Source organism: Pseudodesulfovibrio sp. zrk46 (genome assembly GCF_012516435.1).
Classification (GTDB): domain Bacteria; phylum Desulfobacterota; class Desulfovibrionia; order Desulfovibrionales; family Desulfovibrionaceae; genus Pseudodesulfovibrio.
In genome coordinates this window covers 2,228,358-2,343,700 of record NZ_CP051216.1, presented here as the reverse complement: position 1 = coordinate 2,343,700, position 115,343 = coordinate 2,228,358, and the positions used below count along the sequence as shown (strand labels likewise).

Sequence of the window (115,343 nt, the reverse complement as noted above, 5' to 3'; positions counted from 1 at the left end):
GTGGCCTCGGTACGGCCTGTCTTGGCCTGACAAAGGGGCTGGCACACCACGGGACCGACATACTGTTCGTACTTCCCCGACTCGACTCCAATGAAGAGGCAGGACACTTGAGCCTTCTAGGCGCCAATCGTGTCCGTGCAAGTGTCGGCATCAGGGAAATCCTTGAACTGCAGGAGCGCGTCTCGGTTCTGGAGGTACTGTCTCCTTTGCGCCCCTATCTCACTGAGAAGGAATACATCCATCTTCTCGAGCGCAATGAGCTGATTTCAGCCGAAGATATTCTGGGCCAGTTGGACAATGACTTTGCTGGCGGCTACGGCGACAACCTCATGGCCGAGATCGTCCGATACAGCCTTGTTGCCGGACACATGGCGCGGCACGAGAAGTTCGACGTGATCCACGCCCACGACTGGATGACCGCCCCGGCCGGGATTGAGGCCAAACGTGCGTCGGGCAAGCCTCTGGTGGTCCACGCCCATGCCCTTGAATTCGACCGAAGCGGCGAACACGTCAACCAGCGGGTGTACGACATCGAGCGGGCCGGGTTTGAGGCCGCGGACCGTATCATCGCCGTGAGTCACTTCACCAAGGACACCATCGTCAGGCGATATTCCATCGATCCATCCAAGATCACGGTGGTGCACAACGCGGTGTCCAAAGAGCGCCGCCTGAAGCAGATGCGCATCGAGAAGCCCTTCAAGGAAAAGCTGGTTCTCTTTCTGGGACGGATCACATTCCAGAAAGGGCCCGACTATTTCATAGAGGCCGCTGCCAAAGTGCTGGAAAAGAGCCCTAATATCAGGTTCGCCATGGCGGGTTCCGGAGACATGTTCCCCAGAATGGTGGAACGAATGGCCGAGTTGCGTATTGCCGACAAGTTCCATTTCCTTGGCTTTGTGCGCGGCATGGACGTTGAGCGCATATATGCCATGAGCGACCTCTACGTCATGCCCAGTGTCACCGAGCCGTTTGGCATCACGCCACTCGAGGCCATGGTCTACGACGTGCCGTCCATCGTATCCAAGCAGTCCGGCGTTGCCGAGATAATGGAGAACGCAGTCAAGATCGACTTCTGGGACGTGGATCGCCTCGCACATGAAATACTGGATATTCTCGATAACGATGACCGGGCCGCCATGCTCAAGCTCAGCGGCCGCCATACGCTGAAAAAGGTGCAATGGGAGCACGCCGCCGAACACGTTCTCCACGTATATAACCAGCTCATGGGAGGTGCGGCATGATCTCCGTCTGCTTCTATTTTCAGGTGCATCAGCCCATGCGCCTCGATCAGGGGTACACGTTCTTCGACATGGGAAGAAGACACCACTACCGGGATGAAGCAGCCAACCGCGACATCCTGCTTAAAGTGGCGCAGAAGTGCTATCTCCCTGCCAACAGGATGATGCTCGACCTGATCAATGAATTCAAAGGCGCCTTCCGCATCTCCTACGCCATCACCGGTGTCGCCATGGAGCAATTTCAGGAGTTCTGCCCCGAAGTTCTCGACTCATTCCGAGACCTCGCAGACACGGGCTGTGTGGAGTTCATCGGTGAGACACACTATCACTCCCTTGCCTTCCTCTTCTCCAAGGAAGAGTTCCGTCGTCAGGTGAAGATGCACGGAAAAATCCTCGAAGAGTTCTTCGGCTCCAAACCCGTAACCTTCCGCAACACGGAACTCATCTACAACAACGACCTCGCCCTTGAGATCGAGAAGATGGGTTACAAGGTCGTTTTGGCCGAAGGCGCGGATCAGGTGCTCGGCTGGCGCTCCCCCAACTTCGTGTACCAACCCGCGGGTTGCTCAAAGCTCAAGGCGCTGCTCAAGAACTACCGCCTCTCGGATGACGTGGCGTTTCGCTTCTCGAATCAACAATGGGATGAATGGCCCGTAACCACGGACAAATTCGCCGACTGGGTACACGCCATTGCCGGAAGCGGAGAGGTGGTCAACCTGTTCATGGACTACGAGACCATCGGCGAGCATCAGTGGGAAGACACCGGTATCTTCAATTTCTTCCGCAGCCTGCCCCGGTCCATTCTCTCGCACCACGATTTCGCCTTTGAAACCCCGGCAGAGGCTGCTGGCCGACTCGACCCGCTTGCCCAACTCGACGTACCTTTCTTCACCTCCTGGGCAGACCTTGAACGTGACGTAACAGCCTGGCTCGGCAACCCCATGCAGGATCAGGCGGCGGAGTTGGCCTACGCCCTTGAAAAGCGGATCCTCGACTCTCAAGATGACGACATTATCGCCACATGGCGGGAAATGCTCACGAGCGACCACTTCTACTACATGTGTACCAAGTGGTTTTCCGACGGCGATGTTCACAAGTATTTCAATCCCTACGACACCCCGCATCAGGCGTTCATCACATACATGAACGCCCTCAATGATCTGGCCCTCAGGGTCGGCTACGAACGGACCACATCCTAAACAGGAGATTTGAAATGGAAACCAGCTGGCTCTTCGAAGTTTCATGGGAAGTCTGCAACAAGGTGGGCGGTATCCACACCGTTATCAGTAGTAAAGCTGCACAGGCCATGGAGACCTTTGACGGCCGATATGTGGCAGTCGGGCCGCTTCTCGACCGCAACCCCGGCTTCAAACCGTGCGATCCGCCAAAGGAGATCGTCCCCACTCTGGAACGGCTGAAAAGCAAAGGGATCGATTCTGCAGTGGGCCGCTGGGACATCCCCGGCCAGCCGTGGGCATGGCTTATCGGTTTCCAGAATGCCATCCCGGCCCATGACAAGCTCCTCTTTCAGCTCTGGAACGATTTCGGCGTAGACTCCATGGCCGGAGGCTGGGACTACATCGAACCGGTCCTGTTCAGCACCGCGGCTGCCATGTCCATCAAGGAGATGCACGACGACCTCGAAGAGTTGGCCGATGTCTTCGCCCATTTCCATGAATGGATGTGTGGCGCTGGCGTGTTGTATCTCAAGAAGCATGCTCCCGGTGTGTCCACGGTCATGACCACCCATGCCACCATGCTTGGGCGAGCCATGTCCGGCTCCGGAGTGGATATCTACGACAGGCTGGATGAAATCGAGCCGACACAGGAAGCCAAGCTCTTCGGGGTCACGGCCAAGCACTCCATGGAATCCGTTTCAGCCCGGGAAGCGGACTGCTTCACCACGGTCTCCAACATCACCCGCCGAGAAGCGTCCAACCTCCTCGGCACCAATCCGGATGTGGTCACGGTCAACGGCTTCAACCTCGAAGGCTTTGCAGAACCGGGCGCGGTGGCAAAGACGCGTGAAACGGCACGCAAAGCGCTCATTGATCTCGCCGAACGCTTTCTTGACCGCGAGCTCAACCCTGAAAAGACTCTGCTGGTGGCGACCAGTGGACGATACGAATTTCACAACAAAGGCATCGACCTGCTGATCGACAGCATGGCCGAGGTAAATGATCAACTGGCCGCATCAGACAACGACGTTACCGTGGTCACCTTCCTGCTCGTCTCATGCGGCTACGCCGGTTTCAGTGACGAAGCGCGAAGACGTCTGAAGGAAGAGAAAACGCTCGAGAAATTTGCCGGGATTTCGACCCACCAGCTGTTCAATGCCGAACAGGATCCCATCGTGAACAAATGCCGGGAAAAGAGACTGGACAATTCTCCTGAAAAGCGGTGCTGCGTCATCTTCATTCCCGTGTATCTGGACGGCAGTGACGGCATCCTGAACCTTGAATACTACGACGCCCTCGCAGGCATGGACCTGACGGTGTTCCCGTCCTTTTACGAGCCATGGGGATACACCCCCATGGAGAGCGCGGCCTTTGCAGTCCCCACCGTCACCGCCGACCGCGCTGGTTTCGGCCAGTGGGTCATGGAGAAGCATCCCGACGGGCATGCCGGCGTCAAGGTCATCAACCGGCTGGAAGACAACTATGACAAGGCACGTGAAAACCTGACGCGATTCCTTGGAGAGTTCACCAGATGGTCTGACAAGGAACGCGCGCATCGCAGTGCAGAGGCAAGAAAGATAGCCGAGGAAGCGACGTGGGAACACTTCTATCCTCGCTACGTCGAGTCCTATAAAAACGCTGCCGACATCCGCACTGAGCGCATAGCGGGAGTACAGCGCATGGCTGCTGCCCCCGGCAAGGAGATATCTTTCACCGGCGTCAACACGACGCATCCACGGCTGCGCTCATTCATGGTCGTCACCGAACTGCCCCAGGCACTGGCCCGGCTCCGGGAACTGGCCAACAACCTCTGGTGGGTTTGGCACCGTGACACGCAGGAATTGTTTGAATGGATGGACGCTGAAAAGTGGAAGGAATCCGAACACAATCCTGTCCTTTTCCTCGACACCATGGACCGCGACCGCCTCAATCAGCTTTCAGGCGATATCGATTTCATGGGACGGGTCTCCAGCGTCCTCGAACGCTTCGATGCCTATATGGCGAAACAGGCTGACGCCAACATCAAAGGGATTACATGGAACAACCCTGTCTCCTATTTCTCCATGGAATTCGGCCTGCATGAATCCATCCCCATCTACTCTGGTGGCCTCGGTCTTCTCTCGGGCGACCACATCAAATCCGCCAGTGACCTGAACCTGCCGTTTGTCGGCATCTCACTGCTGTACAAGCAGGGATACTTCCACCAAAAGATCAACGGCAATGGCGAACAGGTTGTGGAATACCACCAGAACGACTTCGCAACCATGCCCATCACCCCGCTGCAAAACGACGAGACAGAGAAGATCCTCGTCACCGTGGACCTGCCGGGACGTACGGTCTTCGCCCAGATATGGGAAGTGCATGTCGGGCGGGCCAAGCTCTACCTGCTTGATACGGATATCGTTGAGAACTCCCGCACTGACAGAGACATTTGCTCGCGGTTGTATGAACCGTCCTCAACCGGCCGGATCGAACAGGAAATAATACTGGGCGTGGGTGGCGTGCGCCTGCTCAAGGCCCTGAATATCGAGCCCTCGATCTATCATCTCAACGAAGGCCATTCCGCCTTCCTGCTGTTCGAACGCATTCGTCACCTCATGCTCATCGACGGGGTGGACTTTGCCACGGCCAAGGAGATCGTGCGCGGGTCCACGGTCTTCACCATGCACACACCTGTCCCTGCGGGTAACGAACGCTTTGAAAGGCATCTCGTGGAGAACTACTTCCGCGGCTACGCCGAAGAGATGGGTGTTCCTTGGGACGCCTTGTGGAACCTCGGCCACATCTACTCCGAAGAGGCCGACCATTTGAACATGACCGTACTCGCCCTTCAACTCTCCTGCATCAGAAACGGTGTCAGCAAGCTGCACGGCGACGTGTCCCGGCGCATGTGGATGGACCTGTGGCGTGGTTTCCTGCTGGGCGAAGTGCCGGTCGGACACGTCACCAACGGGGTGCACGTCACCTCATGGCTCGACGAACGAATCCGCCACGACATCGAGACCACCTGCAACACGGCCGTCCATCATGAACTGCTGGGCGAAACAGACTGGAATTGCCTGGACAACATCGACGACCGGCGCCTCTGGGAGAGTCATGTTGCGCTCAAGCATCGGCTCTACGATGAAGTGCGCCGCTCCATTACGAAGCAGTGGAAGCGCGAAGGCGAGCCGCCCAACCGACTCAATGCGTTTCTCGACAACCTGCACGCCGACCACCTCTCCCTGTGCTTTGCCCGACGCTGCACGGCGTACAAACGCCCCACCCTGATCTTCCACAATCTTCAACGGATCAAGGAGATACTGTGTCACGCAGACAGGCCGGTAAACATCATCTTCGCAGGCAAGTCGCACCCCGCCGACACCATTGGTGCCGGATATATCAATCTTATCTGTCGCCTTGCCAAGCAGGACGACTTCCTTGGCAAAGTCATCTTCCTGGAGAGCTTCGACATACGACTGGCGCGCCTGCTTGTATCCGGTGCGGATGTCTGGCTCAACAACCCGACACGGCTCATGGAAGCCAGCGGCACCAGCGGCATGAAGGCTGCGGTCAACGGCGTGCCCAACTGTTCCATCCTCGACGGCTGGTGGGATGAAGCCTTTGACGGCAAGAACGGCTGGGCCGTGGGCAGTGGGCTGGTGTATGAGAGCCAGGTCAATCAGGACATCGTGGACGCGGACAATCTCTATGAGACATTGGAGACCAAGGTGGTTCCCGAGTTTTACGACCGCGACGGGAATGGCATTCCCCACGCATGGGTCGCACGCATGAAGGAATCCATGAAGACCGCCTTCAGGCAATACGGCACGCATCGAATGGTTCACGATTACATTGAAGACATGTATCTCCCGGCCATAGAACTCTCCAACCGCCGCACCAAAAACAACTACGTCCTGTCTCAGGAAATCGGAGAATGGCGCAAGCGCATCCCGGGCCGTTTTTCCACGGTTACCATCAAGGAAGTCCATGTGGATGGCATCATTGGCGATGTATTCAAGCTCGGCAGCAAGCTGACCGTCACCGCAAAAGTCGATAAAGGCCAGCTTCAGGAAGAAGAACTGCTCGTCGAGTTCGTGGCCGCCACCCCGGACGAAGAAAAGGTTCTGGACAGCATCCCCATGAAACTGAAGCACACCGAAGGCACCATCCTGCAATTCAAGGCAGAATACTCACCGAATGTATCCGGTCCTGTTCGCTACGGCGTGAGGGTTATTCCCGTTCATCATGGACTCGTCTGCAAGTGCGAAAGCCGACTCATCCGATGGAGTTGATCCCATTATGGCCCTGAAATCCTGACGCTTGTCATTGGTATGTGTTCACGGCACACACAGACAGCCACTTCTTTGGGGATATAAAGATCATCCTCGATTCAACCAAAATCAAGGGTTTAGCTGACAAGCTAAACCCTTTTTTGTTGTCCGTTTTCGACTCTCTTCAAACGTGGATTTCCACCTGAGGTAGAGGGCAATGATTGGGCCACGACACTCGAACACAGCCAATGCAGCACTATATAACTTGGATTACTTGCTGTTTTTTTGATATATAGGGTATGCCTGATAGAGCAATCATTAACACTATCCAGAGATACCCTATGCCCAAAAAGACGATTATCCATCTACTGCTACTTCTCCTGTTGGCGTTGGCTGTCGATGTATTCATCCAGTATCAACTCCAACGGCAGTACAGGAATGATCAGATTTTGGACGTCTCGCTCCGACTCTCGACGATTCGGGCAGAGCTGGAAAAAGAGATCACTTCAAACTTACTCGTTGTTCAGGGAGCAAGCAGCTTCATCTCCGTCACCCCCGATCTGAATGAAAAAAGTTTTGCCGACTATGCCCAAAGGATATTGGAAAAAGCTGACCTATTGAAAAACATCGGCGCCGCCCCGAACTTCATCATGACCTACGTTTACCCACTCGAGGGCAATGAAGCGATTCTGGGCGTCAACTACCGAGAACTTGAGAGCCAGTGGGATCAAGTAAAACAGGTTGCCATAACCGGAGAAATGGTTGTGGCCGGCCCGTTGAAACTCGTCCAGGGAGGCATGGGCCTCATTGGAAGAGCCCCGGTGTTTATCTACGAAAACAACAGCAAGAAACTCTGGGGCATCGTATCATCCGTTATCGATGTTGATCGTCTTTTTGAAAGGACCGGATTTTCCAACACAAACCTCGAACTTGCAATTCGTGGAGTAAACGGCAAGGGAGAACATGGCGCCGTATTCAACGGGAGAAAAGAATTATTCGCTCCCCATGAAAAAGCGGTCACGATGCGCATAGTTTTCCCGGCAGGCAGCTGGGTCATAGCAGGAAAACCCGTTGAAGGATGGGCTTCATCGCATCCTTACTCATTTGTAATCCATAGTATTCTTGCTCTGCTCTTCTTGGTAGCAGGATTCTACCTTTACAGAGCAGAAACGCGAAATGCGCAGATCGCTCAAGCACAACAGAACCTGAGCATCTCCCAATCCATGGCTCACCTCGGAAGCTGGGAACTCAACCACCAAAACAACGAACTGTGGTGGTCAGAAGAGGTGTTTCGTATCTTTGGTCTTGCCCCTGATGAAGTGACGCCCTCTTTGGACCTCTTTGTCTCAGTGGTGCATCCTGACGACCAGGAAATGGTAATGGGAGAGTTTCAAAAGAGTCAGGAAAGCTGTGGTGGATACGCCGTTGACCACCGCATTGTCAGGCGAGGCGGAACTGTTCGACACGTCCAGGAACGTGGCAGCATCCAGTGTGACCGCAAAGGCAACCCGGTCATATCCCGCGGGACAGTGTTGGACATTACCGATCGAGTTCTGGCGGAACAAGCCTCCAAAGCGAACGAAGAACAACTTCGTGCCATGTCAGAAGCATCCCACGACGCTTTGGTCATGATCAACTCTGAAGACAAGGTTTTATTCTGGAGCCTGGCTGCGGAGAAAATGTTTGGATGGTCTCAGGAAGAAGCCCTGGGCCAAAAGCTCCACCTCCTGATTGCTCCCGACGAAGAAAGAGACATGGCGTGGAAAGGCCTGAAACATTTTGCTCACACAGGACAAGGGCCGGTTGTTGGCTCTGTTTCCGAATTCATGGCCATAAGAAAAGATGGCAGCCTCATCCCTGTTGAACGGTCAGTCGCCTCATTTGCACTGAGCGGTGAATTCTATGCCGTTGGGACACTGAGGGACATCACAGAAAGAAAACTCGCCGAGCAGGAACTGAGAGCCTACTCGGATCGTCTGAGCCTCGCCTCCCAGGCTGGCCAAATTGGTGTCTGGGAATGGAATGTGACAGACAACACCGTTGTCTGGGATGAACAGATGTACTCACTATACGACATACAGCGTGGGGAATTCGGTGGATTATTCGAATCTTGGAAAAACCGGGTTCATCCAGACGACCTTGAACACGCGGAAGGATCACTCATCAGTGCGGTGGAGAATGCGACCACTTGGGAATGTGAGTTCAGAATCGTCCTCCCCAATAACGAGGTGCGGTACATCAAGGCCGCAGCACTGACTCGACAGGAAATTGAGGACAAAACCACCTACATGACTGGCGTCAATTGGGACGTAACGGAATCTCGCAATACACAAGAACAATTGCGCTTGTTAGCCACGACAGATTCTTTGACAGGTCTCAACAATCGACGTCATTTCATGGAAATGGCCGAGCATGAAGTGGAACGGTGTCGTCGTTATCAGGCCCCCTTCTCGTTTGTCATGTTCGATGTCGACAAGTTCAAATCCGTCAACGACACATATGGTCACGACGTGGGCGATATCGTATTGAAAGAGATTGCCAATATCTCAACGAACAATTTGAGAGAGATTGATATTCTTGGACGTATCGGCGGTGAGGAGTTTGCGGTGGCCTTGCCAGAGACCAACCTTGATTCAGGTCTTCTTGTTGCCGAAAAGATTCGGACAGCTATCGAACAAGGGAAAGCGAGGATCTCCGACAGCCAAGAGATTGATTTTACTGTCAGCCTTGGCGTAGCGGAATTCTCTGAATCTCTCAGTTCGCTGGAAGAACTCATTAAAGCCGCAGATACAGCTCTCTATAGAGCTAAGGCGAACGGTCGAAACCGAGTAGAAAGGGCATCGGAAGATTAAAGAAATTTGGAGCTTGTACTCCACAGAAAACAAGCCACGGCGCAGGACATGCACCGTGGCTTGATTACGTTACTGAGTCTTCAGCTTCACCCAATAGTCATCATACAGCTTCATGGCTTCACCGAGATAATCCTGAAACTCCCCACGGGCCATATCTTCTTCGGACGGATAGACGATGGGATTATTCCGAACATTTTCCGGAATCAACTCCATAGCCTTGGCGTTGGGAGTCGAGTAGCCCATCTCGGTACTGATGGCCGCGGCGACATCGGGACGCATCAGGTAATTCAGGAATGCGTGAGCTTCATCAACATTTTTCGCCCCCTTGGGAATGCACAAGGAGTCTACCCACAGGTTGAACCCTTCGGGCGGATAAATGTACTGGAAGTCGGGGTTCTCCTCGTTGACGATGAACGCTTCACCGTTCCAGACCACCCCGATCAGAACCTCACCTGCAAGCAATGCCTGCTTGGGGGAATCAGAATCAAACACACGCACCATCGGGATCAACTTCTTGAGTTCCTGATATGCCTCTTCAAGGTGTGCAGGGTCGGTTTCGTTGACAGAGTATCCCAGCTTCTTCAGGGCAAGAGCGAAAGCCTCGCGCGGTTCATTGGGCAACAGCAGTCTGCCTTTCATCTCCGGTTTCCACAGGTCAGCAATGGAAGTAACAGCACTGTTGCCGAGCATGCCGGTGTTGACCGTGATGGAAGTGGAACCCCACATATAGGGAATGGAAAAGGCATTGTCCGGATCAAAGGACTGGTTCACGAACTGGGGAGCAAGGTTGGCGAAGTTAGGCAGCTTGCCTTTCTCCAACGGAAGAAGAAGCCCCTGCTGCCGCATGAGACTGACATAATCGGAAGAAGGAACGATGAGGTCGTAGCCCTCGCCAGCCAGCTTGATCTTGGCGTACATGGCCTCGTTGCTGTCGTAAGTGGACAGGTGGACCTTGATGCCGGTTTCCCTGGTGAAGTTCTCAACGACTTCATCCGGAATGTATTCGGACCAGATGTAGAGATACAGTTCGCCGCTTCCGGCAAAGGAAGGCAGAGCGCAAAGCAGCACAAGAACAAAGGCCAACAGAGTTTTTTTCATTATCGTTTCTCCTTGAGCAGTCGCCGGGACAGGATGACAGCGACCACTGTGATTCCGATCATCACCACGCTGAGCGCGTTGACATCGGGTTTGATTCCAAGACGGACCATTGAATAGATACGAAGGGGCAACACCTCATAAGTCGGCCCCGTCGTGAAAAAGCTGATGATGACGTCGTCCAGAGAAAGGGTGAAGCTGAGCAGCCAGCCCGCCATGAGACCGGGCATCGCCATGGGAATGACGACCTTTCGGAATACTTGGTATTCACTCGCCCCCAGGTCGCGGGCAGCTTCGACCACGGATCGGTCGAACCCTCTGAAACGGGAATAAACCGTCGCGATCACGAACGGCACGCAGAGGGTGACGTGCCCCATGAGCAGCGTCCAGAATCCCAAGGTAAAACCGGCTCCGAGAAAGAGGACAAGCAGCGAAATGGCGATGACGATGTCAGGAGACATCATCATGACGAACACACCGCCAAAGACCGCCCTTCTTCCTTTGAATCGGTACTGGTGCAGCATGAAGGCACCGAGAGTGCCGATGAGACAGGCGACCGTGGCCGACACCACCGCGATGGTCATGGAGCGAACCGCTGCGTCGAGCAACGTCGTGTTACTCAAAAGTTTGCCATACCACTTCAGGGTGAAGCCCTTCCATGACAGCGAGTATTTCGAAGCATTGAAGGAATAGACCGCCATGACAACCAGCGGAAGGTAGAGGAACAGGTAGACCAATCCCACATATGCTGATTTGAGGAGTTTCATCACAGCCTTGCCCTCCTGCCGGATCGGCGGACGCTCCGGTAGTACAGGACCAGCATGCAGCCCATGATCAACGTCATGGCAATGGATGCGGCTGCTCCCATGGGAAGATCGCGGGTCGCGAGGAACTGGTCCCGGATGTAGTTGCCCAGCAGCATGGTACGCGCACCGCCAAGAATGTCCGGGATGTAGAACATGCCCAGCGCAGGCAGGAACACCAGCATGCAACCGGACACGATGCCCGGCATGGACAGCGGTATGGTGATCTTGCGGAACGTCGTCCACTTGCTCGCGCCGAGGTCGCGGGACGCCTCAACAAGCTTGCCGTCGATTTTCTCGATGGCTGCATACAGCGGCAGAATCATGAACGGCAGCAAGGTATAGATGAGTCCGATGAAGATCGCCGTCTGAGTGTACATGATCTTCAAGGGCGCATCGATGATACCAAGAAACAGCAACGTCTTGCTCAGGATTCCGTCAGCCTTGAGGACCGCGACCATGGCGTACGTGCGGATGAGGCTGTTGGTCCAGAACGGGATCATGACCAGCAGAAGCATGAGTCTGGAGTAGCGCTTGATCGCACGAGCAGAGATGTAGGCAAACGGATAGCCGATGAGCAGGCAAAGCAATGTGGCTGTTGCTGCAAGGAACAGGGAATGGAGAACCATGGCTCCCAGTTCCGGCTCCAACAACCGCATATAGCTGGTCAGTGAAAACGTTGGCTCAACGAGGTTGTCAGGGTGACGACTCAGGAAGCTGACCCCCACAAGCAGAAACGTGGGGATGGCGCCGAATAATGTCATCCACCCGAGAACACCCCCGATGATGAACCGTTTGAACAAGCGGCTATCCTTCATAGGGCAGCACCACCTCCCAGCCTTCAAACCAGCCTACGGCAACTTTGTCTCCAGCATGAAAATAGAGGTTCTCGGCATCCTCGTCGAAGAACTCCGAAACAAGAATTTTCTTGCCATCATCCAAGGTGATGTCCACGTCATAAGTGGCACCTTTGTAGAAGGTGCGATCCACTGTCCCTTTGAGCATTGCCTTGGAAAACTTCTCTGCCAGCTCAGGGTCGTCTTTGACCTCCCGCATCACCTCGACACGAAAGTCCTCCGGGCGCAGCAGGACATGGATTTTGTCCCCCACTGCAAAATCCCGTTTGGATTTGACCAGGACCGACACGCCCTCGACCTCGGCGCTGTAGTTGGTCTCGCCAATTCCGGTGATTATCCCGCTGAGCACATTGATCTCACCTACGAAACGGGCAACGTAAAGATTGGCAGGATCTTCGTAGACATCCTTGGGGCTACCGATCTGTTCAATGCGTCCCTCATTCATCACCACGACCCTGTCGGACATGGTGAATGCCTCTTCCTGATCGTGGGTGACGAGGACAAAGGTGATACCAAGGGTGCGTTGCAGCTCCTTGAGTTCCTTCTGCATCTCCTTGCGGAGGCGATAGTCCAGCGCGGAAAGCGGTTCATCCAGCAGGAGAACGCGTGGCTTGTTCACGATGGCACGGGCAATGGCTACACGCTGCTGCTGACCGCCAGACAATTCCGAAGGCATGCGACGAATCATCTTTTCAAGACGCACCAACTGGAGCGCCTTGGGGACTTCGCTGGCGATCTCCGCTTCGGATATTCCCGCAATTCGCAGGCCAAAGGCCACGTTGTCATACACGTTCATATGCGGAAATAAGGCGTAACTCTGAAATACGGTGTTCACCGGCCGAGCTTCGGGAGGCTGGCCTGCCACTGAAGTGTCGTCAATATGGATCTCACCATTGTCGCATTCTTCAAAGCCACCTATGAGCCGCAAAACGGTTGTCTTGCCGCAACCGGACGGTCCAAGCAGGGTGAGAAACTCACCGTCGGCTATGGACAGGGAAACATCTTCAATGGCGACATCCCCATCGAAAGATTTGCTGACTTTGGATAGTGTTATGACATTTTTCATTGTTTAATTATGGCTTGATGATTGAAATGTCTGGCTGAACAACCAGTTCGCCGTCGAAAGACGACTGCTTTTGCCTGCGCATCCTTTGCTTGAAATGTTCAATGCCCGGATTGAAGATGAGGTGAACGAGGGTGGCGACCACCAGGGTCAACGCGAGGATGTGCCATCCCGAAGGCTCCTCCCAATACTCCTCGAAAATGGCTATGACGCTGAAATGAAGAAGATAAAATGGATAACTGATCTTCCCCATGTTTCTGTCAAATTGAAGCGCCTGGAAGGCTCTGAAAACAAAAGGAAGCGCCAGTAAAGTCGCCACGGGGAGCGCAAAAGGTTTGAGGGCATCATCAACATCGCCGACGACCAAGATGAATCCAACCACAAAGATGAATGCAAAGTAGTCGATTGCTTCGCGACCGGGAGCAAGGGTGCGATAGAATCTGTAGGCAAGGATGCCGCTGCCGAACAGCCAGAACTCTATCGGGAAGAACCGCTTGAAAAACACCACGTCCGCATAGGGGCTGTTCATGATCAGCAGCTTGGCGGCGATGCTGGCGACCACGAGCCCAATCAAGGAGCGAGAGCTCAACCGGACAAGAAGTGGAGCCAACGCGTAAAACAGAATCTCCAAGGAAAGGGACCATGCCTGAATCAGCGGTGCGTGAGCCCAAATACCGTGCTTGCTGGCAGTAACGAAATGCAGCCCGCCGTCAGGCGAAGCGGCTAAGCTGAACAGCAACTCTTGTCCGAACACGCAGGCGGATGTCCACAGCATGAGGAAGAAAGACAAGGGGTCTGACAAGAGGGTACGGATTTGGTCCATTCCGATCATGGGGTGAATGTTCCAGGTGGTCAGCAAGGAGATGCTGACGATCAGGGCCAAAACATACATGGGGTACAACGAAAGGAAACGTCCCATGTAAAAGCCTTTAGCTGATGCATAGTTCGTGTCCAGAATCAGAGCCATGTAGAATCCGGAAATGGCGAAGAAGGCAAGTACCGCCTCATGCCCGCCGACAATGGGCACTTCTACAAAAGTGAAGTGCGAATTGAGAACGGCGATGGCGAGCAGGAGGCGGATGATACCCATGGTCTATCCTTTGCCGCGCGTTTGGGTCTTGCCCGGCTTGGCATTCTTTTCAATGAAGTCGATGATTTTCCCGGAAAGGCTTTTGCCAGTGACTTTTTCAATACCTTCAAGGCCGGGAGAGGAGTTGACCTCCATCACCACCGGACCGTGATTGGTTCTGAGCAGGTCGACACCGCAGACGTTCAATCCCATGATCTTGGCGGCGCGGACGGCTGTGGAGCGCTCCTCCGGGGTGATGCGGACAGTGGAAGCAGTGCCGCCACGGTGCAGATTGGAGCGGAATTCTCCCGGTGCTGCCTGTCGCTGCATGGAGGCGATGACCTTGCCGCCGATGACGAGGCAACGGATGTCGCGCCCTTTGGCATCCCGAATATATTCCTGCACAAGGATGTTGGCTTTGACGCCCTGAAACGCCTCGATGACGCTTTTGGCGGCCTGATTGTTTTCTGCGAGCACCACGCCGATTCCCTGAGTGCCTTCCAGCAACTTGACCACCAGCGGCGCACCGCCGACCATCTCGATGAGGTCGTCAGTGAACTTGGTGGAGTGGGCGTAGCCCGTGACGGGCAGGCCGATGCCTCTGCGGGAAAGAAGCTGCATGCTGCGCAGCTTGTCCCGGGAGCGGGTAATGGCTACGGATTCATTCAGGCTGTAAACGCCCATCATTTCGAATTGGCGGACAACCGCTGTTCCATAGAAGGTGACGGAAGCGCCAATACGAGGAATGACGGCATCAATATCCGACAGGTCTTCGCCCTTGTAGTGAATCATGGGGTTGTGAGATGCGATGTTCATGTAGCAGCGAAGCGGATCGATGACACGCATGTCATGCCCGGCTGCCTTGCCCGCCTCCACCAGAGCGTTAGTGGAGTACAGGGACCGTTTTCGAGAGAGGATAGCTATTTTCATTCGTTGAAGAGTGTCGGGTAAAAGGTTGCTGAATTGTATTTTCCTGCCTGATAGGAGAGTTGCGGATCGACGATGAGCCTTTGACTCATGCCAGAGCGACCAAGCAGCATGCGGAACTTCATCTGGTCCCGATTGGTCAGGGTCAGGTCGATAGACCATCGCCGCCCTACAATCTCCAAAGTGGTTCTCACCACAAATCTTTTTTGACTTTGCCCGCCGGAATTGGTCACTTTTCGCCGATCAACAAGCGGTGCTTCGCAGGGAATGGAGATATCGTGTCTCCCCTGAAGCGGATGAATGTTGAACCGTACGAATTGTGCTCCATCACGCTCGAAGGGAACGATATCGAAGGCATGTATCGCCGAGGTCGCAGCCCCGGAGTCGACTTTGACCTTGATGCCGGGAACGCAAAAATCGGGCAGCGAGACCCACTCTCGCCACCCGATGATCATTTTCGGTTGCTTTTGAGTACTCAATGGTCGGCTCCTTACGTCGTGTCCAAAGAATTGCGCATGGAATCGACGCAAGGAATAAAGGACGTCCTGTTGGGACAACCCTGATAAAAAGTCTGTTTACGACCAAGGCTATTGCCAGGCATCGTCACCCTCGTAGTCCATCTCGTCTTCAAGTGTGTAGTTGCGCACCTTGATACGCAATTCTTCGTCGGTTTCGGTGATGATGCCTTCTGCCGTGATCCATCTATCGATGTAATCCAAAAGCTCTTCACCTTCTTCGTTGTTTTCAATGGTGAATTCTTCTTCCCCGTCCACAAGAAGGATTAGGCTGGAAACAGTCTCCTTATTCCAGTCCGCGGGAATCAGCTGTCCATAGAGAGAGTCTTCGTAGATGTCCAAAGCCATGGTTCCTCCGGGTTATTGGGGTTGCTCACCAATCGTGTCGGAGGTGATGTCGTAGCAGTAGACAACGCCTCCATCGTTAGGTGTGAATTGCTTGATGTACCGATTTTGCTGAATGAAATCGTTAGCCTCATAAAAACGGCGGGCATTTTCGAATTTCTTCTCCGTCCCTGTTTCGAGGTAGACGCGGTTGCCCGTTTCCACAGTGGTTTGCCGGAACATTTCCGAGACCAAGGCAGTGCCGATTCCGAGTCGCTGAAATTGCGGCTCCACGACAATGGCATACATCTCATAGTTACCTGGCCAATAAGGGATGGGACCAAAGCAGATGAATGCGATCGCCTTCTCACTGCCGGAGTCGTTGATCACCGCCTTGAGAAACGAGTGAGACTCGTTACCATCCCCATATGCGCTGTCCCATGCCATATCCTCAGCAGTCATCATGGCATCCGAAGAGAACAAACCACTCGCAGCAGCCATATTCAAAAAAGTCTCAACATCGTCAGCCGTTATACCGGCGACAATTCGCACTTCCTGAATCTCGTGCTGCTCAAAAATCTCATTTGTCGTTGTTTCCATCATATAGTCCTGAGCTTTGATGAATGTTGGAAGCGGCATGCAGTAGTTTGTCTGTCGCACCTTCCTCTCTTCCGCATGCCGCTCCCTTCCCATATAGGGAGGCTTAATCTGCTCAGGTGAAGCATGGTGATGCCAACAGAGCCGAAGAGGCAATCATTCGCATGGTCAACAAGCGCAGAGTCGAACTGGGAGGAGCCGATCCTCCCATTCATTCCAACGAGGTCATCGTCGGGATATTCATCGGCGATAATCGTGATGGTTCTTACTTTAATGGTCGGCATCTCATCCAAAGAACCAATCACGCCGAATGCTTCGCAAATCTTCCCTTCGTAATCGAAGGGCTCCACACCGAGGAGGATAAAATCCTGCGCACCATCATTGATAAGCAGTTCATTGCCTGAACTGACCACCAACCCCCTGATGTACACAGGAGCGTCTTGAGCCTCCTCGGCGAGAGCATGCAAGGCAAACGTCATCAAAAACACCACCACCCAAAAAACAGAAGCAGTGGCAGTCATTTTATTCATTACTCGCTCTCCCTGCTGACCAGTGTGAAGTCCTCCAAAAAGATGAACTCCATTCCGTCCTGCTTACGAACGAGGCCTGTAAACACAGCCTCTTGCTGAGCGAGTGCCTGCAAATTCGGGAAGCTCTCCAGATTCTCCACCTTGACCTCTCTCTCGTCATGGCACGCAACAAGAACACCGGTTACTTGAAACCGGTCATTCCAATTGGCAGGGACAACCATTCCGCGAATGGTTTCTCTGTAGCTTTGATTGAGTTCGGTGGTTTGCTTCATGTCACTTCTCGATTAATAAAAATCGAGAGGCGTTTAGCATAGGACGTGCCAGAAGCGCAGGTGGTTGATATTGCTGTGTTTTTAAAAAATTCGATTTACGAAGTAAGAACTTAAAGTTCCGAAATGACTACAAGCGAAGAACTAAACCGCACCCACACCCTGCAAATTCGAATTACGGGGACATGGTATAATCACAATAATACAATATAAATTTAAATAGTTAAGTCGCAATAAGAACTTATAGTTCTCACTATGCCATCAAAGAGAACTAAAGATTCCGCTTTTTGAAATCAGACCTCTGAAGTCCATGACGATTCATCAATTTATTCAACTGCCGGGTGGTCACACCGGCCTTCTCGGCAGTGGTTTTGATGACACCGTTGCATTGTTCAAGCAGGCTGGAGAGATATTGCTTCTCGAATTTATCCACCGTGATCTGGCGCGCTTCTTTGAGTGGCAAGTCTGTCTTAACCGGAGATGTCACCACTTCTCCCTGGGTGTCCATAAGATCAGGGGGAAAACTCTCGGCGTGCAATACTTCCTCGGTTTCAAGAATGCAGGCGCGCTCGATGACATTCTCCAGTTCACGGACGTTGCCGGGCCACTCGTATTCCAGCAGGGTATCAAGGACCTGAGGATGGAGACCTTTGATTTCCGTATTGAGTAGACCATTGAACTGCCGGATAAACCCTTCTGACAGTCTGGGGATGTCTTCCAACCGTTCTCGCAGGGAGGGGATTCGCACAGGAAAGACGTTGAGCCGGTAAAACAGATCGCGCCGGAATTTTCCTTCCTCGCACAGTTGCTTCATATCCTCATTGGTAGCGGCAATGATTCGCACATCGACTGGAATGTCGTTTTCGCCGCCCACTCGCTGGATTACCCGCTCCTGAATGACGTTGAGGAGTTTTACCTGCACCGACTGACTGACAGTGCCGATCTCATCCAGAAAAATGGTGCCGCCATGGGCCAGCTCGAATTTGCCCAGCTTACGGCGCACAGCCCCGGTGAAGGCCCCTTTTTCATGCCCGAAGAGTTCGCTCTCTACGAGCGTATCGGGGATGGCGCCACAGTGGACACTGATGAACGGCATGTCCTTGCGGTTACTGTGGGCATGGATCAGCTTGGCGATCAGGCTTTTTCCGGTTCCGGTCTCGCCGGTAAGCAGCACGGTTGTGCGAGTACCTGCCACCTGCCTGATCTTTAAAAAGACATCCCGCATGGCCTTGCTGCGAGTGTCCACGTACTCAAGAGAATCTTCGTTCCAGAATTGACCGCGCAGATAGTCCAGCTCCGACTGAAGCACATCGGACTCGCGCACCTTCTCGACGACGAGATCAAGCTCTTCCTTCTCAATAGGATGGGTAAGATAGTCGAAAGCGCCCGCCTTGACCGCATCGACCGCGGCCCCGGTGTTATCTTCGTCGGCCATGACAACGATGGCAGCAGAGGGATAGTGAGACCACAACCCTTCCAGCGCTTTCGCAATTGACTTGTCCTTCGCGAGCAAGGCATCCACGTCAACAAAGAGCGTGTCTATCTCTCGATCGTCATCGATCTCCGATGCACTGGTGCTGGTCTCAGTCAGGATATGCTCATCCTGGTCGAGCAGGTCGCCTATCTCTTCCGAACGACTTCCATCGCGCGTAATCACGATCATTTTTCTCATAGCCGATTCTCCTCATGCGTATTTACAGCCAGTGCGAGGAAGGCGCAACAATCTTGGTTGAAATCCATACCATCGCTGCCGAAGCATGCGAACCACCCCATACATAGTAATGAGATAGCATGGAATGGAAAGACAAAAACACTGTTATTGAGGAGCAGTATAGGGATTCCTACATTTAATGTGACAAGAATCTGTGACGATGCTACTAAGCATACATTAATGTGTGGTCCATGAGGGGTGGTCACTCTATTGGGGAATTACAAGAGGAGGAGATATGCGTAAATTTCTGTTTTTCATTTGCATGACACTGGTCATGCCTGTCTGTGCGCAGGCAGGGTCCGACATCATTGCCACTTACAAATATTCTGACGGCAATATGATGACCCTATGCACCCGCGATTCCAATCACGTTCGAATGGACACTTCGCCCACCAGCTACATGCTGCTGAAAGACGACAAGGTGTACTCGGTCAACCGCGATGACGAAGGCAAATGGCATGTCATGGACATGGCCCAGATGAATAGCATGGGCGGCGGCTTCACAAGCATGTTCGGCGGCGGAGACAGCGCCCCCGAATACGACGTCCGTTACGAAAAGACCGGCAAGACGGAAAAAGTAGCCGGATACAGCGGGTCCGTATACAAAGCCGTAGTCTTTGAAGACGGCAAGGTCGTAAGCCGGGATGAAATCGTCCTGTGCAGCCATTCCAATCTCAAGAAACTCACCAACGGATGGATTGCCGTGGCCACCCGGATGAACAACAACCAGAGCAAAGCTTTCGACGACTCGCTGGAAGAGGCCCAGAAGATGGGTTACGGCGGGGTCCTCCGCTACGGTGATTCCATGCGCCTTTCCAGTCTCAAGGTAAAGAACCTCAAGTCTTCATACTATGAGTTACCGTCCGGCGCCCAGCAGGTCACCATGCAACAGCCTCCCCAGCAGGCTGAAGGCAGCGACATGGGACTGGATGATGACGCCGCCGAGATCGGCCAGGACGCCAAACAGGCCACCAAAGATGAGCTCAAAGACGCGATCCGGGGCACCATCAGCGACCTGTTCAACTAGATCGACAAACGCTTAGTACTAGCAATCAAACAAGGGTTCAGCTCCAGAGCTGAACCCTTGTTTTTTATCTTTCTTCCAAGCCCCAGCTTGATTCAAGCAAGGCGCACCTCTTCACGAATACGACTAATAATTTCGTACCTCATTGTTGACACTTTTTTTAGATTAGTGCTACTCGACGCAAATCAAATCAATATTCGTATTTACGGAGGGCTAAATGTTACCATTCAACCGACTCTTCTCAAGTCGCTTAATCATTGTCTCTTGCTCGATATGCCTTGCCATACTCATGTGCTCACCTGCATTTGCCAAAGACTCACTCACCCTCGCCATCAAGGGAGAACCAGCTGACGGCTATGACCCGACTCTGGGTTGGGGTCGGTACGGAAGCCCCCTCTTCCAGAGTACGCTGCTCAAGCGTGACGAGAACCTGAATATCGTCAAGGATCTTGCCACTAACTACTCGCTTTCAGAGGACGGGCTTACTTGGCGCGTCACAATCCGCAAGGACGCCAAATTTTCCGACGGCACCGCTTTGACCGCGAAAGATGTTGCATACACTTTCAATACGGCAGCCAACGCAGGCGGCAAGGTAGACCTCATTCAAATGAGCTCAGCCAAGGCCATCGACGATTTCGAAATCGAATTCAAATTGAAGGAACGTGACACGACCTTCATCAACCGCTTCATCAGCCTCGGCATCGTCCCCAAGGCCACCCATGGCCCGGGCTATGCCCGCAATCCCATCGGCTCCGGCCCCTACAAGATGATAGAATGGAACGAAGGCCAGCAGATGATTGCAGAGATCAATCCGTATTATTACGACAGCAAGCCTCACTTTAAACGTCTGGTTTTCCTCTTCACTGATGAGGACACCTCGTTTGCTGCGGCCAAAGCGGGCAAAGTCGATGCCGTCGTCGTCCCCCAGGCTCTGGCTGTGCAAACCATCCCCGGCATGAAGATGCATGCCGTCAAAAGCGTAGACAACCGTGGCCTCATGTTCCCGACTATTCCGGTCAATGGAAAGAAGACCGACACGGGTGCGCCTATCGGCAACAATGTCACAGCCGACCCGGCAATCCGCAAAGCCATTAATGTCGCAGTAGACAGAAAACTGCTGGTATCCGGCATTCTGGAAGACTTTGGCCGCCCTGCTTACGGAGCCTGCGACGGTCTGCCCTGGGACAACTCCGCCAACAAGATCAACGACGCCGACCCGAAAGCTGCACGCAAAATCCTCGCCGATGCAGGCTGGAAGGACACTGACGGCGACGGCATCCTTGAAAAGGATGGCATCAAAGCAGAATTCACCATCATCTACCCTGCCACTCGCGCTATCCGTCAGTACCTGGCATTGGCCTGCGCCGACATGCTCAAGGGCATCGGCATCAAGGCGAACGTTGAAGGCAAGCGCAGCTGGGACGAAATCAAGCAACGCATGCATTCCGACGTCATCGTCTTCGGCTGGGGCAGCCATGATCCCATCGAGGTATACCACCTCTACAGCAGTCACCATGCAGGCGACGGATACAACAACGCCGGCTACTACAAAAACGCCACGGTAGACAGCTACCTCGACAAGGCGATCACCGCTGCCAGCTACGAAGAATCTCTGGATTACTGGAAGAAAGCCCAGTGGGACGGCACCACAGGCTCCAACGCCAAAGGTGACGCACCGTGGGCATGGCTGGTCAACCTCGACCACACCTACTTCATCAGCACCCATCTCGACGTGGGGACCTCTCAAGTTGAACCGCATGGACATGGATGGCCTATCACTGCAAACATTCACAAATGGACATGGGTCGACTAATCACCTCCTCTATGGCGGCGTGGCTTCGGTCACGCCGCCATGCAAAGGAAAGCCATGAGCGCAATTTCATCCTCTTTTTTCCTCGGCAAGGCTGGCCGCCTTGCACTGATACTGTCCCTTGTCTCAGTGCTGGCCTTCACTCTCGTTTCCCTTTCCCCGCTCGATCCCGTGTCTGCGTATATCGGCATAGACCGCATGCAGATCAGCACGGCACAGGAGCAGCTTATTATCGATCGCTGGGGGCTGGACAAACCGGCACCTGAGCGATTTTTCATTTGGGCAGGCAACGTCCTTCAAGGCGATCTCGGCACATCCATTATTTTCAATGAGCCCGTATCAGCGGTCATCGGCAAGCGCTTCGTGACTTCGCTCTGGCTCATGGCCTCGGCATGGCTCATCTCCGGTGTGCTGGGCTTCGTGCTCGGCGTGCTCGCGGGCATGAAGCGGGACTCCTGGCTCGACCGCGGAATTCGGCTGTATGCGTATACCCTTGCTTCGACGCCCTCCTTCTGGATGGGCCTCGTCTTGCTCGCCATCTTTTCCGTCTATCTCGGGATAACGCCGATCTGCTGCGCCACCCCCACGGGCATCTCGCCCGCTGATGCAACCATCTGGGAGCGCATCCACCACCTCATTCTCCCGGCAGCCACCCTCTCCGTCATCGGTATTGCCCAGATTGCCCTGCACACCAGAGAAAAGATGGTCGACGCCATGAACAGCGAATACGCGCTGTTCGCCTTTGCCCAGGGAGAAACCCGGGCGGGCGTCGCATGGCGTCATGCCCTGCGCAACGTGGCGCTCCCGGCCATCACCCTGCAGTTCGCCTCTCTTGGCGAGCTCTTTGGCGGCTCCGTTCTGGCCGAGCAGGTATTCTCATATCCCGGATTGGGGAAGGCCACGGTTGAAGCGGGCATTCGCGGAGATGTGCCGCTGCTGCTTGGAATCACCCTCTTCAGCGCCATCTTTGTCTTTCTGGGCAACTTCATCGCCGACATGCTCTACGGGGTTCTTGATCCCAGGATTCGTATCGGCGCGGAGGAAGCAAAATGAGCACTGCAACTCTCTCCATGCAAACATACGCCGTGCTGGACAGGCTTCGCCTCCTCGATGGACGGGGACGGGTTCTTTGGAAGCTCGGTCTGTGCCTGATCTATTTCTCCGTCCTCATCACCGCAGCTTTCATGATGGGTGACTCCGGGCTGAGTGTAGACTTCATGAACAAGAAACTGGCCCCATCTCTCGCCTACCCGTTCGGTACGGATTGGCTGGGCCGTGACATGCTCGTGCGAACGGTCACGGGGCTCTGCCGCAGTCTGACCATCGGCCTGCTGGCGGCAACCATCAGCTCCATCGTTTCCGTTGTACTCGGTACGCTTTCCGCCACCATGGGACCAAAAACCGATGCCGTGGTATCCACCCTCATCGACCTTGTCATGGCAACTCCGCACCTGGTGCTGCTCATACTGGTGTCGTTCGCATGCGGTGGTGGCGCAACCGGCGTCATCATTGCGGTGGCCGTCTCCCACTGGACCCGGTTGGCGCGCATCATCCGCGCTGAAGTTTTGCAACTGAAGCATGCGGAGTACGTACAAATGTCCCGCAAGCTGGGGCGTTCCTCCTGGTGGATCGCGCGAAAGCACATGCTGCCGCACATCATCCCCCAGTTCACCATCGGCCTCATCCTGCTCTTCCCGCACGCCATTCTGCACGCGGCCGGATTGACCTTCCTCGGGTTCGGACTCTCTCCGCACACCCCGTCAATCGGCATCCTGCTGGCCGAATCCATGCGCCATCTCTCGACCGGATACTGGTGGCTGGCAATCCTGCCCGGTGTTTCCCTGCTCGTTACGGTCAAGCTCTTCGACGTGATGGGCAACACCCTGCGCACCGTCACCGACCCCAAAACACGACAGGAGTAACCATGCTGTCCGTCAGAAACCTGTCCATTGAGTTCAGCCGTTACGACGGCAACTGGAGAAAGAAAACCATCCGTCCGGTGCGGGATCTGTCTCTGGATATCGAGGCAGGAGAGATTGTAGCGGTCGTCGGATCCAGCGGCTCAGGCAAGAGCCTTCTTGCCCATGCCATTCTGGGATTGCTGCCCCCCAATGCCCGCAGGCAAGGGGAATTGATCTTCAACGGCGACATTCTGGACAACCGCCGCTCTCGCAAACTGCGCGGCAAGTCCATAGCGCTCATTCCGCAGTCCGTTGCGTACCTGAACCCGCTTTCTCGAGTAGGCAGCCAGGTCTACCGGGCATCACGCCTGAGCGGGAAATGTTGCTGCACCGCATCCAAGAGCAGAGATGAAGCCTTTTCACGATACCAATTGAAGGAAATGGTCAAGACCATGTTCCCATTCCAAGTATCAGGCGGCATGGCCCGCAGGGTGCTTACTGCTACGGCCACAGCCGGGGACGCCTCCCTGCTCATAGCCGATGAACCAACGACCGGCCTCGACCCCATGGTCGCCAAGCAGTCATTACGCCATCTCAGAGAACTGGCCGACACAGGCAAAGGGATCATGCTCATCACCCATGACATCGATGCTGCCGTGGATATCGCGGACAAGGTCGCTGTCATTTATGCCGGGACCACTGTTGAAATCGCTCCATCAAAGAGCTTCAGAAACGCAGACGGCCTCAAACATCCTTATTCGCAAGCTCTCTGGAACGCATTGCCGCAAAACGGATTTTACTTTCTGGAAGGTAATCAGCCGTTGAATGACATGAGTCTGGAAGGGTGCGTCTTCTGCGAACGATGCCCCAAACGGGCAGACAACTGCCAGACGCAGTCGCAACATTTACGCAAAACTGGCGACAATCAGGTGAGGTGCTGCCATGCTTAAAGCCGAGTCCCTGTCCTTTAAATACGACAACGCGCCCTGGCTATTCGAGAACCTCAACTTCACCATCAAGCCCGGAGAAGTCGTTGGGCTGCCCGGTCCCAGCGGGCAGGGTAAATCCACACTGGCCAGGATTCTGGCTGACTACCTCACCCCGCAAAAAGGCCGTGTCACCTACATGGGGCAACCACTGCCGAAAACAGGATTTTGCCCGGTCCAGCTACTCTTTCAACACCCGGAGGCGGCACTGAATCCCCGCTGGAAACTCGGTAATTCCATTGCTGAAGCGTACAAACCGGACGAGGCCACGCTGCGCAGACTCAACATAGAGCCCCACTGGCTGTCCCGCTTTCCGCATGAACTTTCAGGCGGCGAACTGCAACGCCTCGCACTGGCAAGGGCAATGACTCCGGCCACGCGCTTCCTCATTGCCGACGAAATGACCGCCATGCTCGACCCGAACACGCAGGCAATGGTCTGGGATGCAGTGCTTGACTGGGCCCAAAAGAATGGCGTCGGCATCCTCGCCATCAGCCATGATCGCCATCTCCTTGGACGGGTTGCCGACAGGATCGACGAAACATTTGCTCCCCAGAACGAAAAGAAAACACACCTGAAGGTGGTGCGAATTGCTGCGTAACAACCACTTGGCCTGACCTGAAATGCAGTGATTTGAAGCGCACATTTCTTTCGACTCCTGAAGAATAATCAAGCCTTGCAGTGAATTAATCATTGCAGGGCTTTTTCCTGTTTCGTACAAAGAGATTGAATCGTCTGTTTTCCGGGAGCGCCTTGACGGATTTTGCCTAATCAACTAGGCAGTAGGTTGCGGTCCTCAACGACAACAGGATTTGTTGTCTTCACCCACAATCCGGTTCCCAAAGGACTATGAAACTTTCCGCACGATCCCGTTACGCCACACGCCTTTTGCTGGACCTCGCCCTGCGCGAGACGGACCAGCCGCAACGCACCACCCTTCTTTCCGAGTCTACCGGAATCACGGTTCAGTTCATTGAACAGATTCTCAGACCTCTCAAGAAGGCAGGGTATATTAAATCAGTGCGCGGTGCCGCAGGTGGCCACATACTTGATAAGGACCCCGGCTCCATTTCCGTGGGCGATGTTGTCCGCATTATGGAGGGCGGCATCAGCCTGACAGACTGCGTTACTGATGAAGGACTGTGCAACCGGTCCCCCATCTGTCTGACACGCAAGGTTTGGCAACGTGCTTCCCACGTACTTGAGAAGGAACTCGACTCCATCACACTGGCCGACCTCATGAACAATCCGGACGGCCTTCCGCTCGAAGACTAGTTTCCCTAAACACCCAAAACGACCATTTCGATCGCCACCGTTTTCACGCAAAACGGTGGCGATTTTCTTTGTCCGGCCCCACCATTTTCTCTATTCCATTCTTTTTGATTCCAAACGCGGAATCCCGACTAAAAAAGTCAAGAAGCCATGTGAAAAAAGATGCAATCTGTTTCACATTTGATTCAACATTCTGATTTAACTGTCTATATTTCTTCATTCACACACTTGACACAATTCGTTTTTTCAAGTTAATCCCTACTCGTTCAATCCGGATTAACCAGATCCGAATTGATTTAATCTGGATTGATTTAATCTAAATTAAAAAGATCCAGATAAAGGGCCGCGCAGTTCATCGGCCCAATCGCGGATACGGAGTCGAAAGATTCCAACAACAAGTGGTGGTAGCCCATGAAGAGCTCCAAAAATTTCCGGTCTGACATCATGTCAGCCACTCAAACCCTTCCTAGGGACGGGCGATATCCCCTCACGCCCCCCTACTCCTATGCCGGAACGAAGGTGGAACCAGCGCATTCCTTTCTCCAGTCCCTCAGCGAGATACACAATGCTGGAACCGCATACACCGGCAAGCATGACGGCAAAAGCGGGCATGGCGAGACGTTGCCCCGTTTCGCGCCCCGCTTCCGTCAAGCACCCTCTTCCCGACTCCTCACCGCAAACGAAGCCCTGTCATTGGTTCTCTGGAACCAGAACGGGCTCACCGTTTGATTCGACCTCAACAACTCACACGCAAGGGAGTCAGTAATGTCAGAGCAGATCATACTCATTGGAGCAGATGAACCAGGCCTTAATGGCGTGATCAAATATCTGCGTTCCAATCCTGACACCAAGGCCACTGTTCTCTACCCCGAGATCAACCCGTTGCCGGAATTCACCTGCATGACCATGGAGCGATACCTCGGTCGCGGCATCGAATTCCCTGAAACCCTGCGCGCCATTGGCGTGGACAGAGAGAACAAACGGGTCAATGTCCGTGACGACATCACTGGCGCAGAGTCCTTCATGGCGTACGACAAGCTCGTCTTCGCCTCCAGCTCTACTCCGGCAGACTTGGAGGTGCCCGGCGATCACTACTCCAAGATTATTCGCCTGGGCAGCATGGCAGATGCCGTCCGCCTCATCCCCGCCAAGGGGAAGCACCTAGTGGTGGGCAGCGGGCTCAACCTGCTGCTGGCCGCGTCCGTACTGCTCGGACAAGGCAACTGCGAAATCGAAATGATCATTCAGAAAGACGGCACCAACACCACGCCGCTCTCTGACAATCTGTTCCGGATGGTGAAGCATCACCTCACCGAATCCGGGGTCAAGCTCCACGAAGACACTCACCTCACGAAAATTGAAGCGAAAAACGACTCGCTCATCGCCATCACCGACAATGGCGAATTTGAAGCAGACCGGATCGTCAATGCCACGCCGAACATGGCCGTATCCTACCTCGCCGCAGAGGCAGGGCTGGAAACGGACGATGTGAACGGCATTATCGTTGACGCGCTCCTGCGCACACAGGACCCGAACATCTTCGCTTGCGGCAAGTGTGCTTCCTTCCTCGGCGAGATGTGCAAGTCTCCGGTGCCGGGCGTTCAGGTCGCCTCCACGACTGTACGTCAGGCCAACATTCTGGCCGCCATGCTGGAAGGCAGCGAGGCAACGCAGCTCACTCCAGTGAGCGCCTACTCCATCCCGCTGACCGATATTACGGTCGCCGGAGCCGGGCTGTCCGTGGAAGCAGCGCGCCACTGTGGGTTTACCCCCATGAGTTCGACGGTCATCCAGTTCGACCGCGCCCACTTCATGCCGGACGCAGAACTGATGACGCTGGAGCTGGTCTTTGACGCCCCCACCCGCCGGGTGCTGGGCATTCAGGGTTTGAGCCGCATGGGTGAAGCCCTGTGCGGACGCATCAGCGCCGTGGCAGCTCTGCTGCCGCAGCAGCCCACCATTGACGACATCTCCAATCTGGAAGTGGCCTACTCACCGCCCTTTGCCTCGGCCATGGACGTGCTCAACACCGTGGCCAACGTGGCGGACAACATCCTGATGGGCACCAACGAAGGCATCTCCACCGAGGAGTTCGAGAAGCAGTGGGCAGAGCGCGAAACCGGCAACGACTTCTTCCTCGACTGCCGCGAGCTGGGCAATGCCGAGCCGTATCTCAATCGCCATCCCGTGTTCTGGAATCACATCCCGCAGGGAGAACTGGCCCGCCGTCTCGATGAAGTCCCGAGAGACAAGAGAATCATACTTTTGTGCAACACCGGCACCCGTTCCTACGAGGCGCAGGTGGTGCTCAAACACGCCGGCTACGAAGACGTGGTCAATGTGGACGGCGGCATGGCTGCGGTGAAGCAGTCTGGAGTCGAGGTCTAGTTCCCGACTCTCCCAACACTGGAAATTGGCTGCCTCGAAGTTCCATGGCAGCTCGGAAATGTATCTTTTAATACAACATTTTAAAGGAGTCCTAGCATGAAAAAACTGGTTATTCTCGGCGCTGGCGCCGGCGGAACCATGGTCGCAACGAAGATGCGTGAGAAGCTCGATCCCAAAGAGTGGAAAATCACCGTCATCGACCGTGACTGGAAGCATCACTACCAGGCCGGTTGGCTGTTCGTTCCCTTTGGCATCTACACCCTTGATGACTGCGAAAAGCCCAAGGCTGACTTCCTGCACGGCGTCGACTTTGTTCAGGATACCATCACCAACGTCGACCCCGAGAAGAAGGTCGTCAGCACCCAGAACGGCAAGTACGAATACGACTGGTGTGTAGTTGGTACCGGTTGCCGCATCATGCCCGACGAGATCGAAGGCATGATGGACGACTGGCGCGGCGACATCCACGATTTCTACACCCCCGACGGTGCCGAAGCCCTCTTCAAGAAGTGGAAGTACATGAAGGAAGGCCGCGTTGTTCTGAACATCGCTGAAATGCCCATCAAGTGCCCTGTTGCACCGCTTGAGTTCGTCTACCTCGCCGACTGGTTCTTCACCGTCAACGGCGTGCGTGACAACATCGAGATCGAACTGGTCACCCCGCTGACCGGCGCCTTCACCAAGCCCGTGGCCGCAGAAATCCTCGGTCGCGTCTGTGAAGAGAAAAATATCATCGTCACCCCGAACTTCACCATCGACAACGTCAACGTTGGCAAGAAAGTCATCGAAGACGTCATGGGCAACGAAGTCCCCTACGACCTGCTCGTCGCCATTCCGCCGAACTTCGGTGCTCAGGTGCTGATGGATTCCGGTATCACCGACCCCATGGGTTACATGGACACCGACAAGCACACCCTGAAGTCCACCCAGTACGAAAACATGTACATCATCGGTGACGCCACCAACTGCCCGACCTCCAAGGCCGGCTCCGTTGCTCACTACCAGGCTGACATCGTCGTGGACAACATGCTCCGCGAAATGGATGGCCAGGAAGCCCGTCCCGAGTTCGACGGTCACTCCACCTGCTTCATCGTCTCCGGTTACGAAAAGGCATACCTCATCGACTTCAACTACGAAGTCGAGCCGCTGCCGGGTAAGTACCCGTTCCCGGGTCTCGGACCCTTTGCCCTGCTTGGTGAGAACCACCAGAACTACTGGGGCAAGATGATGTTCAAGTGGGCATACTTCAACCTGATGCTCAAGGGTCACGAGCTGCCGCTCGAGTCCCAGATGTTCATGGCAGGTAAGATGCGCCACATGGCAGGCAAATAACCGGTCGGAGGCGATATTATGAGTAATGAAGCAATTCTGGAACGCCTTGAGGCCATGGAGGCGAACATCGCCTACCTGACCGAGAAGGCGAAAGGCTCCGATGAGCTGATGCACGACCTGACGCCGATCTTCCACGACGGCTTCAAGGTCCTGATGAACGAGTTCGGTTCCATCGAACACGGCTTCCAGCTGGAAGACATGATCACGTTCATCAAGAAGCTGATGGTCAGCTTCAAGAACCTGACCTACATGCTCGACAAGATGGAAGACATTATCGACCTGTGGAGGACCGTGGAGCCGCTGATGCACTCCTCTGTCCCGCAGTTGATCGAGTTCCTCGACGAACTGGAGCAGAAGGGTGTCTTCGAGACCTACCGCGCCATGATCGAGATCCGCGCCAAGGTCGCCGAGACCTACGGTGTGGAGAACATCCGCAACATGGGCGACTCCTTCGTCTTCCTTGTCGGCATGCTCGAGAAGCTGGGCGACCCGAAGGTCCGTATGATGGTCGAAGGCGCAGCCAATGCGTTCTCCGAACTGGACCTCACTCAGGTCGAGCCCAAGGGCCTCGTCGGCATGGGTCTGGGCATGAACAACAAGGACGCCAAGCGCGGCCTTGGCATCATGCTCGAAATGACCAAGACCCTCGGCAAGATCGGCATGGAAGTCCCCAAGGTTGATGAAGTTCAGCCCTGCGGCCTGAAGTGCGAAAAGACCCAAGAGTCCGAAAAGTCTGAAGAAGTCGAAAAGCCCGAAGCCAAGCAGTAACGATCACACAGGGCGGAAGCCTCTGCTTCCGCCCTGTACCTGATACAGCCCGTAATTGTTCTGGTGCTTGCCAGGACTCCGCGACGGCCCATGCCGCTCCACTGTGCACGCAGTGGAAATGGGGGCATGGAACTAGCCCCTGCGGCATGGGCCCCAGTGGAAGCCTGCGGGCCAAACACAGCCATAGGTCACTCATCTCGCGCCATTTCTCCCTTGTGGCCCATGGCACACTTTGCGAGGTGCATTATGAGCAAGAAAATACTGATCATCGATGACGATCCCGCCATCGTCGAGTTCCTTGAAGAGTTCTTCCAGGACAACGATTTTGAGACAGTAACCGCCTTCAATGGCACTGAAGGGCTCGAAAAGGTCAAGGCCGAGACGCCGGACCTGATCACCCTCGATATGGACATGCCCGAAAAGGGCGGCACCCTGTTCTATGCCGGGCTGCGCAAGGAAGAATCCCTGCGCGACACCCCGGTCATCGTCATCAGCGGCGTCGGCCCCCGTCCTCCGGCACTGTCCAAGGACGTCCCTGTCCTGACCAAACCCGTGGAACACGCCGACCTCCTCAAAGAGGTTCAGGCCATCCTCGGCTAACAGACAATCCTGTTCATACAACGGCCTGCGTGCGGAACCTTCCGTGCGCAGGCCACTTAGCAAAGCGACTCTGCCATGAAATCAGCCAAGGCCATCACTGAAGACGACCGCGCAAGGATGACAATATTACTGGTGGACGACGAAGAAGATATCCGCGATCTGCTCGGGATGCTTCTCGCCGACCTCGGATACTCTGTCCGCACTGCGGAAAACGGCGAAACCGCCCTTGCCTCCTTCATGGAGTCGCGCCCGGACATCATCCTCACGGATATCAAGATGCCCGGCATGAACGGCCTTGCCCTGCTCCGCGCCGTCAAGAAAAAGGCCCCGGAGGTGGAGGTCATCATGATCTCCGGCCACGGCGATATGCAGCTCGCCATCGAGAGCCTCAAGCTCGACGCTGCTGATTTCATCACCAAGCCCATTGACGATGACATCCTGTCCATCGCGCTGGACAAGGTGACGGAGAAGATTCTCCTGCGCAGGCAGGTCAAGGAACACACCGAGAATCTGGAAAAGCTGGTGCAGGAGAAGTCCGACCGTATCGTGGAATTGGAACGCCAGACTGCGGTTGAGCAGGTGATGGAAGGCCTAGCCACAGCCATGACCAGTCTGTCGGACCTCGACGATCAGGGCGTCTTCAACGAGCTGCCCTGCTACATCTCCATCCATTCACCGGAGATGAAGATCGTTACGGCCAACGGCACCTTTACCAGCCGTTTCGGAGAACTCGCCGGAGAATCCAGCCGCTCCATCTACAAGAATTTTTCAGGCCAGGGCAGTTGCCCGGTCTTTCAGGCCATTTCCACCAAGTCCGGCGGCCGCGACGAAGCCACGCTCATGGCAACGGACGGCACCGAGATTCCGGCCATCGTCTACACCGCGCCCATCACCAGTCACGACGGCAAGGTCACACTGGTCATGGAAGTGGCCCTCGACATCTCCGAGGTAAACAGCCTCAAATCCGAACTGGTCCGTACCCAGAAGAAGTACGAGCATATTTTCAATCAGGTCCCCTGCTACATTACAGTACAGGACCGTGACATGAAGATCATCGAAGCCAACGACCGCTTCCGGGAAGACTTTGGTTTTGATCGCGGTGATCGCTGCCATCAGGCCTACAAGAACCGGGAAGACATCTGCGAAGAATGTCCGGTGCAGAAGACCTTTGAGGACGGCGGCTCCCATACCCGTGAGACCATCGTCACCTCCAAGAACGGTGAGCAGTACAACATACTGGTCTGGACCGCGCCGGTCTTTGATGAAGGAGGCAAGGTGATCAATGTGGTGGAGGTGTCCACCAACATCACCGTGGTCCGCCAACTGCAGGACCAGCTCACCAGTCTGGGCATGATGCTCGGTTCCATGTCCCATGGCGTCAAAGGATTGCTGACCGCGCTGGACGGCGGCGTCTACCGGGTGGATTCCGGACTCCAGAAGGACGACATGGAGCGCGTGGAAAAGGGATGGAAGGTGGTCAAACATCGCCTCGGCCACATGAAAAAGATGGTCATGGACATCCTCTACTACGCCAAGTCCCGTGAACTGGAATGTCGCCCCCTGGCCCTCGGCACCCTTGCAACCGATCTGGCCGAGGCCGTTGAGCCCAAGGCCGCAGAGAACAACGTCGAATTCGTGCGTGAGTTCACCAACGAGGATCACACGTTTCATGCCGATCCCGATGGACTGGTTCCCGCCCTCATCAACTTTCTGGAAAACGCCGTGGACGCCTGTCTGTATGATCGCTCCAAAGAGGATCACAAGGTCACGTTCCGCACCTATGAAGCGGACGGGAAAGTCCACTTCGAGATTTCCGACAACGGTACTGGCATGGACCGCGAGACACGCGAGAACATGTTCAGCCTGTTCTTCTCTTCCAAAGGTGCCAACGGAACCGGTATCGGGCTGTTCATCTCCAATCAGGTGATCGCCCGCCACCACGGGTCCATCGAGGTGGACTCCACCGTTGGTCAGGGAACCCGTTTCCACATCCAGATTCCGTCCTCCCGAGAAGACGGATGCGGACAACAAAGCGTCATCCTCCCCGGCTGATTCCGAGGCTCACATCAGCCGGGAAGGATGCCTCGCAACGAGGTAGACAGGGAAAGCACCCATGATCAAAAAGCTTATCGATACCTTCATGCGGTTGCGGATTTCCCTCGCCCTCAAGATCATCATCAGCATCATTGCGCTCATGGCGCTGCTGATGGTTGGCCTGTTCTCGGTCAATATCCATAGATACGAAGAAACCGCCATCCGCAATGCGGCCATCGGCGCCGATGAAATCGCGGAGGTCGTAAAGGCCGGCCTGAAAAGCGCCATGCGCCTCGACCCGCGTAAGGACACCGAAGCCCTTATCGCCGAGGTTCAGGACCTCAACCACATTGCCTCGGTTGCCATCTATGACAAGAAAGGCAACCCCAGCTTCAAGGGTGATCTGATCCTGCCGCCCGGCCCGCTTCCCAAGGACCACGCCCTTTGCGTCATGTGCCATGCGCAGGAACCGCCGCTGGCCTTCGCCGAATTACAGGACCGATACGCCATCACGGAAGACAGTGCCGGGAACCGGTTCATCCGCATTGTCAGCCCCATTCCCAATGAACCGGGCTGCGCCACGGCCAATTGCCATGTAGCCGAACGCCACGATTCCTTCCTCGGCATCGTGGAGATGAATGTGTCCATGGCCAGCATTGAGGGCAACCTGTCGCTGCTGATCATGGACAACGCCAAGTATGTCATGTTCAGCCTCGTGGCAATCGTCCTGATTCTCTTCATGGTCACCTACTGGCTGGTGGACACGCCCATCAAAGGAATGATCGAGACCACACGCCGCATCGCCTTGGGCGACTATGACGTGCGCGTCGATGTGAAGCAGAACGACGAACTCGGCGAGTTGGCGCAGGCCATCAACCGCATGGCATTTGAAGTGGGTTCCCAATATGAGGAGCTTCACAAGCAGCGCGGTTCCTATCAGAGTTTGTTCGAGGGAGTCCCCTGTCTGATCACGGTACAGGACCGCAACTACCGCCTCCTGCAATACAACCAGACCTTTGCCGAACGCTTTCAGGCCAAGCCTGGCGACTATTGTTTCCGCGCCTACAAAGGCCGCGACTGCAAGTGCGAAGTCTGTCCGGTGGAGAAGACCTTTGCCGATGGCAAGTCGCACACCACCGAGGAGATCGGTTACTACAAGGATGGCTCGCAGGCCCACTGGATCGTAAACACCGCGCCCATATATGATGAGAAAGGTGAGATCGTGGCCGCCATGGAGATGTGTCTCGACATTACCCAGCGCAAACGGCTGGAAGAAGACCTGAAGGCGTCCGAACAGAAGTATTACGCCATTTTCAACAACATCCCCAACGCTGTACTGGTCCTCGACGTGGAGACCTTCCAGATTCTCGACTGCAACCACACTGCATCCGAATTGTACGGATATACCAAGGGCAACCTCATTCGCCGCACCGTTCTTGATCTGGTCGCCATTGACGAGGTCAAGGCAAACCGCGAAGCCATCGACAACGTACAGCCCCTCAAGCGGACCAAGCATCTCAATGCTGACGGCGACATGTTCTGGGCCAGCACCTCCACCACCCGCTCCCAGTTTGAGGATCGTCCGGTCCTGCTCATGGTGGTCACCGATATCTCCGAGCGTATCCGCTCCGACGAGCAACTCGTGCAGGCCAGCAAGATGGCGACTCTTGGCGAGATGGCGACCGGCGTGGCCCATGAACTGAACCAGCCGCTGGCAGTGCTCCAGATGGCGGCCAACCTGTTCAAGCGCAAGATGAAGCAGGACAAGCTGCCGGACCGCCCGACCATGGAGAACATGAGCGAAAAAATCTCCAACAACGTGGAGCGCGCCACCAAGATCATCAACCACATGCGGGAATTCGGCCGAAAGTCCACGGTAGAGACCGAGCCGGTCATGCTCAACGACGTGATCCGCCGCGCCTTCGACTTCTTCAGTCAGCAGCTCAAGTTGCACGACATCGAGGTCGGTTGGCAGTTGGAAGATGACCTACCCCCCATTCAGGCGGAGCCGAGCCGCATGGAGCAGGTGTTCATCAACCTCCTGCTCAACGCCCGCGACGCCATTGACGAGAAGTGTGGCCAACAGGACTGGAATGCCACTGACCGCGTCATCACACTGCGTACCCGGGCCACCCGCCGTCATGTCATTGCCGAAGTAATGGATACCGGCACCGGCATCCCGCGAGACCTGCTCTCCAAACTGTTCGAGCCCTTCTTCACCACCAAGGAAGTAGGGAGAGGCACGGGCCTCGGCCTGTCCATCAGTTACGGTATTGTCACCGACTACGGCGGCACCATCCGCGCCTCTTCTTCCGAAAAAGGCTCCCGCTTCGTGATCTCCTTCCCACGAAGCTGCAACGCAGACAGCACAAAAAGTTAATTGTCACTGTCTCCGACGTGCAGCTTGTGGTATATATGAGAATACCCGGCTCACCTTTTTTCATAGCCGGGGCTCTGAAAGAAAGGAGAACTCTATGCGTCGTGAGATTAAGCAAATCATGAAAGGCGAAGCTGTCACAGAGGGGGCAGGCGTCAAATTACGCCGTGTATTCGGCTATATGGATACTCCTACCTTTGACCCGTTTCTGATGCTCGATGACTTTCGTGGGGATAGCCCCGAGGACTTCATCAACGGTTTTCCCTGGCATCCCCACCGGGGGATCGAGACCATTACCTATGTCACCAGCGGTGATGTGGAACATGGTGACAGCCTCGGTAATGACGGTGTGATCTCTTCGGGCGACGTCCAGTGGATGACCGCCGGGAGCGGTATCATTCATCAGGAAATGCCCAAGGGAGACGATGCCGGACGCATGCACGGTTTTCAGCTCTGGGCCAACCTTCCGGCCCGGGACAAGATGATGGATCCCCGCTACCGGGGTATCACTGCCGATGAAATTCCCGAGATCACTCTGGACGACGGCACTGTCATCAAGGTCATTGCCGGCACCATCGCCAACACGACCGGTCCAGTGGGCGATATTGTCATCGACCCCGAATACATGGACTGCACAGTGCCTGCCGGGGTTGAATTCGTGCACCCGACCAAACAGGGACACACCGCGTTCATTTATGTCATCGATGGCAAGGGGACGGTTAACGGCACCACCGTGGAGAACAAGACGCTGGTTCTTTTCGATGACGGCGATGAGTTCGCCATATCAGGAGCCAATGAGACTGTCCGATTCCTCCTGCTCACGGGCAAGCCCCTGAATGAGCCCATCGCATGGCGCGGTCCCATTGTCATGAACACACAGGAAGAGCTGACGCTCGCTTTCAAGGAATATCAGGACGGCACATTCGTTAAACACGCCAAACCGTAACAGAATGAAGGAGAAGCCATGAAGAAAATACTCTTAATTGCAGTGGCACTGCTCTTCTGCGCAACATCTGCCAGAGCTGAAACGTGGAACATTGACCCGGACCACTCGGCGGCCCATTTCGCCATTGAGCACATGATGATCGCCAAGGTGCGCGGTTCATTCCCGGACATCAAGGGCGCCCTCATGTTCAAGGACGACATGCCCGTCAGCTTTGATGTCACCATTGCTGTGGACAGCATCAACACGGGCGTGGACAAGCGCGACGCGCACCTGAAAAGCGGTGACTTCTTTGGAGTGACTACCTATCCGGTCATGACCTTCAAGAGCACCGAGGTCACTCGCTCCGGTGATGGATTTGTCGCCAAGGGGAACATGACCATCAAGGATAAGACCCACGAGGTGGAGTTTGCCGTCAGCGGCCTGACCGAGCGCCGCAAGGACCCATGGGGCAATTATCGCCTGGGCGGCAAGGCCAAGCTGGTCATCGACAGGCGCGACTTTGGTGTAACGTGGAGCCAGACCCTCGACGATGGAGGCCTGCTCATCGGCAATGAAGTGGATATTGTCGTGGACTTGGAGCTGCTCCCCGTTAAGTAGAAAAGCCGCAATAAAACAATACTAGGCCCCACAGCGACGCATGTCACTGTGGGGCCTTTTCCGGTTGAGGTTACTCAAGAGGGCTCCCCCTGCGCATGGTAGACGATGAACTGCATCTGCTCCCGGTAGTTCCGGGCGTTCACTTCCGCAGCCACCACTCCACCAGTTGTCAGGTTGAAGCTAACCGAACCGAAAAGCGAGGTGCCATGTCTCTGAGCCACCAGATGGTGGTCGAGGTAGACCTTCATGGTGAAGACTCTGTCATCGGCCTGTTCCAAGGTCTCCATCACCTGAGCCAAGACCTTCAGACCACGTTCAACGCCATATTCGTCCATGAAGGAGGTCTCAAACGTGGCACAGACCCTGTCGCGCACGAGGTTACTTCCATCATGGTATATTGTCCGCGTACACACGGTTGGCACTTCGGCGGCAACCAGTGGAACAGCGTCTCTTTTGGACGATTCCGCCCATCCCAACTTGGTCGGGACTACCAGTAAAGCCAGCACCGATAAGATTTTCAAAACGGGACGCATAGTACGTTTGCCTCCTGTTGATACGTTTCTCTACATCTGAAAGGTACAAAAACGGATCAACCAGAGACATGACCAAAGATGCCTCATGCTCGACATTACGCGTCAACATCAGGTAGGGATGATGCCCAAGGAGACTCAATGCCGGAAACCTTTCAACTTACGCAGGCCAACACCCTCTGGAACCTGATCGAATACCATGGGCATGATCCTCGCCCCATTTTCGCGGAAGAAGATCTGACCTTCGCCGTATTGTCCGATCCGGAAGTCAGGATCGCCCACCGCAGGATAGACAACTTGTGGCAACTGGCCGCCGACACCATAGACGACCCATGTTTTGGGCTTGATGCCGGCAAGGTGTGGCACCCTTCGCACTTCCATGCGCTTGGATATGCATGGCTGGCCGCCAGTTCTTTATTGGAAGGGCTGGATTACCTGCAGCGCTACAGAACAATTTTCTCCGAACGCGGTACAGCCTACATCGAACAATCCGGGCAGCGGCTTCGCATCATACTATCGGACGAGGTGAAGCTCCCCTGTCAGATGGATTCCTCCATGTCCCTTGTCATGAAATTGTGCCGCATGAACTACGGCGAGGGACTGAAACCGCTCCATGTGACCATCGCCCACCCTGCACCGTCTTGCGCAGAACGATTCACCGAACTATTCCAATGCCATGTGGAGTTCGACGCAGAAGAAGATTGCATTGAGCTTTCCATGGAAGACGCCCAGCGGAAGTTGAAGAGCGGCAATCCACTTCTCCTCAATCTGCATGATGAAATGGTGAAGCAACAGCTGTCAGCCATCGAAGGGACCACCATCATTGAGAGGGCCAGAAAACACATCAGAAAGCGGCTGCCCAGCGGAGAGCTGTCTGCCGATGAACTGGCCAGCGCCATGAATATCAGCCTGCGCAGCCTGCAACGGGAAATGACCGAAGCGGAGACCACCTATCGGGAACTCCTGCGTTCGATTAGGCAGGACCTCGCAGCCGAATACATTCAGGATTCACTCATGAGCCTGACCGAGGTCGCCTTCCTGCTTGGCTATGCGGACTACAGCGCCTTTTCCCGCGCGCACAAGCGTTGGACAGGTCAGTCGCCCCGCGAACTTCGATTGGCACAAACTGCAAAGTAGTTGGCGCATTCGGCACTTCACTGTGACGGCTGTCTGAAATATCACTAGCTCAACGGTGATTGATTGTTTCCACGTTGAACAACACACCACGTTTACCGTCTACATTCTGAACTGGACCGAGAAAGCGATTTGAACAATGAGAAGAAAGACCACACTCGCCAGACGGGGTGGCAATAGCTAAAGAAATGAACGGAGCTGATACATGTACCTGCAAAAAGTTACTGCCTAAAAAAACGTGCAGATCACGAATGTGGCATACCCTGGTTTCACTTCCTCCAGGAGCTCAAAAAAGGAAGACAAATTTCCCCTGAGGCCGACACCCAATGTCGGCCTTTTTTATTGCCATTTCACCCCAATTTGTTCCGAAATATCCAAAGACATGAAAATACGAACACACAAAATTGTTCTCAAATTAGCCATCCTCAACACATGTTTTTACTTTATTGTTAATTTTAGTACACATTCGCAACTATTTAACCATCTGGTATAATTGGATAATAAAAATCCACAAGGTTTGGCACCCGGTTTGCTCTAGAGCAAGCCATGGAACCCACGGTACATGGATTGAAACTCGCTGTCCTGCCAGCCATCTGTCAGGCGATAGATCATGCGCTTAATCTTGAATCAGCGCTGGAAATGGTCCTGCGCATAATGCATGAGCAGCTCTCCATGCAGCGTGCCACAGTAACCCTGCACGACCCCGAAACCGGGCACCTTTCCATCAGTGCATCCTACGGCCTCACGGCAGAAGAAAAACAGCGCGGAGTTTACCGTCTGGACGAGGGCGTCACCGGTCGTATCTTCCAGACTGGTGAACCATACTTTGTGCCCGACATCGAAAACGAGCCCCTGTTTCTGAACAAGACAGGATCGCGCAATATCCGACGCGGCATGATCTCCTTCATCGGTGTCCCCATTCTTCTCCACGGTGAGCCCATCGGCGTCCTCAACGTGGACCGCCTCTTTGAAGACGAAGTCGCCTTCGAGGAAGACGTGGACTTCCTCAAGGTCGTTGCCACGCTCATCGCCCAGTTCATCAGCCTGAACGAAAAGATTCTTGAGCGCGAAGCAGCCCTTCGCAGCGAGAACACCTCCCTCAAGTATCAGATCGCCAAGACGAACAAGGGTCCTTACATCGTGGGCCAGAGTGCGGCCATGGTGGAAGTACAACGTCAGATGGAGAAAGTCTCTCCCACCCGCGCCACCGTGCTGCTGCTCGGCGAATCCGGCGTGGGCAAGACGCTCATCGCGCGCATCATTCACGAGCTTTCCGAGCGTCAGGGACATCCCTTCATCAAGGTCAACTGTGCCTCCATCCCGGAGAACCTTCTCGAATCCGAACTGTTCGGTCACGAGAAAGGGGCCTTCACCGGGGCCACCTCCACCCGCCCCGGCCGATTCGAGGAAGCCCATAACGGTACCATCTTTCTGGATGAGATCGGCGAGCTCCCCATCGCCCTTCAGTCCAAGCTGCTTCGAGTGCTTCAGGAAAAAGAGCTTGAGCGTCTCGGCAGCAACAAAACCCGCACCATCGACGTCCGTATTCTCACGGCCACCAACCGTGACCTTGCCGACCTGGTGGAGCGGGGCAAATTTCGCCTCGATCTCTACTATCGACTCAACGTCTTCCCCATCCGCGTCCCCGCCCTGCGCGAGCGCAAGGAAGACATCACCGGTCTGCTCAACCACTTCCTGCAGCAGATGGCCACCGACTACAATCGGGCCATGCACTTTACTCCCGCCGCCGTCGAAGCGCTCATCCGCTACGACTGGCCGGGCAATGTGCGCGAGATGCAGAACCTCATCGAGCGACTGGTCATCATGTCCGATTCAGAACGTATCGGCCTCGATTTCCTCCGCTCCTACCTCACTCCGGGCCAGACCGCTGCGGCTCAGGAAGTCATGCAGATTTCCGAGCCCACCAACAAGACCATGTCGCTCAAGGAATTCGAGCGCAACGAAGTCGTGGCTGCACTGGAACGCAACGGTTGGCTCCAGTACAAGGCCGCCGAATCTCTCGGGCTCACCCCCCGTCAGATGGGATACCGGGTCAAGAAGTATGGACTCGAATCCATGATTGCCGAAGGCCGCGCGCGCTTTCGACGCCAAAAAGAAATAGCATAACACCATTGGGAACACCCCCAACCTCCTAGTACCGACAGGCCCCATCCTCCGCAACAGATGGGGCCTGTCAGGTATGGGAAGACTTGCTATAGCACCACACAGCAATTTTCACCAAAAAATCGACATTACTGACTGAAAGTAGCCACATATTGTCGATTCCTAGACAAGTTTCCTGGGATTTGCCTATTTTATTCTCACACGCATACAATTCGTCCAAAAGGATAAGCATTCAAATAGCGCTCAGATTTAACTGCTATGAGAAAATGTGAAGTTTGCCCAACGAACTTAATGCGAGAGATCTCCAACAAGCCCCATCTATCTTATTAGTCTGAAATAACACTTAAATTAGACATATCATTTTTCGTAAAAAGACCTCATCCATCCTTTTCGTTGATGAGAACATCATCCTTGCATTCCACCTTCACCGAAGAAAAACCATTTTGACCACAAATTTTGGTCAGAAAATATACTGTTTGTTAATCTCTTTTCAGAACAATCAACGCAAACAGCTACTAGTTGGCTATTATTGTAATGCAAATACAGTTTACAACTGCATCTAATTTTAATTTTGACTAATTTTGTCAATATTAACCACTTTTGAAACAAAAAAGTAACCAAGGCGACAAACTACTCGACTGACACCAACGACTCTCAACACTCATAAACAACTAAAAATACACATATTTTCATAAAAACGCACGTTTGGAACGGAGGTTGCTTTAGCGTTCGAGTCCAGAACGACGCAGGGTTAACCCAGTCTCCCTGATCGGACCGGACAAACAGTGAAGTGACCAAAGTAGCATCATGAATGTGATTAGGACCGCATCCAGCGCTACTCGAACCCCAAACTTATTTGATGAGAGGGATTTATGAAGAGAAGAGAGTTTATCACCAAAGCAGGTATCGCCGGTATCGCAGCCGCCGCAGGAACCGCAGCCGTTGCCCCGGCTGTCCACGCCAGCCAGAAGTCCACCATCAGGTGGCGTCTCCAGACCTACGCCGGCCCTGCTCTTGCCGAACACGTCATCAAGCCGCAGATCGATGCATTCAACAAGATCGCCAAAGGCGACATGGTCATCGAGCTGTACAATGCTGACCAGCTGGTCCCCACTGGCGAACTCTTTCGCGCCATGCAGCGCGGCACCATCGACGCCGTACAGAGTGATGACGACTCCATCGGCGCACCTGTCGACGTTTCCGTCTTTGCCGCATATTTCCCGTTCGCATCCCGCTATTCCCTCGATGTCCCGACCCTGTTCAACCAGTATGGTCTGAATGAAATCTGGAAAGAGGCATACGACGAGATCGATGGCGTTTCCTGGCTCGGCGCCGGCGCATGGGACCCCTGCAACTTCGCCACCGTTGAACCGATCCGCAGCGTGAAGGACCTCAAAGGCAAGCGCGTCTTCACCTTCCCCACTGGCGGCCGCTTCCTGAAGCGTTTTGGCGTTGTGCCCGTCACTCTGCCTTGGGAAGATGTCGAAGTCGCCCTGCAGACCGGCGAACTCGACGGCATCGCATGGTCCGGTATCACCGAAGACTACACCGTCGGTTGGGCCAACGTCACCAAGTACTACCTGACCAACAACATTTCCGGTGCATGGGCTGGTTCCTACTTCGCCAATACCGACAAATGGGAAGCCCTGCCGGAACACCTCAAGGCACTCTTCAAGATGTCCATGGACAGCTCCAACTACCACCGCCTGTACTGGTACTGGTGGGGCGAGGCTTTCTACCGCACCACCGGCGGCAAGCTCGAACTCACTACCATTCCTGACGATGAGTGGAAGGTGGTCGAAGAGGAAGCGTACAAATACTGGGACGAAATCGCCCAGCGCAGTGATCGCAGCGCCCGCGTCGTCAAGATCCTCAAAGAATACGCTCAGACCATGGAGAAGGCAGGCAAGCCTTACCGCTACTAATCCGACTTCGGACAGCCCCATCGGGGAGTGGCGCACTCCCCGACCTCGCGGTTCATGAGGCTGCCCGAATCCACGTTAAGCGCGTTACAAGTCCTCGCGCGCCTGAGGTGTGCGAGGACTTTTTGTCTTAAAATCAGGTCATCAGACCAATTTTTTCGCAATAAAAAGAGAACGAAAGTGCCAAAAGCAATACGACTGTACGTCAAATATGTTGACGCGATAAATACCCGTGTTGGTCAGGTGACACTGTATCTCGTGTTCGTGATGATGGCGATTCTCCTGTACTCGTCCATCGCGAGAACGATCTTCGACTCACCAATTATCTGGGGTGTTGAGATGGCTCAGTTCACCATGGCGGCCTACTACCTGCTGGGCGGCGGCTTCTCCATGCTGCTGCGTGCCCACGTCCGCATGGATGTATTCTACAGCAAGTGGTCGGAGAAACGCCGGGCCACCACCGACTGTTTCACCTCCGTCTGTATGATCTTCTACCTTGTGATGCTCCTCTACGGAGGCATCTCGAGCACCGCCTATTCAATTCAATATAACCAGATGAACTATTCGGCCTGGGGACCGCCCATGTCGCCGATCAAGGTCATCATGGTAATCGGAATATTCCTCATGCTGCTGCAATCCATTTCCAACTTCTTTAAAGACGTCGCAAAGGCCACCGGGAGGGAGCTCTAATGAGTCATGAAATGATCGCCCTCATGATGTTCTCCACCCTCATGCTCCTGCTCATGACAGGACAGCGGGTATTCGGAGTCATCGGCTTTATCGCTGCGGCATCCGCGCTCTTCCTCTGGGGAGACGGCGGTTCGGAGATGGCCTTCAACGCAAGCATCTCCCTGCTCAACTGGTACCCCCTCCTGACGCTGCCCCTCTTCATCTACATGGGCTACATGCTGTCGGAATCGGGGATCGCCAACGACCTCTATAAAATGCTCCATGTATGGATGGGGTCACTAGGGGGCGGGCTCGCCATCGGAACCATTGTCCTCATGGTCGCCATCTCGGCCATGAACGGCCTCAGTGTGGCCGGTATGGCAATCGGCTCCAGTATCGCCCTGCCCGAAATGCTCAAACGCGGCTACGACAAACGCATGGTTACCGGTGTTATTCAGGCCGGCTCCTCCCTCGGCATCATGGTGCCTCCGAGTATCGTACTGGTGCTGTACGGCATGATCGCGCGCCAGCCCGTCAGCCGTCTGTGGTTGGCTGGTGTCGGCCCCGGTCTGCTCTTTGCCGTCCTGTTCATCGCCTACATCGTCATCCGTTGTAAGCTCCAGCCCGAACTCGGCCCCGCCCTGTCCGAAGAAGAGCGCAACGTCAGCAAGGCCGAGAAGTTCCGTCTGCTGCGCGCAGGTCTCCTGCCGCTGGCAATCATCTTCTCCGTCACCGGCCTCTTCATGATGGGTGTCACCAGTCTGGTGGAAAGTTCCTCCGTCGGCGCCGTGGCTGCGACCCTCGCTGCCATTGCCAAGAAACGACTGACCAAGAAGGTCATGCGCGACACCCTGTACTCCACCCTCAGCGTCAGCTGCATGTTCATGTGGATCATCCTCGCAGCCCTTGCATTCGGCGCCGTCTTCGATGGCCTCGGCGCAGTCCACGCCATCGAGCGCCTCTTCATGGAAGAGTGGGGCCTCAGCCCCTGGGGTGTCCTCATCATGATGCAGGTCTCCTACATCATCATGGGTATGTTCCTTGACGACACCGCCATGCTCGTCATCGTGGCCCCGCTGTACATTCCGCTGATCATCCACCTTGGCTTCAACCCGGTCTGGTACGGTGTTCTCTACACTGTCACCTGTCAGATCGCGTACATGACGCCACCGTTCGGCTACAACCTCTTCCTGATGAAGGCCATGGCACCAAAGGAAGTAACGCTGGTGGATATCTACAGCTCCATCGTGCCCTTCGTCATTCTCATGACCTTTGGCCTGGCGCTGATCATGATATTCCCGGAAATCGCCCTGTATCTGCCGGAACTTTACTTCGGCAATTAGGGAACTGGTATACGCACACAGTAAATGGTAACAATGGATGGCCCGGACTTCATGTCCGGGCCATCAACATGAATGTCGAGAGGGAAGACCGACATGGCCCATGAAAAGAAAAGCTTGAAAGAACTGCTGGCGCTGGCAGCCCCCCTGCGGTCCGGTGACATACTTGCCGGTATCGCCGCAGCCTCCGAAGAAGAACGCGTACGGGCACAAATGGAACTGGCCGAGGTTCCGTTGAAACGGTTCCTGAACGAAACTGTCATTCCCTATGAAGAGGATGAAGTCACGCGCCTGATCATCGACGATCATGACGCCGAAGCGTTCGCTCCCATCAGCGCCATGACGGTGGGCGACTTTCGCGACTGGCTCCTGACCAATGAGGCCTCGCCACAGGCGCTTGCCAAACTGGCCCCCGGCGTTACGCCGGAGATGGCCGCCGCAGTCTCCAAACTGATGCGCGTACAGGACCTGATCCTTGTCGCGTCCAAATGTGAGGTCGTGACCCGCTTTCGCAACACCATCGGGCAACCCGGCACCTTCTCGGTCCGGCTCCAGCCCAACCACCCGACCGACGATCTCAACGGTATCGCGGCCTCTACACTGGATGGCCTGTGCTACGGCTGCGGCGATGCCGTCATCGGCATCAACCCCGCCACCGACAGCCTTCCCAATATTACCCGCCTGCTCCACATGCTCGACTCCATCATCGAGCGATACGATATTCCCACCCAGAGTTGCGTGTTGACCCACGTCACCACAACCATGGAAGCGATCAAAAACGGCGCACCAGTTGATCTCTGCTTCCAATCCATCGCAGGCACGGAGAAAGCCAACGCCAGTTTCGGCATCTCCCTCGGGTTGCTGCAGGAAGCCCACGAAGCGACCCTGTCCCTCAAACGCGGCACCGTGGGCAATAACGTCATGTATTTCGAGACAGGACAGGGAAGCGCCCTGTCCGCAAACGCCCATCACGGCGTGGACCAGATGACCATTGAGGCGCGGGCATATGCCGTGGCCCGGAAATTCGACCCGCTGCTGGTCAACACTGTCGTGGGCTTCATCGGCCCCGAATATCTTTACAACGGCAAGCAGATCATCCGCGCCGGTCTGGAAGACCACTTCTGCGGCAAACTACTCGGCCTGCCCATGGGTGTGGACATCTGTTACACCAACCACGCCGAAGCAGATCAGGACGACATGGACATGCTGTTGACCCTGCTCGGCACCGCGGGATGCAATTTCATCATGGGCATTCCCGGGGCAGACGACATCATGCTCAACTATCAATCCACCTCCTTTCATGACGCGTGCTACCTGCGCTCCCTGCTGGGCAAGAAGGCCGCACCGGAATTCGAACTGTGGCTTGAAGCCATGGGTCTGCACGACGACAAGGGGACACTGCTTCCCACTTCCCCCTCCAACCGCTTGATGGCCCTGCCACAGAACGCGAACAACTAAGGGAGGCCAGACAATGACGAACGATAAGCCTGAAATCATTACAGAAGATCATTGGCATAATCTCAAGAAATTCACCGATGCCCGCATCAGTCTCGGGCGCGTGGGGTCAAGCCTCCCCCTTCGAGAGTCCCTCGACTTCAAACTGGCCCATGCCCAGGCGCGCGATGCAGTCCACACCCCCTTTTCCATCGACAAGCTGGCCAATGATTTGGCCGCAAGCGGCATCGAAACCATCAAGCTCAAGAGCAGTGTTACTGACCGCAGTGAGTATTTAACCCGCCCTGATCTGGGACGGCAGTTGAGCGAAGAATCACGCACAGCATTTGATGGCATCACCAAGGGCTACGACATCTGCGTGACAGTCAGTGATGGACTGTCGTCCCGCGCCATCCATGAGAACGCATTAGAATTTCTGAACAAGTTCATTCCCATGGCTCAAAGGGCCGGTATCAACAGCGCCCCTGTCGCCCTCGTAGAAAACGGTCGCGTCGCAGTCGCCGACGAGATTGCCGACCGGTTGCAGGCCACCCTGTCAATCATCCTCATCGGAGAACGCCCGGGCCTGAGCTCGCCCAACTCCATGGGCATCTACATGACCTACAGCCCCAAGCCCGGCACTACGGACGAAGCCCGCAACTGCATCTCAAATGTGCGCAACGGCGGCCTGACCATTGATGAAGGCGTCCAGAAACTCGCCTATCTAACGGAGATGGCGCTCGCCAGCAAGAAATCAGGTGTCGAGCTCAAGGATAAAATGACGCCCAACTACCTGCCCTTCAAGGGAGAAGATGCGATGCTGACCGAATAGGTTGAAAAGCAACAGATTTTACGCAAACTGAGGACCCGGAACAAGCGAAGACGAATGCCTGCATCGGCTGGATTACGTGACAAGCGGCATGGTTTTATGAGCACCCTGTAGGCCTCTGTTTCAAACGATCTCCCTCGGATCTCCATGAAGCCACAGGATATTGGCATCATCCAACCAGCATTATAATGAAAAGCGTTTCAGATCATAGTGAGCTAGTCCAGCAAAGGGGATTGTCCCCAGAACCGATGCACCCGACATTCTGAACCCCTCTCTGGACAGTTTGTACAAAAGAAGCCCCGCTCTCTCAGAGCGGGGCTTCACTATTTCTGTCACATTGAGGGAGGCCGCCTAGCCGCAGCCACCGCCTCCGCCAGCGCAACCGCCGCCGATACCGGTACGGCGCACCTTGATAGCGTTCATGTCGCCACCCTCGAAGATGTAGCGGAGGGCGTCATTGATGAATCCGTCCACGACATGGGACTGGATACCGTTCTCTTCCAGCGCCAGACGAGGGGTCTCGCCAATGGCAGCGCAGAGTACGGCGCGGCAGTCGGACAACAACTCGGCCAGTTCATACCAGCGCTTGGGACCGCAACCGGCGTTGGGTGCCGGACGCTCTTCGACCAGTCTGTAGCCGCCGGTGTCGGCCTCGGTCCAGATCTGGAAGGACTTGGCCTCACCCAGATGCTGGTTCACGAGCATGCCCTCGCGGGTGGCCACGGCCACATTGGGCCTCGGCGTGTTCACCTCAAGGGGCTTCAGCTTAGAGCAGGCCTGCAGGGTTCCGCACAGGGAAGCGGACTTGTCGTCGCCCAACAGACCGACAGCATCGGCGCGGCAACGCTTGCAGTGCGTCATCTGGTTGATGAACTCGCCTGCTTCCTTGCGCAGCGGCACTACGGTCTCGCGCCCCGGTTCGGGCAGATGCGAGAACGGGGTATCCGATGTGGGCTTGAGCGGGATCATATTCTGAATGTCAGCACCCAGTTCGGAGCAGACCTTGGCCACTTCAACGATGTGCTCATCATTGATGCCGGGAATCACGATGGAGTTGACCTTTACGACAAGGCCGCGTTCCTTGAGCCCCTTGATGGCAGCAAGCTGACGTTCCAGCAGGATCTTAGCGCCCTGCTCACCACGGTAGACGACATTGCCGTCCTTGACCCAGGAGTAAATCTGGGCGCCGATCTTCGGATCAACGGCAGAGATGGTGATGGTCACGTGGGACACACCCAGCTCGGCAATCTCGTCGAGGTAAGGAAGGATACCCATACCATTACTGGAGAGGCAGAACAGGAGATGCGGGTGCTTCTCATTGAGCAGACGCATGGTCTCCAGAGTCTCCTTGGGATTGGCGAACGGGTCGCCGGGACCAGCAATACCGGCCACAGTGATACGAGGTTCCTTTTCCAGGACCTGATCCATATATTCGGCGGCCTGGAACGGTTTCAGAACACCACTGGTCACGCCCGGGCGGGACTCGTTCACACAGTCATACTTGCGGTTGCAGTAGTTGCACTGGATGTTGCATTTGGGGGCTACGGGCAGGTGTACGCGGCCGCAATCTCCAGCCTTTTCCTTGTTGAAACAGGGGTGCTTGGTGGTATCCTTAACAGTCATATCGAATCTCCCATCGTTGGAGGTTATTCCTAGATATATCCGTAGCCTACCGACGAATCGGCCTGCTTCTTTTCAATTACGGCGTTGACCACGCGGTCGAACATGCTGAGTGCGCCCTTGTAACCAAGGTGCAGCAGACGCTGGCCGCCGAAGCGGTCATGGACCGGGAAGCCCACGCGGATAAGGGGGATGCCCCACGCCTTGGCGTAGCGGTAGCCCTTGGAGTGACCGATGAGCAGATCAGGAGCCAGCTCTTCGGCCTCGGCAGCGATGTCATGGAAGTCCACGCCTTCGCGCACTTCTGGGGCCATGCGGGATACGCCGTCCGTGACCTTGGCGATGGCCTCGCCCATGCCCTTCTTGCGGGAACCGGAACCGGCCAGAACCACGTCCACGCCGATTTCGGCCAGGAAGGAGGTCAGGCCCACAACGAGGTCTTCCTCGCCGTAGACAACGGCCCGCTTACCGAACACGTACTTGTGGCCGTCCACGTAGGCGTCGACCAGTCGTCCTCGTTCCAGTTCGTAGCGACGAGGCATGTCAGTGCCAGTGATATCTTCCATGGCTTCGAAGAACCGATCGGATTCGCGCAGCCCCATGGGCAGGCCAATGCGATAGTTCTTCACGCCAAAACGCTCTTCCAGGCTGGTGCCGCCCGTGGCTTTGGGCAGGCAACGACCAAACTCGATAGTGGCCTTGGAACCGGACATGGTCTTGATCTCGCTCAGGGGCGTGCCGCCGGAGGGGATCTTCACGTAGTCTTCAAGGGCCGGGCCATCGAGGCTCTCGGAAATGTCAGGCAGGATGGTGGAGTCGATGCTGAAATCGCGACAGATATCCTGCAGGTGGCGAACGTCTTCGCACGACACCATGTTGGGCAGAATGTTCACGCGATCAGCGGCGTCCGCCTTGGTGGTGCAGAGCTGCTCAACCAGCGAACGGACTGCGCCGTGCCAGCCGTCGGTATGTGTGCCGTTGTAGCTGGGGGTGGACACCTGCACGAGATCGGGCAAGTCCAGATCGCCAAACTCCGCCTTGAACTCCTTCATGATCATGGGCACATCGTCGCCGATGGTCTCGGTCAGGCAGGTGGTGGCGATGCCGATACAGGACGGCTCGTACTTCTTCATGACATTGAGGATGCCCTTCTTCAGGTTGGGTGCGCCGCCGTAAATGGCGTGCTTTTCACCCAGTGCCGAGGAAGCGATGTCCACAGGTTCACGGAAATGCGAGATCACGTAGCGGCGCATATACGTGGCGCATCCCTGGGAGCCATGAAGGAATGGGATTGCGCCCTCCACGCCTCGGAAGGCCAGGGATGCGCCAAGCGGTGTGCATAATTTACAGGCATTGGTGGTGGAAACGAAATTGGGCCGAACGGGCTTCTTCACAGTCTTACTCATTGACGGCCTCCTTTCTCTCTTCAGCCTTGCGGTTGGCGCGACGCGGAGCGAACTGCCAAACCGGGGACATGACTGAGGCATGGATTTCCTTGGCAAAATTGTACATGCCGACAAATCCTTCCAACGCTTCCTTGCGCTCATGGTTGTGATCGCAAAATCCAACGCCGAGCTTGAAAGCGATGGGACGTTCCTTGACCCCGCCCACGAAGACGTCCACGTCCTTCTCCTTGATGAAGTGGGACAGTTCCAGCGGATTGGCGTCATCGATGATGACGGTGTCGGGATCGGAGATGGCGGCCAGCTCGGCGTAGTCTTCCTTGGTGCCGGTCTGGGAACCAACCATGACGCACTTCATGCCGAGGTGACGAAATGCCTTGATCAGGGAGAAGGCCTTGAAGGAGCCGCCCACATACATGGCGACCTTCTTGCCTTCCAGATCGCGACGGAACCGGGCCAGCTCGGGCATGAGCTTCTGCAACTCGTCGCGCACCAGATTCTGGGTACGTTCGACGATGCCGGGGTCCTGATCCTTGAAGAAGTCGGCCACCTTGTAGAGGGAGTCGGCCATATCCTCGATGCCGAGGTAGGAGACCCGCTCATAGGGGATGCCGTATTCTTCTTCCATCATCTTGGCGAGATCGAGGGTCGCGCCGGAGCACTGGACCAGATTGAGGGCAGCGCCGTGGCAGCGTTCGATGTCGGCAACACGGCCGTCACCAGTCACGTTGGCCACAACCTGCACGCCCATCTTTTCGAAGTATTCGCGGATGATCCAGATTTCGCCGGCGAGGTTGAAGTCACCGAAAATGTTGACGGACATGGGCTTGACGTCCGCGGTGTCGCCCTTGCCAATGAGCTTGAACATGGCCTTGCAGGCAGCCAGATACCCTTCGCGCTTGCTCCCCTTGAATCCTTCGGACTGGACCGGCAGCACCGGGATGCCCTTCTTCTCGGACATCTTGCGGCAAACCGCTTCCAGATCGTCGCCGATCAGGCCGACGATACAGGTGGAGTAGACAAAGGCGGCCTTGGGGCCATGTCTGTCGATAAGTTCATCCAGCGCAGCCTCCAGCTTCTTCTCGCCGCCAAAGATGACGTCGGTTTCCTGAAGGTCGGTGGAAAAGGAAAGTCGATGCAATTCCGGGCCGCTGCTCAGAGCGCCGCGGATATCCCAAGTGTAAACAGCACAACCAATGGGGCCGTGAACCAGATGCAGGGCATCTGCGATGGGATACAGGACCACGCGTGATCCGCAGAACACGCAGGCCCGCTGGCTGACTGCGCCCGCCAGGGATTCCCGGTTGCAAGCTATGTCGATGTCGCCGGAGCCGGTCCGGTGAATCTGTGCTTTACGTTCGTCTAAAATGGTACTCATGTTCTTCCCCTATGAGTTTCGGCCTTTGGTCGATTACAGTCTCTTTCTCAGGCAAATAAGTTGTGTAGGTTGCCATCCCAGGTGTTTGTAAAAATCCAGTGCTCTTACGTTCTGCTTGTCTGCCAGCAGTTGCATTCGAGGCGCCTCGAGGGTGCGGGCCCAATCAGTCAAGCCATCCATCAGCTTTGCGCCGACACCCTTGCCCCGCCAGTCCTCGTGGACGATCACGTCCTCCACGAGGACTGCAGGACCACCTTCCGCCGTGGAAATCGTCAGCTGTCCCGAACACATGCCAACGACAGTCCCGTCGGGAGTCTCGGCGGCCAGTATGCGTCCCCGACCGTTGCTGAGCATCATTTCCAGGCCGCTCCGCTGCCGCTCGGGATCGATCTCGAAGTCCTCCTCAATGGAGAACAGCGATTCCAGAAGGCTGATGAGGACAGGCAAGTCCTCATGAGTTGCGGGACGGATTTTCACGACTTCAGGCATCAGGCTGCTCCTCTCTCTAAGCAGCCAAATATTCGGCGCAGGCTTCGCCTTCTTCCAAGGCGTCGAGAATCTCGTCGATGGCCTCTTCGGAATCCACACCCTTGAACCACCAGTTCTCAGGCTGCACCACCATGATGGGGCCGGATTCACACTGCTTGAGGCAGGAGGTCGCCACGACCAGGGCATCCAGACCGCGGTCCAGGATTTCTTCCTCGATGTACTGGAGGAAGCCGTCGGTCTGCTTGTGACAGATGCCTTTGGGGTCGCCTGCGGCGCGGAAACTCTGACAACAGATGATCATTCTTTCTGGGATAGCCATTTCTCTCTCTCCTTATTTTGTTAAGGCCGCTACTTGCGGCACTTGCCCTTCTTCTTTCCGCCGTACAGCACGTCAACGGTGCCTTCGATTCCTTCGTTGGTAACGATGACGGTCACGCCGCTACGGCTCAAAATTTCCTTGGGTTTGTCGCCTGCCCCGGCAGTGAGGACTGCAAAACAGTCGTGCATGCGGGTGGCCAGATCTTTCCAGCGAGCAGCGCCGGAGCCGGGTTCCGAAGCCTCGCGGGTCTCCAGCAGACAGGCCAGTCCATCCTCGCGGGGACCGTAGATGAGAATCTGCGCGGCGTGCCCGAGATGAATGTCCACATCCATGCCGCTTGCGCTGGTCACGGCCACATTGGGACGCTCCGGCGTGGGCTTGGGCAGGGTCGAACAGACATCGGACTCATCTTCCGGGGTATCCAATCCAACAAGCCCCTCACCACACTCATCCCATGAAGGCATGAGGTTGATGTGCCGCGCGGCACGATCACGCACCATGGTCATGAGCTCAGTGGACGAAGCGGGACACTCGCAGTTTTCATCTGCGGGGTGGAAGGGAACCACGGCCATGATGTCGACTCCAAGGGAAGCCATGGCTTCAGCGACATCTTCCACATGTCCGGCGTTGAATCCCGGATAGACAGTGGTGTTGACCTTGACGGTGATGCCAGCGTCCTTGAAGGCAGTGATGGTCTTCTTCTGGTCGTCCATCAACTCCTTGGCGGCATCGGTCAGGGGGACGGTCTTCTTGCCGGGACGAATCCAGGCGTAGAGCTTTTCCGCCACTTCGGGAGTCACTGCGTCCACCAGCACGGTCACATGGGAGATGCCGATCTCGGCCAGTTCGGGAACGTACATGGCGCCGCCGATACCAAGAGTGGTCAGACACAGGTCCATTTTGGGATAGCGTTCGCGGATCATGCGCAGAGTGCGAATGGTTATGTCAGGGGATGCCAGCGGGTCGCCGGGACCGGTAATGCCCACGATCCTCACAGGCTTTTCGGCATCCAGGACATGGACCAACCAGTTGACGGCTTCTTCCGGCATCATGGCGGGCTTGGTCTTGGTAACGGCTTCAAACCGAATCTTGGCGTTGGAACGCGGTGCGACGGGCAGATGCAAGCGACCCGTCTCCTTGCGGGAGGACATGCCGAAGCAGGGATGATTGGCGTATGAAGTGGCAGTATTGGTCATGTCTTCCTCGTCGTTTATTTATTTTCAGTTTCAGCAGTTCAGAAAGGTTCGAGTGTGAGTCAATCGGGCCTTTGTGGACTGCTGGAGCGGGCGGGGAAGGTGCCCGCTCCAGCCTACACTGGGATGGGATAGCTACAGAACCAACTCGAATTTCTGTTCCGGATCGTCGCGGTCCTTCCGGTCCAGGAGCCTGCCGAGAATCATCTCAAGCAGTCTGAGTCCGCCCTTGTAGCCGACTGTCGGGAAGTACTGGTGGCCCTGGCGGTCCAGGATGGGGAAGCCCCAACGCACCATCGGGATATCTTCGTCACGGGCAATGTATTTGCCGTAGGTGTTACCGATAAGCAGATCCACCGGCTCGTTCTTGATCCACTGATGCATCAGGAACATGTCGCCCTTGGCCTTGACCTTCACTTCGAAAGGCTTGTCGGCGCAGATTTCCTTGATACGCTTCTCGAACTTCTTGCCCGGGGTGCCGGTAACGACATAGACGGGGTGCATGTCGAGGGAGACCAGGAATTCAGTCATCGAGATGAGCTGATCAGGATCGCCCCAGAGTGCTACGCGCTTGCCGTAGAAGTACTGGTGCATGTCGGAAATCATGTCCACGAGCTGGCCGCGTTCGTAAGCGACGGTGTCGGGGACCGGGACGCCGGCCACGGTGCGGAGGACATCGATGAAGCGGTCGGTGGCTGCCAGGCCGAACGGCATGTCCAGCACGGAGCAAGGCACCTTGCACTTGGAGTCCAACCAGCGGGCGGCATCAGCGGAACACCATTCGCCCAGGGCGAGGGTACCGGTGGCGTCGCCAGCGGCCTTGAGTTCCTTGACCGTCACGCCGCCGTCCGGGAACATCTTGTATTCACCGGTCAGGGGTCCGTTGAGGACGCCGGAGGTATCCGGGAACAAGGTGATGTCCACACCGACCATGGCGGCCAGACGCTTGATCTCTTCCATGTCGCAAGGCTCAACCCAACCGGGGATGATGTTGACCTTGCCGGACTTCTTGCCGGTCGGTTCGGCCAGCTGTGCCATGGCCTTGACCATGTTGGAGAAGCCGGTGACATGGGAGCCCACATAGGAAGGAGTGGGCGCACCGATCATGGTCTTTCCTTCAGGAATCTTGCCGGTCTTGATCGCTTTGTCGCGGATCTGGTTCAGGTCGTCACCGATGGTCTCGGACAGGCAGGTGGTGTGCACTGCGATGACCTCGGGATCATAGACCGTGAAGATGTTGTTTACAGCCTGGAGCAGGTTGGCCTGCCCGCCGAACACGGATGCACCTTCGGTGAAGGAGGAGGTGGCGGCGGAGATAGGCTCCTTGTAGTGCCTGGTCAGGGTTGAGCGATGGTACGCGCAACATCCCTGGGAGCCGTGGGAGTGCGGCAGGCATCCGTTGATGCCGAGGGCCGCATACATGGCGCCGATGGGCTGGCACGTCTTGGCCGGGTTGATCATGAGCGCCTTGCGCTCTTTCACTTCAGTAGGGGTATGTCTCAGTAAAGCCATTATTCTCTCCCTTCGTTATTCCCACACGAAGGTGGCGGTCAGTTCGGGGTTTTCCTGCCAGGGGGCCTTCATGTAAGACCACACCTTGCTGCCCACGAGGCGGTCGATTTCCTTGTAGAAGTTAACCGCGCCCTTGAATCCGGCATAAGGGCCGCCGGAGTCGTAGCTGTGGAGCTGCTTCATGGGCACACCGGTCTTCTGGATGGAGAACTTCTCCTTGATACCTGCGCAGAAGATGTCGGGCTTCATGATTTCCACGAGCTTCTCAGCTTCGTACTGGTTCAGGTCGTCAATGATGAGGGTGCCTTTGTCCATCTGCGGGTTCAGGCCCTCGTAGTGCTTGAACTTGTAACCGGCGTCTTCCAGAGCCTTGATCTCTTCCGGAGTCTTGCGCGGGTTGTAGAATTCGGAATCGGCCTCAACTTCGATTTCCTCGATGTTACGGGAGTCAGCATCGACTTTGAGATCGGGGATGACATGGCGACCTTCGTAGTCATCGCGGTGAGCGAACTCGTAACCGGCTGACAGGGTCTTCATGCCCATTTCCTCGAACAGATCCTGATAGTGGTGGGCGCGGGAGCCACCGACGAACAGCATGGCAGTCTTGCCATCGGTGCGCGGACGCACGTCGCTGATGACGGATTCCACTTCCAGCATTTCCTCGGCGATGACGGCCTCGACCTTGTCGATGAGGGCCTTGTCACCGAAGTACTCGGCGATCTTGCGCAAAGACTTGGCAGTGGACTTGGCGCCGATGAAGTTCACCTTGATCCACGGGATGCCGTACTTGGTCTCCAGCATGTCGGCCACGTAGTTGATGGAACGGTGACACATGACACAGCTGAGGTCGGCGTGCTGCGCAGACGCGAACTGGTCGTAAGTTGAGTTGCCCGAGAAGGTAGCGAGGTTGGTGATGCCGCATTTTTTGAGGACACGGTCGATCTCAAACCCGTCACCGCCAATGTTGTATTCGCCGAGCAGGTTGATCTTGTACTCGCCTTCCTTGGGTTCGGTGTTCTCACCGACCAGGTGGGTGAAGACCTGGTTGTTGGCGATGTGGTGACCAGCGGACTGGGAGACGCCCTTGTAACCTTCACATGAGAAGGCGAAGACGTTGCAGTCACCGAACTTGGCTTTCATTTTGCGGGTGACGGCGTGAATATCGTCACCGATGAGGCCCACGGGACAGGTTGCGAAGACGCAGATACCCTTGGGATGGAACAGGTCGTAAGCTTCCTGGATGGCAGCTTCGAGTTTTTTTTCACCACCGAAGATGATGTCCTGATCCTGCATATCCGTGGAAAAACAGTACGGCATGTAGTTATCGCCGTCCTCGCCCGCGTCGGTCTGGTTACGACGGGTGAGCCAGGAGTAGAATCCGCAGCCGATGGGGCCGTGGGTGATATTCACGATGTCGCGGGTGGGGCCCATGATAACGCCCTTACAACCTGCATAGGTGCAGCCGCGCATGGTGATGATGCCGGGGATGGTGCGAACGTTTGCCACGATCTCGGGCGGAGCCTCACTTTCCGTGGCTTCGTTGATCATGATCTGCTTGGCGCGCTTTCTCGCCACCTTGGGAGGATACTTCTTCAGAAGTTCATCCTTGATATCGGTGGGCATGAGCTGCACGACTTTCTTGGTCTTGGCCATTCTTTCTCTCTCCTTATGCAGCTTCTTAAGAAATTGCCTTTTCGCCGGATTCGGCAGTACGGACACGAACCGCATCACCGATTGGCAGGACGAAAACCTTGCCGTCGCCGGGCTTGCCGGTCTGGTTCACTTCGGTGATGGCTTCCACCACGTCGGTAACCAGGTCGTCGGCTACCACTGCCGTCAACATGCGCTTGGGGTAGAGCTTGCCCTTTTCGCCCAGCACTTCGGCGGCTTCTTCGTAGCCACTCTCAGCGCCTTCGAGCACGCTCTTATTGACGAACCCCTTACCGCGGCCCTGCGCCTCGTGGGCGAAGAAGGCATCCACGCCGACTTCGGTCAGGGCGGCCTTGGTCTTGTTCATCATGTTCATGCGCACCACTGCGATGACTTCCTTCATTACGCGGCCTCCTCGCTGGCTTCGGCGGTCTCTTCCACGCCGGAGCTGATGGTGTAGACGGACTCCACGTCGTTAACGAAGATTTTACCGTCGCCGAATGCGCCCTTGGTGCCGGAGCGGGCGGAATCCATAATGGTGCTGATTACGAAATCCTTGTCAGCAGCGTTGACGACGCACATGAGCATGGTCTTGGGGATTTCGTCGTAGGTAACTTCGCCGATTTTGATGCCGCGTTGCTTACCGCGACCGGCCACGGAATACTTGGTGACTGCAGGGAAGCCGTTGTCCATAAGTGCGGCCAGGACTTCATCCGCTTTTTCCGGGCGTACGATTGCTCGAACCATGATCATCATTTCTTCGCTCTCCTATCTTGCTTTAATTAATGTACTTTTAAAAACACGCTTTGGTTTTTAGGGTGCTGGGCTCTGGGGAAGCGCAGATTCTGATCTGCGCTTCCCGGTTCAAACCCAACGGGAAGTGGTATTTTGTTTAGGCTGCTTCCAGGAGACCGTAGTCGAGCAGAAGCTGTTCGAGTTCTTCGATTTCGAGCGGAGTCGGAATGACGAACATTTCGTTTTCATCGATGGCTTTGGCGAGGCCGCGGTAGGCGTCTGCCTGGGGAACTTCGGCGTTCCACTCGATGACGGTTTTACGGTTGATCTCTGCGCGCTGAACGTCGTTGTCACGGGGGACAAAGTAGATCATCTGGGTGCCGAGCTTTTTGGCCAGCTCTTCGATCATCTCTTTTTCGTTGTCGACGTTACGGGAGTTACAAATCAGACCGCCGAGACGGACGCCGCCGGATTCGGCATATTTCATGATACCCTTACAGATGTTGTTGGCTGCGTACATGGCCATCATTTCGCCGGAACAGACGATGTAAATTTCTTCTGCCTTGCCATCACGAATGGGCATTGCGAAGCCACCGCAGACAACGTCACCAAGGACATCGTAGAAGGCGTAGTCCAGTCCTTCGGACTCTTCGTAGGCGCCGAGGTTTTCGAGCATGTTGATGGAGGTGATGATACCGCGGCCGGCGCAACCGACACCCGGTTCAGGACCACCAGACTCAACACACCAGGAACCGCCGAAACCAGGCTTGCGGATATCTTCGAGTTCCACATCCTCGCCTTCTTCACGAAGGGTATCGAGTACGGACTTCTGGGCAAGGCCACCGAGCAGCAGACGGGTGGAGTCTGCCTTGGGGTCACAGCCGACGACCATGACCTTACGACCCATCATTGCCAAACCGGCAACGGTGTTCTGGGTGGTGGTGGACTTGCCGATGCCGCCTTTTCCGTAAATAGCTACTTTCCTCATGGTGTTCTCCTCGTTGGGGGTTTCTTGCGTAATTGCTTTTCCCTATGGCAAGCCCCGTGCCAAACACGACAAGAACGCACAACATGCTGCAATAACAGGATTTACCTATCAATTCCGAGTGATTTAATCATCTACCAAAAGTGTAGGTAACAACGACAAACGACAACAACATTGTAGAAACCTACAAAAACGTAGGTTCTTTTCTGACAACGGCGAAACAAATTTATTCAAATGATATCAGCTACATATAAAAGCGGTCATTTTTGGCACCGATCCTGCTCATATGGAAACAGATTCCAACACCGTAAAAGGAGCAGGAACAATGTTGATAGACACCACACTCAGAGAAGGGGCACAGCTCTTCGGCGCATACTTTACTATAGATATGCGCGAGACCATCGCAGCCGAGCTGCTGAAGATCGGCGTGGACGAAATTGAGCTGGGATGGGTCGGCATGGATGACATGGAAGAATTCATCCGACGGATTCGCCCCATGGCCGGACAGACCGCACTGAGTGTATGGTCTCCCTGCCGCGAGGCGGACATCAAAGTCGCTGCCACATTAGGCATGGATCGCGTGAATATTGGTGTCCCTGTCTCAGACGAGCATATTGAGAATCGGCTGAAAACCGACCGCGAAGGACTTCTTGAACGCCTGGCCAGCACCGTGCTCACAGCCGGACTTCTCGGAATCAAATACATATCCGTAGGATTGGAAGACATCTCCCGGGCCGACCCGGAGTTCGCCCTCAAAGCCGCCCTGCTCGCTCAGGACATGGGCGCATCCCGAGTCCGTCTCTCCGATTCGCTCGGCCTGCTGAAACCATCGGAAATGGAAGAATTGGTCCGGACCTTCCGCGACCGGCTCGACATCCCGCTGGCCGTCCACTGTCACAACGATTTCGGCATGGCTACGGCCAACGCCATCACTGCACTGGAAAAAGGCGCGGCCTTTGCCGACGTCACCGTACTCGGTATCGGCGAACGTTCCGGCGTCGCCGCCACCGAGGAAGTCGCCGCCTATCTCACCATAAAGGAGGAAAGCCATGGTTATCAGATTGATCGGATTCGCCCGCTCTGCGGTCTCGTCGCTTCGGCTGCCGGGGTATCGATCCCCCGCACGAAACCCATTGCCGGGAAGGACATCTTTGCCTGTGAATCAGGTATTCACGCGCATGCCCTCAGCAAGTCTCCCCGTCTCTTCGAGCCGTACTCCCCTGACGCCATCGGTGCGAACCGCACTGTCGCGGTTGGCGGCAAAAGCGGGCGCGCAGCCGTCGCCGATGCTCTTGAAGAAAATGGCGTTGAATGGTCGGGGCAAAGTCTCCCGGGGCTTGTCTCGGCGGTAAAAAAACTCGCCTGGGAACTGGAACGTCCCCTGACCTCCGTAGAACTCGTCGAACTGGCAAAGAAGCATTAAGGGGCGCGACCATGATGATGAAAAAGATTCTGTTCGCCTTCTGCTGGCTCTGCTTCATGGCTGGCCCGGCATACTCAGCCGACCTGTCCGTGGCCTGCGCCGCCAACTTCACCGGGACCATGAAAGAACTGGCCGCCCTCTATGAAGAGGAGACCGGACGTTCAGTCCAGTGTTCCTTCGGTTCTACCGGCATGCTCTATGGTCAGATCACCAAGGGCGCACCCTATGATCTCTTTCTGGCTGCCGACGAGAAACGTCCCGCAATGCTCTTTGAACAAGGCTTGGCCGAGTCGCCGTCCACCTACGCCAAAGGCGAAGTCGTGCTGTGGAGCAAGAACAAAAACCTTGGAGCCATCCCAACATGGGACGAAGTCCTCTGCTGTATGGACGTCAAGCGGGTCGGCATCGCCAATCCCAAGACCGCGCCCTACGGCAAGCGCGCTGCCGAGGCCATGGCCACGGCGCATATCTACACCAAAACCGAACCCAAACTCGCCTTTGGCAAGAGCGTTGGCGCAGCCTTTCAGTACGCATATTCCGGCGCGGCTGACGTATCTTTCGCAGCCCTCTCGCAAGCGCTGACATCCAAGGGCGCAAAGGGCGTGTACTGGCCGATCCCTTTGGCTGATCCGGTCAATCAGTCGGCATGCGTCCTCAAGACAGGCCGAACCGATACGGCCAACGATTTTCTCCAGTGGATGACCACGGCTTCGGCCCGGACCATTATCAGGAAGTACGGCTATGAATAGCATCGACACCACCGCACTGCTGGTCACTGGCAAGCTCGCCCTGGTGGTGACGCCGGTCCTGCTGGTCTTGTGTCTGCCACTGGCCTATTGGCTTGCCATGAGCAACTTCCGCGGCAAGCAGTATGTGGAAGCGGCCTGCAACCTGCCCATGGTGCTGCCGCCCACGGTACTCGGTTTCGGCATGCTCATGCTCATGAGCCCCGGATCACCCATGGGCGATGCATGGCAGGCCTTGACCGGAACCACCCTGCCCTTTTCCTTTATCGGGCTGGTCCTCGGTTCCCTGATCTATTCGCTGCCCTTCGGCGTGCTGCCCATGCGGGCAGCCTTCGAGAAGATCGACCGGGGCATCATCGAGGCGGGCCGCTGTCAGGGCATGACCGCCGTCCAGACCTTCATTCATATCATCCTGCCCAACGCCATGGGCGGGATCACTGCCTCGGCTGCGCTCATCTTCGCGCACACCGTAGGCGAATTCGGTGTTGCCCTGATGATCGGTGGTTCCATCCCGGGCGAGACCCGCGTGGCATCCATCGCCATCTTCGAGCACACCGAAACATTGGATTATGGCGCAGCCGGACTGCTCTCGTTCATCCTGATGATCGTGAGCTACGCAGCCCTCCTGTTCATAGGCAAACAGGGCGGCCACACCGCATTTTCCAGACGCACCACAGCGCGTCACCCGAACCCAACTGAAACACACGAGGTGAGACCATGCAGACAATCGTAACCCGCTACGGCGAACTGACACCCCAGCACACTGCAAACACTCTGCGTCGCAAGGAGATCCTTCCGGTGGACTTCTACAAAAACGGCACGATCAAATCCCTGCCGCTGGAAGAACAGACCGCGATAGAGACCCCGGCTGGCAACATCCCTGCAGAACTCGTCACCTTCCACGAAAACGGCGCCATCAATCGAGTTTTCCCCCTCAACGGTAAGCTCTCCGGTTACTGGAGCGAGGCGGATGAGGCTGCGCTGGCTACCCCTCTGACCATTCACTCTCCCGTCGGCCCGATAACGGCCCGTATGATCAGTCTCGGCTTCCACGAGAACGGTAGCCTTCGCAGCCTCACTTTCTGGCCCGGCGAAAGCGTGTCCATCAAAACGCCCGTCGGCTTCGTGGAGACACGCATCGGCGTCAGCTTTTCACCCGATGGCAGATTGATTTCTCTGGAACCGGCCAAGCCGAGCCTGATCCCCACGCCTGCAGGTGAAATCATGGCCTACGATATCGACGCCGTGGGCGTGAACGGCGACAGCAACTCCCTCTGTTTTGACGAAGAAGGGACAGTCTGTGGCGTGACCACCACGGCCACCCGCGTCAAAGTGGTTGCCAGTGACGGCAGCACCACGGCTTACTCCCCTGAACTCAGAGAGAGCCTGTGCAGCGAAACCGCCACAGAACCCAATCCCATGCGGATGGCTTTTGAGGATGGGATAATGAAAGTGTGGCAGGAGTCCATCTGCCCGCCCACGAAAATCGAGATGGAAGGCTCCCTCTTTTTCGCAGGCCCGGCTGCTGGCGAGTTGATGGCCTTCGATTCCCAGTTCAACTCCATGGGGCATGCCTCCTGCGGCCTGTAGGCAAGTCATTCGCCCGTTCATCCGTTTCCAAAAACAAAACGGCCTGCCAGTAAAAACATGGCAGGCCGTTTCTTGTTCACTGCAGGAGAAGACTACAGATCCTTCAGTGCCTCACACAGTTGATCGGCGCAGGAAGTGGTCTTCTTTCCGCAAGTGATGCCGCTGAGCTTATCGATGACATCGGGAATGGCCATACCGGTCACCAATTTGGAAATGGCTTTGAGGTTGCCGTCGCACCCGCCCACAAAGTCGAGGTAGACGACCTTATCATCTTCCACGGCGTAGCGGATCATTTTGGCGCATACTTTTTCGGGCACGAAAATTTCGGCGTCGCCAGGAGTGGTCGCTTCTTCCGGGGGGAAAAACAGCGGCATATTGATTTCGTTAACTTCCATCCTGATCTCCTCGTGATGATTAATATTCCTTGCGCCGGGCGATATTGCCGCCCAACACGCTGAAGGTGTTTTCGACAATGAATATGGCCTCGGGATCAATCTCGAAAACGGCCTGCTCCAACGAGCGGAGGCGCAGATTGTCCGTGACCGAAAAAACCATGTCCACGCCATCGCCGGTGTATCCGCCCTTGCCGGGGAATACAGTGGCGTGCATCTTGCGGACGCGGGTAATATTCTCTGTCAGTTCGTCGCCCTTCTTGGTGAGGATACGGACCGCCTTTCGCTGGTTGAACAGGGAGAGGACGTATTCCGTCACCACGGAGCTGATGAACAGCATGACCAGCGAGGCGATGATCTTGTCCGGCGTATACCGGCTGAGGGCAAACCCCATGACTCCGGCGTTGATGAAAAAGTAGAAGACGCCGAAGCGCACGCCATACTTGCGGTTCAGGATGACGGCCAACACATCGAGGCCACCGCCGCCGCCGTAGGTACGCAGGATGATGCCGCATCCGGCTCCCATGATCGCACCGGCCGCAATGGCCGCGTACATTTCATTCCTGATGCCGAAATCGACATGCACATACGAGGTCATCATGGTGACCATGACCATGGTGAACAGGCTGAGAAAAAAGAACCGGCGGCTGACACCCTTCCATGCCGTGAGAAAGAGCGGCACGTTCAGGAAGAAGTACCAGTGCGCAAGAGAAAGCTCCGGCTCGAAATTGTTGCCGACCACCGCGAGGCCATAAAGGGCCCCGGGGATAAATTCATGGTGTGCTGCTATTCCATTGAAACCTACAACATAGACGAAGGCTCCGAGGCACAGCAAAAACACATTCCATGCGAGAGAATCAGTGAGTGACCTGAGACGGTTGTCCATAGTCTTGTTCCTCCTGCCCACGATTTTTGGGCGCGCCACCATAGAGAGCAAAAAGAATCCCTGCAACAATTATCAGACCACTCATAATCTGGTTGAAACTGACCGGTTCATCGATGACAAACCAGGCGATGGCCGCGCTGATGGGAGGCAGGGTGTAATAGAACAACATGGCCTTGGGAGCGCCGATGATCTGCACTGCCGCATTCCAGAAGAGGTAGCAGAGAATGGAGGCGAAAACCGAAAGGTAGATGAGGGAAAGCACCAGATTGGTGGAGAACTCAGGCATGACCACATGCCCACCGGTTTCCCACAGGTACAAGGGAATAATGTAGACGGTCCCAAACAGGCAACACGCCATGAGCAGCGTGGTCTGGCTGAGTTTGCCCGTAATTTTGCTGATCACGGTATTGTAGACGGCAGACATCATGGCCGTGCTCAGAATAAGCAGGTCACCCCGCGCAAAATTCATTGAGAGCAGCTGATCCATGTTGCCGTCCGTGACCAGCAGGACGATGCCGAATGTGCTGATCGCGATGCCCATGTACATGCGCTGGTTGATCTTCTCCTTGAAAATAAACTGTGCCACCAGTGCGGTGAGCAGCGGAGACAGCGTAGAGATCAGAGACATGTTCAGGGCCTCAGTGGTATGCCCGGCCATGAAGACTACGGTGTCGTAGAGAGAGATGCCGGTCAGGGCGAGCAGAGAGAGCTCCTTCCACATTTTCATGACCATGTGGCGCTCTTTCCAAAGGGCTTGAAAAGCAAACGGCAGGAAACACAGGGTGGCCCCAACCCAGCGAAGCAGGTTGAGCGTGGCCGGATCAATGGAGTCGGCCAGACCGCGTGCCGCCACGAAGTTGCCGCTCCAGTTGAGGATGCCGAGAATGATGAAGAGGTAGCCTGCAGCCTGTGTCGTCTTGAATGTGTTCCAGCTCATGCCTTTTGCTCCAAAGTATATAGCCCGCCCGGCAGGAGTACCGGGCAGGCCAACCCTCAGCTGGAAAAGTTTGAAGGTGATTTCCAGATAAAGGACGTCGGTTATGTCAGGTGCAATGGACACGCTCTTGGGAAGAAAGTACGGCGTGAATGTCGGACTCCGAGGTGACACTCTTCGTTTCGGGTAGTGAAGAGTTTCAGGAGGCTGGATATATGGCAATGGTCCGGTAAGAGGCCGCCGTTCACGCATTCCGGGAGGAGGGTGGAAGTGTCGCACCCTCTTCCCAAGAGCTACTGGTCGAAACATCAGGTCTGAGCCGTGCTTCGCTTATCCGTTTTGCACAATCGACACCCCTTGAGCACAGAGCGTGCCATAAACACAAAACCTTGTTTTAATTGAATTTAATTGCAAAACAAATGCAGGCGAAAACGAGAAACACGACATCGGTGTCGCCTCACCCAGCCAAATTGTCGATAAAGTGCTGATTTTAAAGAGATAAACAATAAAGCGACACCCATGTCGCACGTGACATGGGTGTCGCCTAATTTGACCGTATTATGAGGTTACTCTGCTTAAATACCGTGTTTTTTCAACTTTCGTTGCATGGTACGCATATTTAATCCCAAACTTTTTGCGGTGAGGCCCTTTTTCCAGTGATGTTTTTCAAGGGCCTTGAGCATCATATGACGCTCTACCACATCCATGGCTTCGGTGAGCGTGGAACACGATTCGGCCGCTTCAATGGCTCCATCCAGTTCATGGGGAGACTCGGCGGTCTCGATACCAAAATCGCTGAGCACCATCTCCCCGAAGGTGAGGTATCGCTCCAGCACGTTTTGCAGTTCACGAACGTTGCCTGGCCAGTGATGAGAGTCAAAGGCGGCCCGAACCTTGCCCGGAACCGGCGGTACTTCGGCATCACTACCAAGATACCGCTTCATGAATTCCGCGCTCAGCAACGGCAGATCTTCCAGCCTGTCTCGCAAGGGAGGCACGCGGATAGGCAGAACGTGGAGACGGAAAAAGAAATCCGAACGCATGCGGCCATCCTTGACCATCTTGGCGAGGTCGCGGTTAGTCGCTGCGATGAGGCGGAACTTGGAAGACTGAGGTTCACTTCCGCCAACGGGCGTGTAGAGCTTGCTCTCCAGAGCGCGGAGCAGCTTCACCTGCAATGCGAGGTCAATCTCACCGACTTCGTCGAGGAACAATGTGCCGCCATCGGCAGCAGCGAGATAGCCCTTGCGATCCGAGGTCGCACCGGAGAACGCGCCCTTCTTGTGGCCGAAAAATTCGCTTTCCATCAGGTTGGCTGGGATGGCACCACAGTTGACGGGGACATACGCCCCTCCGGACCCGCTCTGCTCATGGATGGTCTGGGCCACCAGGTCCTTACCGGTGCCGGTCTCACCCAGGATAATGACGTTGGCGTCACTCTTGGACGCCTTCATGATCAGCTTGAAGACATCACGCATCCCGGGACTTTTGCCGATGATGCTGCCGAACTTGTAGCGGTCTTCAAAAGCCCCCTGCAGCTTCTGGTTTTCGTGAAGCAGCTCGAACTCACGCATCTTCTGGGCGCTGATATCGATCATGATGCCTTCGAGATAGAGCGGATAGCCGTCGTCATCATAGACGCACTCGCCCTGATCCCAGATCCACTTGCGGCTGTCGTCATCCAGACACACGCGGTACAGCATCTTGTAGGGACGATTGCCGATGATGGCCTCTTCCTGCTCCTTGCGCATGGAGATGAGGTCTTCGGGATGGGCCAGCGTCTCCATGACGTTGGTCTGCTGATCGGTGAAAAACTCGGGTGATACGCCGAAAAGTTCAATGCTGCCCCGACTGACAAAGGTCAGCGTCGGATGATGATCTTCGTCAATGGCGCAACGATATGCCATGCCCGGCAGGTTGTTGAAGAGTCGCGTCAATTGGCGCTGGCTCTGTTCAAGCTGTTGCTTGGTCCCCCGGTATGCCTCCAGTTGTGTCTTCAGCTCCTGACAATGCTGAAACAACTCTTCGTATGTAGGTCCGCCCATACCAAAACTCCTTGCACACTTTCACGGCGACACTTCTGTCGCGTGGTTGGCGACGTGTATGTCGCCAAAGGTTTTACTGCAAGTATTTTCTCTTTTCGGAAAAAAGAGGGCAGGAGCGTCCTCCGCCCCTGCCGTAACAATCGCTATTTAGCCTTGTGCAGCTTATCCAAACCGTACTCTGAAATCCGGTAAACGGAGACTAGTTGACCGTCATCATTGAGATATGAGCCCTCCTCATTGAGAATACCCACAGCCTTAAGCGACTTGAGGTGCTCCTCCACAATGGGGATGGAGCAGTACTTTTCTGAGGGGTAATCATCCACGACCATGTCGTAGACGGCTCGGGCATTGAGGGCCTCGCAGTTGCTGAAGCAAGCAGCGACCATGGCTTTCAAGGGAACATTGGTCATGATTTTCTCCTGAATTAGACGTCTCTGAGACTGGTCATTTCCTTGGGGTTGCCGACCACCAGCACCATCCCGGTGGTAATAACCAGTGCACCGATGATGATGTTGGCGGTAATCTCCACCTCGGTGAATACGGCGGAGAAGAAGATTCCCCACAGGGAATAGGTGATGTTGATAGCCATGGCGCGGCTGACGCCGGTCATGTTCATGGCGCGATACCAGCAGAGGTAGGAAAACGCACCGGCCAAGGCGGCTACCGGGAAGACCCAACCGATGGAGGCATCCATCAGACCGGGACCGAGCAGCACGTAACCACCGGCCAAAGGCAGCACCACCAGCATGTATACGGTGGAAGAAGTAATCTGGCGGACATTCAGGGCCACGGCCGGATCGAGCAGATCCATGCCCGAGGTCGCGAGCACGCCTTCGATGCCCCATCCGAAAGTGGCCACCAAGGCAAATGCGATGCCAAGATAAAATTCATTGCCCAATGAGCCTTCGGGCGGCGTGTAGCCGATGACGATGCCGCCGACCACGCAGAGGAACAAACCGCACCATGCGCGCATACCGATCTTCTCCTTCAGGAAGATGGCCGCAAAGATGGACGCCACAGCCGGATACAGGGCCGTGATGGGCATGACATAGGCCGGACCGGCGAACTTCACACCGAGCATGTAGGACGACATGGCAATGGGACCGCCGAAGATGGCACCAAGGACAACCGGACGGACAGTCTTGGAGCGCAGCGTACGGCCCAGCTCCTTGAGTCGACCGGTGACGGTATTGAATCCCAGCAGCCACAGGGCGCAGAACGAGTCGTGCAGCGCGCCAACGGTCAGGGGAGCCAGCAGCCAGTATGCCTCCTCCAGAAACAATGGAGCAGCAAATGCCAGACTGAGGATGACGCCCCCCAGCCCCCAGCTCATGCCGGACAATACGGCAAAGACGAGTCCTTTTTTGGCAAAGGAAACGTCCTGCTGCATTTTGAGTTCCTCCACGGAAGCCGTGGGGGTCATGGTTGCGGTGGTCATGTTCGGTTGTTCTCCAAACGATATATTTCGATCTTATTGTAATTGAAGTTGAGAGCCTCATGCCTCTGAGAAAGGTCCGGATGCCGATGGGGGTAATTACACCCGGACCTTTATCAGTCGTATGAGAAGGGACCGGTCCCATGACCGGTCCCTCTGATTCCCGGCAAAACTACTTGCCGGGTCTTGCGGGCTATTGATTAAGCGCAGTCGTGCTTATCCCAGGGCTCGCGGTTGTCACGCTGCAGAGCGACTTCCATGCGGCCGATGGCTTCTTTCAGCTTGCCGATTTCCTTCAGCTTCATGTTGGGATCCTTGAGAGCCTGGTACAGGACAGCGCCCATGCAGTCGGCCGGAACCGGCAGGTCGGCCACGTAGCAGACAGAGGCAACGATGTCGGCAGCGGTAACGCCACGCTCCTGAGCACCGGCCTTCTTGTTCATGCCGAGGCCGCCCAGGTAGAGGCCACCTTCGGTGGACAGAACGATCATGGTGCGACGGTCAGCAGCGTCGACGATCTGAGCCATGGCAGCTTCCAGAGCGTCAGCGTCAACGTTGCCCAGCTCGACAACGGCCAGAGCGCCGTCTTCCTCGAAGACCTTGGCGATGCCGTCGGCAGCAACAGTAGCTGCGCCTTCGATGGCGGAGGCCATGCCAGCCAGACCGGCTGCTTCGTAATTGGCGAAGGAAACGGCCTTCTTCATGAACTTCTTGACTGCGGAGCCGCCGTTAACGTCAGCTTCGCCGCACACAACCACGATTACTTTCTTATCTGCCATTGGATTATCTCCTTGAATTATGGGCACTCAGCCCGATGATTATTTAAATTCGCGATATCAGGACGTTACCTAGGCAACGACCATTTCGATGTTGTAATCGACTTCCATGCCCTCTTCGAGGGAGTAGGTCAGCAGGGAGCCGTTGAGCATGTTGTCCTTAACGGACTCGAAGACCTCGCGGTCCTTCTCTTCCAGACCGACTTCGATGTTGATCTCCAGCTCGCAGTAACGGGTACGGTTGACCTCGTCCTTGTCCTTGGAAGCGGTGGCGGAACCGGTGAGGGACTTCACTTCAACACCCTGACGCTTGAAGGCGTTGACCATGGTGTTGGTGTAGCAAGCCAGTGCGGCCACACCGAGGATGCGGGAACCCATGGCTTCGGAGTTGCGCTCTTCCGGGGTGATGGAGGAGAAATCCATGATGATTTCAGGGACGGCCTTTGCGCCAACAACAAACTTGTCACGGTTCTCGTCGAGACGTTCGAATTTTACGGTAGACATATGTATATCCTCTTAAATGCTTGATTGATTAGAAGTAATTGACGGTTTCAACGTCTTCGCACAGCTCGGCCACTTCCTCGGCGGAAATGACTTCCACGCCATCGAGGAGATCGTCCTCGGAGATGCCGCGTTTTTCGAGGTGTTCACGGACGGTGAAGACTTCACCGTCAGCCTCGATCAGGTCGCTGAGCAGGGAATTGTGGTAACCGGGATTGTTGGTGAGGTTCCAAACTCCCTCTTCCACGTAGACAAGCTTGGCTTCGAAGCCCTTTTCATGGGTGGCCCATGCGGTGCGCACACCGAGGGTTCCGACTTCAACGCCCAGGGGCTTGGAGACGACAAGGCAAATGGAATTGATCATCGTTATTTCTCCTTAGTGACCCACGGAAAGCAGGACGTCAGAGGTCATCAGATACTTGGCGAACGTGCCGCCCACGTCGCCCCACTTCACACCGTCCACGTATTCGCGGGACTCGATGCCGCGAGCGTGCTCGTTGGTGTGGCAGGTGGAGACGTCGCCGCCCTTCTCGCAGATGTCGGCCACGCGCTCGAAGCACTTGGTGGGATCGATGTGATCAAGGCCGCGCTGCTGGATGTGCAGGTCGCCTTCGATGGGGAATTCCTTCTTGGAAATATTCACGGCGTTTCCAAAGAGGTACATCTGGACTTTGTGTCCCTTCTCAAGGGCGGCCTGAGCGAGGCGAGTGGAGAACTCGGCGTCTTCGTTTTCAGCCGATCCGGAAAGGAGCAGGATGGTCAGGGTTTTGGACATGATGCAGCCTCCTTAGAGCGACACGACTTTTTCATCGCTGCCCAGCAGCAGGTCCACCATCTCGGGGTAGTCCACTACTTCGCAGTTGTCGCTGAGTTCGATGTTGCGGGCTTCTACGGCGCTCTTGGCTACGTAGATGTCTTCAACATCCATGTTTTCGAGTTTTTCTTCCCAGTATTCAGTGCCGAAGGTAACTCCGTCACCGACCAGGAGCAGGGCCTTGTCCTCGTCGCCGCCGATAAGAGCGATTCGATCAAGAATCCCCTCTTCCGGCTTGTTCACGAAAAAGAGCATGAATGCGTCTCCGTTCGTTGCTCCCTGCACTGTCCGGTCGCCGCGGGCATGCATGGGATGGGTTGTATGGTCAGGGCGACTTCACTCAGTTCCGATGCTCGTCAAACGGGCCGAAGTTCCGATGACGGCTCCGGAGGGAGCGGAAGCGGCAAGGTGTGAGAATCACCGCCCCCGCAATCCCTGGAGTGAGTGTTGATTTCTAGCTCTGGTGATCCTCGAAGATCTGGTAGCAGATGGCGCCTTCGGTATCGGCCGGAACCGGGTTACCGGTGGCGTGGCAGAAGGTGGGCACTACGTCGGCCAGCCAGCGCGGACGATCGTAAACGTAACCCTGCTTCACGCCGGGACCGTTCCACAGCATGATGTTCTTGAGGGAACCGCATCCGGACTCGCCGGTGGGGAAACCGTAGCCGTGCTCAGCCATGTACTCGGGCTTGAGGACGTACACGACATCACCAGCCTGCTCGCCGCCCATGCCGAAGACCTTGGCGTCTTCCTTGGGGATGGCGCACATGACCGGACGTTCGCCGGTTTCGGGGTGCTTGTAGTCGAGCAGTGCGTCGATGATTTCCTTGCGAACCTGCTCGTAATCTTCGTCTTCCACGATACCGCCGGGGTACTTGGACTTCAGGTTGACGTAGACGAACATGTAGCGCTGGGGCACTGCCTTGGACTTCTCGGGGATGAGCTCGTAGTTGAAACCTTCGGACTCTTCCCATACGGAACCGGCTTCATCAGAGGAACGAGCCTCGTAAGAGGTCAGTCCGGCCTGAGCCAGGGCCTCGGCGGTGTTGAGAATCGGGCCGATGGGAGTAGCGCCGTGGTCAGAGATGACGCAGGTCAGGGTATCCTTGGGCATGGTTTCCATCATGATGCCGAGGAACTTGTCTTCGATCTGGTAGATGGCGCGCTCCATATCGAAAGCGGGCTTGCTGATCTCGGGATCGTCGCTGTCCATCTTGTCCAGGTAACCGTGGTAGAACCAGTCGATGAGGTGGGTGTGCATGTACAGCAATTCCCAATCCGGATGGTCCTTCATCAGGGTGGTGATGACCTCGGTGAGCCACTCGGAATGGAAAGTGGCCAGCTCGACAACAGTCTCGTCGTCGATGATGCCATTGACCAGACCGACGAAGCCCATGTCGTTGGCAAGGATGTTCTTGGTGAAGTCGACATTCTTGAGGGCGTCGGCCGGAGCGCAGTAGCCATGGGTACCGGTGATACCGGAGATGTACAGCTTGAAATCCTCTGCGTCGTCGGACAGTTCCATCAGCTTGCAGCGGAAGTAGCCCTTTTCGATGCGGCCATCTTCTGCCATGGGGAAGTCAGCTTCGATGACTTCGGACCATTCACGCAGCTTGATGGTGTAGAAAGCCTTGGAGAAATCCTTTTCGGGGCACAATGCAAAGACATCGTAGCCGTCGTCATCGGACTCCCAGGTCAGACCGTACCAGGTCTGAGGAGCCATCTTCTCCATGGCGTGGGGAAACTCCATGGGAATAACGATTTCCAGGGGTTCCTGATCTTCCATCTCCTCGGTCAAGCCTTTCCAGCCTTCAGCTTCTTCGAAGCGGGCCTGAACGCCGATGGGGTAAAAATCAGTGGCAACACAGGACTCGGAGCACAGGTGCTCACGGTGTTCGTAACCTTCGTACTGCCAGCGGGATTCAGCGGCAGACAAACCTTCGCCCTGTACCATCACACCGTTTTCCAGCTTGGAAGGCCAGGAGGTCGGGTAGTTGACAACCAAGGACTTCTTGCCGGCCTTGTCCCAGGCATCCCAGATGGTCTGAGCGGTCAGCATGTCGGAACCGAAGGCCTGTACGCACTTGGAGAAGTGCAGGGACTCGCCTTCGTTGTAATAGTAGTAGTCCTCGACACCGTGAGTGCGCGGGAAAGCGCCGGTGCAGATGGTTGCCCAGGAAGGCGGGGTGACGGTGGGCATGTTGTAGCCCTCGGTCATGTAGGCACCCTGCTCCTTGAACTTCTTGAAGTTGGGCAGAGCGCCCTCGTCCATCAGAGCTTCAAGGCGCTTGGGGATAGCGCAGTCGAATCCGAGCAGAGCGACTCTTTTAGCTTGGTCTGCCATTTTTTTCTCCTTTAATTTCAACTACTTAGTATTTTCATTTCGCGCAAGGGACGACCCCGGTGGCTCGAAGCCTTTCCGGTTGGCCGGGGTCATCCCAGGGGTATCAAAGCGCGATGCTGTCTATTTTTTGGGTGAGCAGTACTTCACCAGAGCGTCGTCTTCCTTGGTCATCTTGAACCACGCCGCGATGGCGAACGCGATGGGGATGAGCATGAGCGCACCGGAGAAGTTGGCGAACACGCGGACAGGTCCGAGACCGCCCATGGTGATTGCCGCCAGTGCAAGACCCGCCTGAATGGCTGCCCAGTAGAAACGATGGCCACGAGTAGGTTCGGAGCCAGGCTGAAGTTTAGTGGTTGCTGCGCAAGAGATAACGTAAGCGCAGGAGTCAACGGATGTGGCCAGGAAGATGGTGGAGAACACGCAGTATCCTACGAGCACCACCTGTCCGAGCGGCAGGGACTTGAGGGTCGCTACCAGAGCAGCCGGGCCGCCGCTGGCCTTGAGAATGGCCACGGCATCAACCACGCCGTTGAGCTGTGCGTACATGGTGTAACCGCCGAAGACCGCGTGGATCATGTAGGAACCGGCGATACCGCCAGCCAGACCCATGGCAACCACCTGACGTACAGAGCGACCGCGAGAGATGCGGGCGATGAACAGCCCCATGAACGGACCGTAGGAGGCCATCCACAATGCGTAGAAGATGGTCCAATCCTGAGGGAAGGAGCCATCGGTGTACGGATCGGTCCAGAAGATCATGTTCCAGAAGTTACCGAGCATGTGGCCGAAGGAGTTGGTGAAGTTGTCCACGATGAACACGGTGGGGCCAGCCACGAAGCAGAAGAAGACCATGGCGAGCGCGATGAGCACGTTGGTATCGGACAGGATCTTGATGCCCTTCTTGAGGCCCAGGGAAACAGACACGGTGAAGATCACTGCGGAGATGCCGAGGATGATCAACTCCAGGGTGAAGCTAGGCTCAATACCCAGTACAGCACCCAGAGCGTGGTTGACGATGGGTACAGAAACGCCCATGACCGCGGCGTTGGAGAACATCAGGCCGATGATGAAGAAGACTTCGATGCCCTTACCAATCGGACCGTTGACCTTGTCGCCGATCACGGGTTCAGCGGTGGAGCTGATGCGAAGAACAGGCTTCTTGCGCTTGTAGTACATGTAGCAGATGGGCAGCGCGGTCACCATGTACCAAGGCCAGGTAACCGGGCCCCAGTGCAACAGGACATACGACATGGCCCATTCAAAGGACTGCCGGGAAAGCGGCTCCGCAAACTGAGGCGGGTATGCCAGGTTGAACAGGGGTTCGACGATGGACCAGAACATGACGGCGCCGGCCACACCGGAGCAGAACATCATGGCGATCCAGGAGTAGTTGCTGAACTCGGGTTTCTCGTCTTCTTCACCAAACTTGATCTCGCCGTAACGGGAGAACATGAAGAAGCAGGAGAGGATCATCATTGCGACAGTCACCCAAAGGTACCAGGTACCGGTAGTACGGGTGAAGACGCCGTACACGGTTTTGAGAACCTGCTCGAACGACTCGGTGAACAGGATCGAGCATGCGATGATGCCGATCAGAACCAAAGTCGCCGGGATGAGAATTTTGTTGTCAGGACGAAGGTCGACGCCTCCGTCATTGCCGTTTGTAGCCATTCCTCCTCCAAGGTGGGTACGGTTGTCCGCCTCCGTGTGTTGCCCCACACATCAGTGGACAGATAGATTGTGCGAAATCTGTATTAGCCGCCAATAGGCCGGCGGCACTCCCCCGCAAGATTGAAAATCATGCATGTGCGCTGTTAAACGCGAATTCCCTATAGGCAGGTTCCGTGCCAAGGCGACACAAATGACGGGGAACCCCCGCCCTGCTTGTGAAAAGTCGCGCAAACAAGCGTCCTCACCCACACACATCAACAACGACATTATTGTCGCACAATCATCGATTCCACAGATTTTCCCCGAAAACAGGAGGGGAATCGGCCGTACGACAAAACTGTCGTAACAGCGATACAAGTGTCATCTTTTTCAGGGACCCCATCAAGGGTGTTATTTTTTGAAAGCAATTCCGGATCAAAGATAAAGAATGAGGACCGAGATTGTGGCGACAATACTACGACTGTCAGGGATTGTGAAATCAGGGACTATCAAGATGTCTATATCATAAAAAGGGCCCGGAATACTTTCCGAGCCCGCACTTTGATCCACTGTTGGAACTTTGTCTATTCTTCGATTTTGCCCATTTCCTTGAGCAGACGAACGAGCTTTGTGACCTCGCCGCCAGCCATGCTGCCGCCCAGAGCAACGGCCACGGCGCAGCACTCCAAGAGCTCATCAACAGTTGCTCCGGCGTTGAAAGCCTCTTCAGTCTGGTAAAGAATGCACGCATCACATCCTTTTACCAATGCGCCGACAATAGCCATCATGCGCTTGTACTTGGCCTTGATGTCGCCGTCCTTGTACACCTCTTCCTGCAACGGGTCATACACATCCACGATTTCCGGCATGAGTTTGGTGTATGTTTCCCAGCCTTCTCCGATACTATTCTTCAATGCGATCTGACTTTCAGTCATAATATCTCCTTGTGTTTTTTTAAGAAGATGGACACAAGTCAGACATTAGACAAGCTAATCATTTTTATGTAAGCCATAAGCATGCTTGATATGAACACCATGGGCCAGATCACCCCGGACCAGCTGCGCTCCTTTCTGGTGGCAGCAGACACGGGCAGCTTTACCAAGGCCGCAACACTGGTTCACCGCACACAGGCAGCGGTGAGCATGCAGATGAAAAAGATGGAATCCGAGTTGGACTGTGCCCTCTTCAACCGGGAGGGACGCGGCGTCACGCTGACGGCGGAAGGTGAGATTCTCTACCGCTATGCCGCCAAGATACTCGCCCTTCACGACGAGGCCCTCGCGGCCATCGCCACGCCAAAGCTCGATGGCACCATTCGCTTGGGCGTACCCGACGACTACGCAACCCAGCATCTGCCGGGAGTGCTCAAGGAGTTCGCTATCACCCACCCACGAGTGCAGGTGGATGTTTATTGCGGGGAAACGCCCCGTATGGCTGACATGCTGAACGATGATCAGCTGGATCTGGTCATCACCACCGACTCAGTTCCCACCACCTATTCCGCACCGCTTGAGTTGGTCTGGATTGTACCCGAACGAATGGTTCCGGCCGACCTTGCCGTGTTGCCGCTGGCCCTGTTCCACCCGGTCTGCTGTTATCGCGACAGCGCCCTACGCGCTCTCGACGCAGACAACAGAGCCTATCGCATCGCCTACGGCAGCCCAAGTCTGGCCGGAGTCCTTGCCGCGGTGCAGGGGGGCCTTGCCATTGCCCCGGTCACGGCAGACACCCAGGCCGAGGGATGCCGCCACGCCAATCCGGCGGACAATCTCCCTGCCCTCGACTCCGTATTCATAGATATCCGCTTCCGCCCGGGAAAGCGGTCGGACATCGTCTCCGCCTTTGCCGGATTCGTCGGCGATCAGCTTGGGATATCGACCAACAACACGACTTTCGCGCTATAATTCCACCAGCCCCATATTTACTGTTATTATGCAAGCAGGGTTCTCCCAACCGGGAAAACCCGACATTTGCATGAGGTAAAACCAACGGAAAAAGAGTAAGGCAATCCGTCAACATAAAGCAGAGACAATACAATCGCCCAATCAAAGTCGTTTATTACATGTAAAAAAGACTTGATTGATCGATCAATTTGGGACATGAAAAACCGCCCGGGTTGAAATACGGGCACAACGCTCCATTTGGAGAGAGACCGGAACCATGAAACGCATTGACTACATCGTGCTGACCATCATTGCCCTGCTGGGCGTGACAGCCATGATCACCATTCCCCATCCGCTGGAGACCTTCAAGGCCTACACTCAGGCTCACGGCTACCTCATGAGCTTTGCCAAATTCGCCGTGCTCGCCACCTTTGGGGAATGTGTCGCCCTGCGGATCGTGACAGGGAAATACTGGCGTCCCGGCTTCGGGCTGATCGCCAAGGCCGTCATGTGGGGGTTCCTCGGTCTCTTCATCAAGGCCAGCTTCACGGTATTCGCCACAGGCTCACCCATGGTGCTGCCCTCCCTCGGTTACCAATTGAGCTCAGATCCCGGCTTCTTCGAGCAACTGTTCATCGCCTTTATCACCAGCATCATGCTCAACACGGTGTTCGCACCCGTGCTCATGGTCCTGCACAAAATATACGACGACCATATTCAATATCATAAGGGCCGTGTGGCCGCCCTGTTCCTCCCGGTGCACTTCCGGGCTCGTCTGGACGGCATCGACTGGAACATCATGTGGGGGCTGGTGCTGAAGAAGACCGTGCCCTACTTCTGGATTCCGGCCCAGACCATTACTTTCATGCTGCCGCCAGACGCGCGCATCCTGTTCGCCGCCTTTCTCGGCGGTGTGCTCGGCGTCATTCTGGCGTTCGCGAGCCTGTCAGGACAAAGGGAAGGCGCGTAACAGATATTTCCTCTTCCGCTGTCCGCAACAGCGGCAAGACCGACGCCTCACCCACAAAGGACCCGCAAAGAAATGCTTTACCGAAAAGTTCCCAAAACTGGTGAAGAACTCTCCATCCTCGGTTTCGGTGCCATGTGCCTCCCCACCTGTGAGGACGGCTCCATCGACGAAGACCGCGCCATTGCCCAGATGCGTCACGCCATCGACAACGGCGTCAACTACGTTGACACGGCATGGCCCTACCACGACGGCCAGAGCGAGGCCGCGGTGGCCAAAGCCCTGCACGACGGATACCGGGAAAAGGTCAACATCGCGGACAAGCTGCCCCAGTGGCTGGTAAAGACCCGCGAGGATATGGACACCCTGCTTAACGACCAGCTTGAGCGCCTCGGTGTGGACTGCATCGACTACTACCTCGTCCACGCCATTGAATGGAACTCATGGCAGCGTCTGGAAGGGCTCGGTATCACCGAGTTCCTGAATCAGGCCCTTGCCGACGGCCGAATCCGCAACGCGGGATTCTCCTTCCACGGCGTGACCGAGGACTTCAAGAAGATCGTCGACGCCTTTCCGTGGACCTTCTGCCAGATTCGCTACAACCTCCTGAATCAGGAGAATCAGGCCGGCACCGCCGGTGTGAAGTACGCCGCCTCCAAGGATCTGGCCGTCATGGTCATGGAACCGCTCCGCCGCGGCGATCTGGGCAAGCCCGAAGCTCCGGCTCCGGTGCAGGAACTCTGGGACACCGCTTCGGTCAAGCGCACTCCTGCCGAATGGGCTTTGCGCTGGCTCTGGAATGATCCCAAGATCACCGTAGTGCTTTCCGACATGAGCGAAGAGGCGCACATCGAGGAGAACCTCGCCGTGGCCAATCAGGGCCGGACCTACTCCCTGACGCAAAAAGAACTGGGCATCATCGATCGCGTGGCGACCAAGTACAGCGAACTCATGCAGGTGGGCTGCGACGGCTGCTCCTTCTGCATGCCCTGCCCGGCTGCCGTGCGTATTCCGTGGTGCTTCGAGCAGTACAACAGTGCCCGCATGTTCACCGAAAAAGAGGACGTCACCCGCTCCTGGTACGCCCTCACCCTGAGCAACGAGTTCGCAGGCAAATCCGCGTACGCCTCTCAATGCAACAACTGCGGCGAGTGCCTCAGGCACTGCCCGCGGAAGATCAATATCCCCGAAAAGCTCGCCGAAGTATCTGAGTATTTTGAAAATACAGACATGCAGGCCGTTGTAGACGGCTTCATGCAGATACAGGCGCAGTAGATTCAAATGGGGGGACTTGTCCCCCCCATTTGATGCTCATTACACCTTCTCTCAACACAGTCGGGGTATTTATGTTGACATTGTCAATATAAATTCATATCTCTCACCCCATGAGAGAGACAGCCGCCATAAGACAATTCAATAGATTCTACACGCGAGTGCTGGGCCTGTTCCAACCCAAACTCATGGGAAGCGAACAGACCTTGATAGAAGCGCGCATCCTTTACGAGGTATGGCAACACCCCGGAATCTCTTCGGCGGACATCACCCGCCTGCTGGATATGGACCGGGGACAACTCAGCCGTGTTATTTCCAAGCTGGTAAAGCAGGACCTGATCCACAAGGAAGAAAAACATGCCGGACGCAGAGGGATTCCCCTGACGTTGACCGCCGAGGGAGAACGGCTGGCCCGGAAGTTGAATGCCATGTCCGAGCAACAGATGGCAGACCTGATCCAGCCGCTGGAACCCGCAGCAAGAGAGCGGCTTGTTTCTGCCATGCAGGACATCACAGCCGCACTGTCCGGCAACGCGCATCCCCGCCCGGAAGTCTCGGTACGCGAATCCCGGCCCGGCGACATGGGATGGGTCATTCAACGGCATTGCGACCTCTACGGAGCAACCCACGGATTCGATAAGGATTTCGAGAAATATGTCCTGTTGGGATTGGCGGAATTCGTCCAAAGGGATTCCGGCCGCAGCAAGCTCTGGATTGCGGAGCAGGACGGCAACCGACTGGGGTGCATCGCCGTGGTCGAGCAGGAAGACAATCAGGCCCAGCTACGCTGGCTACTGGTCGAACCTCAGGCAAGAGGATTGGGCGTTGGGCGCAAGCTCTCGGAAACGCTCACGACCTTCTGCCGCGAGCAACGCTATGCTTCCATCTTTCTCTGGACTATCGATTCGCTGGAACCCGCCCGCAAGCTATACCAGTCCATCGGCTTTGAACTGGCCGAGTCCATCGACAGCACCATGGGCGGCGAGCCCTGCGTTGAACAACGATGGGAGCTGATGCTGTAGAAAGGCAGGGGGCAACACGCACCTCCCCCACTTGCTAACGCTGCACAAGATTATTGATCTTGCAGGCTGCGCAGGCCGCGCCAAAGCCGTTGTCGATGTTGACCACGGTCACGCCGCTGGCGCAGGAGGTGAGCATACCAAGCAGCGCTGACAGGCCGGAGAAGTTGGCACCGTACCCGACGGAAGTGGGCACCGCGATGATGGGCTGTTCCACAAGGCCGCCCACCACGCTGGAGAGCGCACCTTCCATACCTGCGATGACGATGAGGACCGTATATTTGCGGATATTGTCCAGTCGCCCCAACAGGCGGTGAATTCCGGCCACGCCGATATCAGAGATAATGGAGGCATGGCTGCCAAGCATCTCGCAAGTAACCTTGGCTTCCTCGGCCACATCCATATCAGAAGTGCCTGCAGTGATGATGCCTATCTCGCCCGGCTTGAACTCGATCTCGTTCTTCAGAAAGGTCAGGGTCCGGCCCATGGCGTTGTACTCGGCATCCGGGAATCGTTCGAGGACAAAAGCGGCCTTCTCTGCATCCACGCGAGTGGCGAGCACGTTGTTTCGCTCACGCATGTAGCCGAAGATGTCGACCAACTGTTCCTTGGTCTTCCCCTCACCATAGATGACTTCCGGGAACCCGTTGCGCAGCATGCGGTGGTTATCGATAACCGTATGGCCAATGTCCTGAAATGGCAGGTCGCGCAGGGACTCTACCCCCTGATCCACACTCACCTTGCCGGATTGTATATCTTCGAGCAGCGCTTTCAACGCTTCGTTATTCTGCATTGTTCACTCCTTCCGCAGTCGCGGACTCGGGGTTCTGACTCCCCATGGAATAGCCGCCCAAATCAAGGGTTACATGTCGATATCCCAAATCCTTGAGTCGGGCATGAATACCGGCAACTTCATTGGCGGCAACAAAATCATGTAACTGATCACGCGGGATTTCGATACGCGCAATATCGCCGTGACTGCGCACCCGCACCGCCTTGAAGCCCTGATGCATGAGCAGCACCTCGGCCTCTTCGGTTCGGCGAAGCGCTTCGTCGGTCACATACTCATCCACCGGCATGCGAGACAGCAGACAGGCGAACGAAGGCTTGTCCCAAGTAGGCAGACCGTACAGCTTGGAAAGATCGCGGATATCCTGCTTAGTCAGGCCAGCATCCTTGAGCGGGCTCATGACGTCCAGCTCGGCCAACGCTTTGAGCCCGGGACGATAGTCGCCCAGATCATCCACGTTGGTGCCGTCCAGCAGGTATTTGTAACCGCGCTCACGCGCCGCTTCCCACAATTGGGTGAAGAGAAGCTTCTTGCAGGTGTAGCAATGATCAGCCGGGTTGGTGCGAATCTCTACGGGGAACGGCAGGTCGATGACTACATGCTCCACGCCCGATTCAGCCGCCATTTCCCGCGCCTCCTTAATCTCCCATTGGGGGATGTACGGCGTGGTCACGGTCACTGCCAGCACCTTGTCGCCCAGTGCCTGCTGGGCAGCGTACAGCAGAAACGCGCTGTCCACGCCGCCGGAAAAGGCCACGGCAACACCCCCGGTTTCCCGGAGTATGCCGAGCAGCTTCTCATATTTCTTATTCAACATAGCTACACCTTGCGGGCTTTGCCAACCTGCACATAAACCTCGCCAAGGGAAATCCCATGTTTCTTTGCCAACGCACGGCAATCCTCCAGCTCTGGCTTGGAGCGGATGACCTCGCCGTCGAGAATAGCGTTCTTCATGGTCACCTCACCCAACGGGGTCTCCAGCTTCTCAAAGGATATATCGAGCACGGTCTTGTCGATGGGAATGGACTTGATGCCCAGCGTGGTGGTGTGGCGGAAGACCAAACGCTTGAAATACTCTTCCTCATCTGCACCGCACAAAAGAGAGAGCATGACCGCCGGACGATTCTTCTTCATAACAATGGGCGTAAAGTGCACGTCCATTGCCCCTTCGTCCATTAACTGCTCCATGACCACACCGAGCATCTCACCGGTCATGTCGTCGATGTTGCACTGCAGGAGTCGGGCTGGCACGGTGCGCAGCTTCTCTGTCGCACCGTCCACGGTGGCCAGATTGACGCGCAACACGTTGGGAATCTCGGTGTCGCGATGCCCGATGCCGTATCCGGTCCTGTTCACAACCATATCGGGACGCGCTTCAAAACGGTCCACCAACTCGGCGAGGATGGCCGCACCCGTGGGGGTTGCGGTTTCCTTCTGCACGGCGCCGCGTGTGGTGGGAATCCCCTTGAGAATTTCCACGGTGGCAGGAGCCGGAACCGGCATCATGCCATGGGCGCACTGAACGAAACCGCCGCCCAGTTCGATGGGCGAACACCAGACTTCATCAATCTCCAGCGCATGAAAACAGATGGCCGCACCAACGATATCCACGATGGAATCCGTGGCCCCCACTTCATGAAAATGGACCTCGTACAACTCCTTACCGTGCACCTTGGCCTCGGCCTCGGCCACGCGGCGGAAGATGGCGAGGCTGGTCTGCTTCACCGCATCATCCAGCTCGCTGCCGTCGATGATGGCCTCGATATCACGGAGGTTACGATGCTCGCCATGATGATGGTGCCCATGGCCATGGTCATGCCCGTGCCCGTGGTGATGTCCCTTGAGGACAACATCCACACGGGTTCCGGTGATACCCTTGCGCTCGCCGGGAGCGGCTTCAACAGAGAACTCTTCGTCAATGCCGAGCTTGCCCAGCTCGCTGCGAAGGTATTCCGGGTCCACGCCCAGTTCGATCATGGCGGCAAGGTTCATATCACCGCTGATGCCGGAGAAGCAGTCGTAATATAAAATATTCATTGTATTTTGTCGTGCGGACGCCACGCACAGGCGCCCGCACGATTGGTTCGGGTTAGTGGCTCTGGTCACCCTTCAGGAAGTTCTTGGCCGCATCATCGATGCCGTCGACTTCACAGTATTCAGCGACTTCCTTGAGGCGCTCGGGAATGTCGATATGCTGGGGACAATGCTCGACGCACTGACCACACTCGACACACTGAGAGGCCTTGCGAGGCTTGCCGGAAATGGCGCCACCGCTAAATGCGGCGTACCGGAACTGGGTCACCTGCTGAGGCTCTTCAAACATATTGCCTGTGTTGTAGAGCTCAAAGCAACCCGGAATGTTTACACCTGCGGGGCACGGCATACAGTACTGACAGCCGGTGCAACCAACGGGCATGAGCTCAATATACTTGTCAGCAACCTTGCTGATGAGTTCGAGTTCTCCATCGGTCAGGGAATCAGCTTCAGCTTCGGCGGCGATGGCAAGGTTCTGGTCGATGTGCTCGTCCACGTTCATGCCGGACAGGACCACGGTCACCTCGGGCGCATTCCACACCCAGCGCAGGGCCCATTCCACAGGCGCACGCTTGGTCTCGGCGGTATCCCACAGGGCTGCGACCTGCGGCGGAGCCTCGGGACGGCTCAGGTTGCCGCCGCGCAGGGGCTCCATGATGATCACGGCGATATCCTTGGAGGCAGCATGCTTCAGGCCTGCGGTTCCTGCCTGATTCTCGGTATCGAGGAAGTTGTATTGAATCTGGCAGAAGGTCCAGTCATAGGCATCCACGATGCGGCTGAAATCTTCGTTGGCGCCGTGGAAGGAGAAGCCGATGTTGGCGATCTTGCCAGCGGCCTTGGCATCTTCCAGAAAATCGATGACGCCCAGCGCCTCGATACGGTCCCATGCCTCGCCTTCCAGTGCGTGCAACAGGTAGTAATCGATGCAATCCACATCGAGCTTGGCGAGCTGCTTGTCCAGAATGGCGTCCATATCTTCACGGCTCTTACACAGCCAGACCGGCAGCTTGTCCGCAATCTTCACCTTTTCGCGGTAACCGTCCTTGAGGGCCTTGCCCAGCACGATCTCGCTCATACCACCGTGATACGGCCAGGCGGTATCGAGGTAATTCACACCTGCGTCTATGGCCCTGCGCATCTGTTCGATGGCTTTTTCCTCGTTGATGGACTGGTCCTCGTTCACAGGCAGGCGCATGGCGCCAAAGCCGAGAATGGACAGCTCATCTCCATTTTTAGGGACTTTGCGATACAGCATTGGATCTCCTTTCTTGTTATTGAATCAGGGAGAGAAGCAGGCTGGAGAGCTGCCTCAGTCCACCGAATAAAACTATCACTCAAACGTATATTATTAATCCGGCAATGGCCGACCTTCTCCTTCTCGTACAAAGGAGGCAGTTCCGATGGGGAATAACAGCCTGAAGTTACTGCTTGGCCAGCACCTGCTCGGCTACTTCAGGATTAATCCACGGACGCCACCAGGCCATGCGCGGCAAAGGCTTGTCCGTATCCACCATCTCTCCGATCATGGGTGTCACGAGGTTGATGCCACGCTGCTCGGCAAGAGCGTAGATTTCCATGCCCGGCTGATACCAGGTGTGCATGGACAGCTCGAACATGGCCCAGTGGATGGGGATGAACATTTCGGCGCGCAGGTCGAAGTAGGCCTGAGCCGCCTCATCGGGCAGCAGGTGCACACTATGCCACTTGATATTGTATTGGCCGTTCTCGATAAAGGCGACGTCAAATGGACCGTATGCATCACCGATCTGCTTGAAGTGAGAACCGTAGCCGGAGTCTCCGCTGAAATAAACGGACTCGTTTTCGCTGCGAATGACCCATGACGCCCAGAGCGTCTTGTTGCGGTTGGTCATGCCCCGGCCGGAGAAGTGGCTGGCCGGAGTGGCCACGAATTCCAGTTCTCCGCGCTGGGTAGACTGCCACCAGTCGAGTTCCGTGATGCGAGACTCATCAATACCCCACCCCTTCAGATGGGAACCAACGCCCAGCGGCACGATGAAACGGGTAGCCCTGTCGCGAAACGCCTTCACCGTATCCATATCCAGATGATCGTAATGGTCATGTGAGATCACGATGAGATCGATCTCAGGCAAATCCTTCAGGTCCACCACAGGCTCCTGAAAACGGCCAACGGTAAAAGGCACTGGGGAAGCGCGATCAGAAAAGACAGGATCGAGGAGGATATTCTGCTCAGCCATGCGGATCAGAACAGAGGAGTGACCGAACCAGATGGCTTTGACGCCACCGGAGGCTACGGCAAAAGCACCCATATCAGGTGTGATCTGGGGCATGGGCTCGTCCGGGGTACGTTCCCCCTTGACCACCAGCCACTTCCAGACGTCACCCCAGTTCATGGAAACCTCCTCCACGGTCTGAATGACACCGGGATCGGGATTGTCGAACCGCTCCTGCTGGGCATTGTACTGGGAAGACAGCTCGATACGCTGTAAATCCGAGCCTTTAGGATTGGTGCCGAACATGGCACATCCATTGAGTACGGCCAGCCCCAATGTCATGACCAGAAGCCCCGCTGCAATAAAAGCTATATTTGTCATGTTTTGCATCCTTCTTATGGGTACGTTGACCCATCATAGGTCCTTGAAATTCTGAATAAACGAATGATCGTTCAGTTTATAAGGCAAAAAAATTTGCTAGTAGCGAATTGCGTCCCACGTCATGTTGAAAACGGTCTCCACTGCCTGCTCGTCCATGACGCAATCAGCGCCACAGTGACGCGGGTTGGCCAAAATGGCGAATGGGTAGAAGCAGAACACGCTCAGCAACTTGGGCTGTACGTTCTTGAGGATCTTCTGTTCCATGCCGCGCTGAAAGGCATTCCAGATGGGTGCATACATCCGGCTCAGTTCTTCATGGTTCACCAATTCGGTGTACGGCGTGTTGGAGAACTGATCCAGAAACATCCCTTTATCCTGATTATTTGAGATGTATTCGTAGACCGCAAAGCAGAAGTTCCGAACGATGTCGCGAATCGGTAAGCTATCGTCAAAGTTACGCATCACACGTTCGGCCAGTTCCTTTTTGATGGAGACATAGGCAGAAACGATCAGGTCTTCCTTGTTCTCATGATAGACATACAGGGTAGACGGAGAAACCCCTGCTTCCTTGGCGATCTTGGAAACAGAACTCGCAGCAAAGCCAACTTCGTTGACCAGCTTGATGGTGGCGTCGAACAACGCTTGTTTCTTATCTTCATCCTGCTTTCGCATGAGCCAATTACAGAATGATCATTCGGTTTTGTCAAGCGGTTTTTTGAAAACCACTTATCCACCTGCAATCCAATAAAAAAGGCCGCGCTCCTCAGAGCGCGGCCTTTGCCATTCGTATGAAGATTGCCTGGCTAGGAAGCGCTGGCAGCCTTCTCTTCACCGGCAGGAGCGTCCACTGCCAGCTCGGAAGCGGCGGTGAACAGCACGTCGGTGGAGCTGTTGAGGGCGGTCTCGGCAGAGTCCTGAATCACACCGATGATGAAACCGGCGGCGACGACCTGCATGGAGATGTCGTTGGGAACGCCGAACAGGCTGCATGCCAGCGGGATGAGCAGCAGAGAGCCGCCAGCCACGCCGGATGCACCGCAGGCGGACACGGAGGCGATGAGGCTGAGCAGCAGCGCGGTGGCGATGTCCACCTGAATACCGAGGGTGTGAACCGCGGCCAGAGTCATCACGGTGATGGTGATGGCTGCGCCGCCCATGTTGATGGTGGCACCCAGTGGGATGGACACGGAGTAGGTGTCCTCGTTCAGGTCGAGGCGCTTGCACAGGTCCATGTTGACCGGGATGTTGGCTGCAGAGCTGCGGGTAAAGAATGCGGTGATGCCGGACACCTTGAGACAGGTGAGCACCAGCGGGTACGGATTACGACGAATCTTGAACCATGCGATGATCGGGTTCACGACCAGCGCGATGATGCCCATGGAGGCCAGCAGGACCACGATCAGGTGGCTGTAACCGGCCAGCGCGGAGAAACCGGTAGCGGCGACGGTGTTGGCGACCAGACCGAAGATGCCGATGGGCGCGGTACGGATAACGAGACGAACCACAAAGGAAACAGCGTTGGCAGCGTCGGCAAGAAACGCCTTGGAAGTCTCACCGGCATGTTGGAAGGAAATGCCCAGCGCGACGGCCCAGGCGAGGATGCCGATGAAGTTGCCGGAAGCCAGCGCGTTGACCGGATTGTCAACGATCTTGAAAAGCAGGGTGTTGATAACCTCGCCAATACCAGTGGGCGGGGTCGGGCCGGCCTCGGAGGCGACCAGAGTCAGGGTGGTGGGGAACAGGAAGCTCATGGTGACAGCGACCAGTGCGGCCATGAGGGTGCCCACGAGGTAAAGAGTGATGACGGAGCGCATATTGGTGTGCCCACCCTTCTTCTGGTTTGCAATAGACGAGGCAACGATAACGAAAACAAGGATGGGGGCCACGGCTTTGAGCGCCTTGACGAACAGGCTGCCGAGGACACCGACGGAGCTGGCGGCTGCCGGGGCGGTCATGGCCAAGAACACGCCCGCAACGATACCGACGGCGATCTGAAGCACAAGGCTACCGGATCCGACTTTACGAAGCAGATTTACAAGGTGAGACATTATTTAATTCCTATGAGTTTATGGTGAGCACAAAGGGCTAGGCCATAGGAAAAAAATCACAATCGTGTCAAGGCATACATTGCATATACATTTAAAACATGATTATTTTCAGCATATTAAGGATAAATGCAGAACAATATTCAACTTTCTACATTGTCCAACTTTGTTAAAATAACCCTCAAATTTCATGCCTTTTCAGTCACTTCGGACGGCATCGAGGAGTGAACAGCCCGACAAAAAAGGAGGCATGCAATTCGCACACCTCCTTGAAGATCGTATTCAATAGAAATTTAGTGACTGACGCGCAGCTCGATGGCGTCGTAGCGCCAGTACTCGTGCTCAACGGTCAGCACCCCGTCATTACCGTCCGTCTTGATGCGCCGAATGTAGATCCCCGGAGAACCGTGGGCGATATCGAGGGCAGTTGCCACTTCGCGGGAGAGAAGCTGTGGACGAATGAGCAGGTCGCGCTGAGCAAGGGGAAAGCCGTATTCTTCCTGAACCACCTGCGTCATGGCGCGGTCGCGGGTCTTGGGAACGATGCCTTCCAGCCGTTCGGCGTGCAGATAGTTGAGGGTATAGGCCACCTTCTGGCCGTCGAGGGAAAAGACGTTTTCCATTTCGTAGACAGGTGTCCCTTCGGCAAAGCCTTCATCATCTCCAGCGTCGATATTCCCGTCCACCATAACGATACCGTTGTCCGACGTGGTCCACGAAGCATCCCGGTCCTGAGACTCGGCCAAACGTGCGAAGTTGACGTGGTTGGCCGGGTTGTAAACCAGACGGATGGGGTTGACGTACCACCCACGACGTTCCAGTCGAAAAATTCGCCCTTCACGCTGCAACAAGAGCAGCGCATGACGCACGGTATTACGGTTGAGATTAAGTTCATCACTGAGCTTTCGTTCGGAAGGCAGCTTGTCACCAGGAGACAACTCTCCTGATTTCAAACGCTTGAGAACCAAATCTCTGACTATTTCATAATAACGACGCTTTTCCATTATCCCCTCATTCGTCTATTATTCCGCGGCAATACTGACACCAAATCTTCACAGTGTCATTACCGTTTCGTAACTTGTAACAAATCAATCTGGTTTAAACCAGTTGAGTATTTTCAAGCAACAGTGTACACCGTGCACACGATGTTGGGCGGAAATAATATTCCCTCTATCTATCGGTTTGCTTTAAATCATCGGCAAATGCTCTTATTATTTTATTTTCGTGGCACCGCTGCATCATGCATCCGGTATGCCCTCGCCAAGGGTGTCGCGACAGGTTCGGGGGTGGAGGTTTGTATCTATGGGTCTTTTCCGTACTACTCTCATTGGTATGTTGATTCTCGCCATGGCATCCGTTGCCAGCGCGGGTACGCTGCAGGACGTGCAGAAAGATGGCTTCCTCAAATGTGGTACCCACATTGAGAACCCCGGCTTCTCTGCCCTCGACAGCAACGGTGAACGCGTCGGTTTTGACGTGGACTTCATGCGCGCCGTGGCCGCTGCCGTTGACGTCAAGGAGATCAAGTTCACTCCGCTGACCTCCAAGGAGCGCCTGCCCGCCCTCCAGTCCGGCGAGATTGATCTGCTGGCTCGCACCACCACCCACACCATGAGCCGCGACGTCAAGCTGGGTCTCGACTTCACCGTCACCACTCTCTACGACGGTCAGGGCATGCTGGTCCGCAAGTCCCTCGGCATCACTTCCGCCAAGGAACTCGACGGCGCCACCATCGCTCTGCAGACCGGCTCCACCACCGAGCTCAACATCTCTGACTATTTCCGCAACAACGGCATCTCCTTCACCCCTGTCGTGTTCGAGAAGCAGGCTGACGTGCGCAAGGCTTACGACGCAGGTCGTGCTGACGTACACACCACCGACATCTCCGGTCTGGCTGCCCAGCGTTCCCTGATGGAGAACCCGGATGACCACATCATCCTGTCCGAAGTCATCTCCAAGGAACCCCTCGGTCCCTACGTCCGTCAGGGCGACGACCAGTGGGCCGACGTTGTCCGCTGGACCATCTGGCTGACCATCGCCGCTGAAGAGAAGGGCGTGACCCAGGCCAACGTCGAAGAGATGTTCGCCAACAGCAAGGACCCCGAAGTGCAGCGCATGCTCGGCAAGACCGGCTCCCTGTGGGCCGACCTCGGTCTCGACCAGGGCGCTCCTGTCCGCGTGATCAAGAAGGTCGGTAACTACGGCGAAATCTTCGACCGTAACCTCGGCCCCAACACCCCGCTGCGCATGGAGCGTGGCCTGAACGCTCTGTGGACCAACGGCGGGCTCATGTACGCCCCGCCCTTCCGCTAGGCCGACATAGAATCATTCCCGCGCCAAGCTTCTGGCTTGGCGCGGTTTTTTATTGCATAAAGAGATAATGGCAGATGAGGAAGCCGCTCTGCGAGCGGCGATTGATTGGTGATTTCGCCTCCGGCGGCCAAAGGGCTATGACCCTTTGGAATCCCTTTCCGCCTTCGGCGAAGGTACCTCCGCGTCGAAGACGCACTAGGGGCCTGCATGGGCGCAAGTCCATGCCCGCCGGAGGCGAAGTCACCCGACAACGGAGCCGCAGACGACCTCCTATCCTGATTTCCCTACCCTACTCTCGCTCCCTCACAACTGCCCTAACCAATAACCAAGCGTTTTCATGCCCGACAAATCAGCACCGAAAAAGGTTCCTTTCTGGCGCAGCCAACAGGGAAGGGCCTGGACATTCCAGATCTGCATGCTGGGCGGCTTCCTGTGGCTGGCGGTCTCCATGTACCGCAACACGCTGGCCAACCTGGAGACCCGAGGCATCAGCTCCGGTTTCGGCTTCCTCAACAACGAGGCAGGCTTCGGTATCGGCGAAATCACAGGCATCCCCCTTCCACAAGGCGGCGTACTGTGGTTCCTGTTGAGCCTCGTAGCCGGTCTCGCCCTGAGTCAACTCATTTCGCGCTACCAGAAAAAACAGTCCGACCGGCCCATGTCCACCAAGTGGCTGGCCGCGTGTCTGGCATGCTCCATCGGCCTGCCGCTGGTCACGCTCTACTGCTTTTGGGACAGCGTAACGATCCTCCACTACACCGAGTCGTCCAGCTACACGCTGGCACTGGCTACCGGCCTTGCCAACACCCTCAAGGTGACGGTTATCGGCTGCGTGGCCTCCACCATCCTCGGCCTCATGGTGGCGCTGGGGCGTCTTTCCCCCAACTGGCTGCTGAGCAAGCTGTGCCGCTGGTATGTTGAGCTGAACCGCAATCTGCCGTTACTGCTTCAACTCTTCTTCTGGTATTTCATTGTATTGCAACAATTGCCCAACGTGCGGCAATCCATTGACCTGGGCGGCTGGCTCATCCTGAACAAGCGCGGGCTGTTCCTGCCTGCACCCATCCCGCAGGCGGGTGCCTGGGTCTTTTGCGCCGCTGTAATAGTGGCTCTGGCCGGGATCTTTCTGATCCTGCGCCGAGCCCGGCGGCTGCATGATGAGACCGGCGTACCGGGCAAAAAGCTGTTGCCCAGCCTCGCGCTGCTCATCGGGCTGCCCGGACTGGCCTGGCTCATCACAGGCAATCCTTTCGCGCTGGATTTCCCGGCCCTCAAAGGCTTCAACTACCGCGGCGGCATGGGGCTCACCCCTGAATTCACCGCGCTGGTCGTTGGCCTGACCGTGTACATCTCCGCATTCAACGCCGAGATCATCCGCTCCGGCATCGAGGCCGTATCCAAAGGCCAACGGGAAGCGGCCCGGGCACTGGCCATGAAGGAAAATCAGGTCATGCGCGTAGTAGTCCTGCCGCAGGCCATGCGGGTCATTGTCCCGCCCATGACCAGCGAATATCTCGCCATCGCCAAGAGCAGCTCACTGGCCGTTGCCATCGGCTATCCTGACTTCGTCAGTGTGGGCGGCACGATCCTGAACCAGTCAGGACAGGCCGTAGAGATCGTCGGCATATGGATGGGCGTGTACCTGTGCATTTCCCTGCTGATTTCATTCGGCATGAACATATACAACAGCAAAGTCGCGCTGGTGGAGAGGTAGGTCATGGTTCAAGACATTCCCGACAGACTTCCCCCGAAGACGCAAACCGGCGTGGTGGGCTGGATTCGCAAGAACCTGCTCTGCCCGTGGTACAACGCGGTCCTGACCGTGCTCTCCTGCTGGGCCATCTGGTCTGCGGTCAAGCCCTTCTGGAACTGGGCCGTGACCAATGCCACCGTCACCCTTGACCCGGAGGTGGCAAAACAATCCACCGGCGCGGCATGGGGTTTCATCCGCGACATGTGGCCCGTATTCATGACCGGCGTCTATCCCGCAGATGAACGCTGGCGCCCGTTGGTGGCACTCATTCTCGTGGTCGCGCTGGTATGCATCAGTCTGGTACACAAATTCCGCGCCACCAAGTGGATTCGCGTCATCTGGCTGCTTTCGCCCATCGCGGTATTCGGTCTGGTGCACGGCGGCGGTCCCACGGGCCTGCCTGCTGTAGGCACCCACTACTGGGGCGGTCTGATGCTGACCATCATGCTCTCCATCGTGGCCATGCTGGCAGCCTTCCCCATCAGCGTATTGCTGGCGCTGGGACGCACCTCCAACATGCCCATCGCCAAGCCGTTCTGCGTGGCCTACATCGAACTCATCCGCGGCGTACCGCTCATCACCATCCTGTTCATGGCCTCGGTGGTCCTGCCCCTGTTCCTGCCCTCCGGCATGGAGCTGGACAAGGTGCTGCGCGCCATGGTGGGCATCACCATGTTCTTCTCCGCCTATCTGGCAGAGAACATCCGCGGCGGCCTGCAAGGCATCGGAAAGGGGCAATACGAAGCAGCTGACGCGCTGGGCATGGGATACTGGAAGAAGACCATCGTGGTTATTCTGCCCCAGGCGCTGCGCATCGTGATTCCGCCCATGGTCAACAATTTCATCGGCATCCTGAAGGACACGTCCCTCGTGGGTATCGTCGGTCTGGTGGACCTGCTCCAAATCGCCTTTGCCACCACCTCCAACCCCAAGTGGTTCGGACGGTTGGAAGAGGCTTACGTGTTCATCGCGCTCTGGTACTGGATTCTCTGCTACGGCCTGTCCGCCTACAGCCAGCACCTTGAGAAGAAAATGCCCTCGGCAAGCAAATAGAGGATTAAGAAAATGGCTACCAACACCGCCACCCATCTGGGCGACAGCCCCGTGGTCATCGATATTCAGAAGCTCAACAAGTGGTACGATCAGTTCCACGTGCTCAAGGACATCGACCTGCAGGTCCGTCAGGGCGAAAAGGTCGTAGTTTGCGGACCGTCCGGTTCGGGCAAGTCCACCCTGATCCGCACCATCAACCGTCTTGAAGAGCATCAGGAAGGCAAGATCATCGTGCACGGCACCGCCCTGACCGACGACGTGCGCCACATCGAACGCATCCGCCGCGAAGTGGGCATGGTCTTCCAGCAGTTCAACCTGTTCCCGCACATGACCATTCTGGACAACGTCATCTCCGGCCCCATCCATGTACGCAACATGCCACGCAAGGAAGCCATCGACCTCGCACAGATGTATCTGGAGCGCGTGGGCATCGCCGAACAGGCCAAGAAATTCCCGGGACAGCTTTCCGGCGGTCAGCAGCAGCGCGTGGCCATTGCCCGTGCGCTGGCCATGGAGCCGAAGATCATGCTCTTTGACGAGCCCACCTCGGCGCTCGACCCGGAGATGATCAAGGAAGTCCTCGACGTCATGCGCGAGCTGGCCGACAAGGGCATGACCATGATCTGCGTCACCCACGAAATGGGCTTTGCCAAGGAAGTGGCCGACACCATGGTCTTCATGGATCGTGGCCAGATCGTGGAATACTCCCCGGTACACGACTTCTTTACCGCACCCCGCGAAGAGCGCACCCGCACCTTCCTGGAACAGATTCTCAACCACTAGACCGCGCTTTTCGGAGACTCCTCTTGCAACCGCTCTCTCTCTTTCAAGACACTCCCCTGATCATGGCCCATCGGGGAGGCCGCACTCTCGGGCCGGAAAACACCCTGCATACCCTGCGCAAGGCCAAGCAGGTCGGCGCCAAGTGTTGGGAAACCGACGTTCAGCTTACCAGGGACGGCGAAGTCATCATCCTGCACGATCTGAACCTGCTCCGCACCACCAACGCGAGCGCGCACCCGGACTTCAAGAACAACGCGCCGCAAGTGCCGTGGCGATTCACCCTCAAGGAACTCCGCCAGCTAAACGCGGCCATTTATCCCCGCCGCAGCTGCCCGCCGCCCGTCACCAGAAAATGGCAAGAGGTTCCGGACATTCTCCATCCCGACTTCCGCATCCCCACCCTGACCGAAGCGTTGCAGATTACCGCTGAGCTCGACATGTGGATCAACGTGGAGATCAAGGACGTTTCCCGCGTATTGCCCTCCGTACTGGCAGACTCAGTGGTTCAACGCGTCCTCGCCTGCATCAAGGCGCAGGGCATGGAAGATCAGGTGATCATCTCATCCTTCAACCACGACTACGTGCGCAGCGCCAAGGAACTTGCTCCCCACATCCTGACGGGCGCGCTCACTTCCCATCGCTACAAAGGCGATCCAGTGGCTGACACCTTAAAGACAAAGGCCGACGCCTGGCATCCGGGATGGCGCTCCCTGACGCAGGAGAACGTAATCCGCGCCCGCGAAGCCGGATTGGCAGTAAATCCGTACACCGTTAACAGTGTTGAAGACATGAAGCGGTTTACTGAATGGGGCGTAACGGGAATGGTGACGGACTGTCCGCAGGACATAGTCTGATCCGCAATTCATCATTTTGCGTAAGGAAGCTTTGATCCATCCTAGAAGGGCAATCTCACAGTGAAGGTCGTCCCGACTCCTAGCTGTGAATCCAATTCAATGGAGCCTTTGTGCTTTTTTACTATATCGTAGACGATGCTTAAGCCTTGCCCTGTCCCTTTTCCAATTCCCTTGGTTGTAAAGAACGGATCATATACACGATGCCAATGCTCCTGAGCAATGCCACAGCCGTCATCGTGAATAGACAAGACTAGCATCCCATCTTCTTCATATGTTTTGATCGTTATTATCCCCTTGGGACCAACTCTTTTGTTCTTCGAGTCAATTGCCTGGGCCGCATTCAGGAGCAGGTTCAAAACAACCTGGGTCATTCCTGCCGGACTGCACGAAATAGCCTGTAGGCTTTCATCAAGATCAAGATCGACCTCGGCAACATACTTCCACTCATTGCGTGAAACCAACAAAGATGTTTCTACCAACTCATTAAAATCAGCGAGTTGCGTTGCAGCAGAAGCTGGATGAGAACTCTTTTTCATTGCTCGGACAATGGTCGATATATGATTCAGACCATTAATCGACTCGGAAACGGCAGCTCCATACTCCTCGACGAGCCCTGAGACATGTTTATCAATTGACGATTCCTCATCGTCCCTTTCACTTTTGCTTTCATCCGTACTGAGTTGCAGCTTTGAACAAGCCTGCTCAATTTCCGGCAGAGCTTGCTTCATGAAGTGCAGATTGCCACCAACATACTGAAGGGGAGTGTTGATTTCATGGGCAATACCAGACGCCAATTGTCCAATGGCCTCAAGTCTGTGAGCCATGGAGAGTTGGCGCTCGGCTTCTCTCAATAGTCTTTCCGTCTTATCGATCTGACCTCCGACCACTTTCGAAACCTTATTAATGACAATTCCAAAAACAAACACATAGAGGATCACAATTATTGCTGTCACAAATGCTTCATTCAGCCCACTTACCAGCGGCTTAAGCAAAATAGTGAGACTGCCTTGGATCAATATGAATGCTACTATCAAAGGAAGAAATAAACGTTTCAACCTAACCGCGGTAGATGAACCGACAAACGCATTCAGTGGGTAATAATCCCTTCCGTTGGCGACAATAAGCCCGACGCTGAGAGCCATGAAGCCGAGAGCTGTTGTAAGCGCCATTGGAATCGTCCGCTGACCATAGAAGAATGGAGTTCCATACAAGTATCCCAGAAGAATTGTTGAAGCTATGAGCATGATCAAAGAGGATATCCCCCCTGATATTTTTCTCACGTTCACTTCACTCCCTGCACCCATGCTTCTGCATAAAAACAACACGAACAGTGAAATGCTTGAAAGGAAAAAAAGGCCCCCCGTACTCGGCGACATACGGCCAACGGGTATACCTTTCAGCTCCCCTAATTTGGGAACTATTACATCTTCAAAGTTGAGATCCATTTCCAGAAGGAACCCTACCAGCTCTAGCAACCCGAATGTTCCAACCAAAGAGACGCTCAGGAATAACAATCCAACGACTAAAGGCTGTTGTTTGCCTCTTTGAACAAACAGCAAAAGGAAGGAGAGCATCATGAATGACAAGGCAGTACTTGGCGCCATAGGAATGTAGTCAGGACGCACACGCCCAAGCACCTCGAAACCCGGTATGTAAGCGACAAGCCCTGAGATAGCCAAAAACATGCTACATGCCACTGCACTATATAAAATCAATAACTCTACCTGGCTTTCTTTCACTGGCCCCAGCTCCATTATCAAGTCGTTCCATACAGTAAAAGGGGATTGGTATTTAACTGATACCACAAGATAGTGTTCAGTGAAACAGTCTCAAACTCTTTTCAATAACCGTCCAAGTTATCAGCCAATGCAGAAGAAAAGCCGACTGAAACGTACGTTTCAGTCGGCTCTTTTTTTGAACACTTGTAAACAATCAAGAGGTGCCCCAATCTCCACACCAATGACCACACAAACGCCACAACCTTAAGATGATGCAGAATCAATCATTACACTCTCAAAACGGTTCACGGCAGATGAAGACCGAACATGCTGGCAATGAGCAGTGTTCCGTACATGGCGGGCATGTAGAGAAGCGTACCGACGAGGAGCGCTGCGGCAGTCTCGGCCACGCGGGTGTCGTAGGTTTCGGCCATGACGCAGACCACAGCGGCAGAGGGCAGCCCGGCAAGGATGATCCCCACGAGGAGCATGTCGCCTCGCAAACCAAATGCATAAAAACAGAAGGCGGCGATGATGGGATGCAGCACGAGCTTGCCCACATTAACGAGGACAATCTCCCGGAAAGAGAAAGCCAGCTTGAGCTTCACGATGAGCATGCCCACGGCAAAGAGCGCGCAGGGAATCGAGGCCATGCCGAACATGCGCAGGCCGTTGGAAAGAAAATCAGGCAGCGTAAATCCAAAATAGGAAAAGCCAGCTCCGGCAAATGTGGCGAAGATGACCGGCGTCTTGAACAGATTGAGCGCAATCTTGCCAATGGTCGCAACTGGAGATTGCCCACCACCGGCGCGGTGCAATTCCATGGTCGCGAGACAGACGATCATGAGCAGGGTCGGCAGAATGATGGAAAGCGTGGAAGCAACCATGACTTCGTGATTGTCGCCATAGAGAAAGAGCATGATCGGAAAGCCGAGGTAGGCGGAGTTGCAGAAACTGGCGTTGGTCGCGCGAATGGAAGATTCGGAGAAGTGGCTCTTGAGCAGCATGGAAGAAAGCGCAAAGGCCACGCCATAGGTGGCAAACATAGCCGTGGTATAGCCGCCGATGAAGGCAGGCTGCATGATATCCGCAAAGGGCGTGGTGGCCATGGCCTGAAACAGCAACGCGGGCAATGTGAAGTAGAAAGTGAACCCGTTAAGAACGGTGGCACTGTTCTCCGGCAGAATTTCTCGACGATAGGCCACGGCTCCAACAAAGATCATGAGCAGAAGCGGCAATAAGGATGAGGCGACGGTGGCAAACATGGATTTCTCTTTCTCTGAACAATTAAAAAGCCTGAGCACGATACGCCTGCCCGGTTCAGCAATCAACCATTAAGCCGGGCCACCTCTGAATCTCCTACAAAATAATGTTTGGCATTTTGAAAGAGGAAATTACAACATTAATTAAGCAAGTTACAGCTTTGTTCTTTTCATTCCACCTTCTCCCATCTTTCCAAACCGACAGCCATCTTAACATTAAATGGATTGCAATGAGACACAATATGCACTAATAAGTTCTTTTGGGTTCATAAACAACTTACACACTCCACAATCCAATGATGAAGCTTATTCAAAACGGTAACGTTCAGGCCCCTGCGCCTCTCGGCAAGCAGGATATCCTCATCGGCGGCGACAAGATCCTCGCCATGGCGGAGACCATTGACCCTTCAGGCTTGCCCGGCGAGGTCGAGATCATCGACGCTTCCGGCATGACCATTGTCCCCGGCTTCATCGACGGACATCAGCATTTCACCGGCGGTGGCGGCGAAGGCGGCTTCCAGACCCGCACCCCGGAGATGACCCTTTCCATGAACACCAAGGCGGGCGTCACCACAGCCATTGGCCTGTTGGGCACCGACTCCCTGACCCGCTCCGTGGAAGCACTTTTCGCAAAGACCGAGGCGTTCAAAAATGAAGGTATAACCACCTTCATGCTCACCGGCTCCTATTGGTATCCCTCCCCCAATATCACCGGTGACGCAGCACACGACCTCGTTTACCTGCCGCCCGTTATCGGCGTGAAGCTCGCGCTGGCAGACATCCGCGGCCCCCACATGGACATTGATAAGCTGGCGACCCTCGCCTCGGACATTCGCGTAGCCGCTCTGGTGGCAGGCAAGCCCGGCTTCATCACTGTTCATACCGGCATCAAGCCGGAGCGCCTCGATATCGTTGTCGAGGCCGTCAAGGAACTGGGCGTCCGCGCCGACATGTTCGTGCCCACCCACATCAACCGCAAGGACACGGATCTCAAGGATCAGGTCTGGTGGCTGGCAGAGAACGGCGGTTTCGTGGATGCCACGGCCCATTTCTGCGAAGCGCCCAACAGCGCGGTCTGGGTCAACGCCGCAGACTTTGCCATGGAGGCCCGCGAAAAAGGACTGTTCGACCAGCTCATGATCAGCTCCGATGCTGGCGGCTCCATGCCCAAATGGAATGCGGACCATAGCCGCATCATCGGCATGGACGTGGCAAAACCCGACTCCCTGCTCTTCGAGCTGCGCCGCATGGTGGACCACTTCGGGCTGCCGCTGGAAGAAGCGCTCAAGCCCCTGACCATCAACCCGGCCCGCATGTACGGACTGGAAGGGATCAAAGGCCTGCTGGCCGAAGGCGCAGACGGCGACCTGATCATCATGGAACCTGAGACCCTCGCCATCCGCGACGTGGTTGCGCGCGGCAAGGTCATGATCAAGGACGGCGAAGTCGTCTCCCCCGGATATTTCGAATAGGCGTCAACAAGGACCAACAATGACAACAGAGAACAACACGGGCATGGGACCGGACGACATTCTGTCCATCCAGAACCTGTCCCTCAGTTTCCCTACCTTCGACAAGCACACACAGGTGCTGCACGACATCTCCTTCTCCGTGAAACGGGGAGAGAATCTCGCCATTGTAGGCGAGTCCGGCTCGGGCAAGACCGTGACCATGCGCCGCGTCATCCAGCTGCTCAAGCTGGCCCGCACCGACTCCGGCAAGATCCTGCTGCGCGGCAAGTCCGGCAAGGTGCAGGACATCACCAATTTCACCAACGCCGACGCCCGTTCCATCCGCGGCTCGGACATGTCCATGATCTTTCAGGAGCCCATGACCTCGCTCAACCCGCTGTTCACCATCGGGAACCAGTTGGCCGAAGCCGTGCTCCAGCACAATGACATGTCCAAGCAGGGTGCATGGCGACGCGCCATCGACCTGCTGGAGCTGGTCCGCATCCCGGACGCCGAGAAGCGCGCCAACGAGTACCCGCACCAGATGTCCGGCGGCATGCGCCAGCGTGTCATGACCGCCATGGCGCTGGCCTGCAACCCGCAGTTGCTCATCGCGGACGAGCCCACCACCGCTCTCGACGTGACCATTCAGGCCCAGATTCTGGCGCTCATCCGGCAGCTGCAGGAAGAGATCGGCATGGCCGTGGTCTTCATCACCCACGACATGGGTGTGGTGGCCGAATTCGCTGACCGCGCCATCGTCATGTACAAAGGCGAAGTGGTCGAGGAGAATGACGTCAAGACGATCTTCAAGAACCCGCAGCACCCGTACACCAAAGCACTCCTCAGCTCCGTGCCCAAGCTCGGCAGCATGACCGGCACCCAGTTCCCGTCCACCCTGCCCATTCTGGACATGGAGGCGGAGCTGAAAGGTGATCAGGAACGCCCTGTTTCCCAGATCATCGACACGCCCAACTATGATGGCGACCCCATCCTCGAAGTGAACGGCCTGACCACCCGCTTCGTGGTGAAGAAAAACTTTTTCGGCAAGCCCACCCACCGGGTTCACGCCGTAGAGGACGTGGCCTTCAAGCTCTACCCCGGCGAAACGCTGGGCATCGTGGGCGAGTCCGGTTGCGGCAAGTCCACCACTGGCTACTCCATCCTCAAGCTGGAGGAGTCCACCGGGTCCATCAAGTTCCAGGGCGAAGAAATCTCCCAGTACGGCGACAAGCAGATGCAGAAGCTGCGCGAAAACATCCAGCTCATCTTCCAGGATCCGTTCGCCTCCCTGAACCCGCGCCGAACCATCGGCACCTCCATTGCCGAGCCCATGATCATCCATGACCTGTACAAGGGACAGGCGATCGAAGACCGGGTCCACTACCTGCTGGAGCGTGTCGGCATCCCCAAGGCGCACGCCAGCCGTTATCCGCACGAATTCTCGGGCGGCCAGCGTCAGCGCATCGCCATTGCCCGCGCCCTGTCCACCAACCCCAAGGTGGTCATCGCGGACGAAGCCGTTTCCGCACTGGACGTGTCCGTACAGGCCACGGTCCTCAACCTGATGATGGAGCTCCAGAAGGAACTGGGGCTGGCATATATGTTCATCTCCCACGACATGGCAGTCGTGGAACGCGTCAGCCACCGCGTGGCTGTCATGTTCCTTGGTCAGATCGTGGAAATGGGAACCCGCCAGGACATCTTTGAAAATCCGCAGCACGCATACACCAAGCGTCTGCTGGCAGCTGTCCCGGTGGCCGACCCAGAACGCCGCACCGACTTCACCATGCTCAAGGGCGAGATTCCCAGCCCCATCCGCTGCGTGGATGACCTGCCGCCCAAGCTCAGCTACCGCGAGATCAATCCCGGTCATGTGGTGGCCGAGGGCGAATGCGGCGCCATCATTCAACCCTAAGGAAGGTATGCTCCGGTGATGTATCCGGGGCTAATTCATAGAAACCTATGAGGAGAATCAAGATGAAATTTACCCGATTGCTTCCCCTGATGCTCATGGCTCTGCTGATTGCCAGCCCGGCCATGGCAGCAGGAAAGGACGTTGTCTACGCCTGCGATTCCACGGTTAAATCCCTGGATCCGCACAACACGTCCGACACTTACTCCGGCGCCATCGAACGCACCATGCTCCAGGGCCTCATGGGCTTTGACACCGAGCTGAAGATCATTCCGGTGCTGGCCGAGTCCTACACCTTCAACGACGCAGCCACCGAGTTCGTCTTCAAACTGCGCAAGGGCATCAAGTTCCACGACGGTGCCGACTTCAACGCTCAGGCCGTCAAGGCGAACATCGACCGCATGATGACCGGCAAGTACAAGCGTTCCTCCCTGATGAAGCCCGTCAAGGAATGTGTTGTCGTGGATGACTACACCATCAAGTTCACCCTGAAGGAACCCTTCGGTGCCTTTGTTAACGCCATTGCCCACCCCGGCTCCCTGATCGTGTCTCCCAAGGCCATCGAGCAGTACGGCGACGACATTTCCAAGCACCCCGTCGGCACCGGTCCTTACGAGTTCGTAAAATGGGTCTCCGGCAACTACGTGAAGATCAAGCGCAACGACAACTACTGGGGCGAAAAGGTTAAGGTCGACACCGTCACCTTCCGTCCTGTTCCTGAAGGTGGTGCCCGCCTCGCCATGCTGCGCGCCGGTCAGGCCCACTACATCTACCCCATGCCCGCAGAGCTGGCCAAGGTTGCCGAGCGTGACAACAAGATCGAAATCATCCGCCAGCCTTCCATCATCGCCCGCTACCTGATCATGAACACCAAGTTCGAGCCCCTGTCCGACGTTCGCGTCCGTCAGGCCATCAACTACGCCCTGAACAAGGAAGCCATCATCAAGATCGCATGGGGCGGCGCAGGAACCGTGCTGGATTCCATCATCCCGCCGAACCTCCAGTTCTACTCCAAGCAGGGCGCATGGCCTTACGATGTAGAAAAGGCCAAGGCTCTCATGAAAGAAGCCGGTTACGAGAAGGGCTTCAAGGTCACCTTCATGACCCCCAACGCTTCCAACCGCCTCCGCGCCACTGAAATGATCAAGCAGCAGCTTGAAAAGATCAACATCACCGGCGACCTGGTCTCCATGGACGTCGCTTCCTTCTACAACAAGCTGGAATCCAACAAGGCTGACACTGTCGGCAAGGATCCCTTCCTGGCCTTCGGTGGCTGGTCCGCCTCCACCGGTGACGCTGACTGGGGAACCCGTCCGCTGCTGTCCACCGAGGCTGCTCCGCCGGCCATGTCCAACTTCGGTTTCTTCTCTGACAAGGCTACCGACGACATGATCCAGGCCGGTCTGTCCTCCGCAGACCCCAAGGTCCGTGGCGATGCATACGCCAAGCTGCAGGATGAGATCTGGGAAAAGGCTCCCTGGGGCTACCTGTTCGTCGACACCCTGACCGCTGCCAAGAACAAGAAGCTCTCCGGTGTCGTGCCCATGGCCGACGGTGGCTTCAACATGGAAAAAGCTGACCTCCAGTAACGAATAACCAATAAGGATTAGGTTCGTTTTGCTGAAATACTTCATCAAACGACTGATCAACATCATCCCGGTGCTGTTGGTCGTTTCCATCCTGGCCTTTGCCTTTGTGCACATGCTGCCGGGCGATCCCGCGCGCATGATGGCCGGTGACGACGCCGACCCCGCGACGATAGAAATGCTGCGTGAGGAGCTGGGTCTCAACGACCCGCTCCCCATGCAGTACCTGAATTATATGGGCAAGGTCCTGACCGGAGACTTGGGAACAAGTCTCCGGACAGACCTCCCGGTCTACGACGAGATAGCGCTGCGCTATCCCCCCACCATGCACATGGCCATGGCCGGACTCCTGTGGTCCGTCATCTTCGGCGTGTTCTTCGGGGCCATCGCAGCCATCTACAGTGGGAAATGGCAGGACTACACGGCCATGATCGTGTCGGTCTCAGGCATATCAATCCCACAGTTCTGGCTGGGCCTATTGCTCATACAACTTTTCGCAGTCCATCTGGGCTGGCTGCCCGTGGCGGGCTATACCGGCAAGCTGTCGGAACTTGTCCTGCCATCCATCACGCTGGGCGCAATGGTGGCCGCCATCATGGCACGCTTCACCCTGTCCGCGTTCCTCGACGTGCTGGACGAGGAGTATATCTCCACGGCCCGCGCCAAGGGTGTGCGTGAGTCGATGGTCATGTGGAAGCACGCCTTCCGCAACGCCCTGATCCCGGTCATCACCATGATCGGTCTCCAGTTCGGCTTCCTGCTGGGCGGTTCGGTGGTTGTCGAGACGGTCTTTGCATGGCCCGGTCTCGGCCGCTACATGATCGAAGCAGTGGCCGTGCGCGACTATCCCGTGCTTCAGGCTCTGCTCCTGCTCTATTCTTTCCACTTCGTGTTCATCAATCTCGTGGTCGACATGGTCTACGCCGTGATCAACCCGGAAATTCGCTACGACTAAGGGAGCCGACATGGAACCACAGACAACGACTCCCTTCGGGATTTTCTGGCACAAGTTCAAAAAACGAAAAATCGCCATGGTATCGGCGGGCTTCATCGTCATTCTGGTGCTGACCGCCATCTTCGCACCGTGGGTCGCCCCCTATGACCCGTTCGAGGTGGATTACGGCCTCTCCATGATGCCGCCCTCCTGGGAACACTGGTGCGGCACCGACGTCTTTGGCCGCGACATCCTCTCGCGCATCATCTTTGGTACGCGCATCTCCCTGTCCGTAGGCCTTACCTCGGTCATCCTCGGCGCACTGGTAGGCGTGGCCCTCGGTCTCGTGTCCGGCTTCTTCGGCGGCTTCCTCGACGGCCTGATCATGCGCACCTCCGACGTGCTGTTCGCCTTCCCCGGCATCCTGCTGGCCATCGCCATTGTTGCGATCCTCGGCCCCGGTCTGGTGAACGTGGTCGTGGCGGTCTCGGTGTTCAGTATGCCGACATTCGCGCGAATAGTGCGCGGCAGCACGCTGGCCCTCAAGGAGAGCCTGTACGTGAAAGCTGCCAAGAGCACAGGCGCGTCCCGTCGCCGCATCATGTTCGTTCACATCATGCCCGGCACCCTGTCCGGCGTTATCGTGTACTTCACCATGCGCATCGGCACCTCCATCATCACGGCCTCCAGCCTCAGCTTCCTCGGTCTGGGCGCACAGCCGCCGACCCCTGAGTGGGGCGCCATGCTGGCAGAGAGCCGCGACTACATCGGCGTGGCCGACCACATGACCCTGTTCCCGGGCATCGCCATCTTCCTGACCGTGCTCTTTTTCAACCTGCTGGGCGACGGCCTGCGTGCCGCTCTCGACCCCAAGGTAAAGTAACCAACAAATAACGCTTGCGGGATTTGTCCCACACTCTACAAAACGGATATTCAATGAAACCTGTCATCGCCATCGTGCCGAATCTCGAGAAAAGCAAACTCGGCATGATCTGCAACATGGTCACCAAGACCTATACCGACGCCATCATCAAGGGTGGCGCGCTCCCGTTCATCCTGCCTGCCACCATGGATCGCCAGGTGGCGCGCGACATGCTGGCCACCGCTCACGGGGTACTGTTCGTCGGCGGCATGGACGTGGCTCCCTCCCGTTATGGCGAGGAGCCGATCATGGACCTCATGGACGCTGAATCCGAACTGGACGACATCCAGTTCATGATGGCTGAAGAAGCCCTGAACATGGACCTGCCCATCCTCGGCATCTGTCGCGGCGCACAGGTGGTCAACGTGGCCCTTGGCGGCACCCTGCATCAGGATGTCCCGACCGATTTCCCCGAGAGTACGCTGGTGCATCTGCCCGTGCCGCTGGCACCGAGCGCCGGACATGACCACAACGTGGTGGCAGAGGAAGGCTCGGTAGTGTACAAGCTCTTCGGCGAGACCATCCCGGTCAACAGCGTTCACCATCAGTCCATCAAGGAAGTGGGCGAAGGTCTCAGGATCACGGCCCGCGCAACTGATGGCGTTATTGAAGCCGCCGAACACGAATCCCGCCCCGTCATGGTGGTCCAGTGGCATCCCGAGATGATGCTGACCGTCAACGACGACATGCTGCCCCTGTTCGAACACTTCACCGGTGTTTGCGCCGAGCGCATGAACTAATACGGAGAACAACTTGGAAACGACTGCCCGGACTAAGCCCACACGCCTCACCGTCATGACCTTTCAGGAACGGTTGGGTGTCGTGTTGTCCGAGCAGTTGCAGTCCATTTTCGGCCCGGAACTGCACGTCGAACGCTGCCTGTTCGGTCAATTGGACCAGATGGACTTCAACGAGGAAGACCTGCTCTTTGCTCTGCACGAAAGCAGCCTCAACATGGCCCGCAAGCTGCACCCGAACCTCGGCCAGACCATGCGGGGCGAGCGCAGGATCAACCAGTTCCACATGAACCGTATTCTGGCGCTTCCCCCCGGGCAGAAGCTGCTGGTGGTCAACGACTCCCTTTCCAACACCATGGAAGTCCTGAACGAGCTGGACTTTTACGAGCTGTCGCACGAGCTGGTGGCCTTCTCCCCGGAAGAGACACCGCCGGACGACATCGACTGGGTAGTGCACCCTGACGAAGAGACGCTGGTGCCGCCCAAATACGCACAGGTCATCAACCTTGGCACCCGCTGTATCGGCATGTCGTACATTCTCGAGATTTACGACCTGTTCGAGCTGGAGCTGCCTCGCAAGCAACTGGTGGCCAACTATTTCAAGACGCTGGCCCACATGGCCAACAAGCAGCTCGGCCCGGCATCTAACCGATACGTGTCCAACTGGCTGGGCGGCACGCCTGCCAATCAGGAAGACGTGACCTTTGACCTGCTCGTTGCCCACAGCAAGGCCATGCAGGGACTTATTGACCGCGCAAGCCTGATGGCCCGCACCGACTCACCTATTCATATCAGCGGCACCATCGGTTCGGGCAAACGGCGTCTGGCCCAGATGATCCACAATGCCTCCCCGCGCAAAGGGCACCCATTCGGCTCCCTGCATTGCCCTTCCCGTTCCAAAGACATGCTGGAACGCGAATTGTTCGGCTGGGAAGACGAGACCGGCATCTACCCCGGCATCATCGAAGTCAGCCATCTCGGCACCATTTGCCTGGAAGGACTGGAGTCCCTGCCGGTGGACCTGCAGAACCGCCTCATTCAGATCATTCAGGAGCAGCGGGTCGTCCGCCAGCACGGCAAGGTACACATCCCTGTGGACGTGCGCGTCACGGCCACCAGCCATGACGACCTCAACGAGCTGTACAAACGCCGACAGATTTCCCACGAACTCTTCCTGCTGTTGCAGCAGAACCAGTGCACCATCCCGCCCCTATCCAAGCGGCCCGAAGATGTGGAGCAGTTGGCCAACGACTACCTCCGCGCACATTTCTCCGGCCAGAAGGTGCGCCTGACCGCCGACCTCATCGACTTCATGCGCAAGCGCCATTGGGAAGGAGACGAGCAGGAGCTGTTCAATGTCCTTTCGCTCATGGCCTCAAGCCTCAAGCCCGTGCTGGATGTCTCGGATTTGCCGTACCACATCATGAGTGACAGCCGGATCACCGACGCCACTCCGGCCTCTGAAGTAGGAGAACTGGTGGAAAAGATCGAGGAGCACGATTTCCTGCCCGAGATTCTCGCCATCCTGCGCGTCTATCAGGAAGGCAAGCAGGCCAACAGCCGCTACGGTCGTCACACCGTCATCGACCTGCTGGCCGCCAAGGGCGTCACACTCACCATCCAGCAGCTCCGCCTGCGTCTGCAACGCCTCCAGACCCTCGGGTTGATCTCCGCCCGAAAGGGACGTGCCGGCAGCACCATCTCCCGCGCAGGAGAAGATTTCCTTGCGCATTTCCCGGCCGACTAGGCCTCCCGATTCGCCCTATCCCCTGTTCAGCCAGTGTGTTGCCATGGAGTAAACATGACTCATTCCGTTGATTGACATTTTTTAATCAACCGATTAATTGATTCCCCATGACGAAAAAGGAACTCATCTTCCATGCAGCGGCAAAACTCTTTGCCCAAAAGACATTCGACGCCGTGGGAATCCGCGAAATCGCCAACGAGGCTGGCGTGAACAGCGCCATGATCTCTTACTACTTCGGCGGCAAGATCAACCTGCTACGGGACATCTTTGCCGAGTTCTGTCAGCGGGTGAAACAGCAATCTGATGCGAGCATGAACAACGCCAACACCCTGAACGAGTTGACCGAACAAATCGTTCGAAACCTGCTCAAAGATTCCCACGAGCACCCGGACGTCTACCTCGTGGGACTCCGCCAGTTGAACCATGACAGCGAAGAGCTTCAGGACCTGAGAGACGATCTGACCAACTACTGCTGGGCCCAGTTCTCCGAGAATCTTGAACGGTTCGGCATTACCAACCCCGGCGATCTGCAGACCAAGGATATCCGCTTCACCGCCATCATGGGTATGGTGTTCTCCGACCACCTTCTCGGCGGCAACCTGTGCCGGGACAACAAAGAGCTGGCAGAAAGGTACACCGACATCGTCGTCGATATCCTGCAGCGAGGCATCCCCGCTCACTGGACATAATTTTTTTTACCCACAAATTAATCAACCGATTAATTAACTCATTTGAGGAAGCAACTATGAAACGTTTGACTGTTGTGTGTCTGCTTGCCGCCATCACGCTTTTCTCCACGGGCTGCAAAGAAGAAGTAAAGAAAGCCGAAGCCATTCGCCCGGTGCGGGTAGTAGAAATTTCCGGGGCAATGGACAAGGAGTCCCGGACCTTTCCCGGTAAAGTGAAAGCAACGCAGGAGGCGAGCCTTGCCTTCCGTGTTTCCGGTGAAGTGGTCCGCCTTGAAGTGAAGGAAGGCGATCGCGTGGAAAAGGGCCAGCTCATTGCCCAGCTTGACCAGCGCGACTATCTGGCCGCCATTGCCGACTACGAAGCCCGTTTGGTGGGTGCGCGCTCGGTGCTCAAGGAAGCCAGGCTGAATATTGAACGCAACCGCAAGCTGCTGGAAGATAAGATCATCGCCCAGTCCGCCTTTGACACGGCCCAGTCCACCTACGAAACCAGCCGCGCCGAAGTGCTCTCTCTGGAGCAGTCCCTGCGTCGTGCTCGCCTGAACCTGCAGTACACCCGCCTCACCGCGCCCTTCTCCGGCTTCATCGCAACCAAAGACATCTCCAACCACGAATTCATTCAGGCCAAGGAAGAGATCGTCACACTGGCCGACACCTCTGCCCTCGACGTGGTAATGGATGTGCCCGAATCAGTCTGGCTGCGCGGCTTCAACAGCGGCGTTGGAGAGATGCCTGAGGCGCATGTTCGCTTTGAATCCCTGCCCGGCAAGGTCTTTCCTGTCCAAGTGAAAGAATTCCAGACCACGGCCAACTCCGAAACCCAGACCTATCAGGTCACAATGACCATGGATAATACCGAAGACTCTGGCGTGCATCCCGGCATGACCGCCGAGGTCGTGGGCAACATGCCTGACAACGGAGACAATTCCGTGGCTATCCCCTTCTCCTCCGTAGTGGGCGAAGTGGAAGGAAAGAAATTCGTCTGGGTCCTGAACAAGGACAACTCCGTACAGAAACGCGAGATAGAAATCGGCCGCATCATGAAGGACATGTTCCAGGCCTCCAAGGGCGTGCAGCCCGGTGATGTCATCGTCGTGGCAGGCGTCAATTACCTGCGTGAAGGCCAGAAGGTGAAGGTGCTGAAAGGTCGTATCGGAGGCCGCGAATAATGAATCTGGCTGAATTTTCCATCCGAAAAAAGACCATCACGCTGGTGCTGACGGTCTGCCTCCTAATAGGAGGCGCAATCTCCTTCCTTGAAATGTCGCGGTTGGAAGACCCCGAATTTACCATCAAGGAAGCACTCATCGTCACCAACTACCCCGGCGCAACACCTGCCGAGGTGGCCGACGAAGTGACCGACGTCATCGAAAGTGCTGCCCAGCAGCTGGGCCAACTGGAGAAGGTCTCCTCGGTCAACAACCCGGGCCAGTCCATTGTGACCGTTGAAATACAGGACAAATACGACAAGACCACCCTGCCGCAGGTGTGGGATGAGCTCCGCCGCAAGGTCAACGACGCACAAGGGGAACTGCCCCCCGGCGCAGGCCCGTCGTTGGTCATCGATGATTTCGGTGACGTCTACGGCATCCTGCTGGCCATCACTGGCGACGGATACACCACCCGCGACCTTCAGGACTTTGCCGACTACCTGCGCAAACAGCTCCTGCTGGTGGATAACGTGGCCAAGATTACGGTCTGGGGAAGCCAGACCGAGAACGTGTACGTGGAAATATCCCGCGCCCGAATGAGCCGTCTCGGCGTTTCGCTGGATGCGGTCTACACCGCCCTGTCCCAGCAGAATCTCGTTGTCCCGGCGGGCAATGTCCGCGTGGGCCGTGAGTATGTCGAGATTTCACCCACGGGCACGGTTGAATCCGTGGATGCGCTGGGCGACCTGCTCATCAAGGATTCCGCTGGCAATCTCGTCCCGCTGCGCGACCTTGCCGACATCAGTCGAGGCTATACCGACACGCCCGCCCAGATCATGCGCTATGACGGCAATCAATCCGTTGCGCTGGGCATCTCCATGGTCTCCTCGGGCAACGTGGTGGACCTCGGCACCGCCATTGATGCCAAGCTGGCGGAACTGGAAGGCCAGACCCCGGTGGGCATGCACATCAACACGGTGTACTACCAGCCCAAACGCGTCGATGAAGCCGTCACCTCATTCACCGTGAATCTGGGTGAAGCCGTGGCCATCGTCATCGTGGTGCTGCTCCTGTTCATGGGCATGCAGAGCGGCGTCCTCATCGGCGCCATCCTGCTCATCACCATCTGCGGTTCGTTTATCTTCATCAAGATGGCGGGGGTGGCGCTTGAGCGCATATCTCTCGGCGCGCTTATTATCGCGCTGGGTATGCTGGTGGACAACGCCATCGTTGTCGTGGAAGGCCTGCTCATCCGCTATCAGCAGGGCAAGGACCGACTGCAAGCGGCCATCGAAGTGGTGGACCAGAACAAGTGGCCCCTGCTCGGCGCCACCGTCATCGCCATCATGGCCTTTGCCGGCATCGGTTTGAGTGAGGACGCGGTTGGCGAATTCTGCCGTTCCCTGTTCATCGTGCTCTGCATTTCACTGTTCATGAGCTGGATCACGGCGGTGACCGTCACCCCCCTGCTCTGCGACATGTTCCTCAAACCCAAGATCTCGGAAGAAGGCGATCCCTATGGTGGCAAACTGTTCACCATCTATCGCAACTTCCTGACCTTCTGTCTGCACCGGCGCAAGCTCACCGTGGTAGCCCTGCTGGTTATGCTGGCAGCCTCGATCTACGGTTTTGGTTTCGTCAAACAGAGCTTTTTCCCGGCCTCGACCCAGCCCCGCTTCTTCATCCACTACTGGATGCCGCAGGGCACGGATATTCGCGACACCAGCGCAGATCTTGCCGAGATCGAGCAAATGCTCATGGCCGACGAAGAGATCAAATCCGTCACCACTTTTGTGGGACAGGGCGGACCACGCTTCATCCTGACCTACTCGCCAGAGAAGACTAACTCCTCCTATGGCATGCTGCTGGTGGAGGTGGAGGACTACCACCGGATCGACGCCATTCTGTCCAAATATCAGGCGAAGGTCGAAGCGGCCTATCCGGATGCAGAGCCCAAGTTCAAGAAGTTCCGTCTGGGACCGGGACGCGACGCCTCCATCGAAGTACGCTTCAGCGGTCCTGACACCAAAGAGCTTCGCAGACTCTCTCTTGAAGCGCAGGCGATCATGACAGCCAGCGGCAACGCACAGGGCGTGCGCGACAACTGGCGGCAGGAGGTCAAAGTCATCCGGCCCGTCATGTCAGAGACGCCATCCAAGCTGGCAGGCATCACCCGGCCGATGCTGGCCGACGCCATGCGCATGTTCTTTGACGGCACACAGGTGGGCGTCTACCGCGAAGGCGACAAGCTGCTGCCTATCACGGTCCGGCCACCCGAAAATGAACGCGAGGCCGTACAGGAATTGGGCAACATTCAGGTGTTCAGCCCTGTGGCCCAGCGCATGATTCCGGTGGAAGAGGTGGTGTCCGAGTTCCGAACCGACATGGCGTTCGGCACGCTCAAGACCCGCAACCGCCTGTTGACCATCACCGCATCCTGCGACCCGGCATCAGGCCTGCCCTCGGTGTTGTTCAAGGAGCTGAAGCCGCAGATCGAAGCCATCAAGCTGCCTCCAGGCTACGTCCTTGAATGGGGTGGCGAGTACGAAGACTCCACCGACGCCCAGTCCAGCCTGGCCCAATCTCTGCTGCTGCCGACCATCATCATGATTCTGGTCACCATCATGCTGTTCAATAACCTGCGCAACCCGCTCATCATCTGGTTGACCGTGCCGCTGGCCATCATCGGCGTTAGCATCGGCCTGCTGGTGTCCGGTGAGCCCTTCGGCTTCATGGCCCTGCTCGGGTTCCTCAGCCTGTCGGGTATGCTCATCAAGAACGCGGTGGTGCTGCTGGATCAGATCAAAATCGAACTGGAAGACGGGAAATCGCCATACAACGCTGTCGTTGACGCGGCTGTCAGCCGTATCCGTCCGGTCTCCATGGCTGCGGCCACCACCATCCTCGGCATGCTGCCGCTGGTGGCGGATGCCTTCTTCTCTGCCATGGCCGTCACCATCATGTCTGGACTGGCATTCGCCACCGTCCTCACCCTGATCGTGGTGCCGGTACTCTACTCCATGTTCTACAAGGTCAATAACCCCCGATAGTGACCATCCCCCATAGACTCCGGTCCCGCAAACCGGAAAAAGAAAAGGGCCGAGATTGCACACTCGGCCCTTTTTGTTTTTGAGATTATCTCCCTGATACAATCGTTACCCTTCAGCCCCCAGCTTTGCGGAGAGCTTGCGGAACTCGTTACGCATCTCAACGTTTTGAAAAACCATGAGCTCAGGGGTCTGCAGCCCGGACATGCGTTCGAGCATGGCGTTGGCATCGCGCATGAGGGCGATGAGGTTATGCGCCCCCTGCACGGTCTGATACGTATTGAGAGCCGCATCATACTCGTCAGCCACCTTCTCTCGGGCGTCCACGATGCGCTCCCGATTCTTCTTCAGGTAGTCTGCATAGAGATTGGCCGTATCCCGGGTCAATGTCTGAGCCTTGAGGTTGGCCTCGTAAATTTCGCGAAATTTCTCCGGCTCGTCGGAAATCTTGTCCTCGGTTTCATCCATCAGGTCTTCCTGCTTCTCGACAATCTCCTCGATGCGCACAAGGTATACCTCGTCAATCTTGTGCTCATACTGCTGATACAGGTTCAACAGGATACGCAGCAGCAAGGTGTGCATACCGTAGTAGCGCTTTGCCATCTCGATGTTTTCGTTGGCCTCGGACGTGAGTCGCTGCAACTCGGTGGTGATGAGCTTGACGTTGTTGAACACGGAAACCATCTGGACATCATCGGAACCCGTGACTGAGTAGACCAGTGTCTCCACCTGCTCACGGTCGACATTCATGCCGAGCTTGCGCATTTCTGCCAGCAGTTGGTCTACGAGTTCTTCCACCCTGCGGGTATTATCCTTTTCCCGAGCCGTGAGCGATGCGATCTCTTCATCAATGGTGGAAACGTCCTTTTTCCAGAGCTCCCACTTCTCCACCTTCTTGGGTGCGGCCAGACGCTCGGTCTTGAGCTCTGCCACGGTTTCGCGACAATGGCGAGAATCCTTCTGCAACTCCTGAATGGCCGCCTTGATGGTAGCCATGTCGGAGATGCCGAGCACCTCGATGCACTCGTCCAGCAAGTCATTGATGTCGTCGTCCACGCTATCCTTGTCTGCCTCGAACGGATTCCATGACGAGTCCGGGACATTGCCTCGCTGCTCCAACTCGGCCACAGCCTTGGACAGCCTGGGATGAACGTCGCTCCAAATGGCCTCCAGTGAGGACGCGGGCGCGGCCGTGGCCATCAGGGCCACCATGACAAGGGAATACAATAGGGTCTTCATGCGCTCTCCAAAACCGCGCCCGGCAATCCGGGCGCGGCACATTCTCTCAAAGGCTAATCGTCGTCTCCGCCGCCGTCGTCGTAATCGTCTTCATTATCAAGATGTTCATTATGACGGCTGGTACCGCCTCCGCCTCTGCGTCCCTTCTTACGCTTCTTCTTTTTCTTCTTCTTGTTGAATTTGATCACGAAGAAGATGAAGCCAAGCATGATCAACAGGCCAATTAAGCTTTCAAAATCCATTCTCTTCTCTCTCCCATACTTTTGATGTTGATACCCTTACTCTCCCCTTACGGGTCAAGCGATCTAATCGTCATCGCCGTCATCGTAATCATCGTCATCGTCACCACCGCCGCCTCCGCCGCCACGCATTGCTGAGGCCATGCCTCCGGGCACTGCCGTCAACTGCTCGTAGATGGACTGGGTGGGAGCCATCCACACCTTGCCCGCGCCGGAATAGGTCTGGAGCAACCCTTCACCGGAGACCGAGGTAGCCAGCCAGGACTTGCTGGATTTTTCCACGGTGTACTGAACGCTTTCCGAGCGCATGAAGGCAAAGCTGCCGTCCACGGAAAGCTTGCCGCCGCTGAGATCCATGATCTCCACTTCGTCGAGCGGGACGGGCGAAAGCACCACAGCCACGCCGATGCCGGAGATCTTGGTGGAGAAGAACCCCTTGCCACCAAAGAAACCGGCGGACATCTTCTTTTCCTTGTTGATGGCAATGTCGAGCTCGCCGCTGCCTGCGAAGAAGTACCCCTTGTCCACGACCACGCCGCCTTCGAGACCGCCGATGTCGTGCAGGAAGTAGTGCCCGAAGGTCGGCTCGAGATAGACATCACCGGTACCGCAGATCTCATTGACGAAGAAGGTCTCGCCCGTCAGGGTCTTGCGCAGGAGGCCCTTCATCATGCCGCCGCCGCTGCTGGTCTTCATCTCCAGATTGCCCTGCATGAAATAGAGCGCACCCGGCTCCAGGCGAATGGAAGAATTATCCAGACGGATGCGGACCACCTTGGCCTTCATACCCGCCTTGTTGGCGTAATACAGACGTTCCGCCGCAAAGGTGTTCCAGTAGCCCTTGAGTTCCTGCAATTCCAGAATCTCGAACACGGTCCCGTCAGGAGCCGTCTTCGATGCCGTGATGTCGAACTTGCCTTTGAGAGACATATCAATCCTCCGGTATTGTTTGGTTACTTCTTGTTCTTCAGGTTCTTCTTGTAGTCGGCAATGGCTCCGGCCACGTTGCATGCCTTGGCTGCACCGGGCCTGAAGCTGTATCGTCCACAGCCCCATTCACCGCCGATGCATGGACCGCTGCCATTATCACATGAGGGACTGCGTCCCTTGGTCTTTTGAGGATGATATCCGTTCGAATGGAACGGGCTGTTATGGCGGCACATACAGTGCAGAAGGTCCGTCCGACCTATCTTGGTCAGCACTTTGATGGCCACTTTTTCATATTTATTCAATTTGACCAGCTTGTTGGCGTAGTTCATCTGGGCGTAATGCTGCACGGAAGGCTTCCAACCGCAGTCCTTGGCCATCTTGGCCATTCTCACGCGGTAGGCCCCGGCGCCACCATCCATCAACGTACAGGCGAGCTTCTTGGACTGATAGTTCTGGGACATCTTCTGACAGCCCTTGCCTTCGCTCCACTTTTTCAACTCGGCATCGATGTCGTTGCGAATCTTGGCGTAGGCAGCAAAGGTCTTGGCATCATCACAGGAGCCAGCCCAATAGTTGTTCCAGCTGTCCTTGGTTCGCCCGAAGAAGCCCTTCTCGTCGCGAGCCTTCTTCATGGTGTTCGACATGGCGGAAAGGCATTCCAGATTATCGAAGTCGCGCTTGTACTCCTGCAACTGACGGCTGAACTTGGTGTTCTTCTTCTCTGCGGTGCGCCATGCCTCAAACTGATCCTTGAGGTATGCCTCCACTTCGGCTTCGCTGATCTGATCTGCCTTGAGCTTGGCAGCACCACCCGCCAGATTGCGGATTCGGTGCCCTTCGGTCAGGGCTTTGCGCACCATGGGGTTGGTGGGGTTCTTGATCATCATTTCCCGCACCTTGGCGTACGGATAGGCATAGCCCTGACTGAGACCAGCCCAGACAGCATCGCCCTCCTTGCCGCCGTCAAAGGCGAACTTGTACCCCTTGTAGAGATTCTGCGTGGTCTCATCGACAAGCATGTCGCGCACGGCAACCATGCCCTCGTACCCAGCAGTTCCCACGGCCACGGCCGTTGCCGTAGCGGGATGAATCTGGGCGGCGGAGGAAGTGAATGTCCAGATGGCACGGCGATAGTCGCCACTGTTGGCCTCAACCACTCCGGTGCCGGTATCCACGTTCAGCCCCACGTTCATGGCGTCTTCCATTTCGTCCAGACGCTTGATGAAGGGGTCACTCCCGAGCGCCGAACGCATCTTGTTCAGAAACGCTGCTTTCTTTCCGGCGGGCAATTTGGCCACGTACTTGGTGAGTAACTGGTCAGCCGAATTACGAACGGAACTCATGCAATCAGGACTGCCGCATGCCGTGACCATATTCTTGACCACAACGGTCACGGCCTGAAAAACGGCATCCGAATAATTACCCTTCTTGATTGCCGCGATGGAAGCACCACCATGGTTGTAGGTGTCCACGGCGACATTGATGGCCTTGGTCAGTTTCTCACCCGTCTTCGTGGGAAGATTCCACTTGGTAATAAGGGTCAGCCCCAGATTCTGAAGCGACTCTGCGAACTTGTTGTCACGCCCAAGGGTCAGATCCAGCTTGGTCATGGTGTCGATTTCACGGTCGATGCAATCGGCGTCCAATTCTCTATTCGCCACGGGCTGCACCAGCATGGGCGGAGTCATCTCCGTCACATCCGCGTAGGTGTAGATGGGCTGGTCAGGATAATAGTAGTTAGCCAGTTGGATGAGTTGCTTCCTGAGTTCAGCCACCTGAACACCGGAATTACACATCTTGAGAGCGCCCTCGCCCGCACTGGAGGTGAGCGGGATATCCGGCATCTCAGGCACGGTTATGAACTGCTCGAACTGCTCGTCGGAGATATCGAACTCCTCGTAATCAGGCAGTGAGTCGAGGAACTCCTGAGCCTCAGCATCTGCCGTGGCCTCGGCTGCAGCGACATCCGGCTGCGCGACCACCTCGACAGGCACGGTCAGGATCAGATCATTGGCGTCCGGGCCGCCGTACATGCGCAATTCAAGCGACCCCGGCTCGGCCGGGAGAGAAAAGGTCTGCGTCCCTTCATCCGCGAACTTGAGTTGCTTTTTTCCCAGCGCAACTTTGTATGCTTCATGCGTATTTCTCGGAGCGTCTGGTCGCATCAGCCCGAACCAGGAATCGGACGACCAGTCCTTTCGCGCGACATAATCCACGACCAGCGGATCAAAGGTGTACGTGGTGGGAGAAACGATCGTCATTGACGGTTTCCTGTCAGCGTACCCCTCGGGAAGCGCCACTTCAAAGCCAGCT

Annotated in this window: 102 protein-coding genes (2 of these 102 cut by a window edge); 50 read left to right on the top strand and 52 right to left on the bottom strand. The window is 56.0% G+C overall.

Going from position 1 to position 115,343, the window contains the following annotated elements; genetic code table 11:
* The 4 genes from HFN16_RS10610 to HFN16_RS10595 form a co-directional block, all read left to right on the top strand.
* Positions 1-1,241: the 3' portion of a glycosyltransferase family 4 protein gene (locus HFN16_RS10610; RefSeq protein WP_168890726.1), read on the top strand. The gene continues 46 nt to the left of window position 1, outside the view; only the last 1,241 of its 1,287 coding nucleotides appear in the window; its start codon lies off the left edge, out of view; the stop codon is at positions 1,239-1,241.
* A complete protein-coding gene (locus tag HFN16_RS10605; protein ID WP_168890725.1) occupies positions 1,238-2,437 on the top strand; it encodes a glycoside hydrolase family 57 protein in 1,200 nt (399 codons plus the stop codon). The genes HFN16_RS10610 and HFN16_RS10605 overlap by 4 nt, the downstream gene beginning before the upstream one ends.
* 14 nt (positions 2,438-2,451) lie before the next feature.
* On the top strand, positions 2,452-6,690 hold the full coding sequence (gene glgP, locus HFN16_RS10600) for an alpha-glucan family phosphorylase (protein ID WP_168890724.1): 4,239 nt from the start codon (positions 2,452-2,454) through the stop codon (positions 6,688-6,690).
* 320 nt (positions 6,691-7,010) lie between these two features.
* Positions 7,011-9,521, top strand: a complete 2,511-nt coding sequence (locus tag HFN16_RS10595; protein WP_168890723.1) for a diguanylate cyclase — start codon at positions 7,011-7,013, stop codon at positions 9,519-9,521.
* Positions 9,522-9,590: 69 nt separating this feature from the next.
* Here the strand turns inward: HFN16_RS10595 and HFN16_RS10590 are convergent, their stop codons facing one another.
* From HFN16_RS10590 to HFN16_RS10535, 12 genes are all read right to left on the bottom strand, one after another.
* Positions 9,591-10,619 carry an extracellular solute-binding protein gene (locus tag HFN16_RS10590; RefSeq protein ID WP_168890722.1) on the bottom strand — a complete coding sequence of 343 codons (1,029 nt, stop codon included), beginning with the start codon at positions 10,617-10,619 and terminating at the stop codon, positions 9,591-9,593.
* Positions 10,619-11,383 (bottom strand): spermidine/putrescine ABC transporter permease PotC, encoded by a 765-nt coding sequence (gene potC / locus HFN16_RS10585; protein WP_168892337.1) that lies wholly within the window; start codon positions 11,381-11,383, stop codon positions 10,619-10,621. Before potC ends, HFN16_RS10590 begins: the two co-directional genes overlap by 1 nt.
* Complete coding sequence (gene potB / locus HFN16_RS10580) at positions 11,383-12,237, bottom strand: spermidine/putrescine ABC transporter permease PotB (protein ID WP_168890721.1); 855 nt, start codon at positions 12,235-12,237, stop codon at positions 11,383-11,385. The genes potC and potB overlap by 1 nt, the downstream gene beginning before the upstream one ends.
* Positions 12,227-13,342, bottom strand: coding sequence for a spermidine/putrescine ABC transporter ATP-binding protein PotA (gene potA / locus HFN16_RS10575; protein WP_168890720.1), 1,116 nt, complete (start codon positions 13,340-13,342; stop codon positions 12,227-12,229). The genes potB and potA overlap by 11 nt, the downstream gene beginning before the upstream one ends.
* A 7-nt stretch (positions 13,343-13,349) precedes the next feature.
* Entirely contained in the window at positions 13,350-14,429 is a 1,080-nt protein-coding gene (locus tag HFN16_RS10570; RefSeq protein ID WP_168890719.1) for an acyltransferase, read from the bottom strand.
* 3 nt (positions 14,430-14,432) lie between these two features.
* Positions 14,433-15,338: a 30S ribosomal protein S6--L-glutamate ligase gene (gene rimK, locus HFN16_RS10565; RefSeq protein WP_168890718.1), complete on the bottom strand. Its 906-nt coding sequence runs from the start codon at positions 15,336-15,338 to the stop codon at positions 14,433-14,435.
* On the bottom strand, positions 15,335-15,814 hold the full coding sequence (locus tag HFN16_RS10560; RefSeq protein ID WP_247648312.1) for an ATP-dependent zinc protease: 480 nt from the start codon (positions 15,812-15,814) through the stop codon (positions 15,335-15,337). The genes rimK and HFN16_RS10560 overlap by 4 nt, the downstream gene beginning before the upstream one ends.
* Positions 15,815-15,922: 108 nt before the next feature.
* Positions 15,923-16,198 (bottom strand): hypothetical protein, encoded by a 276-nt coding sequence (locus tag HFN16_RS10555; RefSeq protein ID WP_168890717.1) that lies wholly within the window; start codon positions 16,196-16,198, stop codon positions 15,923-15,925.
* A gap of 12 nt (positions 16,199-16,210) precedes the next feature.
* Positions 16,211-16,834, bottom strand: a complete 624-nt coding sequence (locus HFN16_RS10550) for a GNAT family N-acetyltransferase (protein WP_247648311.1) — start codon at positions 16,832-16,834, stop codon at positions 16,211-16,213.
* Complete coding sequence (locus HFN16_RS10545; RefSeq protein WP_168890716.1) at positions 16,774-17,301, bottom strand: hypothetical protein; 528 nt, start codon at positions 17,299-17,301, stop codon at positions 16,774-16,776. Before HFN16_RS10545 ends, HFN16_RS10550 begins: the two co-directional genes overlap by 61 nt.
* The gene (locus HFN16_RS10540; protein WP_168890715.1) at positions 17,301-17,573 is read right to left on the bottom strand and encodes a hypothetical protein; all 273 of its coding nucleotides are present in this window, start codon (positions 17,571-17,573) and stop codon (positions 17,301-17,303) included. The genes HFN16_RS10545 and HFN16_RS10540 overlap by 1 nt, the downstream gene beginning before the upstream one ends.
* Positions 17,574-17,841: 268 nt before the next feature.
* On the bottom strand, positions 17,842-19,242 hold the full coding sequence (locus HFN16_RS10535) for a sigma-54 dependent transcriptional regulator (protein ID WP_168890714.1): 1,401 nt from the start codon (positions 19,240-19,242) through the stop codon (positions 17,842-17,844).
* Between the two features lie 274 nt (positions 19,243-19,516).
* On the opposite strand from HFN16_RS10535, the gene HFN16_RS10530 reads away from it, so the two are divergent.
* The 16 genes from HFN16_RS10530 (at position 19,517) to HFN16_RS10455 (ending at position 37,316) form a co-directional block, all read left to right on the top strand.
* Positions 19,517-20,308: a hypothetical protein gene (locus HFN16_RS10530; protein WP_168890713.1), complete on the top strand. Its 792-nt coding sequence runs from the start codon at positions 19,517-19,519 to the stop codon at positions 20,306-20,308.
* A 214-nt stretch (positions 20,309-20,522) separates the two neighbouring features.
* Positions 20,523-22,118: an ABC transporter substrate-binding protein gene (locus tag HFN16_RS10525; protein WP_168890712.1), complete on the top strand. Its 1,596-nt coding sequence runs from the start codon at positions 20,523-20,525 to the stop codon at positions 22,116-22,118.
* Positions 22,119-22,172: 54 nt separating this feature from the next.
* Positions 22,173-23,168: an ABC transporter permease gene (locus HFN16_RS10520; RefSeq protein ID WP_168890711.1), complete on the top strand. Its 996-nt coding sequence runs from the start codon at positions 22,173-22,175 to the stop codon at positions 23,166-23,168.
* The gene (locus HFN16_RS10515; RefSeq protein WP_247648310.1) at positions 23,165-24,037 is read left to right on the top strand and encodes an ABC transporter permease; all 873 of its coding nucleotides are present in this window, start codon (positions 23,165-23,167) and stop codon (positions 24,035-24,037) included. The genes HFN16_RS10520 and HFN16_RS10515 overlap by 4 nt, the downstream gene beginning before the upstream one ends.
* Before the next feature lie 2 nt (positions 24,038-24,039).
* Positions 24,040-24,966 (top strand): ABC transporter ATP-binding protein, encoded by a 927-nt coding sequence (locus HFN16_RS10510; RefSeq protein WP_168890710.1) that lies wholly within the window; start codon positions 24,040-24,042, stop codon positions 24,964-24,966.
* On the top strand, positions 24,959-25,603 hold the full coding sequence (locus tag HFN16_RS10505; RefSeq protein ID WP_168890709.1) for an ATP-binding cassette domain-containing protein: 645 nt from the start codon (positions 24,959-24,961) through the stop codon (positions 25,601-25,603). The genes HFN16_RS10510 and HFN16_RS10505 overlap by 8 nt, the downstream gene beginning before the upstream one ends.
* Before the next feature lie 248 nt (positions 25,604-25,851).
* Positions 25,852-26,277, top strand: coding sequence for an Rrf2 family transcriptional regulator (locus HFN16_RS10500; RefSeq protein ID WP_168890708.1), 426 nt, complete (start codon positions 25,852-25,854; stop codon positions 26,275-26,277).
* 408 nt (positions 26,278-26,685) lie between these two features.
* Positions 26,686-27,003, top strand: coding sequence for a hypothetical protein (locus tag HFN16_RS10495; protein ID WP_168890707.1), 318 nt, complete (start codon positions 26,686-26,688; stop codon positions 27,001-27,003).
* 36 nt (positions 27,004-27,039) lie between these two features.
* Entirely contained in the window at positions 27,040-28,662 is a 1,623-nt protein-coding gene (locus HFN16_RS10490) for an FAD-dependent oxidoreductase (protein WP_168890706.1), read from the top strand.
* Between the two features lie 96 nt (positions 28,663-28,758).
* On the top strand, positions 28,759-29,994 hold the full coding sequence (locus tag HFN16_RS10485) for an FAD/NAD(P)-binding oxidoreductase (RefSeq protein ID WP_168890705.1): 1,236 nt from the start codon (positions 28,759-28,761) through the stop codon (positions 29,992-29,994).
* Positions 29,995-30,012: 18 nt separating this feature from the next.
* Positions 30,013-30,762 (top strand): DUF1641 domain-containing protein, encoded by a 750-nt coding sequence (locus tag HFN16_RS10480; protein ID WP_168890704.1) that lies wholly within the window; start codon positions 30,013-30,015, stop codon positions 30,760-30,762.
* A 246-nt stretch (positions 30,763-31,008) separates the two neighbouring features.
* Positions 31,009-31,362 (top strand): response regulator, encoded by a 354-nt coding sequence (locus HFN16_RS10475; protein WP_168890703.1) that lies wholly within the window; start codon positions 31,009-31,011, stop codon positions 31,360-31,362.
* A 75-nt stretch (positions 31,363-31,437) separates the two neighbouring features.
* The gene (locus tag HFN16_RS10470; RefSeq protein ID WP_168890702.1) at positions 31,438-33,414 is read left to right on the top strand and encodes a response regulator; all 1,977 of its coding nucleotides are present in this window, start codon (positions 31,438-31,440) and stop codon (positions 33,412-33,414) included.
* Positions 33,415-33,475: 61 nt separating this feature from the next.
* The gene (locus HFN16_RS10465) at positions 33,476-35,776 is read left to right on the top strand and encodes a PAS domain S-box protein (RefSeq protein ID WP_168890701.1); all 2,301 of its coding nucleotides are present in this window, start codon (positions 33,476-33,478) and stop codon (positions 35,774-35,776) included.
* Positions 35,777-35,870: 94 nt separating this feature from the next.
* On the top strand, positions 35,871-36,719 hold the full coding sequence (locus HFN16_RS10460; RefSeq protein WP_168890700.1) for a pirin family protein: 849 nt from the start codon (positions 35,871-35,873) through the stop codon (positions 36,717-36,719).
* Between the two features lie 18 nt (positions 36,720-36,737).
* Positions 36,738-37,316 (top strand): YceI family protein, encoded by a 579-nt coding sequence (locus HFN16_RS10455; RefSeq protein WP_168890699.1) that lies wholly within the window; start codon positions 36,738-36,740, stop codon positions 37,314-37,316.
* 74 nt (positions 37,317-37,390) lie between these two features.
* Here the strand turns inward: HFN16_RS10455 and HFN16_RS10450 are convergent, their stop codons facing one another.
* The gene (locus HFN16_RS10450; protein WP_168890698.1) at positions 37,391-37,849 is read right to left on the bottom strand and encodes a hypothetical protein; all 459 of its coding nucleotides are present in this window, start codon (positions 37,847-37,849) and stop codon (positions 37,391-37,393) included.
* A 138-nt stretch (positions 37,850-37,987) separates the two neighbouring features.
* On the opposite strand from HFN16_RS10450, the gene HFN16_RS10445 reads away from it, so the two are divergent.
* The 7 genes from HFN16_RS10445 (at position 37,988) to eutC (ending at position 47,301) form a co-directional block, all read left to right on the top strand.
* On the top strand, positions 37,988-38,983 hold the full coding sequence (locus HFN16_RS10445) for an AraC family transcriptional regulator (RefSeq protein ID WP_168890697.1): 996 nt from the start codon (positions 37,988-37,990) through the stop codon (positions 38,981-38,983).
* A 543-nt stretch (positions 38,984-39,526) separates the two neighbouring features.
* On the top strand, positions 39,527-41,107 hold the full coding sequence (locus HFN16_RS10440; protein WP_168890696.1) for a sigma 54-interacting transcriptional regulator: 1,581 nt from the start codon (positions 39,527-39,529) through the stop codon (positions 41,105-41,107).
* Between the two features lie 869 nt (positions 41,108-41,976).
* The gene (locus HFN16_RS10435) at positions 41,977-43,029 is read left to right on the top strand and encodes a TRAP transporter substrate-binding protein (protein WP_168890695.1); all 1,053 of its coding nucleotides are present in this window, start codon (positions 41,977-41,979) and stop codon (positions 43,027-43,029) included.
* 177 nt (positions 43,030-43,206) lie between these two features.
* The gene (locus tag HFN16_RS10430) at positions 43,207-43,716 is read left to right on the top strand and encodes a TRAP transporter small permease subunit (protein WP_168890694.1); all 510 of its coding nucleotides are present in this window, start codon (positions 43,207-43,209) and stop codon (positions 43,714-43,716) included.
* Positions 43,716-45,038: a TRAP transporter large permease subunit gene (locus tag HFN16_RS10425; protein ID WP_168890693.1), complete on the top strand. Its 1,323-nt coding sequence runs from the start codon at positions 43,716-43,718 to the stop codon at positions 45,036-45,038. Before HFN16_RS10430 ends, HFN16_RS10425 begins: the two co-directional genes overlap by 1 nt.
* Positions 45,039-45,131: 93 nt before the next feature.
* Positions 45,132-46,493, top strand: coding sequence for an ethanolamine ammonia-lyase subunit EutB (locus HFN16_RS10420; RefSeq protein ID WP_247648309.1), 1,362 nt, complete (start codon positions 45,132-45,134; stop codon positions 46,491-46,493).
* Positions 46,494-46,506: 13 nt separating this feature from the next.
* Complete coding sequence (gene eutC / locus HFN16_RS10415; RefSeq protein WP_168890691.1) at positions 46,507-47,301, top strand: ethanolamine ammonia-lyase subunit EutC; 795 nt, start codon at positions 46,507-46,509, stop codon at positions 47,299-47,301.
* 348 nt (positions 47,302-47,649) lie between these two features.
* Here eutC and HFN16_RS10410 read toward each other — a convergent pair whose 3' ends face one another.
* The 11 genes from HFN16_RS10410 to nifH all read right to left on the bottom strand — a co-directional run bounded on the left by HFN16_RS10410 (position 47,650) and on the right by nifH (position 58,585).
* Positions 47,650-48,921, bottom strand: coding sequence for a radical SAM protein (locus tag HFN16_RS10410; protein WP_168890690.1), 1,272 nt, complete (start codon positions 48,919-48,921; stop codon positions 47,650-47,652).
* A 29-nt stretch (positions 48,922-48,950) separates the two neighbouring features.
* Positions 48,951-50,324, bottom strand: a complete 1,374-nt coding sequence (locus HFN16_RS10405) for a nitrogenase component 1 (protein ID WP_168890689.1) — start codon at positions 50,322-50,324, stop codon at positions 48,951-48,953.
* The gene (gene nifE / locus HFN16_RS10400) at positions 50,317-51,699 is read right to left on the bottom strand and encodes a nitrogenase iron-molybdenum cofactor biosynthesis protein NifE (RefSeq protein WP_168890688.1); all 1,383 of its coding nucleotides are present in this window, start codon (positions 51,697-51,699) and stop codon (positions 50,317-50,319) included. Before nifE ends, HFN16_RS10405 begins: the two co-directional genes overlap by 8 nt.
* Before the next feature lie 33 nt (positions 51,700-51,732).
* Complete coding sequence (locus HFN16_RS10395) at positions 51,733-52,188, bottom strand: GNAT family N-acetyltransferase (protein WP_168890687.1); 456 nt, start codon at positions 52,186-52,188, stop codon at positions 51,733-51,735.
* Positions 52,189-52,204: 16 nt separating this feature from the next.
* Positions 52,205-52,507, bottom strand: a complete 303-nt coding sequence (locus HFN16_RS10390; RefSeq protein ID WP_168890686.1) for a (2Fe-2S) ferredoxin domain-containing protein — start codon at positions 52,505-52,507, stop codon at positions 52,205-52,207.
* 29 nt (positions 52,508-52,536) lie between these two features.
* Positions 52,537-53,703 carry a radical SAM protein gene (locus HFN16_RS10385; RefSeq protein WP_168890685.1) on the bottom strand — a complete coding sequence of 389 codons (1,167 nt, stop codon included), beginning with the start codon at positions 53,701-53,703 and terminating at the stop codon, positions 52,537-52,539.
* A 132-nt stretch (positions 53,704-53,835) separates the two neighbouring features.
* Positions 53,836-55,212: a nitrogenase molybdenum-iron protein subunit beta gene (nifK, locus tag HFN16_RS10380; RefSeq protein WP_168890684.1), complete on the bottom strand. Its 1,377-nt coding sequence runs from the start codon at positions 55,210-55,212 to the stop codon at positions 53,836-53,838.
* A 15-nt stretch (positions 55,213-55,227) separates the two neighbouring features.
* The gene (gene nifD, locus HFN16_RS10375; protein ID WP_168890683.1) at positions 55,228-56,865 is read right to left on the bottom strand and encodes a nitrogenase molybdenum-iron protein alpha chain; all 1,638 of its coding nucleotides are present in this window, start codon (positions 56,863-56,865) and stop codon (positions 55,228-55,230) included.
* A 25-nt stretch (positions 56,866-56,890) separates the two neighbouring features.
* Entirely contained in the window at positions 56,891-57,265 is a 375-nt protein-coding gene (locus tag HFN16_RS10370) for a P-II family nitrogen regulator (RefSeq protein ID WP_168890682.1), read from the bottom strand.
* Positions 57,265-57,618 (bottom strand): P-II family nitrogen regulator, encoded by a 354-nt coding sequence (locus tag HFN16_RS10365; protein ID WP_168890681.1) that lies wholly within the window; start codon positions 57,616-57,618, stop codon positions 57,265-57,267. Before HFN16_RS10365 ends, HFN16_RS10370 begins: the two co-directional genes overlap by 1 nt.
* A gap of 136 nt (positions 57,619-57,754) precedes the next feature.
* Complete coding sequence (nifH, locus tag HFN16_RS10360; RefSeq protein ID WP_168890680.1) at positions 57,755-58,585, bottom strand: nitrogenase iron protein; 831 nt, start codon at positions 58,583-58,585, stop codon at positions 57,755-57,757.
* A 322-nt stretch (positions 58,586-58,907) separates the two neighbouring features.
* On the opposite strand from nifH, the gene HFN16_RS10355 reads away from it, so the two are divergent.
* From HFN16_RS10355 to HFN16_RS10340, 4 genes are read left to right on the top strand one after another with little or no spacing between them, the layout of a single operon-like run.
* The gene (locus HFN16_RS10355; protein WP_168890679.1) at positions 58,908-60,005 is read left to right on the top strand and encodes a pyruvate carboxyltransferase; all 1,098 of its coding nucleotides are present in this window, start codon (positions 58,908-58,910) and stop codon (positions 60,003-60,005) included.
* A gap of 11 nt (positions 60,006-60,016) precedes the next feature.
* The gene (gene modA, locus HFN16_RS10350; protein ID WP_168890678.1) at positions 60,017-60,754 is read left to right on the top strand and encodes a molybdate ABC transporter substrate-binding protein; all 738 of its coding nucleotides are present in this window, start codon (positions 60,017-60,019) and stop codon (positions 60,752-60,754) included.
* Positions 60,747-61,484 (top strand): molybdate ABC transporter permease subunit, encoded by a 738-nt coding sequence (gene modB, locus HFN16_RS10345; protein WP_247648308.1) that lies wholly within the window; start codon positions 60,747-60,749, stop codon positions 61,482-61,484. The genes modA and modB overlap by 8 nt, the downstream gene beginning before the upstream one ends.
* Positions 61,469-62,341 (top strand): hypothetical protein, encoded by an 873-nt coding sequence (locus tag HFN16_RS10340; protein ID WP_168890677.1) that lies wholly within the window; start codon positions 61,469-61,471, stop codon positions 62,339-62,341. The genes modB and HFN16_RS10340 overlap by 16 nt, the downstream gene beginning before the upstream one ends.
* Before the next feature lie 92 nt (positions 62,342-62,433).
* On the opposite strand, the gene HFN16_RS10335 is transcribed toward HFN16_RS10340, so the two are convergent.
* The 14 genes from HFN16_RS10335 to HFN16_RS10270 form a co-directional block, all read right to left on the bottom strand.
* Positions 62,434-62,736 (bottom strand): TIGR03905 family TSCPD domain-containing protein, encoded by a 303-nt coding sequence (locus HFN16_RS10335; RefSeq protein ID WP_247648307.1) that lies wholly within the window; start codon positions 62,734-62,736, stop codon positions 62,434-62,436.
* A 19-nt stretch (positions 62,737-62,755) separates the two neighbouring features.
* Positions 62,756-63,619: a YitT family protein gene (locus HFN16_RS10330; RefSeq protein WP_168890676.1), complete on the bottom strand. Its 864-nt coding sequence runs from the start codon at positions 63,617-63,619 to the stop codon at positions 62,756-62,758.
* Positions 63,591-64,556, bottom strand: coding sequence for a DMT family transporter (locus HFN16_RS10325; RefSeq protein WP_168890675.1), 966 nt, complete (start codon positions 64,554-64,556; stop codon positions 63,591-63,593). The genes HFN16_RS10330 and HFN16_RS10325 overlap by 29 nt, the downstream gene beginning before the upstream one ends.
* Before the next feature lie 572 nt (positions 64,557-65,128).
* The gene (locus HFN16_RS10320; RefSeq protein ID WP_168890674.1) at positions 65,129-66,598 is read right to left on the bottom strand and encodes a sigma 54-interacting transcriptional regulator; all 1,470 of its coding nucleotides are present in this window, start codon (positions 66,596-66,598) and stop codon (positions 65,129-65,131) included.
* Positions 66,599-66,741: 143 nt separating this feature from the next.
* The gene (locus HFN16_RS10315) at positions 66,742-67,008 is read right to left on the bottom strand and encodes a hypothetical protein (protein ID WP_168890673.1); all 267 of its coding nucleotides are present in this window, start codon (positions 67,006-67,008) and stop codon (positions 66,742-66,744) included.
* 14 nt (positions 67,009-67,022) lie between these two features.
* Positions 67,023-68,036, bottom strand: a complete 1,014-nt coding sequence (locus HFN16_RS10310) for a DMT family transporter (protein WP_247648306.1) — start codon at positions 68,034-68,036, stop codon at positions 67,023-67,025.
* 197 nt (positions 68,037-68,233) lie between these two features.
* Positions 68,234-68,812, bottom strand: a complete 579-nt coding sequence (locus tag HFN16_RS10305; RefSeq protein ID WP_168890672.1) for a hypothetical protein — start codon at positions 68,810-68,812, stop codon at positions 68,234-68,236.
* Between the two features lie 69 nt (positions 68,813-68,881).
* A complete protein-coding gene (locus tag HFN16_RS10300; RefSeq protein WP_168890671.1) occupies positions 68,882-69,313 on the bottom strand; it encodes an OsmC family protein in 432 nt (143 codons plus the stop codon).
* 28 nt (positions 69,314-69,341) lie between these two features.
* Positions 69,342-69,674, bottom strand: coding sequence for a DsrE family protein (locus HFN16_RS10295; protein ID WP_168890670.1), 333 nt, complete (start codon positions 69,672-69,674; stop codon positions 69,342-69,344).
* Positions 69,675-69,686: 12 nt separating this feature from the next.
* On the bottom strand, positions 69,687-70,085 hold the full coding sequence (locus HFN16_RS10290; protein WP_168890669.1) for a DsrE family protein: 399 nt from the start codon (positions 70,083-70,085) through the stop codon (positions 69,687-69,689).
* Positions 70,086-70,097: 12 nt separating this feature from the next.
* Entirely contained in the window at positions 70,098-70,379 is a 282-nt protein-coding gene (locus tag HFN16_RS10285) for a DsrH/TusB family sulfur metabolism protein (RefSeq protein ID WP_168890668.1), read from the bottom strand.
* A gap of 199 nt (positions 70,380-70,578) precedes the next feature.
* Entirely contained in the window at positions 70,579-72,468 is a 1,890-nt protein-coding gene (locus tag HFN16_RS10280; protein WP_168890667.1) for an alkaline phosphatase family protein, read from the bottom strand.
* Between the two features lie 120 nt (positions 72,469-72,588).
* Positions 72,589-74,142, bottom strand: a complete 1,554-nt coding sequence (locus HFN16_RS10275; protein WP_168890666.1) for a BCCT family transporter — start codon at positions 74,140-74,142, stop codon at positions 72,589-72,591.
* Positions 74,143-74,705: 563 nt separating this feature from the next.
* Positions 74,706-75,056 carry a carboxymuconolactone decarboxylase family protein gene (locus HFN16_RS10270; RefSeq protein ID WP_168890665.1) on the bottom strand — a complete coding sequence of 117 codons (351 nt, stop codon included), beginning with the start codon at positions 75,054-75,056 and terminating at the stop codon, positions 74,706-74,708.
* 81 nt (positions 75,057-75,137) lie between these two features.
* On the opposite strand from HFN16_RS10270, the gene HFN16_RS10265 reads away from it, so the two are divergent.
* The 4 genes from HFN16_RS10265 (at position 75,138) to HFN16_RS10250 (ending at position 79,265) form a co-directional block, all read left to right on the top strand.
* Positions 75,138-76,025: a LysR family transcriptional regulator gene (locus HFN16_RS10265; protein WP_168890664.1), complete on the top strand. Its 888-nt coding sequence runs from the start codon at positions 75,138-75,140 to the stop codon at positions 76,023-76,025.
* A gap of 256 nt (positions 76,026-76,281) precedes the next feature.
* The gene (locus HFN16_RS10260) at positions 76,282-76,974 is read left to right on the top strand and encodes a hypothetical protein (protein WP_168890663.1); all 693 of its coding nucleotides are present in this window, start codon (positions 76,282-76,284) and stop codon (positions 76,972-76,974) included.
* Between the two features lie 72 nt (positions 76,975-77,046).
* Positions 77,047-78,246 (top strand): aldo/keto reductase, encoded by a 1,200-nt coding sequence (locus HFN16_RS10255; protein WP_168890662.1) that lies wholly within the window; start codon positions 77,047-77,049, stop codon positions 78,244-78,246.
* A gap of 110 nt (positions 78,247-78,356) precedes the next feature.
* Positions 78,357-79,265, top strand: coding sequence for a helix-turn-helix domain-containing GNAT family N-acetyltransferase (locus HFN16_RS10250; RefSeq protein ID WP_168890661.1), 909 nt, complete (start codon positions 78,357-78,359; stop codon positions 79,263-79,265).
* Between the two features lie 34 nt (positions 79,266-79,299).
* On the opposite strand, the gene larB is transcribed toward HFN16_RS10250, so the two are convergent.
* From larB to HFN16_RS10210, 8 genes are all read right to left on the bottom strand, one after another.
* A complete protein-coding gene (gene larB / locus HFN16_RS10245; RefSeq protein ID WP_168890660.1) occupies positions 79,300-80,055 on the bottom strand; it encodes a nickel pincer cofactor biosynthesis protein LarB in 756 nt (251 codons plus the stop codon).
* Entirely contained in the window at positions 80,045-80,869 is an 825-nt protein-coding gene (larE, locus tag HFN16_RS10240; protein WP_168890659.1) for an ATP-dependent sacrificial sulfur transferase LarE, read from the bottom strand. The genes larB and larE overlap by 11 nt, the downstream gene beginning before the upstream one ends.
* Positions 80,870-80,871: 2 nt before the next feature.
* On the bottom strand, positions 80,872-82,089 hold the full coding sequence (larC, locus tag HFN16_RS10235) for a nickel pincer cofactor biosynthesis protein LarC (protein WP_168890658.1): 1,218 nt from the start codon (positions 82,087-82,089) through the stop codon (positions 80,872-80,874).
* A 52-nt stretch (positions 82,090-82,141) separates the two neighbouring features.
* Positions 82,142-83,344, bottom strand: a complete 1,203-nt coding sequence (locus HFN16_RS10230) for an aldo/keto reductase (RefSeq protein WP_168890657.1) — start codon at positions 83,342-83,344, stop codon at positions 82,142-82,144.
* A 166-nt stretch (positions 83,345-83,510) separates the two neighbouring features.
* Positions 83,511-84,662 carry an MBL fold metallo-hydrolase gene (locus tag HFN16_RS10225; protein WP_210772186.1) on the bottom strand — a complete coding sequence of 384 codons (1,152 nt, stop codon included), beginning with the start codon at positions 84,660-84,662 and terminating at the stop codon, positions 83,511-83,513.
* 96 nt (positions 84,663-84,758) lie between these two features.
* Positions 84,759-85,334: a TetR/AcrR family transcriptional regulator gene (locus HFN16_RS10220; RefSeq protein WP_168890656.1), complete on the bottom strand. Its 576-nt coding sequence runs from the start codon at positions 85,332-85,334 to the stop codon at positions 84,759-84,761.
* 131 nt (positions 85,335-85,465) lie between these two features.
* Positions 85,466-86,710: a serine/threonine transporter SstT gene (gene sstT, locus HFN16_RS10215; RefSeq protein WP_168890655.1), complete on the bottom strand. Its 1,245-nt coding sequence runs from the start codon at positions 86,708-86,710 to the stop codon at positions 85,466-85,468.
* Between the two features lie 290 nt (positions 86,711-87,000).
* A complete protein-coding gene (locus tag HFN16_RS10210) occupies positions 87,001-87,711 on the bottom strand; it encodes a UTRA domain-containing protein (protein ID WP_168890654.1) in 711 nt (236 codons plus the stop codon).
* A gap of 298 nt (positions 87,712-88,009) precedes the next feature.
* On the opposite strand from HFN16_RS10210, the gene HFN16_RS10205 reads away from it, so the two are divergent.
* The 5 genes from HFN16_RS10205 (at position 88,010) to HFN16_RS10185 (ending at position 93,463) form a co-directional block, all read left to right on the top strand.
* On the top strand, positions 88,010-89,020 hold the full coding sequence (locus HFN16_RS10205) for an amino acid ABC transporter substrate-binding protein (protein WP_168890653.1): 1,011 nt from the start codon (positions 88,010-88,012) through the stop codon (positions 89,018-89,020).
* A gap of 337 nt (positions 89,021-89,357) precedes the next feature.
* Positions 89,358-90,734 carry an ABC transporter permease subunit gene (locus HFN16_RS10200; protein WP_168890652.1) on the top strand — a complete coding sequence of 459 codons (1,377 nt, stop codon included), beginning with the start codon at positions 89,358-89,360 and terminating at the stop codon, positions 90,732-90,734.
* Between the two features lie 3 nt (positions 90,735-90,737).
* Positions 90,738-91,826, top strand: a complete 1,089-nt coding sequence (locus HFN16_RS10195; RefSeq protein WP_168890651.1) for an amino acid ABC transporter permease — start codon at positions 90,738-90,740, stop codon at positions 91,824-91,826.
* A gap of 12 nt (positions 91,827-91,838) precedes the next feature.
* Positions 91,839-92,609 carry an amino acid ABC transporter ATP-binding protein gene (locus tag HFN16_RS10190; RefSeq protein WP_168890650.1) on the top strand — a complete coding sequence of 257 codons (771 nt, stop codon included), beginning with the start codon at positions 91,839-91,841 and terminating at the stop codon, positions 92,607-92,609.
* A gap of 23 nt (positions 92,610-92,632) precedes the next feature.
* Positions 92,633-93,463: a glycerophosphodiester phosphodiesterase family protein gene (locus tag HFN16_RS10185; RefSeq protein WP_168890649.1), complete on the top strand. Its 831-nt coding sequence runs from the start codon at positions 92,633-92,635 to the stop codon at positions 93,461-93,463.
* Positions 93,464-93,504: 41 nt separating this feature from the next.
* On the opposite strand, the gene HFN16_RS10180 is transcribed toward HFN16_RS10185, so the two are convergent.
* Together HFN16_RS10180 and HFN16_RS10175 are read right to left on the bottom strand one after the other, a co-directional pair.
* Complete coding sequence (locus HFN16_RS10180; protein WP_168890648.1) at positions 93,505-95,202, bottom strand: ATP-binding protein; 1,698 nt, start codon at positions 95,200-95,202, stop codon at positions 93,505-93,507.
* Between the two features lie 284 nt (positions 95,203-95,486).
* Complete coding sequence (locus HFN16_RS10175) at positions 95,487-96,446, bottom strand: AEC family transporter (RefSeq protein ID WP_168890647.1); 960 nt, start codon at positions 96,444-96,446, stop codon at positions 95,487-95,489.
* 293 nt (positions 96,447-96,739) lie between these two features.
* Here HFN16_RS10175 and iadA point away from each other — a divergent pair, with 293 nt between their 5' ends.
* The 10 genes from iadA (at position 96,740) to HFN16_RS10125 (ending at position 110,625) form a co-directional block, all read left to right on the top strand.
* The gene (iadA, locus tag HFN16_RS10170; protein WP_168890646.1) at positions 96,740-97,915 is read left to right on the top strand and encodes a beta-aspartyl-peptidase; all 1,176 of its coding nucleotides are present in this window, start codon (positions 96,740-96,742) and stop codon (positions 97,913-97,915) included.
* 19 nt (positions 97,916-97,934) lie between these two features.
* Complete coding sequence (locus HFN16_RS10165; RefSeq protein ID WP_247648305.1) at positions 97,935-99,812, top strand: ABC transporter ATP-binding protein; 1,878 nt, start codon at positions 97,935-97,937, stop codon at positions 99,810-99,812.
* A 62-nt stretch (positions 99,813-99,874) separates the two neighbouring features.
* Positions 99,875-101,398, top strand: coding sequence for a glutathione ABC transporter substrate-binding protein (locus HFN16_RS10160; RefSeq protein WP_168890645.1), 1,524 nt, complete (start codon positions 99,875-99,877; stop codon positions 101,396-101,398).
* A 28-nt stretch (positions 101,399-101,426) separates the two neighbouring features.
* Positions 101,427-102,350 carry an ABC transporter permease subunit gene (locus HFN16_RS10155; protein WP_168890644.1) on the top strand — a complete coding sequence of 308 codons (924 nt, stop codon included), beginning with the start codon at positions 101,427-101,429 and terminating at the stop codon, positions 102,348-102,350.
* 10 nt (positions 102,351-102,360) lie between these two features.
* The gene (locus HFN16_RS10150) at positions 102,361-103,212 is read left to right on the top strand and encodes an ABC transporter permease subunit (RefSeq protein ID WP_168890643.1); all 852 of its coding nucleotides are present in this window, start codon (positions 102,361-102,363) and stop codon (positions 103,210-103,212) included.
* Between the two features lie 53 nt (positions 103,213-103,265).
* Entirely contained in the window at positions 103,266-103,991 is a 726-nt protein-coding gene (locus HFN16_RS10145; protein ID WP_168890642.1) for a gamma-glutamyl-gamma-aminobutyrate hydrolase family protein, read from the top strand.
* 13 nt (positions 103,992-104,004) lie between these two features.
* The gene (locus HFN16_RS10140; protein ID WP_168890641.1) at positions 104,005-105,735 is read left to right on the top strand and encodes a sigma 54-interacting transcriptional regulator; all 1,731 of its coding nucleotides are present in this window, start codon (positions 104,005-104,007) and stop codon (positions 105,733-105,735) included.
* 107 nt (positions 105,736-105,842) lie between these two features.
* Positions 105,843-106,424, top strand: coding sequence for a TetR/AcrR family transcriptional regulator (locus HFN16_RS10135; RefSeq protein WP_168890640.1), 582 nt, complete (start codon positions 105,843-105,845; stop codon positions 106,422-106,424).
* 56 nt (positions 106,425-106,480) lie between these two features.
* The gene (locus HFN16_RS10130) at positions 106,481-107,593 is read left to right on the top strand and encodes an efflux RND transporter periplasmic adaptor subunit (protein WP_168890639.1); all 1,113 of its coding nucleotides are present in this window, start codon (positions 106,481-106,483) and stop codon (positions 107,591-107,593) included.
* Entirely contained in the window at positions 107,593-110,625 is a 3,033-nt protein-coding gene (locus HFN16_RS10125; protein ID WP_168890638.1) for an efflux RND transporter permease subunit, read from the top strand. Before HFN16_RS10130 ends, HFN16_RS10125 begins: the two co-directional genes overlap by 1 nt.
* 105 nt (positions 110,626-110,730) lie before the next feature.
* Here the strand turns inward: HFN16_RS10125 and HFN16_RS10120 are convergent, their stop codons facing one another.
* From HFN16_RS10120 to HFN16_RS10105, 4 genes are all read right to left on the bottom strand, one after another.
* On the bottom strand, positions 110,731-111,861 hold the full coding sequence (locus tag HFN16_RS10120) for a hypothetical protein (protein ID WP_168890637.1): 1,131 nt from the start codon (positions 111,859-111,861) through the stop codon (positions 110,731-110,733).
* Positions 111,862-111,914: 53 nt separating this feature from the next.
* On the bottom strand, positions 111,915-112,103 hold the full coding sequence (locus tag HFN16_RS10115; RefSeq protein ID WP_168890636.1) for a hypothetical protein: 189 nt from the start codon (positions 112,101-112,103) through the stop codon (positions 111,915-111,917).
* Positions 112,104-112,166: 63 nt separating this feature from the next.
* A complete protein-coding gene (locus HFN16_RS10110) occupies positions 112,167-113,030 on the bottom strand; it encodes an AIM24 family protein (protein ID WP_168890635.1) in 864 nt (287 codons plus the stop codon).
* 23 nt (positions 113,031-113,053) lie between these two features.
* Positions 113,054-115,343, bottom strand: the 3' portion of a protein-coding gene (locus tag HFN16_RS10105; RefSeq protein WP_168890634.1) for a hypothetical protein. Its footprint extends 1,673 nt past the window's final position; 2,290 of the gene's 3,963 nt are visible here — the last part of the coding sequence; its start codon lies beyond the right edge, outside the window; it ends in the stop codon at positions 113,054-113,056.

Excerpts from the sequence above, each read along its gene's own strand:
- HFN16_RS10605 (WP_168890725.1), top strand. The coding sequence starts at position 1,238 with ATGATCTCCGTCTGCTTCTATTTTCAGGTGCATCAGCCCATGCGCCTC.
- glgP (WP_168890724.1), top strand. The coding sequence starts at position 2,452 with ATGGAAACCAGCTGGCTCTTCGAAGTTTCATGGGAAGTCTGCAACAAG.
- HFN16_RS10595 (WP_168890723.1), top strand. The coding sequence starts at position 7,011 with ATGCCCAAAAAGACGATTATCCATCTACTGCTACTTCTCCTGTTGGCG.
- HFN16_RS10590 (WP_168890722.1), bottom strand. The coding sequence starts at position 10,619 with ATGAAAAAAACTCTGTTGGCCTTTGTTCTTGTGCTGCTTTGCGCTCTG.
- potC (WP_168892337.1), bottom strand. The coding sequence starts at position 11,383 with ATGAAACTCCTCAAATCAGCATATGTGGGATTGGTCTACCTGTTCCTC.
- potB (WP_168890721.1), bottom strand. The coding sequence starts at position 12,237 with ATGAAGGATAGCCGCTTGTTCAAACGGTTCATCATCGGGGGTGTTCTC.
- potA (WP_168890720.1), bottom strand. The coding sequence starts at position 13,342 with ATGAAAAATGTCATAACACTATCCAAAGTCAGCAAATCTTTCGATGGG.
- HFN16_RS10570 (WP_168890719.1), bottom strand. The coding sequence starts at position 14,429 with ATGGGTATCATCCGCCTCCTGCTCGCCATCGCCGTTCTCAATTCGCAC.
- rimK (WP_168890718.1), bottom strand. The coding sequence starts at position 15,338 with ATGAAAATAGCTATCCTCTCTCGAAAACGGTCCCTGTACTCCACTAAC.
- HFN16_RS10555 (WP_168890717.1), bottom strand. The coding sequence starts at position 16,198 with ATGGCTTTGGACATCTACGAAGACTCTCTCTATGGACAGCTGATTCCC.
- HFN16_RS10545 (WP_168890716.1), bottom strand. The coding sequence starts at position 17,301 with ATGAATAAAATGACTGCCACTGCTTCTGTTTTTTGGGTGGTGGTGTTT.
- HFN16_RS10540 (WP_168890715.1), bottom strand. The coding sequence starts at position 17,573 with ATGAAGCAAACCACCGAACTCAATCAAAGCTACAGAGAAACCATTCGC.
- HFN16_RS10535 (WP_168890714.1), bottom strand. The coding sequence starts at position 19,242 with ATGAGAAAAATGATCGTGATTACGCGCGATGGAAGTCGTTCGGAAGAG.
- HFN16_RS10530 (WP_168890713.1), top strand. The coding sequence starts at position 19,517 with ATGCGTAAATTTCTGTTTTTCATTTGCATGACACTGGTCATGCCTGTC.
- HFN16_RS10525 (WP_168890712.1), top strand. The coding sequence starts at position 20,523 with ATGTTACCATTCAACCGACTCTTCTCAAGTCGCTTAATCATTGTCTCT.
- HFN16_RS10520 (WP_168890711.1), top strand. The coding sequence starts at position 22,173 with ATGAGCGCAATTTCATCCTCTTTTTTCCTCGGCAAGGCTGGCCGCCTT.
- HFN16_RS10515 (WP_247648310.1), top strand. The coding sequence starts at position 23,165 with ATGAGCACTGCAACTCTCTCCATGCAAACATACGCCGTGCTGGACAGG.
- HFN16_RS10510 (WP_168890710.1), top strand. The coding sequence starts at position 24,040 with ATGCTGTCCGTCAGAAACCTGTCCATTGAGTTCAGCCGTTACGACGGC.
- HFN16_RS10505 (WP_168890709.1), top strand. The coding sequence starts at position 24,959 with ATGCTTAAAGCCGAGTCCCTGTCCTTTAAATACGACAACGCGCCCTGG.
- HFN16_RS10500 (WP_168890708.1), top strand. The coding sequence starts at position 25,852 with ATGAAACTTTCCGCACGATCCCGTTACGCCACACGCCTTTTGCTGGAC.
- HFN16_RS10495 (WP_168890707.1), top strand. The coding sequence starts at position 26,686 with ATGAAGAGCTCCAAAAATTTCCGGTCTGACATCATGTCAGCCACTCAA.
- HFN16_RS10490 (WP_168890706.1), top strand. The coding sequence starts at position 27,040 with ATGTCAGAGCAGATCATACTCATTGGAGCAGATGAACCAGGCCTTAAT.
- HFN16_RS10485 (WP_168890705.1), top strand. The coding sequence starts at position 28,759 with ATGAAAAAACTGGTTATTCTCGGCGCTGGCGCCGGCGGAACCATGGTC.
- HFN16_RS10480 (WP_168890704.1), top strand. The coding sequence starts at position 30,013 with ATGAGTAATGAAGCAATTCTGGAACGCCTTGAGGCCATGGAGGCGAAC.
- HFN16_RS10475 (WP_168890703.1), top strand. The coding sequence starts at position 31,009 with ATGAGCAAGAAAATACTGATCATCGATGACGATCCCGCCATCGTCGAG.
- HFN16_RS10470 (WP_168890702.1), top strand. The coding sequence starts at position 31,438 with ATGAAATCAGCCAAGGCCATCACTGAAGACGACCGCGCAAGGATGACA.
- HFN16_RS10465 (WP_168890701.1), top strand. The coding sequence starts at position 33,476 with ATGATCAAAAAGCTTATCGATACCTTCATGCGGTTGCGGATTTCCCTC.
- HFN16_RS10460 (WP_168890700.1), top strand. The coding sequence starts at position 35,871 with ATGCGTCGTGAGATTAAGCAAATCATGAAAGGCGAAGCTGTCACAGAG.
- HFN16_RS10455 (WP_168890699.1), top strand. The coding sequence starts at position 36,738 with ATGAAGAAAATACTCTTAATTGCAGTGGCACTGCTCTTCTGCGCAACA.
- HFN16_RS10450 (WP_168890698.1), bottom strand. The coding sequence starts at position 37,849 with ATGCGTCCCGTTTTGAAAATCTTATCGGTGCTGGCTTTACTGGTAGTC.
- HFN16_RS10445 (WP_168890697.1), top strand. The coding sequence starts at position 37,988 with ATGCCGGAAACCTTTCAACTTACGCAGGCCAACACCCTCTGGAACCTG.
- HFN16_RS10440 (WP_168890696.1), top strand. The coding sequence starts at position 39,527 with ATGGAACCCACGGTACATGGATTGAAACTCGCTGTCCTGCCAGCCATC.
- HFN16_RS10435 (WP_168890695.1), top strand. The coding sequence starts at position 41,977 with ATGAAGAGAAGAGAGTTTATCACCAAAGCAGGTATCGCCGGTATCGCA.
- HFN16_RS10425 (WP_168890693.1), top strand. The coding sequence starts at position 43,716 with ATGAGTCATGAAATGATCGCCCTCATGATGTTCTCCACCCTCATGCTC.
- HFN16_RS10420 (WP_247648309.1), top strand. The coding sequence starts at position 45,132 with ATGGCCCATGAAAAGAAAAGCTTGAAAGAACTGCTGGCGCTGGCAGCC.
- eutC (WP_168890691.1), top strand. The coding sequence starts at position 46,507 with ATGACGAACGATAAGCCTGAAATCATTACAGAAGATCATTGGCATAAT.
- HFN16_RS10410 (WP_168890690.1), bottom strand. The coding sequence starts at position 48,921 with ATGACTGTTAAGGATACCACCAAGCACCCCTGTTTCAACAAGGAAAAG.
- HFN16_RS10405 (WP_168890689.1), bottom strand. The coding sequence starts at position 50,324 with ATGAGTAAGACTGTGAAGAAGCCCGTTCGGCCCAATTTCGTTTCCACC.
- nifE (WP_168890688.1), bottom strand. The coding sequence starts at position 51,699 with ATGAGTACCATTTTAGACGAACGTAAAGCACAGATTCACCGGACCGGC.
- HFN16_RS10395 (WP_168890687.1), bottom strand. The coding sequence starts at position 52,188 with ATGCCTGAAGTCGTGAAAATCCGTCCCGCAACTCATGAGGACTTGCCT.
- HFN16_RS10390 (WP_168890686.1), bottom strand. The coding sequence starts at position 52,507 with ATGGCTATCCCAGAAAGAATGATCATCTGTTGTCAGAGTTTCCGCGCC.
- HFN16_RS10385 (WP_168890685.1), bottom strand. The coding sequence starts at position 53,703 with ATGACCAATACTGCCACTTCATACGCCAATCATCCCTGCTTCGGCATG.
- nifK (WP_168890684.1), bottom strand. The coding sequence starts at position 55,212 with ATGGCTTTACTGAGACATACCCCTACTGAAGTGAAAGAGCGCAAGGCG.
- nifD (WP_168890683.1), bottom strand. The coding sequence starts at position 56,865 with ATGGCCAAGACCAAGAAAGTCGTGCAGCTCATGCCCACCGATATCAAG.
- HFN16_RS10370 (WP_168890682.1), bottom strand. The coding sequence starts at position 57,265 with ATGAAGGAAGTCATCGCAGTGGTGCGCATGAACATGATGAACAAGACC.
- HFN16_RS10365 (WP_168890681.1), bottom strand. The coding sequence starts at position 57,618 with ATGATGATCATGGTTCGAGCAATCGTACGCCCGGAAAAAGCGGATGAA.
- nifH (WP_168890680.1), bottom strand. The coding sequence starts at position 58,585 with ATGAGGAAAGTAGCTATTTACGGAAAAGGCGGCATCGGCAAGTCCACC.
- HFN16_RS10355 (WP_168890679.1), top strand. The coding sequence starts at position 58,908 with ATGTTGATAGACACCACACTCAGAGAAGGGGCACAGCTCTTCGGCGCA.
- modA (WP_168890678.1), top strand. The coding sequence starts at position 60,017 with ATGATGATGAAAAAGATTCTGTTCGCCTTCTGCTGGCTCTGCTTCATG.
- modB (WP_247648308.1), top strand. The coding sequence starts at position 60,747 with ATGAATAGCATCGACACCACCGCACTGCTGGTCACTGGCAAGCTCGCC.
- HFN16_RS10340 (WP_168890677.1), top strand. The coding sequence starts at position 61,469 with ATGCAGACAATCGTAACCCGCTACGGCGAACTGACACCCCAGCACACT.
- HFN16_RS10335 (WP_247648307.1), bottom strand. The coding sequence starts at position 62,736 with ATGGAAGTTAACGAAATCAATATGCCGCTGTTTTTCCCCCCGGAAGAA.
- HFN16_RS10330 (WP_168890676.1), bottom strand. The coding sequence starts at position 63,619 with ATGGACAACCGTCTCAGGTCACTCACTGATTCTCTCGCATGGAATGTG.
- HFN16_RS10325 (WP_168890675.1), bottom strand. The coding sequence starts at position 64,556 with ATGAGCTGGAACACATTCAAGACGACACAGGCTGCAGGCTACCTCTTC.
- HFN16_RS10320 (WP_168890674.1), bottom strand. The coding sequence starts at position 66,598 with ATGGGCGGACCTACATACGAAGAGTTGTTTCAGCATTGTCAGGAGCTG.
- HFN16_RS10315 (WP_168890673.1), bottom strand. The coding sequence starts at position 67,008 with ATGACCAATGTTCCCTTGAAAGCCATGGTCGCTGCTTGCTTCAGCAAC.
- HFN16_RS10310 (WP_247648306.1), bottom strand. The coding sequence starts at position 68,036 with ATGACCACCGCAACCATGACCCCCACGGCTTCCGTGGAGGAACTCAAA.
- HFN16_RS10305 (WP_168890672.1), bottom strand. The coding sequence starts at position 68,812 with ATGGCAGATAAGAAAGTAATCGTGGTTGTGTGCGGCGAAGCTGACGTT.
- HFN16_RS10300 (WP_168890671.1), bottom strand. The coding sequence starts at position 69,313 with ATGTCTACCGTAAAATTCGAACGTCTCGACGAGAACCGTGACAAGTTT.
- HFN16_RS10295 (WP_168890670.1), bottom strand. The coding sequence starts at position 69,674 with ATGATCAATTCCATTTGCCTTGTCGTCTCCAAGCCCCTGGGCGTTGAA.
- HFN16_RS10290 (WP_168890669.1), bottom strand. The coding sequence starts at position 70,085 with ATGTCCAAAACCCTGACCATCCTGCTCCTTTCCGGATCGGCTGAAAAC.
- HFN16_RS10285 (WP_168890668.1), bottom strand. The coding sequence starts at position 70,379 with ATGCTCTTTTTCGTGAACAAGCCGGAAGAGGGGATTCTTGATCGAATC.
- HFN16_RS10280 (WP_168890667.1), bottom strand. The coding sequence starts at position 72,468 with ATGGCAGACCAAGCTAAAAGAGTCGCTCTGCTCGGATTCGACTGCGCT.
- HFN16_RS10275 (WP_168890666.1), bottom strand. The coding sequence starts at position 74,142 with ATGGCTACAAACGGCAATGACGGAGGCGTCGACCTTCGTCCTGACAAC.
- HFN16_RS10270 (WP_168890665.1), bottom strand. The coding sequence starts at position 75,056 with ATGACTGAAAGTCAGATCGCATTGAAGAATAGTATCGGAGAAGGCTGG.
- HFN16_RS10265 (WP_168890664.1), top strand. The coding sequence starts at position 75,138 with ATGCTTGATATGAACACCATGGGCCAGATCACCCCGGACCAGCTGCGC.
- HFN16_RS10260 (WP_168890663.1), top strand. The coding sequence starts at position 76,282 with ATGAAACGCATTGACTACATCGTGCTGACCATCATTGCCCTGCTGGGC.
- HFN16_RS10255 (WP_168890662.1), top strand. The coding sequence starts at position 77,047 with ATGCTTTACCGAAAAGTTCCCAAAACTGGTGAAGAACTCTCCATCCTC.
- HFN16_RS10250 (WP_168890661.1), top strand. The coding sequence starts at position 78,357 with ATGAGAGAGACAGCCGCCATAAGACAATTCAATAGATTCTACACGCGA.
- larB (WP_168890660.1), bottom strand. The coding sequence starts at position 80,055 with ATGCAGAATAACGAAGCGTTGAAAGCGCTGCTCGAAGATATACAATCC.
- larE (WP_168890659.1), bottom strand. The coding sequence starts at position 80,869 with ATGTTGAATAAGAAATATGAGAAGCTGCTCGGCATACTCCGGGAAACC.
- larC (WP_168890658.1), bottom strand. The coding sequence starts at position 82,089 with ATGAATATTTTATATTACGACTGCTTCTCCGGCATCAGCGGTGATATG.
- HFN16_RS10230 (WP_168890657.1), bottom strand. The coding sequence starts at position 83,344 with ATGCTGTATCGCAAAGTCCCTAAAAATGGAGATGAGCTGTCCATTCTC.
- HFN16_RS10225 (WP_210772186.1), bottom strand. The coding sequence starts at position 84,662 with ATGACAAATATAGCTTTTATTGCAGCGGGGCTTCTGGTCATGACATTG.
- HFN16_RS10220 (WP_168890656.1), bottom strand. The coding sequence starts at position 85,334 with ATGCGAAAGCAGGATGAAGATAAGAAACAAGCGTTGTTCGACGCCACC.
- sstT (WP_168890655.1), bottom strand. The coding sequence starts at position 86,710 with ATGTCTCACCTTGTAAATCTGCTTCGTAAAGTCGGATCCGGTAGCCTT.
- HFN16_RS10210 (WP_168890654.1), bottom strand. The coding sequence starts at position 87,711 with ATGGAAAAGCGTCGTTATTATGAAATAGTCAGAGATTTGGTTCTCAAG.
- HFN16_RS10205 (WP_168890653.1), top strand. The coding sequence starts at position 88,010 with ATGGGTCTTTTCCGTACTACTCTCATTGGTATGTTGATTCTCGCCATG.
- HFN16_RS10200 (WP_168890652.1), top strand. The coding sequence starts at position 89,358 with ATGCCCGACAAATCAGCACCGAAAAAGGTTCCTTTCTGGCGCAGCCAA.
- HFN16_RS10195 (WP_168890651.1), top strand. The coding sequence starts at position 90,738 with ATGGTTCAAGACATTCCCGACAGACTTCCCCCGAAGACGCAAACCGGC.
- HFN16_RS10190 (WP_168890650.1), top strand. The coding sequence starts at position 91,839 with ATGGCTACCAACACCGCCACCCATCTGGGCGACAGCCCCGTGGTCATC.
- HFN16_RS10175 (WP_168890647.1), bottom strand. The coding sequence starts at position 96,446 with ATGTTTGCCACCGTCGCCTCATCCTTATTGCCGCTTCTGCTCATGATC.
- iadA (WP_168890646.1), top strand. The coding sequence starts at position 96,740 with ATGATGAAGCTTATTCAAAACGGTAACGTTCAGGCCCCTGCGCCTCTC.
- HFN16_RS10165 (WP_247648305.1), top strand. The coding sequence starts at position 97,935 with ATGACAACAGAGAACAACACGGGCATGGGACCGGACGACATTCTGTCC.
- HFN16_RS10160 (WP_168890645.1), top strand. The coding sequence starts at position 99,875 with ATGAAATTTACCCGATTGCTTCCCCTGATGCTCATGGCTCTGCTGATT.
- HFN16_RS10150 (WP_168890643.1), top strand. The coding sequence starts at position 102,361 with ATGGAACCACAGACAACGACTCCCTTCGGGATTTTCTGGCACAAGTTC.
- HFN16_RS10145 (WP_168890642.1), top strand. The coding sequence starts at position 103,266 with ATGAAACCTGTCATCGCCATCGTGCCGAATCTCGAGAAAAGCAAACTC.
- HFN16_RS10135 (WP_168890640.1), top strand. The coding sequence starts at position 105,843 with ATGACGAAAAAGGAACTCATCTTCCATGCAGCGGCAAAACTCTTTGCC.
- HFN16_RS10130 (WP_168890639.1), top strand. The coding sequence starts at position 106,481 with ATGAAACGTTTGACTGTTGTGTGTCTGCTTGCCGCCATCACGCTTTTC.
- HFN16_RS10125 (WP_168890638.1), top strand. The coding sequence starts at position 107,593 with ATGAATCTGGCTGAATTTTCCATCCGAAAAAAGACCATCACGCTGGTG.
- HFN16_RS10120 (WP_168890637.1), bottom strand. The coding sequence starts at position 111,861 with ATGAAGACCCTATTGTATTCCCTTGTCATGGTGGCCCTGATGGCCACG.
- HFN16_RS10115 (WP_168890636.1), bottom strand. The coding sequence starts at position 112,103 with ATGGATTTTGAAAGCTTAATTGGCCTGTTGATCATGCTTGGCTTCATC.
- HFN16_RS10110 (WP_168890635.1), bottom strand. The coding sequence starts at position 113,030 with ATGTCTCTCAAAGGCAAGTTCGACATCACGGCATCGAAGACGGCTCCT.